Here is a 115,343-nt window from a genome sequence, read left to right on the forward strand (position 1 = left end):
GGGTTTTTGTTTTTTAGGCCTATCTATAATCAGCATTTGAATTAAGGAATTAGAACCAATAGACACGTAAGGCTTGTCTCGTCCTGATTTTAGTTGACAGTTATCAATTAATTGTGTCAACCTATTTCAGGACGTGACCCTCAAAAGTCCCATATTTCATAAAAAGGTATTTTTAAGGCCTGAATTACATTACAGTACGACCGTTCTTTGTAAGCAATCTACTTTTGCTTAATCATTAAACCTTTTTACCAATAACCTTTAAAAATGAAGGATTCAAAAACAAAGAAAGAATCAACTCTTGATAACAAGAATTTTCCTGATCCAAATCAAACATTTCCACTCAAAGGGTACGAGCAATTATGCTTCTTAAAAAACATAATTCAAAACCCAAACATCATAGTGGGCGACTTTACCTACTATCACGACTTTGAAGATGTAAAAAACTTTGAGCGAAACGTAAAGTATCATTTCGATTTCACTGGTGATAAATTGTTTATAGGAAAATTCTGCATGATTGCCTCAGGAGTGAAGTTTATAATGAACGGAGCAAACCACCTATCAGATGCCATCAGCTCCTTCCCTTTTGCTATTTTCGAAGGCTGGGAACAAGCTATGGACGGAAAGGCATATCCCTATAAAGGAGATACCCATATTGGAAATGATGTTTGGTTAGGTAATGATGTAACCGTTATGCCCGGGGTGACAATAGGAGATGGAGCCATTGTAGGGGCAAATTCTGTAGTAACCAAAGATGTTCCTGCTTATAGTATTGTTGGGGGCAATCCGGCAAAAATTATTAAAATGAGGTTTAGTGATGAACGCATTAAAGAATTGCTAAAAATGGCTTGGTGGAACTGGCCCATTGAAAAAATCAGTGTCCATGTATCTGAGCTAACGGGTAAGGATTTTATACAAAATCAGGCATTGAAGACATCAGCAAAAAAGGAATAATAGCGCTCTCTTAGAAAACCTCAAAAGGTGCGGATTTACGCTAAAAAAGTACGAAAAGGTAAATCAAGACGATAAGCCCCTTTATCCATTCCATTTTTGAGTTACAGTCAGCCCGAAGGCTATTTCAAACTCAAAAACAAAAACATTATGAAAACAACGTTCAAACTAAGTGTGGTGCTTATCATCTTCATCAGTGCATGCTCACCAAAAATTAATTACATCGGTAATCAATTCAACCCCACCTCAGAAGTGGAGTTATTTTTCGACTCGAAAGACATTAAGCGTGAATATACGGTTATGGGTTTTATGCAAAATGAAGGTCGAGAATTCGCTAATGACCCAGAAGACATTAAAGTTGCGCTAATCGAAGAAGCCAAAAAAAGAGGCGCAGATGCGATTCTTTTTGGCGATGGTTACCAAGAGTTAATAAACAGCACTGATGGTATAGGCTTTGGAGAAAAAATAGGAAACGGTGATGTTCTTGGGCTCAATTCAGGTTTCGTCAATCGTGTAAAAGTATTCAAGGTTAAACTGATCAAATATCAGTAGTGCTTTTATTCACAAAACAGGTAGTTAAGCTCATTTCTTGATTTTAACTACCTGTAAAAACACATAAACAAAAAGATTTTTCAGTACCATCAAATTGCTTTTCAAGCCACAAAACCTACTTATCGCCACTTTCTTCAAACGGGATAAAGAGAAAATAAAGAAGGTATTTAGAGTTTAAAAAAACACTTTCGTATTTTCGGTCAAGGATCAATTAATTTCCCCTTGATTAACCAAAAATCCATAGCTGTTCTTCCGTTCGACAACCTAAGCTCTGATCCTGAGAATGAATATTTTTCGGATGGCATGACGGAAGAAATAATCAATGCGCTAAGCAAAGTAGAAGGCTTGCAAGTAACTGCCCGTACTTCTTCATTTCTATTCAAAAACAAGAAGGAAGATGTTCGCCACATTGGAAATAAATTAGGCGTTTCCACGGTTTTAGAGGGCAGTATTCGCAAATCTGGCGACCGAGTAAGAATTACTTCTCAACTGATAAGAACAGATAACGGCTTCCATATTTGGTCGGAAAATTTTGACCGTAATCTCACAGATATTTTTGAGCTTCAGGATGAAATTAGTTTACTAATTGCTGAAAAAATCAGAGAGACTTTCGGTCACCTTGAAATTAATGAGCATTTAGTTTCTCCTTCAACCCAAAACATTAAGGCTTACGAACTTTTCTTAAAGGGAACTTACCATTTTAAAAGAAAGGATTTTGATGACATTCAGCTGGCCTTAAAGCTTTTTGAAGAAGCCGTTACGCTCGATCCAAATTATGCCGAAGCCTACGCTTACATGGGTGAAACATACATTCATATGAGCGGCTTTAATTTATTAACACCAGAAGAAGGTTTTAAAAATGCCCGAAAATCTGCCGAAAAGGCCATAGAAATTAATAAAGAAGAGGCACGCGCCTATAAAGTGATTGCCAATGTTGACCTTTTTTACGACTGGAAATGGGATGAGTCCATCGCGGCATATAATATGGCCATCAAATATGGAATGACCTCAGATAATGACTTCATTTCTTACTATTACATCTTCATTCAAAAAGATTATGAACTGGCCATTAGTATAGCAAAAGAAACGGTAAGCAAAGACCCCCTACATGCCATAACCCATTGGCAACTTGGTTTATGCTACTATTTTGCCCAGCAATTTGAACCTGCATTGGAGGCCTTTAAAACGAGCATTCAGCTAGACGAAAGTTTTGCCGAATCTATGCGATGGGCTGGCCTAGTTTACGCTTGTTTAGGCGACTTTGAAAACGCTTTTGATTATGTGGATATGGCCTTAAATAAAATGCAGGGTCAAGGCCTTGCTAATATAGACCGCCTTAGTATTCGTATTCTCAGTGGTGAAAAAGAAAATGTAATCGAGGATATTGAAAACCTAAACACGCCAGATCCTTGCGATAAGGCTCAGTTATATAGTCTTCTGAAAATGCCAGAAAAAGCGGTTCCACTTCTAAAGAAAGGCTTTGAAACTCGCTCTACCATGCTGGTTACCTTAAAACATTATTGGATTTGGGATAATATTCGTGAAGATCTAGGTTTTAAAGAAGTAGTGAAAGCCATGAATTTTGGCGACCAAAAAACGCACAAACCTCATCAACAAACCTCTCAGTTGGTTCCGGTAAATAACTATGGACTAACAGAGGGCGATATTGAACAGATTATGAAAGCCCTTAGTGAAGCCATGAATCATGAAGAGCTTGTTACAGACCATCAATTATCATTAAGAAAACTGGCAGAGTTAATCAACCTCCACCCTAACAAATTATCATGGGTTTTGAACGACCAAATGGGTAAGAACTTTAATGAGTTTATCAACGAACACAGATTAACACTTTTTCAACACAAAGCTAAAGACCCCGCCAATAGCCATTTTTCAATCCTTGGCTTAGCTTATGAAAGCGGATTTTCTTCAAAATCAGTTTTTAATGATTTCTTTAAAAAGAAGATGGGCACCACTCCAAAAGTTTGGATGAAGCAGTAATATAATGACTGATACAAGCATTAAGGCAACCCCACTTAACAGATATCAGGTACTAATAACGGTAATCATATCCCTACTCCTGTTTACCATTGTGGTAGACTACATGTTACTTTCTGCCCTAAGCGCCATTCTTTTACCTGCGCTTAACTTAGGTACTGAACAATTTGGAGCCTTGGCTAGCGCCTATGCTTTCAGTGCTGCCATCTCCAGTTTTATTTCAACGGGTTTTGCCGATCGGTATAATAGAAAATCTTACCTGCTTTTCTTTTATTTTGGTTTTATCCTAGGTATCGTTTGCTGTGCCTTGGCTCCCTCATATTGGGTTTTATTAGCAGCCAGAATAGTAACCGGCATTTTTGGTGGAATAGTAGGTTCTACCTGTTTTGCAATTATAGCCGACCTCTTTCTACTCAACCAAAGGGGGCGAGTTATGGGCTTTGTTCAAATGTCGTATGCTGCTGGCCAAATCGGTGGTTTACCATTGGCCATTTACGCAGCGAATACATTTACTTGGCAAACACCATATTGGATTATTGCTTTTTTAGGTTTAGCAATAGGTCTGGCATTGGTCTTTTTTATGCAGCCGCTAACAGAGCACTTAAAGCAAGTTCAAAATCAAATGCCTTGGCAAAAAGTGCTTCAAGTTATTCACAAAAAAAACCATTGGAATGTATTTTTGAATAACGCCTTTCTTGTAATAGGCGATGTGCTCATACTCACTTTTGACGCTGCTTACATGGCCAATAATTTAAAGTTAAGTTTAGAAAAAATACCCCTCGTTTATGTAGTTACTGGTGGTGTTACTCTACTATTTGGCCCTGTTTTCGGTAGGCTCTCTGACAAACTCGGTAAGTTGAAGGTTTTTACTTTTGGAACTGTACTCTCAATCGGGGCGATTGCCATGTACTCTAACCTGCAACAAGCTACTTTTGCAATGATAATAACCATTCACGCCTTGCTATTTATCGGTATCAATGCCCGAATGGTATCTTCTACAGCCCTAGGAATGGAAGTGCCAAAACTTAAAGACCGAGGTGCCTTTATGGCTTTTGACTCTTCAGTACAGCAATTGGCCAGTGCCCTAGCCGCAGCATTTGCTGGCCTTGTTCTCTACACAACTACAGACGGTTCTCTAAGCCGCTATTGGTTACTAGGCCTTATCGTAATTTCTTTTATGCTCGCTACCCTGTTTTTCATGCAACGCATACAAAGCACTATTCACAAGGCGTAGAATTCCTTTTATAAGAAGTCCTAAATTTCATTCCACAGCACTTGTATATACTAGTACGGACGATTGGAGTCTGCCTTTGCCAGACATTTGAAAGAAAAAACTTTATCGCAGTTTATCCGCAAGCCAAAAACAACAGCTAGAATGTAGGCTTTGAACAGGACTATGATTCAGAAAACGATGTGGGGTTTATGGACTCTCATCTCAGAAAAATAAAAAAGTCCGACTTCTCATAATCGAAGGCCTGAAATAAAACCTCGGACGATTACGGTTCATAGGCTCACCAATTTTGAACCATCAAATTTTTAAAGATCAAAAACTATGAAAACAACAATTAAACAATTATTCATTTTAGTCATCATCGCATTGGTTACGGCATGCAGCGATGACGATAAGCCAATACCAGATTATACAACCGCTGAAGCCTTATTAGAAGAGAATGGTTTTCAAGGGAGTATACTTATTAGAAAAGGAAACACCGACTTTCTAAGAAGAGGATTTGGAATGGCCGATGCGCAAGAAAACATCACCAATGATCCTGGCCTAATTTACCGAATTGGCTCTGTAACCAAAACTTTTACAGCCATGGGGCTTGCCGCTCTAAAACGCGATGGACTTATTGATAGCTACGATCAGACTATAAGCGATTTTGATGATGAGTTTCCCAATGGAGACAAAATTACTTTAAGGCACTTGCTCACTCATTATTCAGGTATTCCTGACTATACAAATGCTGTGGAAGAATCGAGCATATTTTTCACTCCAAATGACATATACGATTTACTAAAAGAGTCTGCCGAAACAGACGGTCTTCTGTTCGAGCCAGGTTCACAGTTTGCCTACTCAAATTCAAACTACCTCATTTTAGGTTTATTGATAGAAGCCCTTTCCGATATGAGCTATCATGAATACCTACAATCCAAAGTATTCGGTCCGCTTGGTTTGGAAAACACAGAAAAAGGCGAAAATGAAATTGAAGGTGAAAACTTTGCAAAAGGCTACCTAAACGGTGTTGAAGTAGCTCCTTATCAAATGCAAATTGCTTACAGCGCTGGCGACTTAATAAGCACCATTGGTGACCTTGAAAAATGGGGCGATGCAATGATGGGCGACAGCTTTATTTCCGCAGCAGAGAAAGCAGAAATATTTGCCGAACCACATTCAGAAGATAATTTCTTTACCCCAGGCTTAGGCTGGTACACCATAAAAGTAGACGGTACGCTCATTTATAACCATGGTGGAAATATTGACGGTTTCACTTCAATCATCGCCCTACTTCCAGAAACCAACAGCATGATCATTATGCTCAGTAATCAAGATAGCTGGGAGCCAATTAATGAAGTATTAGATGCCTTAATCATCAACGAATTTTAATTAGAAAACAGGTCATGGTTGTCGAAAATCGATTCAGACAACCATCAAATTCAATCTCAAACAATAAAGCTCAAAAAAAATGAAACGTTTATTATTAATTATGTTGGTGCTACTATGCACCAAAATAGCGGTCAACGCTCAAGATAGCTCCGCTACCCAAACCATTCGCGGCACCATTGTAGATGCTGACAGCAAATCAGGAATTTATGGGGTAAACATCAAAATCGTAGACAGTAACCCATTAAAAGGAACCATTACAGACCCAGACGGAAACTTTAGGATAGAAAATGTACCGGTTGGTCGTGTTTCGCTTCAGTTAAGCTTTGTAGGTTACGAAAGCAGAATCATATCAAACATCATTGTTAATGTAGGCAAGGAAGTCGTCTTGGAGCTTCAAATGCAAGAAGTAGCCATAGACCTTGATGACATAGTGGTTACTCCAGAAATTGAAGAAGGCGTGCCCGCTAATGAAATGGTTTTGATCAGTGGCCGGTCTATTTCTATGGAAGAACTAACACGGATGGCAACAGGTTTTAACGATCCTGCTATGATCACCTCTAACTTTGCTGGTGTTGCGAATGCTGGAGATGGCGGAAACGATATTATAGTAAGAGGAAACTCGCCAAAATATGTGCAATGGAGACTAGAAGGCATGCCAATGACTACTCCAAATCACTTTGGTGATCAAGGAATGATTAATGGTACCACCGGAATATTGAACAGTAACCTGTTAGCCAATTCCGACTTCTTTACGGGCGCTTTTTCACCAGAATTCGGAAACGTAATTGGAGGTATTTATGACATCAAATTGAGAAAAGGTAACAACGAAAAGCAAGAAGCTATTGCTGGTATTGGTTTATTGGGTACAGACCTTACTTTAGAAGGACCTCTAAAAAAAGGGTACAATGGTTCTTACCTAATCAACTATCGTTACTCAACTGCGGATGTATTAAATCAATTGGGGGCTTTAGATGTAGAGGGAAATCCTAAGTTTCAAGATGCCGCGGTTAAGTTTCACCTGCCTACAAAGAAAGCCGGGCTCTTTTCAGTATACGCTTTAGGGGGAATAAGCAGCCTTGGTTTTGACGATGTTCAGCCAGACGACTGGAATATTCCTGGATCAGACGAAATGATTCCGAACCTTCAAACTGAATTTGACAAAAAGTCTTTCCTACTCAATACAGGGGTTAGCCATACCTACTTTTTTACAGATGATAACTTTATTGAAACTGGGCTTTCGGCCACTTTTGATGGAGTAAAAGATGATGTGTTCCGCAATGAAAGCGATACAGAACGTATTCATAGTTTGAAAAGTGATTTACAAAAATCGGCATATAGAGCGCAGGCAAACTATCATCATAAACTAAATGCAAAAAATAAAATTCAGGCGGGAGTGATCTACACCCTTTTTGATTATAAGAATCAACAAATCCGTCAAGATTTTGGCGAAAACCAAGCTACTCCGGTGTTAGATTTTAACGAAAACATGGGCAATATGAGAAGCTATATTAGCTGGAAACATCGTTTCAATCAGGATGTTACCCTTGTAGCAGGAGTACATAATACCAACGTTTTCTTCAACAAAAAACACACACTTGAGCCCAGATTAGCCCTAAGCTGGCAAATGAGCCAGAAGAGCAAGCTTAATTTCGGTTATGGAAACCATAGCACCATGGAAGGAGTGAATCATTATTTCGCTCAAATAAGAGATGGGAATGGCAACCTTACACAGCCCAATTTAAATCTTGATCTTTTAAAAGCACATCATCTAGTATTGGGTTACAACTACAAAATCAATCAAAACTGGGATTTTACCCTAGAAATGTACTATCAAGATCTTTATGATCTACCCGTTGAAAACAATGTAAATAGTATTTTCTCTACCGTAAATGAAGACCTAGATGTTACTTATGTAGCTTTAGTAAATGAAGGCAAAGGAACAAATACCGGTATTGAACTTACCATAAACAGAAGCTTTGCCAATGGCTACTACTTTATGGCCAATACCTCTGTCTTCGAATCTCACTATACCGCTTTAGACGGTGTAGAGCGTAGTACTCGATTTGATAGTGATTACCGCATCAATATTTTAGGCGGTCGAGAGTTTTCAGGTTTAGGTAAAAAGAAAAACCAGACCATTGCCATTAACGCTAAACTCTTTTTACAAGGAGGACAAAAAATACTCCCCCTACTTAGAACGGAGTCAGGCAGCTTAAATGTAGACCCAGACAATAATGAGTTTTGGGATTATAGCAAAGCTTACCAAAACAGTTTAGAAGATCTCTATGCCCTTACACTTTCTGCAAGCTTTAAATGGGACAAAAAGAGAACTACCCACGAACTGTTAGTTAACCTAGAAAACATAACCGACAATAAAGGGAAACTGAGAGAGTATTACGATGCAAACGAACCAGGAGGAGTTGGCTACAGCACTCAGTTCGGCTTGCTGCCAAACTTGATGTACAAAATCTACTTTTAAGTAAAGAATCATGAAAATTAGAATACTCATTTTAGGCATTCTTGTAGCGGTTTTTCTTATCAGTAGCCACTTAAAAGGACAAGATCCGCAAACAAGAACTAAGCTAATCAAGGAAGTATTCCATACATATACTCAGGAAGAAGGCGTGCATAATGCCTTCTTCCAAATGGAGTCAGCCAAATTAGAAATAAATGAAAGCTTCGTTTTTGGAGCTTTCAAAAATGGAAATAAGGTTACTTCCAATACACCATTCTATACGGCCAGTATTGGTAAAACATTCACAGCTGTGGCCATTGCTCAACTTGTAGACGCAGGAAAACTCGGCTTTAACGATAGAGTTGTAGACTATTTAGGTGATATGATTAGTGGCCTTCATGTAATCAATGAGCAAGACTACACGAATGAGCTAAAAATACATCACTTGCTAAACCACACTTCTGGGCTGGCCGATTACTTTGAGGATAGTCCTAAGGGTGATCAACCAAATATGATTCAAGTACTCTTTGTAGAGCCAAATCGTTTTTGGACGCCACAAGAAGTACTAACCTTTTCGAAAGAGAATTTTTCAGCACTATTTAAACCCGGGTCGGGCTACCATTACACCGATACAGGATATGTCCTCCTTGGTTTGATTATTGAAAAAATCACTGGAAAAAAGCTGCACGAATACTTTGAAGAATCATTGTTCAAACCCCTTTCTCTAAAATTAACAAGTATGAATTTAAGGTCAGAACCCATTCAACAGCCTGATTTCCCTTTAGCTGAAATCTATGTTGGCCCAACGGAAATAAGTCATTTCAAAAGCCTAAGTGCCGATTGGGCTGGTGGAGCCATAAGAAGTACTGGAAAAGACTTAAACGCATTTCTAAAAGCGCTATTAAATGGCGATTTAATCAAAGGCATAACCCTAAACCAAATGCAAAAGTGGATTCCCGAAAGCAAGGGTACTTATTATGGTTACGGCTTACGAAAATGGGTGCTCAATGAGCTTTCTAGTGAACTACCAAAACTCACAATTATTGGCCATTCGGGCCTTACAGGGTCGTTTATGTACTACTGCCCAGAATTGGATACTTACCTCAGCGGCACATTTAATCAAACTGAATTATTACAAAATCACATCGTCTTTATTGCCGAACTACTGACAAAGCTAAAAGCGAATAATTAGAAAATTTAGCAAAATGAATACAAAAAGAATTATCGTAGCAGGATCGACCGGCTATCTGGGAACACATATTATTAAAGAGCTACAGTTTAGGAATGCTGACTTTGAAGCAATCACTCGAAACGAAATAAAACTACAGGTGCTTGGGTTGAAACCTCAGCAAATTATAACCGCTGAAGTAACTCAACCAGCAACTCTGAATGGTGTTCTTCAAGGAGCAGACGTACTCATTTCAACAGTAGGTATAACTCGCCAAAAAGATGGTGCTACCTATATGGATGTAGACTATCAAGCCAACATGAATCTGCTCATCGAGGCCAAAAAAGCTGGCATAAAAAAGTTCATCTATATTTCAGCCATTAATGGCGAACAAATGCAGCACCTCAAAATTATGGCTGCTAAAGAAAAGTTTGTAAATGCCCTAAAAAACTGGGGTGGCGATTACTGTATTATCCGGCCAAATGGCTTTTTTTCTGACATGAAAGACTTTTTAGAAATGGCTAGAAAAGGAAGAGTCTACCTATTCGGAAACGGTGAGTTTAAGCTTAACCCTATCCACGGAGCAGACCTTGCTAAAGTGGTAGTAGATGCAGCTTATTCTAATCAAAAGGAAATTGAAGTCGGTGGCCCAGACATTCTTACTCAAAACGAAATAGCAAAACTAGCCCTTAAAGCTTGGAAAAACCCTGTTAAAATTACCCATATACCCAACTACTTAAGAAAATTGCTCATTGGGTTATTAAAAACATTTACCTCACAAAAAACCTACGGGCCATATGAGTTTTTTCTCACCATGATGGCCCAAGATAATATAGCTCCGCGCTATGGAATTCACCGTATTGAAAGTTTCTTCGAAAAAGAGGTCGACCAATTAAGTAAAATGAATTAGCGCTGATAGGTGTAACAATCTTTTGCATGGCCACAATTAGGTAGATGACAGGCCCCGACCGTTAATTTTTAATTATTGAGAAAGCCGTTTATTCCCTCACTTGGCAACTCGGTTCGTGCCGAACAGGGAAATTACAAGAATTGGCAATGAAGCAAAGTTCATTGGCTTTATGATGCAACTGATTAGCTTCTTCAGTTCTACTTTTCTCTGTAATCGTAACGGTTGGCCTTAGTACTACTTCGGTAAACCGGCCACCGCCATTGGGCGTTTCTTCCATTATGCCCGAAACGTTATCAACATACTCCACTACCGTAATTCCAGCGTCCGCACATAAGTGTAAATAAAATAACATATGGCAAGCCGACAGCGAAGCCACTAGCATATCTTCAGGGTTGTGCTTGGTGTTGTCGCCTCTAAATGCGGGATCGGACGAACCTAAAATTTCTGGTTTTCCTTCTACCTGAATACTATGACTTCTTTCATAAGCTCGGTATGAACTAGTACCCGTTCCTTTATTTCCAGTCCATTCTATTTTTACATTGTAGCTGTGATGCTTTGACATTGCACAAGATTTATGGTGGTTAAATCAAAAGCCAATTTACATGGCCTTACATAAATTCGCTCTTCCTCTATTGAATATATTTCTTAAGAAATAGCTCAGCTTTTTACGAAACTGCCAATTGCAATGTGAGAGTTTTAGGTGATCAAAATAAAACGCAATAGGTAGAAATATCAACAAGCCTTACCCTCCGCTCAGCCTGGCGAAAAATGGCTGTTGATGGAAAGGGTTTTTGAGTTGTGGGTGACGATTTATGTATGAATCGTAGCTTTGCCTTGTGCGATTATGGTTTCGTACATAATGTAGGATGCTGGCTTTCTGTTTTCTATTTAGTTTCGTTATACTTAATACCCAAAAATCGATCGTCCTTTGTGAATGCGGCTCGTTTTAAGTCATCCACTTTAAATAATAGTTTTCCATTCCTTGAAGCCGATTCGATCAAATCACTATTAAGAGTAACTATGTATTGAAATTCGTTTGGTGTTTTGTTATTATACTCAAACAAAAAATTAAGACTTTTTTCAATTGAATCATCGTCTTCAAAAATGTTGTCGTGAATTAAGAATCCTGGGTGATTTGTTCGAGTATATTCATTCAGCAGTAATGCAATATCATAAATAAACACTTTCATTCTTTCAGTGGAATGACTACCGTCATCATCAGTTCTCATAATAAAATCAACCACACTTTGATTTTTTGTTGTTTTAATCTCAAAATGTGCCTCACGATTTCCCATAATTTTTTCGTGAATGTTTAGTATTGATTCTTTAAAACTCTTTAATGCTTTTTCATTCTTATATAATTCTTCTTCCAAGTCGGATATCAAAACGGCTTTATCCGCTTCAAGTTTTTTCTTGTCTCGCTCTGATTCATCATACTTCTGTATTAATGAACGTAAATTATTCAGTTCTCGATTTTTTTCATTGAAAACTCTAATGGACGTCTTTAAATCTTTTAAGACCTCTCCATTGTCTATTAATGATATCTTTTCTGAATATTCTTCATCAAGCTTTCTAACGATTGAGTTAAGTTCGGATAGTTCATTTTTTAAGCTTGTCAAGCGGTCATTTACAATTGAGCTTCTAAAGCCATCAATCTTATTCTTAAACTCTTTCAGATCTTCCAAAGACTTTTCAACTAAGTTTCCCAGACCACTCTTGAACTGATTAAAAATTATTTGAATTTCATTTTCATTTATACTTTCAGGCTTGGGAAATGAATCTATTTGTTTAATCTCGTATTTAATCGCTTGTTGTCTTGTTCTTAAATCTGCCAATTTCGCCTCTAGCTTCACTAAATCTTCCTGAATTAATTCAAAGGATTCATTGGTTTTCAAGTTTTCAATTGCCTTATTAACTTTTTCAACTTCACTTTCTAACTCATTGAGGTGAGCTTTAGCATCTTGAATTTTTATCTCGCTGTTATTTGTTACAAGTTTTTTAGTTTCAGAGTAAAAAGCCCTTTTCTTTTTTAGTGTCTCATTGACGTTTTTTATTTCTTTGTATTTTTCAAGACCTACATTCAAAAAGAAAAGATGAGGACTATAATCAGGTGGAACCGACTTATTTGTGTCAAAACATTTTATTAAATCCTTAAATTCAGATCGTTCGTCTCTTATAATCGGTTGTAACAGGTTTCTAAAACTTAGTCGCCTAGTCTTTGCTGGGTAATCTTGAAAATAGAGATTGCCGAGATAATCAGAAGCATCATCTAACTTTTCAAAATAAATATTCTCGTCATCAATTTGAATTGAAACTTTCTCGGGATTACTAATAGAGCGGGATACTACAACCTTTTTATTATTGAAATCGAAGTCTAATTTTATTTGACTTTCAATAATGTCAGCATTTTTTTTTGGTATCAAATTTAACCGACTATCTGATTTTCTTTTTAATAGACAAAAGTTAATAAATTCAATACATACTGATTTCCCAACACCAATTTTCTTATTTGTCTTTTCTGATTTTTCACCCATTATTATATTGACTCCAAAATCAAAAGATATTGGTGTGAAAATTTCAGGCTCGCTATACAGTCTATTGATTTTAATCATTCTTATTTTTGACGTAAATAAAAGGTTCTTGAAAATCAACTATGCCTGAAGAATACAAAAATGCAAGACCAAAAAACAAGTGTCGATAACGAGTTATATTATGTTTTCTTAGCTCTTTAGAGACTTCGAAAATAGAAATCTTATCAACCTTTTGTTTCTGAATTAGTTTTAAAATCAGAGATGCGACATAAACTGATGACGTCTTAATATTTTCGTCTTTAGAAACTAGCATATCTTATTTGTTTGGAAAAACATTGCACTTAATTAATTCATCTAACAAGTAAAACTTAATTGCTTGTTTGTTAAATATTAGTCCGTTTTCAGAAAGTTTTTCATAGAATAATTCAACAAGTGAATGCAATGCAAGTTTTGCATTATTATTTTCCTTAGTCAAGATAATATCACTTTCATCCCTTAAAAAATCTGCAATTATTTCTGCTTCCACACCATCAATTTTTGATGTTGCTTCAACTAAGGCACTATTATATTTACCGCATAAACCCGCGTATTGTTGTTTAAGATACTCTGAATGCTCACTAAATCTATTTTCAATTTTATTCGTTGGGTCAACATTTACAGTTCTGTCAATAATTATTCTGTTCTTATTCAAACTAAGATAATTAATAAGCTCCATTATGGTCTCAACTTCTGAACATTCTGTTTTTCGCCTTTCTGTTAATACATTCTTATTCAAAAAGTCTGCAATATCTTTAATCTTATCAATTTCTTTAATGTCATTGATGATTGCAAGAAGTCTTTTAATGTCCAAGACATCTTCTTTATGATTAAAATTATTCCCGAACTTCGTTCTATAATTTTTTGCATCTTTTGAAATGAGCAATAATTGTAATTTATAATATTGATTTTCTGGTTTTGCGAAAAAACCATCAATCGCTTCTTTAATTTTAATATTGTCATTTTGGGACGTAACCTGAATAGCTTGTTTATTAACTGAGTCAAGTAAGTCTATATGGGCAAAATTATTACTTTCAAAATTTGTATTGTTAAATTTAAAACCAATTAAGTTGAAGAAGTCTCGATAAAAATTTTCAGCAAAAACATTGATATCAGTTAAATTTAATGAATTAAAATTCTCTACTTCTTTCTGAAGATACGTTAATCTTTTAGTAATTATTGATATGTAAGTTTGTCTGTTGTCCATTTTCGTTGCAAAGATACTTCTTCTAAATTTTGTCTTTCAAAATATTAATTTATTTCTGGTGGAGACTTTAGAAGGCTTGCACCCAACATAATATAACGCTCAATAGGTATGCTATAAGCACCTTTTACAATTTCCAGAAAAGCATGATGGGTGAAAGCGGGAGGTATGTTTTTCTATGATAAAGAAAGACATTTAAGAGAATATTTACAAGAGGTAAGACAGAGGAAGTTTACCCATTGAAAAAGAGGGTATAGCGTGTAAGATTGGAGCACTTATGCAAAACCTAGCAGAACGTGCTGTCCCTCTCCAAGGAGAGGGATAAAAGGGTGAGGCCTATCAGAGGTTGCTATCAAGCACTTCTATCTTCTACGTAGCTCTATTCATTTATTCTAAGAAGTAAACTGTCGGGAAATCAGAGCACTCCACCATTGCATAAATATCCCAACTCATTTCCGTAAATTGTCCCTTTCAGCAAAGCCTGTCCATGGCAAAAAAGGCGAAAAGTGGAGGGCTAATTTTTTGAATTAAGAGAATAAAAAACCGATGCTCAAAAAGCGAATTTTCAGTTTAATCATACTTTGCCAAGTAGTGGGCATATCACTATTTGCCCAAAAATACCCTTACCAAAACGCCAAGCTTCCGGTAGAAGAAAGAGTGGCTGACCTTCTTTCAAGAATGACTTTGGAAGAAAAGGTACGGCAAATGGACATGTACAATGGGGCTAACCTTAAAGAAGGAGAAGCCTTTTCCCTAGCCCTCGCCAAAGAGTTAATAGGAGAAAAATTGGGTGCAGGCGCGGTACACGATTACTATCCGAAAGACGCCAAAGCAGCCAATCAACTTCAAGAATTTATCATCAACAATAACCGTTGGGGAATTCCCGCATTACTCATGTCCGAGTTTTTGCACGGCTATATGGGTGAGGGCAGTACTGCTTTCCCCATGAATATTGGCCTTGGCGCTACTTGGGACAAAGCCTTAATGGAAAAGGTAGGTGAGGTTATTGGCACTGAAGGCCGAGCGCATGGCGTACATTTTGGTTTAGGCCCCAACCTCGATTTGGGCAGAGAACCTCGCTGGGGAAGAATTGCCGAAACGCTGGGAGAAGACACTCACTTATCTGCTGAACTCGGTACCGCCTTGATCAAAGGCATCCAAGGAAAAGACTTGAGTTCTGACCGCTCGATGGTAGCAGAACCCAAACATTTTGCCGCCCACGGATCTCCACAAGCGGGAGGCAATGCGGGTCCCGTTTTGTTGGGAGAAAGGTCGGTAAGGCAAGATTACCTTCCAGTATTCAGAAAAGCATTTATGGAAGGGGGCGCTTTGGGCACCATGGCTGCTTACTCCGAAATAGATGGAATTCCCAATGCCTCGAATGAATGGCTGATGACCGAAGTGCTCCGAAATGAATGGGGTTTTAAAGGCATCGTGGTTTCTGACCTTGGCGCGATTCGTTTTTTGCAGAGCAGCCACAAATCCAGCGATTCTCCAAAAGAATCTATCCGACAAGCCATTTCTGCGGGCATCGACATGCAGTTTTACGACTTCCCAAATGATCAATTTCAGCAAACCATTATTGAACTGGTGAACGAAGGATCGCTTGATATCTCAAAAGTGAACAGAGCAGCATCAGGTGTTTTGAGATTGAAATTCTTGTTGGGGTTATTTGAAAACCCATATACAGAACAAAGACTTATTGACGAAAGAAATCACAATCAGGAAAACCAAAACTTGGCCTTGGAAGCAGCCTTAAAATCGATGGTTTTGCTTAAAAATGAAGGAGATTTATTGCCCCTCAGTAAAAGCTTGAAGAAAGTCGCAGTGCTAGGACCTTTGGCCAATGAGTCCGTTTTGGGTGGCTATTCTGTAAAAAACAAAAAAGCCATCACGGTTTATGAAGGGGTAAAGCAATTGCTCGGAGAAAATACGGAAGTAGTGTATTCCGAAGGTGTTCCCCTCATTTATAAAGGTCAGCCCATTCCGATGGCCAACTTTAAAACCAAAGACAAATCGCAAAACGGATTGAATGCCACATTCTTCAACAATAGAAATGTAGAGGGCGAACCTGTGCTCACTAGAATTGATAAGCAAGTCGCGTTTGAATGGCCGGGCTCTCCGGGCGAAGGAGTGGGTGAAGATCACTTCTCTGTCACATGGGAAGGTTACCTTCAGCCAGACCAGTCATTTAGCGGATGGTTGGCCGTAAGTTCCGATGATGGCGTAAGGCTTTGGGTAGACGACAAACTGGTGATTGACAATTGGGAAAAGGGAGCGACAAGCATCGAAACAGCGCCTATGGATTTTGTGAAAGGAAAGGAATACAAAATCAGGATGGACGTTTGGGAAGGTGGTTATGGCGCCAAAGCTTATCTCAACTGGAACATGCAAAAGCCAGATTTGACCGAGGCGATCGCGCAGGCAAAATCATCAGATGTGGCCATTGTGGTGGTCGGTGAATCGAACGAACTAGTTGAAGAGAATAAAGACGTAAGCAGCCTAGAACTCTACGGACTTCAGAAGGAATTTGTGGATGCCATTCTTGCTACTGGAACTCCCGTAGTATGTGTTGTGCTCAACGGCCGCCCCTTATCCATTAACAGTTTAGATCAGAAAGTGCCTGCCATTTTAGAGGCTTGGTTTCCTGGAGAAAAAGGAGGCTTGGCGGTGGCGCAAACCTTATTTGGAGACTATAATCCTGCGGGTCGTTTACCTGTTACCTTTGCCCGAAGTGTTGGCCAATTGCCCATGTATTACAGTGCCAAACCCACCAGAAACCACCGCTATGTCGATGAGAAAATTACACCGCTCTACCCTTTTGGCTACGGTTTAAGCTATACCTCTTTCGACTATAAAGACCTTCAGATTACCAACCAAGGGGAAGGAAAAATTCACATCGAAGTGACGGTCACCAACACTGGAACTCAGGCTGGTGAAGAAGTAGTACAGCTTTATCTAAGCGACTTGATCAGCTCTGTAACCACAGCGGTAAAAGAACTCAAAGGTTTTCAACGGATCCACTTCAATGCTGGAGAAAGCAAGCGCGTGAGTTTCGATTTAAAACCTGAAGATCTTTCCCTTTGGAACAGGAACATGGAACGGGTAGTTGAAGCGGGCAAGTTCAGAGTAATGGTTGGAAAGAATTCTCAGGAAGGGCAAAGCGATACTTTCACTATAGAATCAGCGATTAAACTGAAGAATTAAATGATTGATTAGAAGATCTACATTAAGCGATTAGTAATTTATTCCGCGCACTTCATAAACCAAAACCTCCTCGCATGGTTAATTAAAAAGCACATTTCATAACCCCTATGGAGAATTATGAAGTTATTTGTAGAGGATAAAATTTACATTGAAAAGATTAATTAAGAATCGTTTTTTAAGAATACTGACCCGAGTCATCATCGGTGTGCTTATTTTTTTCGGTTTGCTGGTTCTTTTTATTCGCAGCCCTTGGGGTCAGAATATAATTGTTAATAAGGCAGTAAGCTTTATCGCTGACAAAACTGGTACCGAAGTAAGCATCGATAGGCTGTACCTTACTTTCTCGGGTAACCTTTATGTAGAAGGGCTTTATTTGGAAGATGAGCAGCAAGACACGCTTGTTTATTCTAAAGATTTAGAGCTTTCTGTAGCGCTAATTCCTTTAATCAAAGGAAATCGCATCAATGTGAAATCTGTTGACTGGGATGGATTGAAAGCCAATATTCACCGACCTGCTTCAGGTGAAAATTTTAACTACAATTTCTTAATCGAGGCTTTTGCTTCTACAGATACTACTGCAACCAACACCGCTTCTTCGGCCAGCCCAGAGGTTGAGATTGGAAAAATAAGGCTCAGCAACTTCAACATTACCTATAACGATGCGCTAATGGGCATGAAAGCCACCGCGCTTTTAGGTGAGCTCCATTTGGACGTAGACGCCTTGGACCTAGAGCAAATGATCTATGAAATTGATGAACTCTCCATTGCCGATAGTCAAATCAAATACGAACTCAGTAAAGCAACTGCGGTAGACACAGCCCAAACCAATAGCGAACAAACTGAAGGTTCTGTCCTGCCCACCCTTTCTGTAAGTGCATTAGTACTGAAAAATGTAAGCCTAGATTATAATGCAATTCCAGACCAAACTACCGCAAAACTCGATATCGGAAATTTTCGGATTGAACTGCCAACAGCCAACTTAGCAGAACAAAGAATTGTATTGGATGAATTGAGCTTAGGTAACTCCAAAGTTTTTGTAAAGCAGCTGTCAAATAATACCCAAGCTGTTCCGCAAGACTCAACTTCAACATCTGAACCTTTTGTTTTTGAATGGCCGAATTGGAACGTGGAGGTCAATGAAATATCGTTCAGTAAGAATGACATTACCTTTCAAACCATAGACAGTTTACCCGAAAATGGAGTTTTCAACCCCAATTGGCTAGTAGTCGAAAACTTTAATTTTGATGCAGATGATATTGAATACCAACCGGGCAAAGCGAATATGTCTATCAATACGTTTTCCTTTACTGAAAGAAGTGGGCTTGCACTGAATAAACTGGCTTTTGATTTGAATGTGACTGACGAATCACTCTCAATTGAATCGCTAGATTTTGCTACAACGAGAAATATGCTTTCGGGTGATTTAAGCCTGAATTATACCTCCATAACGAACTTCATCAATAACCCTGACGCAACTCAAATTACTGCCGATTTAGATGAATTTGAAATCGACTTGCTCGAAGCAGCAGTCTTTAGTCCAGAATTGGCTCAGAATGAATCCCTTCAGTCGCTTTCTAAAAGGAAAATTACTGGGCAGCTGAATGTAAATGGCAGCCTAACCGACTTACAAATTTCTGAGGCTCTGGTGAATTGGGGTAAGCAAACCGCTATCAATATTGCTGGCCGAATAACCAACCCAACAGACCCCGATCAGTTAAGGCTCGACCTGCCAACTTTAAGCGCCAAAACCACCAGAACCGACATTTCTCAAATTATAGATACCACAGGTTTAGGCTTGGGTTTACCAGAAAACATGGCCTTGGCCGGAACTTTCAAGGGCGGCCTGAATGATGCGCAAACCAACCTCATACTCAAAACCACAAGTGGAAATGTTGAGGTAAAGGGCCAATTCAGCCAAAACAAAACCATCACTTTTGATGCAATGCTTTCTGCAAAAGAACTTCAACTCAATCGATTGCTTCAGAATGAACAACTCGATACGCTCAGTTTTACAGTAGAACTAAAAGGAAGCGGAGCCAGCTTGAATGAATTAACCGCAGAGCTAAAAACAGATTTCGAACGACTAAAATACAACGGGTACGATTTTTCTAATCTGGAATTGTCAGGTAAAATCACTAACGGAAATGGAAATATCGACTTGCGTTTTAAAGACGAAAACCTAGACATGGCCATGGAAACTAAGCTAGCGCTTGATTCTGTTGCGCCAAAAATCAATACCAATTTAACTGTGAAAGGAGCCGATTTGTACGCTTTAGGTTTGAGTTCACGAAATATAAAAACTGCCTTTGTTTTAGATGCTAGCTTTGAAGGCAATGCTTCAAGTTTCGATTTAAAAACTAAACTGAATGATGGTATAGCAATTTATAACCAAGAGGCTTACACATTCGGAAGCTTCAATCTAGTGGCTAAATCAGCTGCCGATACTCTGGATATAATGATCGACAGCCAAACCATTGATGCAAAAATTGTGGCCAATAAAGGCTTAATGGAAATTCTTCCGCTATTGCAACAAGAGTTTACCCGCTACCTCGAAAATGGTGGAAATTTTTCAGCCCAAGATTCTCTTAAAACTGATGCTACCTTAAAAATGACGATGGTGGCAAGGCCAACCGCCCTAGTTTCAGAAGTGCTTTTACAAGGCTTAGAACGCATGGATACGATTGGTTTCGAATTTGATTTTGATGCAATGACTAACAAGCTTTCAGCAGAACTAATGGCGCCATACATCAATTTTCAGGGCACAGAAATCGACAGTTTGGGCTTCAAAATAAATGGAAAAGACGATTATTTAGACTTCCTTTTGGGTTGGTCACAGGTAAGTTCTGGCCCAGTTACAATTGACAAAACCAAACTGCAGGGCAAAGTAGATGCAGGTACAGTTACTTCTCGTTTCAACATTATCAGTAATCAAAAATCACTTATCAACATTAACTCAGAAGTGAACCTTACAGGCGACACCATTCAGGTACACTTTATTCCTGACACCCTAATATTCAATAGTGAACAATGGAATATTTTAGAGAGCAATCAGGTTACGCTGGCCAGTAGATACATCAACATCAATGGTTTTGAGCTTTCCAATGGGGCACAGAAGGTAACATTAAGCACAACATTGCCTGGTCATGAACAGAAACACCTAGGCGCTGTTTTTAGTAATTACCAGTTAAGCACAATCACCAGCCTTTTTAATGCCGAAAAGCCACTGGCCACTGGAATACTCAATGGTGATATTATCATGGAAAACCCCTTCAGTGGTTTTGGAGTAATTGCAGGGCTAAATATTTCAGATTTGGCGGTTATGGAAGTACCTTTCGGGCAGTTGAAATTAGAAGCAGAAGGAGCAGGGGTTGAAAAATATCAGGTTGATCTTTCGTTGAAAGGAGATAATGCAGACCTAAATCTGACGGGAAATTACACTGCTTCGGCTACCGGTGGTGATTTAAATCTCAACCTCGACTTGAACGAATTAAAAATGTCGGCCATAGAGGCTTTTTCAAATAATAGCCTTTCCCAATCGAAGGGTAGTCTCTCTGCAAAAGTAGACGTTTCTGGAAATGTGAATGAGCCAAAATATACTGGAACACTCAATTTTAAACAGGTTGGTTTTTTGGTGAATGAATTGAACGCAGGCTTTAGTATTGACAATGAACAGTTAAAGGTTGATAACTCGGGGCTATTTCTCGATAGTTTCACCATAACCGATGGCGACAATAATGACTTTGAACTGGCGGGAAAAATTTTAACCGATGACCTAGTAAACCCAACCTTCGACATAAAAGTACAGGCCAATAATTTTAGGGTCATTAATTCAGAAAAAGAAGACAGCGACCTTTTTTATGGGCAGTTAAATGTAGGGGCAGACCTCACCATTACTGGCGATTTGAACATCCCAAAAATTAGAGGAAATCTAGAAGTAATAGATGGCTCAACGCTCACATTTACGGTGCCCGAATCGCAGTTAGAGCTAAAAGAACGTGAAGGAGTAGTGCTCTTTGTCAACAGAGAAAACCCCGATGACATTTTAACAAAAGCAGACCCGAGCGAGGTTTCCGCAAACTCTGCCGTAATTGCTGGCTATGACATTGAAACCATTATTTCCATAGGCGATAATTCTGAATTCAACATTATTATTGATGAATCTACAGGTGACAATTTACGTGTAGTGGGCAATGGAGATTTCAACCTAAATATAGAACCCAACGGCAGAATTGGTCTTTCTGGTAAATATGAATTAAGTGGCGGCCATTACGAAGCCAATGTTTTCAACTTGGTAAAACGCAGGTTCGAAATTGCACCGGGCAGTAGCATTTCGTGGTCGGGCGACCCTTACGATGCCGAACTTGACGTAAGCGCGATATACAACATTAAAACATCAGTTGAACCTTTGATGGCGATAAGAACATCTGCCGAAGCTACTGGTGCCGAAGCTTCTTATCAGCAGCGGCTTCCGTTCGATGTATACATTAATGTAGATGGCGAATTGCTCAGCCCTACCATTTCCTTCAATTTAGACATGCCAGAAGAAGAAAGAGGCTCATTAAGCGGAACCGTTTACAGCCAAGTTCAACAACTGAATAGTCAAGAAGAAGAACTGAACAAGCAGGTATTTTCATTGCTAGTTTTAAATCGGTTCTTCCCAAGCTCAGGAAGTGACGGCAGCAGCGGAGGGCCTACATCAATGGCTTTAGATAATGTAAACAATGTACTTTCTGGCCAGCTTAATAATTACTCCGAAAAAATCTTTGGCAATACAGGTATCGATGTGGGTTTTAACCTGAATAGTAACGCAAATAATGGTGGGCAAATACAAACTCAACTTGGCATTACCGCCAAAAAGGAGTTTTTCAATGACCGACTGATTGTAAAAGTAGGTAGCGAAGTAGATGTAGCCGGTAGCCAAAGTGCTTCGGAAGGAGCACCAATTATTGGCAATGTGAGCTTAGAATACCTGCTAACGGAAGATAAACGATTGCGCCTCCAAGGTTTTAGTAGAAACCAATACGAAGGCGTAATTGATGGTCAATTGACGGTTTCGGGTATTGCGCTGGTGTTTACCCGCGAGTTCAATAAATTCAAAGAGCTTTTTGCCAAACAGGTAAAAGAAGAAGTAGAGAAACAGGAAAAAGAGAATAACAATAAATGAGTTTTCGTCAGTCATCGGTTCGATTAATTTTTGCATTGCTCGTGAGCCTAGTATTGTTCAGTTCTTGCAGTGTAAGGCGGTTTATTCCTACAGACGAATACTTATTGAAATCGGCTAGTGTTTCCATTAGCGCCCCTGATTCGGTGAAAAATATTGGGGGGGTTGAAGAAGAACTGGAGGGACTTTTACGGCCAGAACCCAATTCTACATTTTTGGGCATGCGCGTGGGTTTAAATGCCCATTATAAATCTCAAAGAGAAAACCCCGGCTTTATAAATAAATATTTAAACAGAAAGTTTGGCGAAGAACCGGTTTACTTATCCGATGTAGACTCTAGCCGTACCATGGACTTAATTACCAACAGGCTAGAAAACAACGGTTTTTTCAATGCCAAGGTCTCCTCTTTAACCACCACAAAAAAGAAGCTGGCCAGTATAAAATACAGCGTAGAATTAGGCCAACCCTATACTTTGGAGCGGTTTGAACTGGACTCCGCAGCTGGTACAATTTACGAGGGCATTGCACAGTCATTAAAAGAAAGCACCATTACAAAAGGTAGCCGCTTTAGCTTAGACATGATGCAGCAAGAACGCGAAAGAATAGATACCTACTTAAAAGAAAGAGGCTATTATAACTTCAATGCAGACTTCCTGATTTTCGAAGCCGACACTAACCAATACAATAGCAGGCGATTCAACCTGTTTTTAAGGTTGAAAAAAGAAGTGCCACAAAAAGCTCTATTGCCTTATAAACTCAATAAGGTTTACGTTAACCCAGATTACTCCTTTAACAACAAGGCATCGAAGGCAGACGCCTATGCCGTAAACGGAATTAACTTTATTCAAGACCCAGAGTTCTTCAAACCCAACCGAATGACTCCCTACATATTGTTTAAAGAAGACCAAGTTTATAATCCAAAAATTTCACGACTCACCAGTAGCCGCTTGTCTTCCATTGGCGCATATAAATTTGTGAATATCCGCTACGAACCCGCCTTTGAAGAAGTAACCGACCAAGACACATTAGGCTTAGATGCCAATATTTTCCTGTCTCCATTAAAAAAACGATCCGTTCGGGCAGAGTTAAAAGCAGTCACCAAATCGAATGGTTTTGCCGGCCCTGCTTTGGCGGTGGTATACAGTAATCGTAACCTTTTTAGAGGCGGAGAAACACTTAACCTATCTGGAAATTTTGGTTATGAAGTTCAATTGGGTTCAGGAGAAGCAGAAGGTTTGAGCAGTACACAATTTGGTTTAGAAACCGGGCTTGTAATTCCACGCTTACTTCTACCTTTTAATGTAAAGGACACTGTGCTTTATGCGGTGCCGAAAACCAATATTAAGCTTGGTTACGATTTATTTAGCCGCAGCGACCTCTATAATCTCAATGCGTTAAATTCCAGTTTTGGTTATAACTGGCGAAATACCCAGGCCATTTACCATGAGCTCAACCCCATAAATATCAATTATGTAAACACCTCTAACATTACTCCAGCCTTTCAAGAAATTCTCGACCGAAACAGTTTCCTTCAAAGTAGTTTTGAACAACAGTTGATTACTGGAACCACTTATAGTTTTATTTATAATCAGCTTACAGAAGGCAAAAAGAGAAACCCTATTCTGCTAGTAACCAACTTTGAGTTTGCAGGAAATGCGCTGGATTTGGTAAGCAAAGATTCCAATGGCGATGGGCAAGAAACGCTGTTCGGCATTGCATATGCGCAGTTTTTTAAGGCAGATTTAAACTTTGTATACAACTACCGCCTCAGCAGCAAACAAACCATAGTAGGACGAATTTTTGGCGGTTATGGCTTGCCTTATGGTAATTCCGAAACGCTCCCGTTCTCAAGGCAGTTTTTCTCTGGTGGTCCTTCTAGCGTAAGAGCATTTAGGTCCCGATCACTTGGGCCGGGCTCTTATGATCCTACCGTAGAAGATCAAGGCGCATTCTTCGACAGAGCTGGCGATATTCGTTTAGAAGCCAACATTGAATACCGTTTCCCTATCTACTCTTTCTTAAAAGGAGCGCTCTTTGTCGATGCTGGTAATGTTTGGCTCAATAATGAAAACGCAGCCTTGCCGGGCGGAAAATTCAGCAAAGATTTTATTAAGGAACTGGGCATTGGCTACGGTGCAGGCTTAAGGGTCGACATCCAAAACTTTGTTATCCGACTCGATTTGGCCAGCCCTTTCAGCAAACCCTATTTACCTGTCGGCCAACGCACCGGTTTCGACCTCTCTGAAATCCTCTTCAATTTTGGGATTGGTTATCCTTTTTAACAGTTTAGTAAATAATGGCTATTGTATCCGTTTATGCCTCATGACCCCCATCTGACCTTCGGTACCGATGGGCTTACCGTCAGTACCGCAGGTCGGACGGGAAAAGGCGTAAGTAAAACGGCTCATTAGCTTTAGACACTATGAGATTAAGCTTCCACAAACCCCTAATCTTTTGTATGTTTAAAAGGTAAACAGTTACATTTTTTAAAACCAACCCTATGGCAACTCCTGAAGAAATGGTGCAAACCATGATCAATAACCTTCCCGAAAAAACAGGTAAATCTTTAACCGAATGGCAGACTTTGTTGGCTGCATCTGGTCTACAGAAACACGGTGAAATCATGAAGCTGCTGAAAGGCGAACATGGGGTAACTCACGGTTTTGCTAACCTGATTGCCCAAGTTTATTTAAAACCTGAACTGCTTGAAAACAAAGTGGCCGAGAATCCAGACGAAGATTTACTCGCAGGAAAAGAGGCCATTGCAGAAGTGTACAAAAAAGCCAAAGCACTTTTCGAAAACGTGAATGGCGAAGTAGAATTTGCCTACAAGAAAACCTATATCAGTCTTCGCACGCCAAAAAAGCAGTTTGCTTTGTTACAGCCCAGCACCAAAACGAGGGTAGATATTGGTCTCAATTTAAAAGGAGTTGAACCAGAAGGAATTGTAGAAGCCGCAGGCAGTTGGAACAGCATGGTCACCCACAGAATCAAGCTTTCTTCGGTGGAAGATGTGGATGCTTCCTTGGCCACTTGGGTGCAAAAAGCCTACGATGCCAACAGCTAATGAATAAGTTTTTGGTTCGTTGTATCCGTTTTAGCAGCAGAGAAACCCTCCAAAAGTTGTTATAATTAGATCTTCCGTGGTAAATTATTTCATCTAATGTTGAAACGAGAACTTTTGGAGGGTTCTGTCAATCGAGACTGTCCCAAAAAATAACCACGATTTTATTTCAAACCCGAAAACAGCAAACCATGTCGAACCAAGGTTTAATTATTGAAGAACGCAGCCGAGATATTGGCGATTTTATTGTAGGCCGACTGATTCCGTTTAGGAAAAAGCGTATGGTGGGTCCGTTCATCTTTATCGACCATATGGGGCCTGTCACAATTAAGCCCGGCCATTATATGGACGTTGGGCAACATCCACACATTGGCCTTTCTACCCTCACCTATTTACTGGAAGGCGAGATTACTCACCGCGATACCTTGGGCACTGAGCAATTGGTTACTCCCGGTTCTGTAGGTTGGATGACCGCTGGAAAAGGCATTGTACATACCGAACGCACACCCCAAAACAGACGAGACGGCAGCGAATTTACCGCCCACGGTTATCAAATCTGGGTCGCTCTTCCGAAAGAATTAGAGTTTATGGAACCACAGTTTTCTTATACTCCAAAAGAAGATTTACCTACCTGGGAAGAAAACGGTTTGCAATTTAAGCTAGTAGCTGGCCAAGGTTTTGGACATCAATCGCCTGTGCCCGTTCATTCCGAATTGTTTATGGTAGAAGTAAAATCTACTGCCGAAGCCCTACTTAATATTGATGGCCAACTTTCTGGTGAAATCGGAATTTGTATTGTGGAAGGGCATATTATGGCTTGCGATGAGCGCGTAAACCAAGGTAATATGTTGGTGTCGAAAGAAGAAGATCTTTGCAAAATTACGCTTGGAGAAAACACACATTTATTGATTTTTGGCGGGCAGCCTTTTCCGGAAGAAAGGCATATTTACTGGAATTTTGTAGCCTCAGAAAAGGCCACACTTGAAGCCGCCAAAGAACGCTGGAAAGCCAAAGCCTTTGATATGGTGCCCGGTGAAACTGGCTATATTCCGTTGCCGGGTTAAGAAAGATAATTTGCTTACTTAGCCTACCCCTTTATAAAGAGAAACCTTATGTTCGAAGCCAAAGTAAAAGGAAAATCTGACCAAGAACTGGAAGAGATTGTCAACCATCCGAAAGATTATCAACCCGAATTTCTAAGCGCAGCAATAGAAGAAATTAAAAGTAGAGGGGTTAAAATTGACACTTCGAAAACTGAATTCGTTATAGCTGAAGAACAGCAAGCCAAGGTTGATTCAGCCCAAAGATGGAAGACTCCTGAAAACCTTCATCCAAAGATACGGCTGGCTTCAAACCTTATATTCGCTTCTTTAATCCTTGGGATAATCCGTGTATTCTTCGCACAATCATCTGTCAATATAAATGGGCTTTCTGATGATGGACTATTTAGTGGTCTCGTTGTTATTGCTTTAGCATACGCCATTAGGCTAGGTATCTCATGGATAAGGGTAGTTTTACTCGTTTTTATGATCTTTGGCCTTCTTTTAGAAGTTTTCTTCTTGCCTTTCTACATTGACCATGCTCCAATTGCTGGTGTTTTAGAACTCTTACAAACACTAGTTCAAGTGTACGCTTTGGTTCTTCTTTTCCAAAAACCAGCAAGACAGTGGTACAAAGAGAATCAAGGTTCGTTTTCAAGTTAGACCGTTTATCTCGATATTGAAATATGCCCACCTACGACTCCCTTATTTCTCGCCTTCAGGACAAGCTCCAAGATGAAAAGCACTTGACTTGCCATAAAATCATTAGGCAGTTTATTCATCTTTTTGAGCAGTTGAAAACACGCGAAATTCCGATTGTAGCACTTGGTGAGCCGATAGATAGACTTGACCGTTTTCTGGAAATAGAACCCTTACGTTTTGGGCAACTAAGAACACTCAAGGGTAATATTCATGGTGTATTGAAGAAGAAATTCGAAATACTACCTCCGCATTTCTATAGAGGTCAATGGATGTCGTTAGGCATGTTGATTTTTGGAATACCATTGGGAACCGCATTAGACAATATTGCTTTTATGGGAATAGGCATTCCTATTGGGCTTGCTATTGGTGTTGCGAAAGACAAAAAAGCCCAAGAAGAAGGTAAAATGCTAACAGATATTTAGTCCTTCAAAGCTTCTTTAATTCCATTATAAATTGTTTCTATTTCGGCAATACGAATGCTGAGCTCATCAAAGGTTTCTTTATCGGCTTTGGCTTGTAATGTTTCTAAAGCTTTTACTAAATCAGTAGCGCTTAAGTGACGCGCTGGAGGAAGCATTTTATGGGCTTCGTTTTTAAGGCTTTCTCTAATTTTAAGCTGAATCGCTTTCTTTAAATTCTCTATACTTCTGGCAGAACTCGACTTAAAAATGGACACCATTTCTTTTACAAAATCGTCATCGCCCATTTCGCGCAAGCCAGAGAGATCAAACTTGGCTACTGCTTTTACCATTTTAGGGGCCGATGAACTCTTCATTTTGGTTTTCATCGTTTCTACACGAATCATTTCGAGCAAAGCATTTTCATCAAATGGTTTTCTCAATACTCGATTAAAACCAGAAGCCAAGCTCTCTTTCATTTCTTGCTCAGAAACAGTAGCGGTAAGGGCAATCATTGGGATTTGACTGTTCTTTCCTTTTCCGGCCCGAACTTTCCTTACTACCTCTAAGCCGCTAAGCCCTGGCATTTTAACGTCTAAAATGGCAATATCAAACACCTGGGTTTCAAGTGCTGCAAGAGCTTCGGTTCCATTATGTGTCTGTACCATTTTTATATCGTGAGTTTTAAAAATGGTTTCTAAAAGTTTTAGGTTGAAGGGCTCGTCATCGGCCACTAGAACTGTAATTCCTGATAAATGAATTAGGTTTTCATCTTTCGATTTTACCTCTTCTTTTAAACTTTGGCTAAGTGTAAAAGGCAAAATTAGAATCATTTCTGTGCCTTGGTCGGGCTCGCTTTCGATTAAAAATTCACCCTCATGTAGTTTTACCAACATGGCAGAAATGGCCAAGCCAAGTCCGGTTCCTTTGGCTTCATCGGCTACTGTGGCTTGTTCAAACTCTTCAAAAATTTTGGCTTGTTTGTTCTTTGGAATACCCACACCACTATCTTTCACCACAATTCGTAAACTCACTTTTTCTGCTGACTTAGACTCGACAGAAGCACTCAGTTCGACATAGCCTTTTGGGGTAAACTTAATAGCGTTATGCAAAAGGTTAAGTATTATTTGACGTAACCTGTGCTCATCTCCTATTACATAATTCGGAATGCCATCGAAAGACGTTTTCAATTTCAAACCCTTTTCATCGGCCATTTCCTCAAAAATACGCATGGTATCGTTGAGCAATAATTTAAGGTCGAAGGCTTCTTTATTCAGCTTTACCTTATTGGCGTGAAGTTTAGAAAAGTCAAGAATGTCGTTGAGTAAATGCAGCAGGTGATCGGAAGAACTTTTAATTATTTCTAATTGGTCTTTTTGTTCTCCTGGGGCTGTAGTTTTCAATAACTGATTAGTGAAACCCGAAATGGCATTCATGGGCGTGCGGATTTCATGACTCATATTGGCCAAAAATTTCTCTTTAGCATCAGCCAGTTCTTCTGCGTTCTTTTTGGCTTCGCGAAGCACTGCTTGGTATTTTCTATTTCTACCTACATAATTCAACTGGCTGATTAATGTAATAAGCAAAAGCGCGCTTGATAATGCTGAAAAAATAACCACTTCGCGGTTGGTGTCATTGGCTAAGCCTTGAATATCTTTTACATGATCTCTACCCTCTTCAAGTTCATGTGATTCAAGCGCATTAATTACATCTATAATTTTACTCTGAAATACCTGAGACTCCTTTTCGAGTGTAGAAAGCTGATAACGCAATTCAGACCCTTTTTCCTTACTCTCTTCTTTAGCTTTGGCCAGTTCTGACATAATTTCGGTTTGGAGAATCTCTGATTGAGTTGGTGCTACGGTGGTGTCTGCTTTTATTTTATTCTCTTTTTTTCTAAACAAATTTGCGACCTTTGTCCCAAAACCAATTTTTCTTGTGGCTTCCTTCACTGTATCCGCCTCAGATATTGCCTTTGGTAAGGCCTCAATTTTCTGCGTTAAATCTTCCAAAGTATTTTCAAGCAAATCCGAATTAATGGCCGTCAATTTGGTCTGTACTTTGGCCCGTTCTTTTATCAAAAAGGAAAGGGAATCGCAGAGGGCGATCATTTCATCTTTTGTATAATTTGCTTTAAGTGAGTCAATCAAGTACTGGCTGTTGTCTAAAGAGGCATTAAAATTTCGGATATAATCGGGTTTGGAATTATTTCGATAAGCATCAATTTGAGTTTCCATCTCGTTCACGTAGAAGGATACATCCTTCAAAATCAATAGATTATAGTTTTGCTCTGCATTTTGCTGCAGCTCACTCACCATGTTATTCAATCTTTGATAGGCCTTATAGCCTGCCACCGAAATAACTACGGTAAGCACGATCAAAGCCAGATTTACAATCCATGCTAATGTGAGTCTGTTATTGAGTTTGAAGCGGGTCATTTATGGCCTAACGTTGAAAAAATAAAATATTGAAAATTACTTTCTCAATATACGCTAGATAACCTTTCGGTAGACAATATGTTCAACTCAAAAAAGCGAAAGGCACCCAATTGGATGCCTTTCAAGAATCAATTATTGAAATAAGTTGATGAGTAGGTTGGTTACTACTTTTGCTTCTACTTCAACAACTGATGTGGTTTCACCATCTATTGAAACTTGAACTTGAGTGGCTGATTCAAAGTTTAATTCACCACCTAAAAGTTGATCTCTTTTATAAGAGGCTACAATTAGCTCATAATCTCCTTCTGGCATAAAGGCCAAGGTAAAGTTTCCGCTTGCATCTGCTACAGCACTATTTACTGAATTCTCAAATCTTGAATTTCCATCAGTCGGCTCGTCCATTTCAGAGTCTTCAAAAGTACCTTCCAAGTAAGCATAAACTACTACTTTATCAGCATCATCCATATTGTCTTCATCAACGGTTCCTTGAATCATACCGGTAGCCGATTTAGTAATCAATCTTGCAGTAGGTCTTAAATTAAACTCACCATTACCTCTCTTAACAAGGGCTTTTCTCAAATCTACATCAAGAACAAGTTCAGTCATACCGTTGGCCATAATTTCAAAATCACCCATAATTTTGTAGCCTGATGTTGATCCGCTTGGAACATTAATTTCATCGGTAGAACCATTAAGATACTTCACGTAAGCTTGGTTAGAAGAAGTCAAAATCAAACGAATTTCATCGTAAGCGCCCGCTTCCAATTCTGTTTCACCCAAAATATAGGTTTCACCATTTTGGTAATCCATCAGGTTAAACTCTTTTGGAGTTTCAAACATGATTGAATTCTGAATTTGACCATTGGCCATAAATTGAGCTTCATTTACCGACAAGAAAACGCCAGTGATATTCTCTGCATCCACTGCAGCATCGGTTGCTTCTAGCCTAGCGGTTCCTGTTCCGTCAAGCTCATTTGAATTGTCGTCATCGCAACTCGTAAACATTAATGTTGGAATGATTAGTAGTGTTGCAGCTAGTGATTTTAGATATTTCATAATTTTCAGTTTTAATTTAGAATTTAACTTTTGGCCAATAGGCGAACATGATGCCGATCGTGCCAACGCTCTCTAAATGGACTATTATGGGCTTTTTGAAAATTACAGCTCGCTTTACTTTTTCATTTTGAAAAGAAGTCTGTCATTTTGAAAATGAAATTCCGAAAACTATATTTTTCGTTTCTCTAGGGCTTGTCGAGTAATCCAATAAGCCCTCTATTTCCGGACTTTTATAAATAGGAAATTGAAAGCGCAGTGGATTTTTCTATTTTTGAAGAAGGACAAATAATCAGATTCAATTTATGGCGAAGGCAAAGGCAGAAGTGAAGGAAACCCCGTTGATGAAGCAGTACAATGCCATCAAAGCCAAACACCCTGGGGCGCTGTTGCTTTTTAGGGTAGGCGATTTCTACGAAACCTTTGGCGAAGATGCTATTAAAGCCAGCAAGGTGCTTGATATTGTGCTCACCAAACGCGCCAATGGCTCTGCCAGCCATATTGAATTGGCCGGTTTTCCGCATCATTCCTTAGATAACTACCTGCCTAAATTAGTACGGGCTGGAAACAGAGTTGCCATTTGCGATCAGCTGGAAGACCCTAAATCGGTAAAAGGAATTGTAAAACGCGGGGTGACTGAATTGGTGACTCCTGGCCTTTCCTTTAACGACAACGTGCTCGATAAAAAGCGAAACAACTACTTGGCTTCGCTCTTCTTCGATAAAGACCAAGTGGGCATTTCCTTTCTCGACCTTTCTACGGGTGAGTTTTTAACTGCCCAAGGTTCTAAAGAATATATAGACAAGCTCGTGCAGAGTTTAAATCCTTCGGAATTCATTTTTTGTAAATCGAACCGAGAGGTTTTCTACGATCGCTTTAAAGAATCGCACAATACCTATCATTTAGATGACTGGGTATATGCCTATGATTATGCTTACGAAAAGCTGACCAATCATTTTGAAACCGCCAACCTCAAAGGTTATGGTATAGAAAGCCTTGGCTTGGGCATTATTGCGTCAGGTGCTATTCTTCATTATTTGGAAGAAACGGAACATAAAGAAGTAAAGCACATTGCTTCTATCAGCAGAATTGAAGAAGATAAATACGTTTGGCTCGATAAATTCACCATTCGAAATCTAGAATTGGTTTACCCGCAACAAGAAGGCGGAGTACCCTTAATTAATATTCTAGACCATACCTATACTCCAATGGGTAGCCGTTTAATGAAACGCTGGATGGTGCTTCCGCTAAAGGAAAAAAGCAGAATTGAAGAGCGCCTTTCTATTGTAGATGCCTTTGCAGAAAACACCGAACTGCGCGATGAGATTTCTGCCCACCTTAAGCAAATTGGTGATTTGGAACGGTTGATTTCTAAAGTAGCCGTGGGCAGAATTAACCCACGCGAAATGAATCAGCTGCGCAAAGCTTTGGAGAATATTCGGCCAATTCAGGGCTATGCGGCCAATGCGCCACACAAGGCATTACAAGCTTTGGCAGATCAACTAAACCCTTGCGACAAACTCTTAGAACGCATTCAAGAGCAGTTAAAAGAAGAGGCTCCTATGCTAGTGCACCAAGGTAATTTTGTGCAAGATGGCGTAGATGAAGAGCTTGATGAGCTTCGGAAAATATCGCATTCTGGAAAAGATTATTTGCTGCAAATTCAGCAGCGAGAAACAGAACGCACAGGCATTACTTCGCTAAAAATTGCCTACAATAAAGTGTTTGGTTATTACTTAGAAGTGACCAATTCGCATAAAGACAAAGTGCCTGCGGAGTGGATCAGAAAGCAAACCTTGGTGAATGCTGAGCGCTATATTACCGAAGAGCTAAAAACCTACGAGGACAAAATCTTAACTGCCGAAGATAAGATTCAAGCCATTGAGCATCAGATTTTTCTCGACTTGGTTTCATTTGCGGCTGAATACACTGCTCAAGTACAGCAAAATGCCAAGGTGGTAGGTATGTTAGATTGCCTCATTTCTTTTGCCACCGTAGCCGAGATTAACCATTATTGCCGTCCGCAAATCAATGACAAAATGATCATTGATATTCAGGAAGGCCGCCATCCTGTGATTGAAAAGCAATTGCCTGTGGGCGAAAGTTATGTGCCCAATGATGTATTCTTAGACGATCATACACATCAAATTCTAATTATTACCGGGCCCAACATGGCGGGTAAGTCTGCGCTCTTGCGTCAAACCGCTCTGATTGTGTTGATGGCGCAAATGGGTTGCTATGTGCCAGCCAAAGCCGCTATTTTAGGCATTACCGATAAAGTATTTACGAGAGTAGGCGCTAGCGATAACCTTTCTAAAGGCGAGTCTACCTTTATGGTAGAAATGACCGAAACGGCAAGTATACTTAACAATTTGAGCGACCGAAGCTTGGTGCTGATGGACGAAATTGGCCGAGGTACAAGTACTTACGATGGAATTTCCATTGCTTGGTCCATTGTGGAATACTTGCACAACCACGACAAATTCAAACCAAAAACACTTTTTGCTACGCATTACCACGAACTAAATCAGTTGCAAGAAGACTTCCCAGCGATTAAGAATTTCAATGTTTCGGTGAAGGAAGTGGGCAACAAGGTAATTTTTATGCGCAAGCTTAAAGAAGGCGGTAGCGAACACAGTTTTGGTATTCACGTGGCGCAAATGGCGGGTATGCCAAATCCAGTTGTCATTCGCGCAGCGGAAATTATGCACCATTTGGAAAAGGATAAAATCCGCAACCAAACGGACGACAAGATCAAGGATATGCCGAAAAACAACTTTCAGCTGAACCTCTTCGAGGCCGATCCGACTTTTAATGAAATCAAGGAAATTCTTGAGACGCTAGACATCAACACCATTTCGCCAGTAGAAGCATTGCTAAAGCTAAATGAGATTAAAGGGAAGTTGAAGAAGTAGAAATCAATACTCCGTCATTCTGAGGGAGAGTATTTCGCGTTAGAGAAATACTCAACCGAAAACTCCGAAGCCTCGGAGTGTCTGACCTTTGCACTATCTCTCCGAACAGACAGACTCTCACGGTTTCGTTTTACAAACTCAACCTCAGCGTGACGGTTAATAAACCAAAAAAGCCCTCTTTCAAGGGCTTTTCTAATCATTAAGTTTGGTAAAGGCTAGTCCTTTCCATAAAGTGCTTTTCCTGTTTCGTAGTATTTATCACTTTCAATCCAGAACGGGGTTTCATCTGCATTTCCGATAAGGCGCGAAGCCAATACGTAACTGCTGAAGAACTTAAATAGATAGTCGTAATCTACGGTTTCAGGGTTGTCTCCTGGCTTGTGATAGTATTTGGTTACATCTCCATCAAAAGCACGGAAGCCCAAGCTATATGTAGGTGCTGGAATTCCTTTTCGGGCAAAGCTCACATTATCCGATCTATCGAATAGGCCTTGCTCACCCGCAGGATCATCAATAGCGGTTAAACCATAAGCCGTGTTGGCATCTTTTATCAATTGCGGTACTACGGTAAATCTTTCTAAGCCAATTACAGTAGAAACAGTAGTGTCGTTATAGCCAGCGTTATCGCTATTCCAGCAGAAAACAATTTCGTTAAGCGGAATAATTGGGTTATCGGCCATCCAGCGACTTCCGATCAGACCTTTCTCTTCGCCTGTGTACAACACAAAAAGCGCAGATCTTCTCATTGGGTATTTCCCGATGTTCTCTGCCGCAGAAAGCACCGTTACTGTTCCAATCGCGTTATCGCGAGTTCCGTTGTAAATTGAGTCTCCTGTTTCGTCTGGTCTTCCAATGCCTACGTGATCGTAGTGTGCAGAGAACATAATGAACTCATCTTTTAACTCAGGATCAGTGCCCTCAATCATGGCCAACACATTTTTGTCTTTGGTTAGCTCATTCACCATTCCCTTGATTTCAATATTCGCTCTTTTGATGCTGCGCGTCATCATAAACTTTTGGGTAGAATTGTCAGCATCCTTCAACCAAAGCTGAGGAATAATTCTTCCTTCATCACCATCAGGGTCGATACTCAAGCTAGTGCTTCTGAAACGGGCTCCTACTTGTTCGAACGAAGTAGGAAGGTTATAGAATTCTACGATTCCAGCGGCTCCATTTTCTAAAGCCAATTGGTATTTCTGACGGCTGAACTGAAGAATTTGACGTGTGTCGGTTGCTTCTCCATCACCAATTTTGGCAAATACTATTTTGCCCTCTACATCCTTTCCTTCATAATCGGCTGCCAATGCATAATTGAGAAAAACGATTTCACCTTCCACTTTTTCGCTTTGGCCTTCTAATACTAAAAGGTTGGTTCCTAGTTCAAAATTCTTTCCCGAGAAATCTAAAGTAGCAGACTCCGCTGGGCTTTTCTTTCTAATTGGTACAGCCTGAAAATAACCATCGGCACCGGGCACAGGTTTAGCGCCATAAGCTTTCAACTGATCAGCAATGTAATCTGCTGCTTTTAAAATTTCTGGTGAGCCGGTATCGCGGCCTTTCATTTCATCAGAAGCCAAGTAGTAAATGTGCTCCTTGATGGTTTCTTTGTTTACCGTGTTATCTGTTTTTTCTTTGTCAGTAAGAGGACTGCAGGCGCTACCAATAAACAGCAACAAGCCTGAAAAAAGGAGTGTCTTTTTCATATTACTTCAATTCAAAATATTTAAAAACAGGGTATTCAACAGCTTTTTGATCAATGCCATTCTTTTGGAAATACTCATCGAAGAAATTCCAAGTTACTAACCCATCATCTGATTCTGGTTCTAACATATAGAAAATAAGATTTGCCAAAGGCTGAGCTAAGTCTACCCAATAATCGCCTTTACCAAATTTCTTAGTGGTGCTTTCGAAGGCTCCTTCAATGGTGGCCATGTTGTGCTTTTCGAAAGGCCTTTGTGCTAGCGCTAATTTTGTCGCTTTATATGCCTGCCCTGTTGCTCTCACATTCTTTTCAAGCTTAGTAACCTTCACCCCGTTTTTCATTAAGTGCTCGGCAATGTTGGCAAACTCGGCTGGAATAATGTAGCCTTTTGGTAAAATAGCAGTAACTGTTGGAGTAAACGCACTGTAATTCACTACGTCAGGCAACTCAACAATTTCTGGCTTTCTTAAATAGCGTTTTCCAGGTCGGTTGCCTTCTGTTTCATCATACACCAAATAATTGTATGCTCGGTAAGCAGGAATTTTTTCTTCTAACGGTGTCATTTCAAACCTTACTCCTTTGCTTACTTTTCCACCTTGTTCTTTCACTAATTGAATGGCTGCGGCTTCTGCTTGCGCATTTACCTTCAACATTTCCTTTCCATTCTTATTGGTGAACTCCAAAATCTCTCTAATAAATACATAGGTAGAATTGATACGCTGATACAAACGCTCATGAGCGAAAGCTTCACTCAAAATTGCCATTCTATTTCTTAAACCAAACTGGTTTACCAAATAGCGTGGGTGATGATTATAGGTGCTAATAGACTTAATCGGCCAGCCTTCTCTCTGTGGGTAGAAGTAACCATAAGGGCCTAAATGTATTTCATCTTTTTTCTTTACCTGTGAGGTAACCTCAGGAAGAATTCTATCCCACGTAAAATCGTAAGGTGCTTTTTCGCCAGCGGTGTGGTAGCTAGGTGCCCAAGTAAGTGAATACCCATGCCAAACACCGTTAGTGGTGTGTAGGTCTACGAAAAGCGCAGGATCCCAAGGCACAATGATATTTTGAATAAGTCCGTTGGTTTCTAAGGCTTCTTGTTTGATGCCATCACGGTTCAAATCCCAGCCTTGGCTATTTTCTCTAATTCCTACTTCTTTTGGGCTGTCTTCTTGCGAAGGTCTACGGCCAGCTTCCATTTTATCGTTAGAATCGGTATTGTAGATAGGTGCAAAAAGGATGATTTGATTGTCCAAAAGATATCCCTTGTCTCCGTGAAGGATTTCGCGAAGCATTACCTGCACCGCTTCTTTTCCTTCTACTTCACCCGAGTGAATATTTCCTTGGATATAAATGATGGGCTTGCCACTTGCTTTTGCTTCAGCTGGCGTGCTCACTTTTGGGTTTGCCAACACCAATACAGGAATGTCTTTTCCTTCTAAACTCTTACCCATAGAAATACGGGTTACCTTATTGCTTCCTTTACTCACGGCATCTATAAATGCCATTACATCGGCATAGCTAGAGGTTTTCTCGTAGTTTGAAAGTTCTGGTGTGGTTAATAATGCTTTTGGTAGGTCTTGCGCAGTTACTGAAAAGGCAAAACAGCTTAAGATCAAAAGATAAAAAAGTCTCATAATTATCAATTTAGGGTCGGTGAAATTACCAAAAACAAGTAGATGTTTTGCTATGTTCAAATTGCTTTTATTTCGCTTTTATATAGGCGGTACTGCCTTTAATCGTATCCTTTTATAATTTCAATTGACCAATTCTAGCCTATATGAACAGACGTAATTTTGTAAAACAGACAAGTTTAATTACCGGCATTGGCGCCACAATGGGCTTCTCGTTTTTAAGCGCTTTGTTTGATCAAGGTGGTTATAAAATGAATCCATTAAGAAATAACGTTGGCTTTTTTACTGAAAAAGGCGGAACGATTGGCTGGATGGCCTCCAATAATGGAATTGTAGTGGTAGATACGCAGTATCAAGATTCTGCTGCTCATTTGATTGAAGAATTAAAGAAAAAAACGAGTCGACAAATCGACCTTTTGATCAATACGCATCATCATGGCGATCACACTTCGGGCAATATTGCTTTCAAAGGCTTGGTTAAAGAGTTTGTTGCTCATGAAAACTCAAAATCTAATTTAGCACGAACCTCCAGAAATCCGGAAAACACGCTTTTGCCCGATACTACTTATAAGTCTGGAAAATGGAGTAAAAAAGTGGGTGACGAGACCATGGCGCTACATTATTTTGGGGCGGGCCATACCGATGGAGATTCGGTGGTTCACTTCGAAAACGCGAATATCGTTCATATGGGCGATCTGCTTTTTAACAGAAGACCACCCTTTATTGATAAATCTGCTGGGGCAAATATGGCCAATTGGCAGGTGGTTCTTGAAAAAACTTATAATACCTTTGACAACGATACGATTTTCGTTTACGGACACGCTGGAGATGGTTATAATGTTCAAGGAAAGCGCGAAGATTTGAAGGCTTTTAGTAACTATTTGGCCAAATCATTAGAGTACGTTAAAAAAGGAGTTGACGCAGGAAAGACAAAAGAAGCTTTGTCGGACGTGAATGAAATACCAGGTGCTCCTGAATGGAAAGGAAACCAATCTAGAACAATTGATGCAGCCTATATAGAGCTGTTTGAAGGAAAATAATGATTTTAAAAAAACTTACCCTATCTGTTATATTAACACTTTTTGCCCTTCCTACTGAGCAAAATGGCGTTGGCCTAAGCTTACTGGAAAAAATGTATGCACGCTACCAAGGCAAATGGTACAAAAATCTCACTTTCGATCAACAAACCATTAGGTACGATGAAGATGGAAATGTAGTGAGTGAAAATATTTGGTACGAAGCCATCCAAATGCCCGACAAGCTGGCCATTAAGTTTGATGAGATGGACAAAGGCAATGGAATGATTTTCAGAAATGACTCTATCTATCAACTGAAAGAAGGAGTAGTTTCAGCTTCAAGAATAATGTACCACCCTTTGCTGATTTTAGGCTTTTCTGTTTACGACCAACCAGCGGTAAAAACAGCCAGGGCCCTTACAATTTTGGGATTCGACTTAGAAAAAGCCTATCAACGAGACTACAACGGTAAAAAAGTATATGTGGTAGGAGCGCTAGAAGGAGATGAAAGTTCGAACCAATTTTGGATAGACAAAGAAACGCTTCTATTTGTTAGAATGACGCAGAACTTTGGAAACGGACGAAATCAGGATGTTCATTTTGATAAATATGAGAAAGTTGGTGGGGGCTGGGTAGCTACTGAAATAAAGTTTTATACCGACAACAAGTTGAGGTTATTGGAAACCTATTCCAATATCAAGTCTCCTAAATCGCTTTCTCCTGAAATATTTGAGCCTAATAGTTTTGAAGGCGCCAAGTGGATGCCATAACTGCTTGTATAACATCAAAGCATAAAAAAATGCCTCTCAATTAATTTCGAGAGGCATTTTTAGTATTTGCCTATAAGGTTTATAAATCGAATAGGTGAGTATTTAGCTTTTTAAGCGCTTCTACTTTAGAGCCCTCATCTGTCAATAAAGAAATATTATGTCGGCTACCACCGTATGAAATCATTCGAATTGGAATGCTGGTCAAAGCTTCAAAAATATTATTGACTACCCCTTTTCTTTCGGCCACAAAATTACCCACTACGCAAATAATGGTTTGATTCTTATCCACCTCCACGGTACCAAATTTCTCTAGCTCTGTAAGAATTTTATTCAAATAAGTATCGTCATCTATGGTTACCGAAACAGCCACTTCTGAAGTGGTAATCATATCGATTGGTGTTTTGTACTTCTCGAAAATCTCGAACACCTTTCTTAAGAAACCATAAGCCAAGAGCATTCGGCTCGACTTAATCTTGATGGCGGTAATTCCATCTTTTGCGGCCAAGGCCTTCACATCATCAGAAGTGGTTGCCGTGCTAATCACGGTTCCTTTTGCCTCTGGCTGCATGGTATTCAACAAACGCACTGTAATTCCCATTTTCTGCGCTGGCCAAATAGAAGCAGGGTGTAAAATCTTTGCTCCGAAATAGGCAAGCTCGGCAGCTTCGTCAAAAGAAAGTTCGGCAATCGGAAAAGTTTTATCTACCACCCTAGGGTCATTGTTGTGCATTCCGTCAATGTCCGTCCAAATCTGGATTTCAGTTGCATTAATGGCTGCGCCTACCAAAGAGGCCGTGTAGTCACTTCCTCCGCGCTGCAAATTGTCAATTTCACCTTTATGATTCTTGCAGATGTATCCTTGGGTAATAAAAATTGTAGCGTCATTTTCCTTTGCTAAAATGGCTTTTAGCTTTTCAGAAATAAGATCTAAATCTGGCTCTTCCTCTTCGTTGGTACGCATAAACTCAAGGGCCGGAAGCAGCTTTGCGCTTACCCCAATCTCTTCTAAATAAAGCGTGAACAGTTTGGTAGACATCAGTTCGCCTTGTGCCAAAATATCTCTGTTCAGTGCCTCATTGAATGATATTTTGAGCGTAATGAGCAAAAACTCAAAGTGCTCATCAATCATTTTTTGTGCTTCTTGGGCCTTTTCTGAAGTAGAAAACAAAGCTTCTATAAAAGTAGCATAATGCTCCCTAAGAGCTTGAATCTTAGATTTTGCTTCTTCCTTATCACTTTTGGCCAATGACTCACCAATGGATACAAGGGCATTGGTAGTGCCTGAAAGGGCCGATAAAACAACAATTTTAGAGTGCTCGTCTTTGGTAATAAGCTGAGCCACTTGGTGCATTCGTTCCGGTTTTCCAACCGAAGTTCCTCCGAATTTTAAGACCTGCATAAATTGATCTGGAAAAATAAATAGTAAAATTATTAATTAGAAGCCGAGCATTTTCACCGCAGTAATTGCGGCTTCATCTCCTTTATTACCGTGCTTTCCTCCAGCCCTATCTAAAGCTTGTTGTTGGGTGTTTGGGGTAAGTACACCAAAAATTACAGGCTTATTGTACTTTAACGACACATTGGTAATGCCATGCGCCACGGCATCACAAATAAAATCGAAATGACGGGTTTCGCCCTGAATAACACAGCCCAAACAAATGACAGCATCAATTTCTTCTTTTTGGGCCATCCATTGTGCGCCCATTGAAAGCTCGAAGCTACCTGGTACCATTTTCTTGATAATGTTTTCCTTGGTTGCTCCATTGGCAATTAGGGTTTCATATGCGCCTTGGTAAAGCGATTCGGTTACTTCTTCATTCCATTCTGAAACCACAATAGCAAACTTCTTCTTACCCATATCGGTAAGGTTTTTATCGCTGTAATCGCTAAGGTTTTTAAGGTTAGATGCCATAATTTTTATCGTGTATTGCTGTAGGTTTTATTGATAATATAAAAAGTGAGTTTAGCCCTATGCTAAATAAAAAAGGTAAGACCTTACGACCTTACCTTCATTGTTAATTTTTTTTCGAATCAAGAATTAACTCCCGGCAAGACCTTCTAGGCGAGCCTTATGCTTTCGTGCGCTAGCGTACTCAGCAGTTCCAAAATGATTCTTAATAATATCGTCTAAAGGCTTAATAGCCGCTTTGAGGTCTCCTTGTTTTTCATAAGCCAAAGAAGCTTTCAATAAATAAACTGGAGAAAAAGCATCGTCATCAGCAGTACTTGCTGCTTTTTCGTATTGGCTTGCTGCATCACTGAAATTACCCAATTCCATGTAAGCATCGCCTGTTAACTTATAAGCTCTTGCTTGAATCAATTCTTCAGAAGAAGAAAAATCTTTCAAATGATCTAAAGCCAATTGAAATTTTTGCTCTTTTAAATAAATCGCTCCAACATAATAGTTAGACAAGTTTGCTGCTTCTGTTCCACCGTAAATATCGATGATACTTAAGAAACCAAGGTTTCTACCGTCACCATTTAAGGCCAAATCAAGGCTGTCTTGCTCGAAGTAATACTGCGCCTGAAACATGTCTGCCTGCGCGCTATCGTTTTTATTCGACTTACTATAATTAAGTAGGAAAATAGCGCTGGTTACTACAATAATTACCAAGCCCGCTATCATACCAACAAAACCTGCTGGTCCTAGCTCTTTCTTCATTTTTCCAACTGCTGAGTTGGTATCGTTATGCTCGTTGTGTGCTTCTTCTGAAGTCTTTTGTGCCATCTCTTGAAAATTAGGTCGCAAATATAAGGAAAATGTTGAACAACAAGGGATTAAATCCTATTCGGTGATGAACGGGTAATCCTCTTGTACATAAACGTCTTTGTAAGCCTCAGATGGGTCTGGATAATCAGATTCTTCTGCAAACTTAACTGACTCTTCCACAGTAGCTTTGATCTTTTTGTCGATCTCTTTCAATTCTGCTTCAGTAGCCCATTTGTTCTCCAAAATCTTAGCTCTTACTTGCTCAATTGGGTCTCTATCTTTGTATTCGTTTAATTCCTCTTTAGTTCTGTATTTCGCAGGGTCAGACATTGAATGCCCTTTGTAACGGTAAGTTCTGAACTCCAATAAAGTTGGACCATCTCCTCTTCTTGCTCTATCAGCAGCTTCTTCAACCGCAATGTGAACGTTTTCGGGGTTCATGGCATCAACAGCAGCAGAAGGCATATCATACGATTCACCTAAAGTATGAAGGTCGGTTACGTTAGAAGTTCGTTGAACCGAAGTTCCCATGGCGTAACCATTGTTTTCGATTACGAAAATCACCGGTAATTTCCAGTTCATGGCCATATTCAATGCTTCGTGGAATGCACCCTGACGCACAGCGCCATCGCCCATCATACAGATACAAAGCTTACCTGTTTTATTATATTTTTCGGCAAAGGCAATACCCGCGCCCAAAGGTACTTGGCCACCTACAATACCATGACCGCCCATAAACCCAACTTCTTTATCGAAGATATGCATAGAGCCACCTTTTCCTTTAGAAACTCCCGTTTCTTTGGCCATTAGTTCGGCCATAATTGCATTAGGGCTAGTGCCTAAAGCCAATGGCTGACCGTGATCCCTGTAAGCAGTAATCCACTTATCGCCTTTTTCTAAGGCCGTAACCGAACCGCTTGAACAGGCTTCTTGGCCAATGTATAAATGGCAAAAACCTTTAATTTTTTGTTGTCCGTAAAGCTGTCCTGCTTTTTCTTCGAACCTTCTTTGTAACAACATGTTCTCGAACCAGAACATATAAGTCTCCTTAGAGAACTTTGTCGCCTTTGTTGCTTTTGCTTTAGATGTTGCTTTAGTTGCGGCCATTCGTCAATATATTTGAAGGAAATCTCCGTTTCCTTTGCTTGTACAAGTTTAAATCGGAGTGCGAAAATAAGACAAAAACGTTCAACTTCGAAATTAATGCATCTCGAATCTATCGGCCTTAATAATTTCAAGAACTACGAAAGTTTAAAGATCAACTTTTCGAAGGAAATTAACTGCCTTGTAGGTAAGAACGGAAGCGGTAAAACTAATCTGTTAGATGCCATTTATTACCTCTGTATCACCAAAAGCGCCTTTAACCCCCAAGACAACCAGTGTGCCCTCCATGGCCAAGACTATTTTTCATTACGAGGAAAAATTTCTCTGGGCGAGCGAACTCACACCCTTGTTTGTGGCTTGCAGCTGGGAAAAAAGAAATTAATTAAGCTGGATGAGAAGCCTTATAAGAAAGCGAGCGAGCATATTGGTAAGTTTCCGGTGGTACTTATTGCGCCTAACGACACCGATGTAATCCGCAATGGCAGTGAAGATCGAAGAAGGTTTTTTGATGGAATTATTTCACAAACCAGCCAAAGTTACCTCAACGACCTTATTCAATATAACCACGTACTCAAGCAGCGCAACAGTTTGCTAAAACAGTTTGCCGACCGTGATTTTTTCGATGCGGCCTTGCTTCAACAATATACCGATCAGCTGATTGAAATTGGCCAGCGCATTTACCAAGTAAGGAAAAACTTTACCCAAGCTTTCCGTCCGTTGGTGCAAAAGCATTATGCCCTGCTTTCAGAAGAAAGTGAACAAGTAGACTTACAATATGAATCGGACTTTGCGCAGGACATTGCTGCCTTGTTTAAGCAAAATCAGAAAAAGGATTTAATTCTGAAGCGCACCAATGTGGGCATTCACAAAGATGAGTTTCTATTTGAAATGGAAGGCGAACTGATTAAAAAATTCGGCTCGCAAGGGCAGCAGAAGTCTTATTTGATTGCGCTTAAGCTGGCGCACTTCGATTATATTTTTACTGAAACGGAAATTAAGCCGATGCTCCTTCTCGATGATATTTTCGATAAGCTAGACGACTTCCGCATAACCAAACTGATGGAAATGGTGGCCTCCGATGCTTTCGGTCAGATTTTCGTTACCGATGCCCGCCCAGAGCGCAGCCAAAAAATATTCGAAGCCATTGGCCATGAAGTAAAGTTTTTTGAGGTGAAGGGGGGAAAGTTGGGTTAATCGACAACCAAATACGTAACCACTTACGTATAACCTCTATTTACATTTAAAACTGCTTATGAAAACCAAACTAAAACAATTTGCCTTATCGGCCTTTGCGCTCTGTGTGTTGGCCATTGGGCTCACCAGCGCCAACTTAAAACCAGCAGATGGCGATTATGATTACCTCAAACAAAGGCTAGAAATTACCAAAGCCTTCACTATTGAAGTGTTTAATGCCATGCCAGAAGCAGACTACAGCTTCAAACCCAATGATGAACAACGCACTTTTGGGGCACAGGCCTACCACATTGCCTATAGTATCGATTATTATCGTAGGGCTTTCCAAAACCGAGGGCAAGCCGAATGGAGTCCTGGCGATGAAAATATTAAAAGCAAAGCAGAGCTAATCAAATGGGCTGGGGAACAATTTGATGCCATGCACAAATTGATTCTTGCGAGTGAACAAAATGACGCAGTTACGGCTCTAGTAATTTCATACTTAGACCATAATGCCCACCACCGAGGCCAAATGGTAAGTTACTTAAGAATGAAAGGAATTAAGCCTCCTTCTTATCGCTAAACGCATTGTATTGTGTATTGGAATGGGCTGTGCCGAAAGGTGCGGCCTTTTTTTATGCCTCAGGCCCAAGAATTACCCAGCCTTGTTAATTCCATGGTTATTGCGTTTATTTAATCTTTGTATAGAGAAATTATAATGCGATATAATCCTATTAAAACACTTTTGGCAGTATTGTTACTTAGTTCTTGTGGAGGAACTGAAAAGAGTGAGAAAACCGATAACATAATAGCCGAAAGAAAGCCATTAGAGCTTATTGATAAAGGAATCAAAAGCTTTCCACTGGATTTTGAAACTGACTTTCAGGGAATTAAAGATCCATCCATTTTTCAAGAGAATGGTAAAGAATACCTGACCTTTTATAACCAGCCAAACCACTCTATTTATCTGTATGGTTATGATTCTGCGAAACTCTACCAAAAAATAACCCTCTCTGAGCAGGGGCCAAATGGAGTACCTCGGCATATCTCTAAATACTTTATACACCGGATGGATTCTATTTTTATTGACTTGATAACGGTCAACATGTACCTCGTAAACGGTAATGCCGAAATTATAGACAAGTTAACTCTTAGAGAAAACAAAAGCGTCACATTTGACGGAGCCACTACCTTCAAAAACAATACGTTGAACGTGAGCGTCATAAACAACTACCTGCTAAATAAGACTAATAAGCCATTTCTTAGAGCCTATATCAACTGGGAAGTAGACTCTATTACTTCTGAGTTCATTCAGCCAGAATCATTTATCAATCACTATGAAGAAATTCAAACGCTGAGAAACACTAAGGGTAAGACAATAAGACCCCTCGAAAAACATTTCATGGCAGACGATCAGTATATCTACACTACTACACCCATTTCAGACAGTATCTATGTTTTTCAAGATAACGATATTGTAAAGTCTATTTATGCTGGAATTCCATCTATAACCATAGCAGACTATAAAAGCTACATGCCACTTATGGAAAGAATAGTTAATTCAAATAGTGGAAGTGGAAGCATCACAAACGTAATAGAATTAAATCAACCTCCGTATTTCACAAACTTGTTCCTGTCTCCAAATCACAAATACTTATACAGACTATTAAGCCACGGTACAAAACCAAAACTGAACCCTTATAACAATAAGGAATATCCAGTGATTACTGCTGCCTCTTTACTTGTCCTCGATCTTAGCACAGAAGAAATTACTAGCATTGAATTACCTGTAAACGAGTTGAAAATTGGTGTCCCTATAAGCGCAGGAATTTTCGCAAGCAATACGGGTCTACATATTCAAGTGAAAGGCCAAGAAAACGAAAATGAAATCCAGTTCAGAGTTTTTGGAGTGAAGTAAATAATATACACCTCCTCGACAATTTGCTGATTTAAGCCTTATAACAGATTCAAAATGCGATATAATCCTATTAAAACACTTTTGGCTGTATTGTTACTTAGTTCTTGTGGAGGAACTGAAAAGAATGAGAAAGTAGATAACATAATAGCCGAAAGAAAGCCATTAGAGCTTATTGATAAAGGAATCAAGGCTTTCCCACTAGATGACGAAACCAATTTTGAGCGGCTCATTGATCTAAAATTCAATACAATTGACGGAGTAGATTACTTATCATTCTTTGACAGACAAGCATACTCCATATACATGTATGATTATAACCAATCTACGCTCTTTCGTAGAATTCAATTGGAAAAAGTTGGACCAAATGGAATAATAGAATTCTTTACGTTTCAATTTTTCTTCCACTCAATGGACTCCATCTTTATTAGAGTTCCATTGATAGGTCAGTATCTAATCAATGATAAAGCAGAAGTCATCGATAAACATGCAGCCGCAGGTTTAAAGCTTTCTCAAAATGAAATTCGAAATGCTTCTTACGATGGCGCTAGTTATTATGAAAATGGTAAAATCAATGCCCTCTGGACAGGTACGAATCAGGGCAAAAATCAAGAGACAACATATCTAAGAGCGATAATAGATTGGAAAAATGACTCTATTGCTTCAAGGTATATTTCTGCCAATCAGGTCTTTGCAGATTATCCAAAAATCCAGGAGATGCTGAACCGTAAGGATAAAACATTCATCCCCATTAAAGTCCATTTTTTAAGAAGTCCCGAATTTCTTTTTGCCAGTACACCAATCTCTGATAGTATTTTCCTTTTTAAGGATAACCAACGGGTAAAGTCTATTTATGCAGGTAACCCCAACTATAATATCGCTGATTACGAAACTTTCTTGAACCTAAGAGAAATCAAAAATATTCGTTCTGGGTCAAGTGGAAGCGTTTCAAAAGTTCAGGAACCGATTCATCCTCCATATTACGGAGATTTTAGCATTTCACCAGATGGAAAATACATCTATCGAGTACTTTCACATGGAACCAAGCCCCTCTATAATGAAGTGCTCGAACGAGATATACCCGATGTAATTGGCGCAACATTAATTGTGGTAAACACAGAAACAAATGAGATAAGCTATTTCGAACTACCCATCGATGAAATTGACTTACAAGTGTCAGAAAGTCCTAATGTATTTACTAGCCATGAGGGCATTCATTTTCGTGTAAAAGATCAACAAAACGAAGACGAGATCCAGTTCAGAGTTTTTGGGGTGAAGTAAACCCGATACAAAGCAGCATTACATCTTCGCGACAGTTCAGTGCAGACAAATTACAGTTCATTGCATCGCGGTTTTTTCTTGCGCAGCATCTTCCCATCATTGTAAGGTCGATTAGCCATTTGGCGCATCGGCAAGAGGTCAAGCCCGATAGGTCATCGGGAACTCAAAACAACAAAGACAGTTGAAAGGCAGGTTTGGTCACCTGCCGGCAACTGCCTAAAACGAAACAAACTATGAAAAACCGAAGCACAAAAACTCGAAGTATTATTATGGGAATGGTCGTTGCCCTATGGGCAATGCTTTCCATGGCCAATGATCTTTCTGCCTACCAGATCACTATTTCAACCTCTAGGTCAAATTCCAACTCCACAAGCATTTCTCAAAAAAATGGCACCTATCGCTATAGCAGCAAGCAAGGCAGCAATGGCATTGAAATAGAATATGAAGGCGACATCGCATTTACCGATGATGACAAAGCCATCAAATCAATTTCAAGAGGTGGTTACATCAAAATAAGAAAAACCTCTTTTGGAGAAAGAAGAGAGCTATTGGCCGAAGGAAATGCTGATGGAACCATTGACTATCAGTTTTACGAAGGTAGAAGAAGAGCCGATTTTGATGCCGCTGCCCAAAAATGGTTAGCCGATGTATTGCTAGAAGCCATTCGCGCTACGGGCATTGGAGCCGAAAGCAGAACCCAAAGAATTTACGCCAAAGGTGGTCTTGATGCGGTTTTAAAAGAAACCAACGAAATCAAAAGCGACCATGTAAGTCAAATGTACCTTAAAGCGGTGCTCGGCAAACAAAACCTGAGTAATAAAGAGCTAGTGAAAATAGCAGCTTATGTGCCTGCTAACCTAAGTTCTGACCATTACATTACTGAAGTTTTTAAGGATTACAGCACGCTCTTTTTAAAGAACAACGAAACCACAGAGGCTTTTTTAAACGCCATTGGTCGAATGGATTCCGACCATTATGTAAGCCTTATACTTATGCGTGCTTTGAAAGAAGATTTAAGTGATGCCATGATTTCAAAAGTGCTAGATGCTGCTGAAAGAATGGACTCCGACCATTACAAAACGGAGGTGATCAAGAGAGTAATGGATAGAAAAGAGCTTTCGAGCAGCGCGGTAAATAGAATCGTGAAAGCTACTTCCGACATTGATTCGGATCATTATTCTACTTTGATTTTACGCGAAGCCCTTGACAGACCAAACCTAACAGATGAAGCTTTTGAAAGCCTGATGGAAGCCATTTCAAATATTGATTCCGATCATTATGTAACCGAAACCATGCGTGGTCTTTTAAGACAAAGTAATCCTTCTGACAGAGTTGTAGAAGCCGTAATAAAAAGAGTGGGGCGAATGGATTCTGACCACTACAGAACATTGGTGATCAATGATTTGATGAAGAATCAGCAGATTTCCAAAAAATATTTCAATGACTTATTGGTAACCGTTAATGATGTTGACTCCGACAATTACGCTGCCCAAATATTGAAAAGTGTATTGCGTGAGCAAGAACTTTCAGACGAAAACTATGATAAGGTGTTGAGCAGAGTAGCCAGCATTGATTCGGATTTCTATAAAGTTAACATATTACAAGATGTACTTAAAGCCAGAAATTTGAACAAAACGCACATGATCAGCATCTTGAAAACGGTGTCCAGCATTGGGTCAGACTACTACAAATCCGAAGTATTAAAAGGCGCTTGCAATTCGGTAAGTGGTGCTGACGCTGAAGTAAAAGACTTATTCAGGTCGGTAGCTAAAACCATTAAGTCAGACACGTATTACGGCAAAGTAGCCCGTTGTATCGACTAAGATTTTCTGTCCAAAAGAGAGGGAAGTGAAAATGGGGTTTTGAATATATTTCAATAGACCCTCATTTTGACCCTCTCTTTTTCTTAAATTTCTATCCAACCAACTCTAAAATATGCCCAAGCTTATCCGGCTTGTACTTTTTACCGTCATAGGAATTCTATTCCTAGAATACCTCTATTATAGCGAATACGATCAGCTGCCCAATATTTACAAGGAGGCTCCACTGTATATTTTCACCATGATCACCAGCATTCTATCAGGATTAGCCATCAGCAGCATTAACCTAAAGCTCAACGAAAAACTACCTTGGCGCAAAAGCATAATGCAGCGATTTATCGCTGGACTGGCCTTTGATTTTCTAGCCCTCGCCATTATTCTTTTAACCTTAAACTGGTTGGCTGGTGTTTCAGGAATAATTGATTTTCACTTGTTTGAAGCAGCACTCACCGAAAGCCAGCTTGAAGTAAAAGTGATTATACTAAGCTTTATTCTGCTGTTTATTGTAACATTGGTAGAGTTCAATACTTATTCCTACAGCGAATTTTCTGTGGGGCAAATCCGGAAGTTAAAATCGGAACGAAAACAACTTGAATTTCAGTTTGAAGCCCTTAAAAGCCAGCTTAGTCCGCATTATTTGTTCAATAGCATGAACACCATTTCATCGCTGATTTATCGCGACCCTCAAATTGCAGAGAACTTTATTCGCAACCTGGCCGAAACCTTCAACTATGTTTTGAATACCAAAAATGTAAAGCTGGTCAGCTTAAAAGAAGAAATTGAAGCCCTGAGAGATTTTAACTATTTGTTGGGTATCCGCTACGGTAATGCGCTCGATTTGAAAATTGAAATTGATGATGCTACGCTCTCTTACCCTATTCCCCCTTTGAGCCTTCAGCTTTTGGTAGAGAATGCAGTAAAGCACAATGTAATTTCTGATGATGAACCGCTGAGGATCAACATTAGAAATGATGAACATCACCTTATTGTTTTGAACAACAAAACCGAAGCGCCTACCAAAACCAGCTCACATAAAGTGGGCCTCGACAATATAAAGAAGCGATATGCCTTTTTTACCGTGCGAGAAGTGGAGGTGAAAGATGAAGATTATTTTGAAGTAAAACTGCCGATTCTGAAAGATTCATGAAAAAGAACCTACTAGATCAGCCGCTTTTCCGCATTACCGTGCCGCCCATTTATGGGCTCATGATGTATTTTCTGATTCTGTTGCTCAACAACAGCCTTGCTCAAATCACGGACACCGTCCTCACCCAAGAATTACTACTTTGTGTAGTGCTGGCTTTTCTTACTTCTGAATCGCTACGGCTTACCATTGTGCTCTTCGAGAAAAAAGTCGGGCATGAATTAAGGAGAACAGGCAATATTACCTTGCTCTTTTTTACTTCATTACTGATTTCAGCAGCGATCATCTTCGCTGCCGTGTATTATTACTTTTCTGAAATTGAAGGCAATTCCTATTTCGTTCTTTTTAAATCGAACTTGATAAAACTTGTTTCCATTTACTCTATTAGCGGCCTGCTTTACACACTTTTCTACTTGAGCATATATTTCCTTTCCGTTAAAAACGAAACTGAAATAAAGCGCGAAGACCTCAAGCGCCAAAACCTCGAACATCAGCTCGAAATCTTCAATAATGAAATTAACCCAAGTCTGCTTTTCCAAAGTTTGGAAACGCTTATTTCGCTGGTGCATCACAATATAGACGCTGCAGAAGATTTTGTGGACAGGCTGTCGTTGGTCTATCGTTACATTTTAGATAACCGAAAAAAGGAATTGGTAAAAGTGGAAGATGAGCTTCAGGCCACTAAAAACCTATTCCTCCTTTTCAAAGAAAAGTATCCTGAGCAAATCAGCTTAACTATTGCGCCTTGGACTGGAGAAAAAGGAAAGTTATTGGTGCCGAATTCATTACCAATGTTGCTAGACTGTGTGGTCAACAGCACCATTATTTCTAGCTACCAACCTTTAAATATTCGAATTAGTTTTGATGAAGAAGGTTACCTGGTACTTCAATACCAAGAAAATGATAAATTGAGTTTGGATGCAATGATTAAGAAAAGGCATAAAAACCTGCATCAGGCCTTTGCTTATTTTTCGGACAAACCCGTAATCCAAATCAAGGCCTATGGTGACGCCTTTATAAAACTGCCATTGCTCGAATTGAAAGAAGAACTATGAAGGTATTTATTATAGAAGATGAAATTCCGGCAGCCGAAAAGATTCAACGCTATTTAAAGCGCTATGACGAAAACATAGAAATCTTGGGTCAGGCCATGAGCGTAAAACAAGCCGTAACTTGGCTTGATGAAAACCATGATGTAGACCTGCTGTTAATGGACATTCAGTTGACAGACGGCCTCAGCTTTGATATTTTCAAGTCGGTTAAAATTGACATTCCCGTGATTTTCACCACGGCTTATAATGAATACGCCATCGAAGCCTTTAAGGCCAACGGCATAGACTACCTCCTCAAGCCCGTTACTTTCGATGCCCTTTCTGAAAGTTTAGACAAATTCAAAAACCTTAAAAACCGACTTTCGGAACAAGGAAAAGTAGAAACCGAATCGGTCATTGATTTACAAGCGGCCCTGCAAATGCTGAGCAAGCGCGAATACAAAACGCGTTTTATGGTGAAGATTGGGGAGCACATTCGCTCTGTCACTACCGATACCATTCACCTGTTTTATGCCGAAGGGCGAAATGCTTATATCGTTACTGAAGAGGGCAAACGCCTGATCATTGATTACAAGCTGGAAACGCTGGAAGAAATGCTCGACCCCAAAAAGTTCTTCCGAGTAAACCGTAGTTATATTATCGAAATCAATGCAATTAAAGATGTGTTGGTTTATTCTAACAGCCGCCTGAAAATCATCCTCCACCTAAATTTCGACCGAGAAATTATCGTTAGTCGTGAAAAGGTAAATGCCTTTAAGACTTGGTTTGATGGGGAGTGATTGGTCATTGGTTGATTAGTCATTGGTCATTAGAGAGACTCATTTGCCCTAACTTTGCAACAAGAAATACGAAAATTTGCCCTAACTTTACGACAAGAAATACAAATATTTGCCCTAACTTTACGACAACAAAGATCATAACTCTTTGTTAATAAGGAATAAAGGTGAATAAAATGTTATTTCGATCAATCCAGAATGAATTATTGAGGTGGTGCGAAAAAACCAACCGTAAGCCACTAGTATTGCGAGGCGCCAGACAGGTAGGTAAAACGACTGTGATTAATCAGTTGGCTTCGCACTTCAAAAACTACATTTACCTCAACTTGGAAAAAGAGTCTGATAGCGGTTTTTTTGAAAACCATTCGAATGTTAATGAGTTAGTATCGGCTATCTATTTTGCTCATGGCAAATCTCAAGACAATAAAACCCTCTTATTCATAGACGAGATTCAAGAATACCCAAAGGCCATCAACATGCTTAGGTATTTCTACGAAGAACGGCCAGAAATCTATGTGATTGCGGCAGGCTCAATGCTAGAAACCTTATTCGAATCAGACCTCAGTTTTCCTGTAGGTAGGGTTGAGTATATGGTATTAAGGCCTATTTCGTTTTACGAATTCGTGAAGGCAAAAGCCCCAGCCAACAGAGAAGATATTTTCAAAACTATTCCTATACCAAAATATGCCATAGAAACGCTCTTTAAAGAATTTCATGAATATGCACTGGTGGGAGGAATGCCCGAAATTGTGTCTCAGTATATCAAAGAGCAAGATTTAGTTAAGATTCAGCCTATTTATGACTCGTTGATTAATGGCTATTTAGATGATGTGGAGAAATATGCCAAGGACAAAAAATCAGCGACCCTTTACCGGCTTCTCATTCGTCAAGCATTTTTAGAAGCAGGTAACCGCATTACCTTCCAAAACTTTGGTAACACTAAATTAGATTACCGACAAGTATCAGAAACTCTACGCGGTTTAGAAAAGGCGCTTTTAATTAATCTCATTTATCCAGTAACCAACACTGAGATTCCATTTCAACCCAATCATAAAAGATCGCCTAAGCTTCAAGTAATTGACACTGGGCTTATGGCTCACCAGTTGGGGATTCAGCAAAACATACTCGGCATAAATGACCTCAACTCTATTTACAAAGGTATTTTCATCGAACACCTAGTAGGGCAAGAGTTGTTATCTGGACAGTTCAACGCCTTAAGCGCACTAAACTTCTGGGTAAGAGAGAAGAAAACCTCAATGGCCGAAGTGGACTATGTTCTCAATTTCAAGGGCAAAATAATTCCAATAGAAGTAAAATCTGGCGCAGCAGGAAAGTTACGGTCTCTTCATCAGTTTATGGAAGAAGCCCCGCATGAAATGGCTATTCGCTTTTATGCTGGTGAAATAAGGATAGACAATGTCAAAACTTCTTCAGACAAAGAATATAAACTACTAAGTCTGCCTTACTTTTTAGCGTTTCAGGTTAGGGAGTATTTGGAGTGGTTTGAAACCACTCTGAACCAAGAGACTCAAAATATATAAGTGGTTACCTTTTTTTCCTGAATCGAAGTAATTTTGCTTAAGCAATCATTTTTTATGTTGAAAACTCTTTTTTACTCGGTCATTGCGTTCGTTGTTCTATTTAAATTTCAGGCAAACGCTCAAATTAAGTCGGTCTATGTAGAAACACCCCCAAAAATAGATGGGGTTTTAGATGAAGACATTTGGAAAAATAGCCCCAATGTAACTGGCTATAAAACCTTTGTACCAGATTTTGGAAAGGACATGCCCTTTCAAACCATCGCTTATATGGCACATGACGATGAAAACTTATACTTCGCCTTTAAGTGTTTTGACGACCCCAAACTGATAAAAACATCGATTGCAGCACGCGATAAAATTTCGGCTGATGATTGGATTTGCATCAACCTCGACTCCTTTAACAGTGCCCAATCACTTTATGGATTGTACGTAAACCCGAATGGTATTCAAATGGATACGCGATTTGCCGCAGGTAATGAGGACGTTGGTCTAGATTTGATTTGGTACAGCGCGGCTAAAATAGTGGATGATGGCTACGTGGTAGAAGCCAAAATTCCTTTTAAAAGTATTCGGTACACTGTTAAAGACGGCCAAGTAGAAATGGGTGTAATTTTCGAACGAAGGATTAGCCGTTTTTCTATTCAGGGCACTTTTCCGGCACTCGACCCAAAACAAGGCTTTGCTTTTCTTACCCAAATGATGCCGATACAATATGATAGGGTAAAGAAACCCAAATTAGTGGAGATATTGCCTGCTGTTACTTACGCCATCAATAAAGAACATATAAACGGAGCATACAAAAAGGAGTATAATTTTGAACCCAGCCTAACGGCCAAAATCGGTATTACGCCCGAATTGGTTTTTGACGCTACCATCAACCCAGATTTTAGCCAAGTAGAATCTGATGCGCAACAGGTAGAAGTAAACCAGCGCTTTCCTGTTAATTACCCTGAAAGAAGGCCTTTCTTTTTAGAAGGAAACGAGAACTTCAATTTTGCTGGAACAGGTGGTTTCTCTCCTGTAAGTTCAGTGGTCAATTCTAGATCAATTGTATCTCCGAAAAGAGCCGCCAAACTGACGGGTAAGATTGGCGATAAAAACATCATTTCTAGCATATACGCAGTAGACAGAGCGGATGAACATTCGCCAGATTTTGCCCAAGATGAAACTGCCGATGTTGGCGTAATGCGCTATATGCGCTCGCTTTCTCAAGACAGCTATGTAGGCTTAATTGGCACAACCCGTAGAAGAAATGGGGCTTCGAATGATGTATTAGGTTTTGATGGCCAATACCGTTTCAATCAGTCGAACCAAGTGACAGGTCATTTTTTGAATTCTAGGAGCAAACTTACGGAAGACGGCCCTTTGGCTAACAGTATTTCTAGCTCCATTAGTGTTTCTAGAAACACCCGAAATTTTAATGGCTCTTTTAGTCTGTTAGATATTGGTGAAGACTTTAGGTCAGAGGTAGGCTATATTACCCGAACAGGAATTAGCCGAGTTACGCTAAGTTTAAACCCAAAAATATTTCCAAAAGGTGATGGTTTAATCAAACGCATAGATCCGCAGCTTTACACCTCGCTCACAAAAGATAAACCCAGCGGACTTAACGAACACGTGCTTTACCTTTCATTGGCAGCTACCCTACCCCGAAACACACGTTTGTCTGTTTCTGCAGACCATTCTTCGGAAATTTACTTAGGTCGAGAATTTAAAGACGGAACCATTAGCCTACAGGCGAGTTCGCAGATTACAAAGCGCATTTTCTTTAAAACTAGCTACGACTGGGACAACGGAACTTACTACAGAGAATTGGCCCAAGGGTATGGCAAGCGCATCAGCAACAACCTGACCCTTCAGTTGTCAGACAAGTTTAGCGCGCAGTTTACCCACACTTTTAACTCGCTTTACAATTCAGACACGGATGTAAAATACTATGATATTCACATTGCTCGTGGACGCGTAGTTTACCAAATGAATAAGTATCTGTTCTTTAGGGGCATTGCCCAATACAATAGCCTTTCTAAAGTACTTAGCCCTAATTTCTTGGTGTCCTTTACCTACATTCCTGGTACTGTAGTTCACCTGGGCTGGGGTTCTGTTTATGAAAAAACCCGTTGGGATGGCGCCCAGTACGTAAACGATGACCAATACCTACAAAAAGCCAGCGGCTTCTTCTTTAAAGCCAGCTATTTGTGGAGATGGTAGGTGGATGCGTAGTTAAGAGGGGTTGGTTAGGGGTTATGGGGTGAGTTTTGTTAGGGAAGATACCCCTTTTATTAAAAAAAGAGGGGTCTTAGCTTGTTGAACAACAAGGACAGAAAGGGCTGTAGCACTAGATGTCTCGCTGAACTTTGACTAGTTCATTTACAACCATTCTAAAATTGTCCTCTCGCATTTCTTATATAGTTGAGTTCAAAAACCTTATCTATTAAATTAGAAAAGGATTTGCCACCATTAATCCCTGATGCAAAGAAATTTTTAAATAAAAATGGTAACCCCAATACGGGAAGCAATAAAATTATCGTCAAAAAAGGTTCTAGAACCATCCCAATATCAATACCCGTAAACAGCAATTCAACATTATTGAAAAGGGTATATAAGACTACTATAATTAAAAAAATGATCCATAAAATGCTAATTCCCAGTAAGATGAGTGAGGCTATTCCCGACATGAATAATTTTGGAAATACCATTTCAGATTCATTTGCTATTGGAATAAGATCCTTCCTCTTAAAAACTCTATTAATTGAGACTCCTTTATGTTTAGGTATTCTTCTCAGGCCATTCTCGTTTTTAGCAATTTGAAGAAGTCTGATCGCAATCAAATTCTTGATTAGCTGAACCAGTAAGTATTTTTTGTCAGCATAAAGCTCAAGTAGGAAAGTCTCAAACTCGTGACGCGAAGTGTCTCGGTCGAAACCATAAACCCCCAGGTATCTGTCTCCGTCAAACTCCATTTTAAAGACTGATACTTTCATCTTTCCTGATCTACTGATAACTGATTTCTATGCACTAACTAATCCTCCCCCAGTTTACCACTGCCTTCCTAAGCGACTTGATATGGCGAAGGATATTGCGGTTTTCTTCTTTTTCTAGGTTGGGGTCGGTTTCCAAAATGTCGCTAGCAGCATTTCTGGCGGCTTGCAGAATTTGGCCGTCTTTGGCAATGTCAGCAATTAGTAAATCGAGCACACCACTTTGTTGGGTTCCGGTAATATCGCCTGGGCCACGGAGCTGGAGGTCTACATCGGCAATCTCAAAACCGTTGTTGGTGCGCACCATGGTTTCCAGTCGCGTGCGTGCTTCTTTGCTCAGCTTGTACTCTGTCATCAGAATACAATAAGATTGCTCTGCACCACGCCCCACACGGCCCCTCAACTGATGCAGTTGCGCCAAGCCAAAACGTTCGGCATTTTCAATCACCATTACCGAAGCGTTCGGCACATTTACCCCTACTTCAATCACCGTAGTGGCCACCATAATTTGGGTTTCGTGCTTAATAAAACGCTGCATTTCAAAGTCCTTGTCCTGCGGTTTCATTTTGCCATGCACAATGCTAATGTGCTGGTCGGGGAAAGCCCTGCGTATGGATTCATAACCATCGTCTAAATCTTTCAGGTCCAGCTTGGCAGATTCTTCAATCAAAGGATAAACCACATAAATCTGTCGGCCCTTTTTGATTTCTTCCTTCATAAAACCAAATACTTGAAGCCGCTTAGCATCGTATTCATGTAAGGTTTTAATGGGCTTTCTCCCGGCAGGCAGTTCATCAATAATGGAAACCTCTAGGTCTCCATAAAGCGTCATGGCCAAAGTGCGTGGAATTGGAGTGGCCGTCATTACCAACACATGCGGATGGAAACGTTCGTTTTTCCCCCAAAGCTTGGCCCTTTGCGCTACCCCAAAACGGTGCTGTTCGTCAATAATGGCCAAACCCAAATTCTTGAATTGAACCACATCTTCGAGCAAAGCATGTGTGCCCACCAAAATACTGATGCTGCCATCGAGTAAGCCAGCGTGAATCACTTTGCGCTCACTCTTTTTGCTAGAACCCGTGAGTTTTGCAATGCCAATGCCCAAAGCATCGGCAAAGGGTTTCAAACCCTGAAAATGTTGGTCGGCCAAAATTTCGGTAGGAGCCATAATACTGGCTTGCGCACCAGAACCCACCACTAAAAGCATGCATATAAAGGCTACAATGGTTTTTCCACTACCCACATCGCCTTGCAGCAAACGGTTCATCTGCTTGCCCGACTTCATATCGAAGTAAATTTCTTTGATTACTCGCTTTTGGGCATTGGTTAAGTCGAAGGGCAAATGGTTATTGTAGAAATCGGTGAGCAAACTGGAGTCGCTAAACACCGCTCCACGGTACTTTTCTGTTCGGGTTAGTTTTAGCTTGAGCAGACGCAACTGAATAAAAAACAGCTCTTCAAACTTTAGCCTGAATTGGGCCTTTTTCAACAACTCTTCGTTGCCCGGAAAATGAATGTGCCAAAGCGCCAGCTTCTTTTCAATCATTCCATAACGCGCCACTAATTCCTGAGGGAGTGTTTCGTGGATATGCGGTTCAGATAATATCATTACTTGGCGCACCATTTTAGAAATGGCTTTACTGTCCAAGTACTTGGCCTTCATTTTTTCAGAAGTATGATACACCGGTTGAAGGAATGAAGCCTTTTCATTTTGGGTGGTCAGCACTTCAAGCTCAGGGTGCGCAATGCTAACTTTTCTACCAAAAGTAGCGGGTTTGCCAAACACCACGTATTCCACCCCCAGCTGTATTTTCTTGGCTATAAACTGAATTCCCTTAAACCAAACCAGTTCTAGCGTACCCGTTCCGTCCTCAAAATGGGCAACGAGACGCTTTTTTCGCATTTCGCCCACCGTTTCAATTCTTCTGATTTTACCCTTAATTTGAACGAAGGGCATATCGCCATGCACCTCTTCAATAGGGTAAAACTTGGTGCGGTCTTCGTAGCGGAAAGGGTAATACTGAATGAGGTCGCCATAAGTAAACAGACCTATCTCAGCACCTATCAGCGCTGCTTTTTGCGGGCCAACACCCTTAATAAATTCTATGCGTGTTTCGAAAAATGACGGCACGGAAACAATTTAATATTTCCATTCTAAAGTGTTCAACATTTCAATTGCATCCTTCTTAATAAATTCAATTATTGGTCGAAGTGAATCGTTTTTGTTGGCGGTGTTGAAATATAATGCTCCTCTAAAAAAATGTGTTGTACTATCGGTAGTAAAAAACTGAAACTGGCTAGGCACTTCTCCTGCCAACTCGGCTATGCTTGCTACTTGGTTGTTGCGCATTGCAATTATACTTTCCCTAATTGAATAAGCTTTAGGATTATGTTTCATGGTAAGGTCAAAGGCTTCGGTAAGCAGTTCCTCCACGTTATTATCAGGGTTTTTCAAATCCTTATATGTGATTTGAATGACGGCATCGTAATCGGGGTAAAACAAATTGATGTAGTACCTACCCGATTTTGGAAAAGTATCGCGCGATAGCTCTGCATATTGAGAATAAAAAAACTGATACGGGAAAGTATCGGGCAAAACCTGATAAGCTGATTCTGGTAAATCGATTCGATTGTAAGCTTTTGGTTTGGGTAAATAAGTTTGCTCACAAGCCGAAAAGCCAAGCATAAGCACAAATGAAAGCAGTAGTAATTTCTGAATGGACTTTTTCAAACTGAAACTTTACGGTTGATCAAAACTCTAACCCTCTTAATCCTACGAACGTCCACCGCAACTATTGTGAAAAGGAACTTATCAAACTTAATTTTTTCTCCGGCCCTAGGCAGCTTACTGTGCAATTCGAGTAAGAGTCCACCTAGCGATTCGCTTTCTCCCTTTACCTGATCAAAGTAATATGGGTCGATTTCCATGATTTTACAGAAATCATTTAAGGAGGTTTTGCCTTCAAAAACGTAGGTATTATTGTCTAATTTGTTGAAGGCGATATCGTCATCATCAAACTCATCATTGATTTCACCCACAATTTCTTCAATAATGTCCTCCATGGTAATCAGTCCAGAAGTTCCTCCGTATTCATCCACCACGATGGCCATGTGGACACGTTTGTCTTGGAAGTTTTTCAAGAGGCTGTCTACCTTTTTATTTTCAGGAACAAAGAAGCCCGGACGCATCAACTCTTGCCATTTAAAATCTTCTTCCTTGTCTACATGAGAAAGCAAATCTTTGATGTACAAAACCCCTTCAATTTTATCAATTGTCTCGTTATAAACAGGAATTCTAGAAAATCCGCTCTTGTTAATTTTGTCCATCAACTCGTGAAAATCAACTTCAATGTCTACTGCGGTAATGTCCATTCTTGATTTCATTACCTGCCTAACAGTAAGCGTACTAAAGTTTACAATTCCCTTTAATATTCCCTTTTCTTCATCTGTTGTATCATCACCCGTAGTCATTTCAAGGGCCTGATTCAGTTCATCTACCGTAATATTGTGCCCTTTTTTCTTTACGCGCTTTTCAATAAGTTGAGTGAATTTGATCAACACATAAGCCACTGGTTTTACAATGCCTTCAAAGAAAAAAAGCATTCGAGCCGTTGCTCTCGAAAACTTAAGGTTGTTCTGTGTAGCAAAGTTTTTAGGCAGTACTTCGCCAAAAAAGAGAATTACAAAAGTAACCACTGCCGTTAAGGCAACTACGATGGTTCCTTCACTGGTTTTTTCACCTATAATTTCCCAGGTTACAAAAGTGGTAAGAGTAACAATGGCAATGTTCACCAAATTATTCATGATGAGAATAGTGGCCAATAAATGGCGCGGTCTTTCCATCAATTGAATAATTAATCGGCTAGCGGGAGAGTCGTCATTTTTACATTCATCAATTTGGTCATCATTCAAGGAAAAAAATGCCACTTCGGAACCTGAAATAAGGGCCGAGAGTATAACCAAAAAAATAAAAACCACTCCATTAACCACAAGGTATGGAGTGGAAACATCTTGAGCTAAGGCCAAAAGGGCCAAACTAGGATAGGGATCGTCAGTTGCTGATTCCAATATTCTATTTTTAACTAATTAAAATGGCAAATCATCTGAGTCGTCCTCAGGAATGCTCGAAACTTCACTAGATTTCTCTGAACTAGGTGAATAAGAAGAACTACCTCCCCCACCTTCGTTATCAGACTTAGTACCTAGCATTGTTAAATTATTTCCAACAACTTCGGTAGTATATCTCTTATTTCCATCCTGATCATCCCAAGATCGGGTGGTCAGTTTACCTTCAATATACACCTGATTGCCTTTCTTTAAAAATTTCTCGGCAATTTCTGCAAGTGGGCTCCAAAGTACAATATTATGCCACTCGGTTGTGGTTACTCTTTCGCCTTGTTTGTTCTTATAAGATTCGCTCGTAGCCAAAGAAAAATTTGCTACAGCTCTTCCACTTTCTAGGTGGCGCACTTCTGGATCTTTACCCAAGTTGCCTACTAGTATTACTTTGTTTACTCCTGCCATAATATTTATTTTTTGTTTCTATAGAACAAATTAATTAAAAACATTGATCTTCCAAGTATTTGATAATCAAAACTGGCTTTGGAAGGCTGTATATTTGTTCTAAAGAGTATTTTTTCAATTCAGGGTGAAGGCTGACTAGCCTCGTTTCATCGTCTCCTATCAGTTCAATTTTCACGAAGTTGGCGAAAATACGTTGATGCGTCAAAACATGTTCGTATAATTTTGATTCTTCACCTATAATTGAGCTGTTCAAACCTAACTTATGAAGTGTTGAAATCACCCCCTCCACATCAATCGGTTTGCTGTCTTCCAACAAATAAAAGTCAAACAAGCCCTGCCAAACATCGCCCTTTTCTCTTTGCTTCATCAAAAACGCTTGTTCCGAATGAAAGGCCAAATAAGTAAAGTACCTTTTTCTAACTTTGGTCTTCTTGGTTTTAACTGGAAGATTATCAACTTTATTATTGTTGAAAGCAAAACAGTAATCTTTAAAGGGGCAAATACCACATGCTGGAGATTTTGGTGAGCATTGAATAGCACCAAATTCCATAATGGCCTGATTATATTGATTTGGCCTTTCTTTATCTAAAAGCTCATTCGCCCTAGCTTCAAAAACTTTCGGGCCCTGCGTACTCGAAATATCTTCTTCAATACCAAACACCCTGCTGAGTACTCTATATACATTGCCATCTACTACGGCATTGGGTTTGTTAAAAGCCGATGACGAAATTGCTGCTGCGGTATATCGCCCAATTCCTTTTAATTTGAGTAATTCGTTAAAGCCAGACGGAAACTCTCCGGCAAAATCATTAACCACCATTTTAGCGCAGGCATGAAGATTTCTGGCCCTAGAATAATAGCCTAAGCCCTGCCATAAACGGAGTACCTCGGTTTCGGAAGCACTTGCCAAATCGTGAATAGTAGGAAACTGCTCTATAAATCGCTCGTAGTAGGGCAAACCTTGGGCAACTCTCGTCTGCTGAAGGATAATCTCAGAGAGCCAAATCCTATAAGGGTTCTTGGTTTTCCTCCACGGCAAGTCTCTTTTATTTTCTTCATACCAGTTAATTAACTGATTTGCAAACACTTTACTATCTAACATAGTGCTATCTTGTACCAAATTTATACCCCTGCAAGGTATTGGTTAAAATTTGAGGGTTTGTTTTTTAAATTAGAAATGAACTCGTAATTTTGCAGGCCAAAATAACTGGGAATTAGTTTTTTACACAATATTTATAAATCTAAAATTTAACAGCGGTGACGAAAGCAGATGTTATTAACCAAATAGCAGAGAAGACAGGAATAGATCGATCTGATGTTACTACTACGGTGGAAACTCTTTTTACAGTAGTAAAAGATTCAATGGCGGAAGGTGAAAATATCTACGTGAGAGGATTTGGCAGCTTTGTGAATAAGAAAAGAGCAAAAAAAATTGCTAGAAATATCTCTAAAAACACTGCCATCGTAATTGATGAGCACTTTGTTCCAAGCTTTAAACCTTCAAAGGTTTTCGTAGAACAAGTAAAAGTGAGTGACAAAGTAAAAATTGCGAACAAATAAGCCTTAGCCTCATTGGCTCTTATGAAAAAGAATCAAATCATACTTCTGAGCGTTGGAATTATAGCTGTTGTATTACTGTACATGCTACCCACCTCTGTAGTTGACAATAAAGAAAATGAGGCTTTACAGTTTGTTGATGAAAGTAAACCAGGAGGAGAGGTAATTGACCACAGCTCTGAAATCCCTCAAGAAATTCAACCTAAAATTGATTTTTGGAAGGAAAAGCTAGTTTCAAACGCAAAAATTAAGAAAGATGAAGTAGCATTGGATTCACTGATGGTTGTTTTTCAAACCATTAACCAATACGATAGCGCTGCTTATTATGCTGAATCTTTCGCAAAAGAATTTAATACACTTACACTTTGGCAGAAGGCCGGAGACGCCTATTTCGAGGCCTTTACTTTCGCTTTAGAACCTCAAAAAGTAGAAAGACTTGGCACTAAAACCCGTGAAACGTATAGCAAGGTTTTAGAACAAACACCAGATAATCTGGATGTTAAAAACAATTTAGCGATGACCTATATTGCAAGTTCTAACCCTATGCAGGGAATTATGATGTTAAGAGAAATACTTGAAACAGACGAAAAAAACGAAAAGGCCCTATTGAACATGGGTCGCCTTTCAATGCAATCAAACCAGTTTGATAAAGCTGTAGAAAGGTTCGAAGCATTAGTGGGTTACCATCCTAACAGCTTAGATGGCAACTACCTTTTAGCGGTATGCTATTATGAAACAGGCCAGAACGATAAAGCGAAAGCCCAATTTCAGAAAGTAAAAAACATGGATACCGATCCGGCAGTACAAACAGCTGCTAACGAGTATCTGCAAAGAATTAAGTAAAATATTATTTCATTAAAACATTAGAATTATGCCTTGCGGTAAAAAAAGAAAAAGACATAAGATTTCAACTCACAAGAGAAAGAAAAGACTTAGAAAAAACAGACACAAAACTAAGAAGTAGTACTTCTTAGTTTTGTGCTTATACGCATCACTAGTTTAATTATTAACATTTAACTTTTTTCAAATTGAGCAACGAATTAGTAATTAATTCGACTCAAGATGGATGTCGTATAGCCCTTCTGAAAGATAAAAACCTGGTTGAGTTCCATCATGACCATGATGACAACCAGTTTAAGGTAGGTGATATGTACTTGGGAACGGTTAAAAAAATCGTCCAAGGACTGAATGCGGCTTTTATAGATATTGGGTACGAGAAAGATGCATTTCTGCACTATCTTGACCTTGGTCCGCAGATCAAATCACTGAATAAATACACCCGAATGGCCCAATCGGCCAATGATGTTAATGGCAACTTGAGCAAATTCAAGAGCGAGCCAGACATCAACAAGCTTGGCAAAATGGGCCAGGTGCTGACGCGTGGTCAGCAAATACTTGTTCAGGTTGTAAAAGAACCTATTTCAACAAAAGGGCCACGACTCTCTTGCGAGTTGTCTATAGCTGGGCGCTATATGGTTTTAGTGCCTTTCTCCGATTCTATCAATATTTCTAAGAAAATCACTGATGGAGACGAGAGAAAAAGATTGATGAGACTGATTTCATCGATCAAACCCGAAAAATTTGGTGTCATTGTTCGCACAGTTGCGAAAGGAAAAGATGTGGCCGAATTAGATAAAGACCTCCGAAACCTTGAAGAAACATGGATTCAAGGCATTAAAAAGCTACATAAAGCTAAGCCAAAAGATAAGGTAATCGGAGAAATGAGTAGGGCTTCATCCTTACTTCGAGATATCCTCAACGAATCTTTTGACAGTGTAACTACGGACGATAAGGAAATCTATAATGAGATTAAATCCTACATCCATAAAATTGCTCCAGACAAGGAAAAGATAGTAAAGCTATACTCTGGTAAAGCGAAAATCTTTGAAAGTTTCGGAATCGAAAAGCAGTTTAAATCGCTTTTTGGTAAAACCGTAAGCTTGCCAAAGGGCGGCTATTTAATTATTGAGCATACCGAAGCCCTTCACGTTATAGATGTGAACAGTGGTAATAAATCGAATGCAGGAGAAGATCAGGAAAGTACCGCGCTTGCTGTAAATATTGAAGCCGCAAGAGAAGTAGCTCGCCAATTAAGGCTGCGCGATATGGGCGGAATTATCGTGATCGACTTTATCGATATGCGTAAAGCTGAAAATAAAAAAGAGCTTTACAGAGTAATGCGTGAGATTATGGATGAAGACCGTGCCAAAAACACCGTTCTTCCCATTACCAAATTTGGCTTAATGCAAATTACACGTCAGCGTGTGAGGCCAGAAATGAACATTACTACCCGTGAAAACTGCCCAGCATGCGGAGGAACGGGAAAAGTAGCTGCTACAATACTTGTATCAGATACGATTGAAAAGAACATCGATTACATTCTTGGTACCCAAAATGAAAAAGGCATTACATTAACTGTACACCCCTTTTTACATGCTTATTTCACTAGAGGAATTTTCTCTAAAAGGTGGGAATGGTACAAGAAATACCGCACTTGGGTGAAGATCGAAAAAGACAGTTCTTTAAGTCTTTCAGCTTATACCATTAACAATAAGCTTGGCGAAGAAATAGCCATTACAGCTTAAGTTTAAAACATCAAATCAAACAAAAAGGGAACTTCAAATGAGGTTCCCTTTTACTTTATCAGTCTATTTGGTTGTTCTTACGCGAAATAGTAAGGGAATTTCCCCTTAGCAATCATTGTATCGGCTACTTGTCTACGAAGTTCTTTGGTGTTCACCAAATCCATTTTCGTAAAGCGTTTTAAGCCCATCAACATCACTTTTTGTTCATCGCCTTTGGTGAATGATGCTATTGCCTCTTTGGCAGCTGCGTTCACTCTATCAACAGCTTCAGCCATATAAATTTGAGTCATGGCGATATAATCTTTACATGCCTCCTCGCCTCTTTGACTCACTAATTTCTCTGTTCTTAACATAGAAGATTCAACAGCGTAAATCTCAATCAGGATGTCCGCAAGGTTCATCATTACCTCTTGCTCGTCCTCGATTTTATCTTGAAGTGCCATAGCGGCTTTTCCGCCTACCATTAGGAAGACTTTCTTCAAGTTTTTCACTACTTCTTTTTCAGCATTGAATAACACTGACTTGTCGATGGTAGTGAAAGAAGGAACAGAAACGAGTTCTTTAGAAACTGCCATTGCTGGTTCGAACATGTTTAGTTCGCCTTTCATTGCGCGTTTCAAAAGCATTCCGATCATCAACATACGGTTGATCTCGTTCGTGCCTTCGTAAATTCGAGCGATACGTGCATCTCTGTAAGCTCTTTCCATTGGGGCGTCAGCTGAATAGCCCATACCTCCATAAACTTGAACGCCTTGATCTACCACATAATCTAAAACTTCAGAACTGTGTATTTTTGCAATAGCGCATTCAATCGCGAATTGCTCAACACCTTTTAGCTTAGCTTCGGTATCATCCATTCCACCCGCTATCAGGTCGTTAATTTTATCTTCGATGTTCTGACCTGCTCTGTAATCTAAAGATTCCGTCACGTAGGTTTTAGTGGCCATTTCGGCCAATTTACTTTTAATGGCACCAAAGCTTGAAATTGACACGCCAAATTGCTTGCGTTCGTTGGCATATTGAGTAGCGTGAGAAATTACAGTTCTGCAACCACCCAAAACTCCTGCTCCTAATTTTACACGACCAATATTCAAGATATTCACCGCGATTTTGAAACCATTTCCTCTTTCAGAAAGCATGTTTTCAACTGGTACTGGGCAATCGTTAAAGAATACCTGACGAGTTGATGAACCTTTGATTCCAAGTTTCTTCTCTTCTTCATTCATTGTGATTCCACCGAAGGTTTTCTCAACAATAAATGCAGTCAAGTTTTTATCATCTTCGATTTTAGCAAACACAATAAACAAGTCAGCGAAACCTGCATTAGAGATCCACATTTTCTGACCTGTAATATTATAGTGCTTTCCATCTGCAGAAAGCACTGCTTTCGTTTTTCCTGAATTCGCATCAGAACCCGCATCAGGCTCTGTCAAGCAATAACATGCGGCCCATTCGCCAGTGGCGAGTTTCGGTAAGTATTTTTCTTTCTGCGCCTCAGTTCCATAATAAAGGATTGGCAAGGTTCCGATACCAGTATGTGCACCATAAGTGGTAGAGAAAGACCCAGCAGCACCAATCACATCGGCAATTAGCATGCTTGTATTGAAGCTCATGCCAAGCCCACCATATTGTTCGGGCACAGTAATACCTAAAAGACCTAGCTCACCGGCCTTCTTAAAAATATTTGGAACCAAATCTGGCTCCTTCATGCTATCGATTCGATCGGCATTAGGCGTAATTTCTGTTTCTATGAAGTCGCTACAGGCTTGGGCCATCATTTTTTGCTCTTCACTAAATTCTTCAGGAATAAAAACCTCCTGAGCTGGGGTTTCTCTTACGAGGAATTCTCCTCCCTTGATTGATGCTTTTATTGTTTCGCTTGACATGTTATTGTATTTAGTATTTTGATTTGGGTATTGAGTGGGTTAGCAATTGATTGATTTCTTAAGATTATAGATCATCTTCTGTATTTTATCAATTTCTAACTCTAGCTGCCCGAATGATTCATTGTTTAAAAACTGCAATCTATTTGCAATGATTAGTTGTGTTTCCAATTCACAAGAAGAGCCGTAGGCGATTCCTAAAAACTGGTTAAATTCTCCAGAAGTATTTCTTCCAGCACCTTCCGCAATATTTGAGCTGATAGAAACTACACTTCTTCGGATCTGACTAGTCAAACCAAACCTTTCATCGGCAGGTAGGTTCTCTGTTGACTTATAAATATCCACCGCAAAGTCTACGGAGCTTTGCCAAACCCTTAACTCTTTGTAATTATTCATATATCCATCATTTATGATTTGCAATTGATCTAATTCACATTACACACCACACAATACCCAGGACTAAACCTCTATTTCAAAAACTCATAGATACCTGCTACGCCTTGGCCACCGCCTACACAAGCCGTTACCATTCCGTATTTAGCATTGCCCCTTCTTCTCATCTCGTTGAAGAGTTGAACCGAAAGTTTTGCTCCTGAACATCCAAGCGGATGACCTAAAGCAATTGCCCCACCGTTAACATTCAAAATTGAGCGATCTAAATCCAGCTCTTTGATTACTGCCAAAGACTGCGCACCAAAGGCTTCGTTCAATTCAATCAAATCAAGATCAGACTGTTTCAAACCTGCTTGCTTCAATGCTTTTGGCACAGCGTCTACTGGACCAATTCCCATAATTCTTGGGTGAACTCCCACCGCAGTGTACGTAACCATTCGGGCGATAGGCTCTAAACCGAGTTCTTTTACCATTTTTTCAGACATTACCATCACGAAAGATGCACCATCTGAAACCGGAGAAGAGTTACCAGCCGTAACCTGACCACCTTGCGCAAATACAGGTCTTAATCCTGCCAATACTTCCATTGAAGTGTCTGCTCTTGGCCCTTCATCTTTATCTACGGTGTAAGATTTTTCAGCCATCTTACCGTTAGCGTCAACGAATTTTTCCGTCACTTTAATTGGAACAATTTCATCATCGAACTTGCCATCTGCTTGTGCTTTCACAGCCTTTTGGTGTGACTCAAAAGCAAATTGGTCAGATTCTTCTCTGGTAATCTTGAATTCTTTTCCAACCTGCTCGGCAGTTAAGCCCATGCTCAAGTAGTAATCTTTATGCTCTGTAGCCAGCTTGTAATTCAAAGCCGTTTTATAACCCATTACTGGCACTTGACTCATTGATTCTGTTCCGCCTGCAATAATACAATCTGCCGTTCCTGCATGAATTCTAGCTGAAGCCAATGCAATAGCTTCTAGACCAGATCCACAATAACGGTTAACCGTTACTCCTGGCACAGGAATAGGTAATGACAATAATGAAATCATTCTTCCCATTTGCATTCCTTGCTCTGCCTCAGGCACAGCGTTACCTACGATCAGGTCATCAACTCTGGTTGGGTCGAAGTTAGCCACCTGGCCCACCAAGTGTTTAATTACTTCAGCAGCCATGTCGTCAGAACGTACACTTTTGAGTACACTGCGCTTGCCACGTCCTACGGCTGTTCTATATCCTGCAACTATATATGCGTCCATATTTTATTTAGATTATAGAGGTTAGATGTTAGAAGATAGACTTACTAACCATTGCCTCTTAGTTTGTTTAATAATCCTGTAATCATTTTTTGGAATCGTAATTCCCTATTCGTCTAAATACTATTATCTAGCGTCTAATCTCTAGTTTCTAAGCGGTTTTCCTTTGAAAAGAATGCTGTGAATTCGCTCTAAGGTTTTTGGCTCGGCAGTAAGTGCCAAGAAAGCTTCGCGCTCTAAATCAAGAAGATATTGTTCTGATACTTCTTGCGGAGCAGTTAAGTCTCCACCACACATTACATAACCTACTTTTCGAGCAATTTTTGCATCGTGTTCAGAGATGTAGTTGCCGAAAAGCATTCCGTTAATTCCTGCTTCGAAAAGCGCTAAACCAGTTACACCTTGTACCTTAATGTCTGTTCTTTCCACTGGCTGGGTATAACCTGCTTCATAAAGTTCGAGCACTTTTTTCTTAGCATCAGAAATCAATCGTTTTCTGTTCATTGTAATGCCATCTGTAGGTCGAAGAATATTCATTCCTCTGGCTTCTTCTGCTGAAGTTGCTACTTTGGCCGTAGCAATATTCATAAAGGCTTCTTGAAGTCGGTTCAATTCAGGGTCGCCAGCTACATAAGAATCTGCAGCCCTTAAGGCGAGCTCCTTAGTTCCACCACCACCAGGGATAAGGCCAACGCCTACTTCAACCAAACCAATGTAGGTTTCGGCATGGGCTTGAATGGCATCGCAGTGCAATGACAATTCACAACCTCCACCAAGAGCAAGACCAGCTGGCGCTGCCACTACAGGTATTGATGAGAATTTTGCACGTTTCATGGTGTTCTGGAATTGCGCAATCATCAAATTGATCTCGTCAAAATCTTGATCACCTGCATACATAAACAGCATGGCTAAGTTTGCCCCTGCCGAGAAATTTGGCCCTTCATTTCCAATCACCAAACCTTTATAATCCTTCTCTGCCATAGAAATGGCCGTTTGAATTCCTTCAATGACTTCGGCACCCATTGAATTCATTTTGGTATGGAATTCTAAACAAAGTACTCCATCTCCGATATCGAAAACAGATGCACCTGCATTGCCCCAAACCTTATTGGTTTCACGGATATTTTCTAAGATGATTAACTCATCTAAGCCCGGAATTACTTTATATGATTTTGAAGGAATATCGTAATAGTGCTTAATTCCTTTTTCGATTTTGTAGAAGGAATCGTTTCCGGCTTCAAGCATTTCATACACCCAAGCCGCTGGCTTTAAGTCCATGGCTTCCATTTTATCAACAGTAGCTTTAACACCTAGTAAATCCCAAGTTTCATATGGTCCTAATTCCCAACCAAAACCAGCACAAACCGCTTGGTCTATTCTGTAGAGTTCGTCTGAAATTTCTGGAATTCTGAACGAAACATATTTGAAGGTATCGTAAAAGGTTGTTCTGTAGAATTCACCCGCTTTGTCATCAAAATTGACAAGTGTTTTAATTCTCGCTTTTAGGTTTTCTTCGTCCTTAACAGCATCGAGGGCTTTGAAATTAGCCCTTGTTCTTTCTCCGTATTCGTAAGTTTTTAAGTCAAGCTCAAGAATTTCTGTCTTACCGTTGGTGTCTTTCGTTTTCTTGAAATAGCCTTGTTTAGACTTATCGCCAAACCAACCTCTTTTATGAACTTCTTCGACAATACCAGGGAGAACAAACTTTTCTCTGGCCTCATCATTTTCTAAGCCTTTGTACAAGTTGTTGGCTACGTTAACCGTGGTATCAAGACCAACAACATCCATAGTACGGAAAGTTGCAGATTTTGCACGACCAATAATTGGTCCAGTCATTCTATCTACTTCGCCCACTGTCAACCCCATTTCTTCAATGGTGTGCATGGCCGACATGATAGCATAAATACCAATTCTGTTGGCAATAAAGGCTGGGGTATCCTTACAAAGCACCGTTTCTTTTCCTAAGAAAAGGTCTCCGTAATGCATTAAGAAATCAATGATTGCTGGATCTGTTTTTGGTCCAGGAATGATTTCCAACAAACGTAAATACCTTGGGGGATTGAAGAAGTGAGAGCCACAGAAGTGTTTCTGGAAATCTTCGCTTCTGCCTTCGCACATCAAATGCATAGGAATACCAGATGTATTCGATGTAATGAGCGTGCCTGGTTTTCTATGCTTTTCAACTTGATCGAAGATAATCTTCTTAATATCGAGTCTTTCTACAACCACTTCAATGATCCAATCCACTTCAGAAATTTTTGACATATCGTCTTCAAAATTTCCGGTAGAAATTCTATTTGAAAAACTCAAGTCATAAATGGGAGATGGCTTTGATTTTAATGCCGTTGCTAACGCATCGTTTACCAGTTTATTTCTGGCCGCCTTATTGGATTTCTGATCTTCGGGCAAATCCCTTGGTACCATATCCAATAACAATACTTCTACTCCGATATTAGCGAAATGGCAAGCTATTCGAGAGCCCATCACTCCAGAACCTAATACCGCGACTTTTCTAATCGATCTGTTCATGTGTTCTAAAAGATTGATTTTTTATCTATAAGATTATTTATCTGTTCTATTACCTCGAAAAAGGTATCTAATTTTTCTTTCTCTATCAGCTTGTATGTAGCCTCATTAAACTGTAGTACCGTTGATCGAGAAATTTCTCGTTTTTGCTTTCCTAGGTCTGTTAAGAATATTCTAACGGATCTACCATCATTAGGATCTTTCTCTCTGTAGATAAAACCTTTCTCTTCCATACTCTTCAACATTCGAGTAAGGCTACGAGATTCAAGACCCATAAGAGGTGCTATTTTGGTAGCGGGTGTACCTTCTTTACTATTTATAATAAGAAGTACAAAACCAATTGAAGTGGTGATGTCGTGCTTAACTGCTTGCTGGTTATACATACGGTAAATCGCATGCCAGAGCATTTTTACGTTGTGGTCTATGGTTTCTTCTCTCTTCATAATCCTGTAAGGGTTACGAAGTTAAAGAAAATTTGTTATGCATGCATACTATTTATTAGAAAAAAGTATGTTACTAAATTATGAATACGTTTGCCTATTTTATACTCTGAACCAGGACAATAGTGGTTAAGGTAGAGCTTACAATTGCTGCAATTGTCCCAAAGTTTTCCAAAAACTTACCGTTATCACGGGGTTCTTTAGGTGGTTTAGCTGAAACTGTAATAACTGATCCGTCCAAAACTTTTGGGTTAGAAAGAAAACCAATCTTACGTGTAAAGCCATTGGGGTTGGTAAGATATACTTTATCTCCCTGTTTGGTTTTTCCTCCAGCGTTCTTAACATAAGAGCGAACTGTTTTGTTTTCTAAATACTTTTGAAGCGATGGGTTCGCAACTTCTCCTTCCACCTTAACAGTATAAATAGACTCAGGAAAGTAAATACTATCTGCGTTTTGGAGAATGATATCGAATTTTTCGTTTTGTTCTCCCAAGGCTTTTTGAAAATCAAAAGCTAGTTGAACTCCATTTCTGTATAGCCTTGCACCAGCTAAATAAACATTTGGCGAAAGGCCACCCGCTCTTTCGGTTACCTCTGATAATTTTTCACTTTTCGATTCTAAATAATATGTTCCAGGAAACTTGATCTCACCGGTGAGCTGCACCGCTCTTTGATCTGATGAACCAGGAATATAGCTTACTGAAATTTGATCATTGTCTTGAAGAATATAGTTTGATGATGACTTCTTACTTGCTCCCAAAAGGTAATTCAGGTCTAAGTCAACATCAGTGTTGAACGCAATTTTATTTCCAGTAAAATCAAAGTTTTCACGTGACACAGTAACACTCTCACGATATGACTTTTTAAGAAATCCACCAGACTGAATTATTAGGTCTTCAACAGTCATGCTATCGGTAAGCAAGTATTTTCCTTCATTCTTAACTGCTCCTTTGACGAATACATATTTATCCAAAGTCTCTGTAATGTCTTTACTATATAAAATCACCCTATCCTTCGGCTTGAGTACAGCATTGAACTTCTTATCCAACACTTCATCTAGATTAAAAGGAATAACTTGATATTCAAGTTTACCTTGCTGATATCGTAATAAATCAGCTCTACTGGTCAGAATTCGGTTTCTATATTCTAAATCCTCTACATTGGCCGACATGAAAATGAGGTCATAAAGACTCAAGTCTTTTCTCCATAAAATAGTTTTAGGCTCAGATAAAAATCCTTCTATTGAAACTGTTTCTAAAGACTTAAGCTCTTCATTATTATATACTTTTAGTGAGTCGTCTGCCTGAAGAACAATGTTTTGTGATGAGTTAACATCTGCCATAATTTCGGATAAGGAGAAAGACAAAAACTTAAGCTCTCCATTTCGGTCTTTTCGAAACACATCTATTTTATCGAGATAAGTATTTGGCCTTATACCCCCAGCAGAATTAATGAGTTCTCGGATTTTTAAGTCATTATTTAGTTGATAATCACCTGGCCTGAACACTGAACCCGCTATTGTGACCAAATTATCATATTTATCAAGCACCTCACCAAATGTTACTTCATCTCCGTCCTGAAGCTTAAAGTTTATTCCGTTTCTTAAAAGACTATCATAGTTTACAGAAACAATTTCTCGATCAAAAGAACTTCCATTCGAACGATTATTAGTAGCACGAATTCTCTTTACTGTTACTGTTTTTGTGAAAGCAGTTGGCTTAAGGCCTCCAGCAAAACCAATTATATCGAGTAGCCCTTCATTATCTTTTAATTCATAAATCGCAGGCTTATTTACTTCACCTTTAAGCCTAATTGCGTTCATTCTTGTAGGAATGAAAATCACATCATTATTCATTAACCTTAAGTCTTCACGAAGCGCTCCTTTTACTAAATAATCGTATAAATCGACATTGGAAATAAAGCGGTTGTTTCTGAATACCTTTATATCACGAAGTGAACCTGAGGTTTGGATTCCTCCTGAAACATAAAGTGAATTTAAGGTGGTAGCAAAAGAGTTGATAAGGTGTGAGCCCGGATTTTTTGATTCTCCCATTACCACAATTCTTATGGGTCTTAGCTTGGTTAACGAAACATCTAAAAATATTTTTGGGGGATCTTTCTTTAAGCCTGAATAAAACTTAGAAAGAAATTCTTTCATTCTTACATTCAGCCCTTCATATGAGGTGCCAGCTACAAATACTTGTCCTACGTTTGGAATAAATAGATTTCCATTAATATCAACTTTTCCTTCGAACTGAAATTCCGCTTCTCCCCAAAGGTAAACTCTTAATTCGTCACCAGGCCCGATCAAATAACCTGGGTCAATATTGCCCACTAATGCTTGTTCGTTTGCGAAAGGGTTATTGTTGAAAATATTGTAACCGAAATAAACTAAGCTATCTTTTGAGATTTCAGTTTTTGATCGTTTTAGGGTAGTTATAATAGTATCCTTTCTATCACTATTATAATTTAAGGTATCCTTTCCTATTTTCTGTATTGACTCTAAAGAAGCTGGTTCTTCATTTTTTGAGATATACTTTCTTATGTACTCATCATAATCCAAACCATAGAGGCGGGCTTGCCTACGTGCGTCATCTTCTGACATTCCTCGCTTTCTCAGTTCGGAAAGTATTTCTTCTTGGGTATTGATACCTCGTTTTTCAAGTTCTTGTTTTACTTGCTGTTCAGACTGCGAATATCCATTGAAGCAAATGGTCAGCAGGAGCAATATAATGCAGGTAAACGAAGATTTGGTTCTCGTTCTTTTCAAGGTTCGGTATCTGTTTGGTATCTGAGGTAAGCATCTCACAAATGTGAGATACAATATTATGCATCAAATTAGCAAAAAAAGATCTGTAACTAAAGTAATTTTATTGGCACGGGCATTTGATAACAGATATTTAATCATTTATTCAATTCTTCAATATCGAAATCATCTCCTTTTCCATATTGAATTAGGCTAAAAAGATTATAGTATTCTAATGTATTTATATCCTTTAAACGACAATCTCCATTTTCGAATATTTCTATTACTTCAAATTCAAAAGACTCGGAAAAATTAAGAAGTGTGAATTTTTTTCCTACGCGTAAGTTGTTAAATGATTTAGCCATTGGGCGAAGGTATTAGACTGCGTAAATCTTCTCTATAAGATCGGCATATTTTTCTTTTATAATCCGCCTTTTAAGTTTTAACGTTGGTGTAAGCTCTCCTGAAGCTATGCCCCATTGTTCGTTTATAATCTCAAATTTCTTTACTTGTTCCCAATGACCAAAACTCTGATTGGTAGCATCTACTTCTGCTTTAAACTTATTTATGACTTCAGTATTTTTCAATAATCCGGGGTCGGTTTTATTCAAACCATGACGCTCTGCCCAAGCTCCAACTGCTTCTAAATTTGGAACAATTAAGGCCGCTGGAAATTTTCTGTTTTCACCTATCACCATTACCTGTTCTATAAGAACGGACTCTTTCAGTTTATTTTCCATTACCTGAGGGGCTATGTATTTACCTCCTGAGGTTTTAAACATTTCCTTTTTTCGGTCGGTGATTTTTAAAAAACTATCATTTGTTAATTCGCCAATATCGCCCGTATGAAACCAGCCATCCACAATTACCTCATCAGTTTTTTCTGAATCTTTGTAATAGCCCATCATTACGTTAGGTCCTTTTACTAAAACTTCTCCGTCATCGGCTATTTTAACTTGCACACCTGTAAGTAGTGGGCCAACGTAATCCAGTTTAGCCTGAATAGGGTCTGGCATACCAATACTAATGCCCGGAGATGTTTCGGTCAGTCCGTAACCTTCTAAAATTTTAATGTCTGCCGCCCAAAACACCCTTTTCAATCGGGGTTGAATTGCCGATGCTCCAACTATTATGTGTCGAACATTTCCTCCTAAAGCTGCTTGCCATTTACTGAAAATAAGTTTTCGTGCTATCTTCAGTTTAAAATCATATGCAAATCCCATTTGCTGATCTGGATTATATTTAAGACCCAAGTTTACAGCCCAAAAGAATAACTGCTTCTTGATTCCAGAAAGTGCGAAACCCTTGGCGATAATTTTATCGTAAATTTTTTCGATGAGCCTAGGAACTGTATTGAATCCATGCGGCTTAATTTCTTGCAGATTATCACTAATCGTTTCTAAGCTTTCGGCATAATGAACAGATAAGCCAAGCTGAAAATAGAAGTAAATTGCGGTTCGTTCAAAAATATGGCATAGAGGCAAAAAACTTAGTACTTTATCATGGCCTTTTTTGTATTCTGCTCTTTCTGAAACGGCAGTGGCGTTAGAAATAATGTTTTTATGATTAAGCATTACGCCTTTAGGGCGACCAGTGGTGCCAGAAGTATAAATGATAGTAACAAGATCGAGTTCGGTAATTTGGCCTTGTAGGTCAGCCATTTCCTTTTTTTGTTCGGCAGAACCATCGGCTAAAAGTGAAGACCAATGCTCTGTAAGTTTGGACTCATCAAAAATATAAATCGGTAAATCAAGATTTGCTTTTAGTGCACCGTTTTTCGCTTTAAGATAAATTTCCTCTGTAGAAACGAAGACCAATTTGGTTTCGGAGTGTTCAAAAATAAAAGCGTAATCGTCATCAGATATAGTAGGATACATAGGTACACTGATGGCACCAATTTGCTGGATGGCTACATCTGCAAAATTCCACTCTGTTCTATTTTCACTTATAATGGCTACTTTTTCTCCTGGTCGTATACCTTTATTCATCAGCCCAAACGAAAGTTGGGTTGATTTATCTATTACTTCCTGAGTAGAAAATTTTCGCCATTTGCCATTTTTTTTATCAGCTAGGCAAACATCAAGATTATACTGTTCTAACTGTTTAGGGAGCAGTTCAAAAAGGCGTGTAGCAGTGTTCATAATTATTGGCTAATGTTTATCAAGATAATAAAATCTGTGAGCAGTAAAAATTAACCAAAGTCTCCTCGCAGTTCTCTCAATCTTTTACGGGCTTCGGAAACGAAAATGCTTCCTTTATATTTTTCCAGCAATTGAAGGTAAACATCCATTGCTTTTTCTTTGTCTTTTAAGTCATCCTCTAAAATAACTCCTGTTAGAAACAGAGCGTCATCTCCTAAAATTTCAAAATAATGTGTCTGATTTATAACTCCTAAAGCGGCTAAAGCTTTATCAAAATGGCCAAGCTCTCTTTCTGTTTTTGCCATTAAAAAATATACCTCGTCAATAATTGAGTGCTTAGGATATTTTTCAATCATTTGGTTTAGAGCCACAATAGCTTCATTTTTTTGATTCTGAAAGAGTTGTAATTCAATATTGGCGTATTCTTGCATCACCACATCTGTAGAATCAAAAACGGTATTATTTTTAATTAGAATACTGAGGTTTAAGGCATCATTTGCAATTTCTCGTGATGTAGCAAGTTTTAGAATATCTAAATGACTTTGGGCAAGCTCAAACTCTCCTTTGAAGTAAGAAAGTTTCGCGCTTTTCAGTTTTGCCTCATAACCAAGGGGCTCGTCTTTAAACATTCTTTCTACTTGAGCATAGAGTAAAATTGATTCCCAAGGTTCTTCATTAAGTAGATAGATATCTGCCAAATCCATTTTTGATTCTGCAATTACCCGATGTTTACCTACTGGTTGGTTCACATTCTCTGTTAGGATTTCGATGGCTTTTGGTATTTCATTTAAATAAAAAGCATACAAATGCGCAACCCTTCTATTGGCATCAATGATATTAAAAACGTCTCTTAAGTTTTCTTTATAGGCATCATATTTCACAATTAAGCTTCTAATTGCAGTAGTATCCACAGGATAGGTTTGCTTGACCACTTCTTCATCGGCCAACAAAACATAACGTTGTGCTAAATTTTTACTCGGACTATCGGGAAACTCCGTAAGTACATAATCAAATGCCTTTTGTGCTGTTTTGTATTCTTGATTTCTGAATGCAATCAAACCCACGTTAATAATATTTTCTGCATTATTCTGAAGCCTTCTATCTAAGGCCCTAGCCTGCCGTAAGGCAGCCGCGAAATTTTTCTGCTGTAGGTGGGTCCAAACTAATAGATCGTTGTAAATAGGGTTACCTGCGTCTTTCTGAATGAAATCGTAGAGCGTTGTTTCAAGTGTATCTAAATCTTCAGGTTCTGTAAGTACTCGTTGAAATGAGTTTTTAACATAGCTCAAGTTTTGTGGCTGCGATTTTGAAAAAATGAGATATTCTAAAACCATCTCCTGCTTTTGATTCATTAACTGGTAAGCATTTGCCAATTCTAATGAAAACATTTCAGGCCGGTTCATTGCTTTTCTTCCTTGCTGATAAGTTTCTAGCGCCTTTTCTCTTAAGTTTTTTTCAAAGAATACCTGAGCTAAGAATCTTATACCATTTGTTTTCTGATTTTCTCCGGCATCCTTCGCTTGCTCAGCAATTATGTCATCAAATACTTGCTCTGACTTTCCCTCTTCTTTTTGACTTTTGTAGAGCATTCCCAAATCTACCTTATAGAAGAAGTTTTCTGGATTATCTTTAATTACACCCTTTAGGTACTTTTCCGCTTCTTTAAATTCTTCTTCGCTTAAAAGTAATTTTAAATAGTTGTCGTGTATTCTAGGAATGTTTGAGTTGTTCTTGGCTAATTTTTTATACTCAGTTAATGCCTTCTCAAACTCTCCTTGCTCGTAATATTCATTTGCAAGTGCAATGGCATCAACTTGCGAAAATGCAGCACTAGTGATAAGTATCATAAATAGAAAAAGAGCTGTCTTCCTCATAGTTGTTAACATTTTCAACACGGTAGTAATTAAATATAGTTAATTGATTAAAGATAATTATTCTCTATTAAGACTGTGGATATGTGTACAACTTGATTCCCCACATTTGTTCTTCAAATCTGTTGGTAAGTTGTATAGAGTATTTCATTTATGCACATCTTATTAACTTACAAATTACTGATTATTAGTTAGTTATTTTTTTTATGTGAATAGCGATCAATTTTGTGGATAATAATTACTGACTTTTAAAATGTGGATGGGGTTCTTAAAATTACTTGAAAGGTTACGAATTTATCCACTTGGCTTTAAGTGGGTACTGATGAATGTGGAGTAGTGTGGATTGTAGTTGGTCTATCCTCGTTCTTATTCACAGTTAATCCTTGTTATTCACAGTGTGAGAAATGTTTATATCGCCTATTTCCCAGTTCTTTTTAACGCTAATGGTTTTGCTTTTCGAAATGGGATCTGTGTAGAATATTATGGATTCTGAAGGTGTTCTTGTAAGTATATTTCCAACATCATGTATTTTATTATTGTTGGTATCGATAATCATTCTCACTTTATAATTACCTGCATCAAGGTTGTTGAAGGTGTAATTCTTAATGTTATACAGCTCACGAATTACGTTTCCTTGATTATTTAATAATTGTATGATGAAGTGAGGAGCATCTGTTGTTATGGTGCCCTGTATTAGCCCTGAGTCTTCTGATTTGGCTACTTGAAATGCTTTTTGAATGAGTGATGATGTATCTGCTTCAACACTTACAAATGCTCCTTTTTCGAAAATGGCTTGTAATTGCTCACCAGGTTCTATATAGTTGCTTGCATTTAAGGTCCAGGAAATTTCTGTTTTTGAAGTGTTCCATGTCATCAATGAATCAGGTATGGAAAATTGATTGAGACTATCTTTTTGAAGAATTACTTTCTCAGAATTATAAGCTACTATGGGTTTGTTAAAGGCTACTTTAAGATTGAAGATATTAGAAATATAAGGGCTTGATGGATATATGTCGTGCGTTAGCTTATCTCCTTCCAAGTTGGATTCGTTGAAATAGAGTTTAACAATTTGTTTCAATCTGCTGTCAATAGAATCATTTGCGTTTATGACCAAGTTGGTGGAATCACCATAAGTTTCCATGGTATTGTAAATTCTAATTTTGTCGGCACTATACAAATGATGGCTTAGAGGTATATCGCTTTCTAATTCATAAGATGTAATGGGTTTGTTGAAAGTGATATCGTAGTATTTTCCGAAATGGCGATTCGTTTTGATAGCCAAAGGAAGAACATTGAGTCTTTGTAATGAGAATGATTGTTGAGCGATATTCTCTGTTAGATTTACCGTGTCCATCAGAAAACCATAAAGCTCTTTTTCAGTATCGGCTTTAGAATTATTGTTTTTATCTACTGCTGCATACACTAAGAAATTTCCGGAAGGAAGGTTTTGGAATTTATAGTTTCCTGCCGTGTCGGTTTTTGTTAAATATAGAGCGGCTCCAGAAGTGATATTCAACGTGTCGGAAGCCGGATATAATGAAACGAGTGCCTGTTTTACTGGTTCAGATGTATATAAATTGGTTATTTTTCCTGAAATGGATAATGAGTCAATTGTTTCACCAGTTGAAAAACTGAGATAAAGGTTTTCAGGAATATTGCCTTCATTTAGGTCTACTATTGTATTTCCGAAGTTAAAGGAATAGGTAGTGTTTGCTCTCCAGGCGCTATCGAATAACAATTGGACAGTATTACGTTTGATTTTTGTCTTAAAGTTACCACCTATTGAAGGTGTAATGATCAGGTTGTTCTCAATAGATTTTGTAGTAACTGCTTCGTTGAAAACTAGTGTTACTGTTTTTTGATTGTATTGAGTTTGACCATCACTTGGGTTGGAAGTAATTAGAATGGGTGGATCTTTATCTTCAGGTCCGCCAGTTGGTGATGATATACGGGCACAACCTAGTATTGATAATAGTATGGCAGTGGAAAGAATCTGTATTCTTGTCATTTTCTGAGGATAAAGATTAAACTACTGTATTCGCCATTGCTGTTTGCTTTGCTATTGGATTTAAATCCATTTAATATTCCGCGAACTAGAGTCATAGAATTGCCCAAATATTTTTCTGAAAGCATACTTACGTAAAAAGCATCAAACACCATTGGTTCAATTTTATCAATTTTTAGGCCATGTTGTTTAGCTAATTGATTTACACTTGTTCTATCGAAATGATAAAGATGTCTGGGTACATCATAACCAGCCCAATGCTGTTTGTAGTGCTTCGCATCATATGATTTATGATTAGGAAGTGCTAATAATAATATTCCATTTGGTTTGAGTTGATTGATCAATAACCCTAACACGGAGTTAAGGTTATGTACATGTTCTAAAACATGAAATAAGGTGATTACATCGTAAGAATTATCTTTAATTGATTCTAAATTATGTAGAATCAACTTCTGAATTGATTTATTATTATGAGATAAGGCATTTTGATCTGGTTCATAGCCTTTAGATATCCAGCCCTTATTTGAAGTATAATCTATAAAATGACCAGTTCCTGAACCGTAATCTAAATGATGAATTTGTGAGGTCTGGTGGAGCTGCGATTTAATGAGTCTATATTTTTTTCCAAGCGTATATGATCTTACTAGTTTGTATAGAAGGCTAGAAAGACTTTTGGTTTTATTGGAATGCGAAATATAATCTACGGATTTATAATACGGGGCTATTTCAGCTTGTGTAGGTCTTGGGTTGATAAAGACTAAATCGCATGAAGAGCACTTCTGAAGTTGAAACTCTTCATGGCTCAAGAAATGATCATTGATTTTCAAATAGCTTTCAAACTGGGCATTTCCACAGAGTGGACATTCCTCTAATCTTTCCATTTTTTATTTACCCATATAAACCATAAGTACTGAAATATCTGCTGGTGAAACTCCACTTATTCTTGAAGCTTGCCCAATTGTAGATGGCTTTATTTTCTTGAATTTCTCTCGAGCTTCTGCAGATAAAGCACTAATGGAATCAAAGTCAAAATCGTTGTGAATAGTATGGTTTTCTAAGCTACTGATTTTATCAGCCAACTTTTCTTCTTTATCTATATAGTCTTCGTATTTGATAAGAATATCAACTTGCTCTATAACTTCATGATCATACTTTGCCAAGTAGTTTGCAAGCTCTTCATCGAATGATGGTAGATCATAGATATTGATTTGTGGCCGCTTTAACAGCTTGGCATAATTGGTTCTGTGTTCTATGATTGCTGTACCAAGTGAAGCGAGAGCTGGGTTGGCTTTATCTGGATCGATCTTCTTTTGTCGAATATCATTTAGCAGTTTCGAAACAGACTTCTTTTTCTCTTCTACATTTTTAAGTCTTTCGTCTGAGGCTAATCCAAGTTTATGACCTTTGGCCGTAAGGCGAATATCTGCATTATCTTGTCGTAAGAGTATTCTGTATTCCGCTCTAGAAGTAAACATTCTATAAGGTTCATCGGTACCTTTATTAATCAGGTCATCAATTAATACTCCGATATAGGCTTCAGACCTTCCTAAAACAAAAGGTTCTTTATCGTGTGTTTTATTATGCGCATTAATTCCAGCCATCAATCCTTGGCAAGCTGCTTCTTCGTAACCGGTGGTTCCGTTAATTTGACCAGCAAAGTACAGGTTTTGAATAAGGTTGGTTTCGAGAGTCGTACTTAACTGTGTTGGGGGAAAGTAGTCATACTCGATAGCGTAACCTGGTCTGAACATTTTGGCATTTTCAAAACCGGCTATTTTACGTATTGCCTTAAACTGTACGTCTTCTGGTAATGATGTTGAAAATCCATTGACATAGATTTCAACAGTGTCCCAACCTTCTGGTTCAACAAAGATTTGATGTCTTGTTCTTTCGGCAAAACGATTGATTTTATCTTCTATAGATGGGCAATAGCGTGGTCCTAAACCTTGAATTCTACCATTGAACATTGGCGATCTGTCGAAACCAGTCTCCAAAATTGCGTGTACTTCTGGGTTGGTATAGGTGATATAGCAACTTTTCTGTTGAAGCAATGGTGTAGTTGAAGGAGAAAAAGAGAATTTTCCAGGCACATCGTCACCCTTTTGTTCTTCCATTTTGGAATAGTCTAAAGATCGACCATCTACTCTTGGAGGTGTTCCAGTCTTCATTCTGCCTGATTCAAAGCCAAGCTGAACGAGTTGTTCAGTGATTCCTTTAGATGCTCCTTCTCCTGTTCTGCCACCACCAAATTGTTTTTCACCAATATGAATGAGGCCATTAAGAAAAGTGCCATTCGTAAGCACAACAGATTTTGATCTAATCTCAATACCCATTCCGGTGGTAATACCTACTGCAGTATTGTTTTCTACGATAATGCCAGTGACCATTTCTTGCCAAAAATCGATATTAGGATTACGCTCTAGTGCCAATCGCCATTCTTCCGCAAACCTCATTCGGTCACTTTGAGTACGTGGGCTCCACATTGCCGGACCTTTGGACTTGTTGAGCATCCTGAATTGGATCATAGATTTATCGGTAATAATTCCCGACATACCTCCAAGTGCATCTATTTCTCTTACAATTTGTCCTTTTGCTACCCCGCCCATTGCGGGATTACATGACATTTGAGCTATGGTATTCATGTTCATGGTTACTAAAAGAACCTTTGAACCCATAGTTGCAGCAGCATTTGCAGCTTCGCAACCAGCGTGGCCAGCACCAACAACTATGACATCGTATTGATTGAACATATAATTTTCTTCTTGATGTTTCACGTGGAACAGTTCTACAATGCTAGTTGATTGCGTTATAGTGTTTCACGTGGAACAGTTGATTTTTTAATTGATTTGTAAAGATAGATAAGCTTCTTCTTTTTCTCTCATGAGCTGTTGCTCTTCTTCTGTCTTGTCGTTATAACCGATGAGGTGAAGTAAGCCATGTGCGAGAACTCTTTTGAGTTCAAGTTCGAAGGATACATTTTGATCAGAGGCATTTTCTGTTACCCTGTCAATCGAGATGAAAATGTCAGATTCTATTGGGTCTTCTGGGTTATCGCGATTATCAAAAGTGATAATGTCTGTATAATAATCGTGATCTAAATACTCTTGATTGATTTTCAATAGATAATCATCTGAGCAGAAAACATAGCTAATCTCTTCTATCGAACTATTTTCGGCCTCTGCAATGCGCTGTAGCCAAGTAATTATTTGATCTTCTGATTTTAATGTGAAGTCAATGTCTTCAGAAAAGAAGTTAATATTGTCCATTAATTAAGGTAGAACGTAAGTTTAACTTCTTGTCCGTTATCATTGAAAGCAACTTCGTCAGCTAAATGCTTCATTAAGAAGATACCTCTTCCACCTGGTTTAGCTAAGTTTTCAGGTGCCGTTGGATCGGGTAAGTTGTTGATAACAAACCCTTTACCTTCATCTTTTATCATAAATGTAACCGAGGTTTCTTCCAAAATCATAGAAAGATGCACGAACTTACTTTTCTCTAATTGGTTACCATGAATAATGGCATTGTTTACCGATTCGATAACGGCAATCATGATGTTTCCGTAAAGGTCATCATCTAACTGATACTTTTCTTTGGCGTTGTCTATAAAACTTTCGACAATACGAATGTTCTCAACTAGAGAAGGAATTTCAATGCTAATAGTGTTCATGTAGAGAATTAATTCTTCTGCTTTATTTTTTTGAAATACTTATTGGTTTCTTGCTTGTAATATGGATTAAGAACAGCAGGAATAGTTTTTAATAATTCAATTTCTTTTTCCTTTGCCTTAAGGTATTCGTTTAAAGATTCTGGTACTGATATGTCATAATCAGTGGCCGTTTCTCCTTTTCTTTCTTCATCTTCACCCCTTTCGTTCATTGCGTTTTCAGCTTCTAACAAACGGGTAAGTATTTCTTGTTGTCTTTCTACAGTTTCTTCCGTCAGATTTTTATTGATAAGGTCTTCCTCATTCTTTTCCATCTGGTCAATGAGCTTATCAATTTTCTCGCCTAAATTATCTCCATCAACTCCGGTTTCAAAATTTTCAAGTGCATTTCTCAAACGTTGCTGCTCTGCTGCTAGTTTTGCTAATTCTTCAGAAAGTTGCCTTCCGGATTTTCCACTTTTCTTTAATTCACTTATTTGTTCACTAAGCTGTTTCTGGAGTTCACTTAATCCACCAGGCATTGGCTTATTCTTTTTATTGCCTTTGTTAGACGAGCTGGCCATTTGGTTTTGCATTTGCTGAACGATATCATCTAATAATAAGGCCAAATTATTAATAGAAGTCATTGTAAACTGCTGTTTTCCAGTAGCTTGATTGATTCTTTTTTCTTTCAATTCGTCCAAAGCGCCATCCATCTGTCGGTTCATTTCACTCACCTCTCTCATTACAAATGACGAGATTTGGAATACCCGCTGAGAAAGGGAAATTAGGCTATCCTGAACGATTTTAGAGTCGTCTTTAAGCTTGAGTTGCTTCTGAGTAAGATCTACAAATCTAGGGTCACTCTCGCGTATTTCACGGAAAGAATTCATCAGGTCTTCTTGATTGAAAGAAAGCGTAACAAGGTTATCTACAAGCTCTTTTAAGAACTCAAGGTTTTCTTGCTGCTGTTCCATTTCCATACCACCTTGCATTGATTCAAGGTTCTTTTTCATTTCCTTCATTTTCTCAGCTGCTTTTTGCTGAGCTTTGGTTGCGTTTTGTCTTTGCTGCGAAGGTTTACCCTTTTGTTGCTCTTCTTGTCCTTTTTCCTGTTCTTCTTTAGATTTCTCTTGGCTATTTTCTTGCTCAGATTCCTGTTGAAGTTCTTCTTGCGCTTTTTCTTGCTCTTCCTTTATTTCTTCAAATTGTTCTTTTAAGTCGCTAGGTAGGTCATCTGGGGTTTTTCTTTCTTCATTTAACTCATTTAGCTTCTCCATTTGCTCTTGAAGTTTTTCGAGGTCTTTCTTTTCTTGAGCTTGTTTTTGGCTGAGAGAATCTGAACTTGATTTTTCGTTTTGAGTTTCTTCAATCAGCTGTTCTTGGTCTTTAATGGCTTGCTCTAATTCCTTTATGTTCTGCTCCAATTTCATGTCGAATTGAAGTTTTTTGAATAATTCTAAAGTTCTTTCTATCTCCTTTTCAAGGTCGCCACCCTTGTTTTTCATCTCTTCTATTTTATCTCTGAACTCAGATATATCACCTTGTTCTTCAAGCAGTTCTCTCAATTCATCATAGAGCTTTTTGGTTTCATCATCAAGAATATCATTCATCAACTCTTGTAGTTGGTTCATTTTTTCTTGAATCTTATCGTTTTGAGGAGAGAATTGCTCTTTCTTCATGTTGTTAAGCTGATTTTCTTTCTTTAACTCCTCCAACTTCTCTGCTAGTTGATCTTTCTGCTTAAGAATATCTTGCATCAGCTTTTCATCTTGCCAATCCAATTCTTTTTTAGTTTTCAGGCGTTCATCTACCTCACTTAGTTTTTCATTAAGCTCTTTGGCCTCTTTTAAGGTTTTATCTATGTCTTTCTGAACCTTTTCTGCGGTGCGATCAATTTCTTCTTCAATTTCTTCTTTTGAAGGTATTTTGAATGAATATGTGCTTGTTTTTACAGATTTTGACCCATTAACTCCGTCATTATCAGAAACCTGTACGTAATATTTGATTTCTGCGCCAGCAGTAATTTTAGCTGAATCTAAATTGAAAACCTTATAATAACTCTGGCTATTCAAAGCTTTATTTAGTTCTAAAGGAAGTTCTTCAAAGTTTTGGTCGTCCTGATATTGGTAGAAAATAGAAAGGCGAGAAAAGCCATGGTCATCAGTAATATTTCCACCTAAAACTAAAGATTTGAATAAGACGGTATCTTGATATTGATCTAAGGTGATTTCGGGATAACGATCTTTTACTGCTTCAACTGCGAAAACAAGTGAGTCGCGGTTGAGGCTGTATTCATTCTTGAGTTGGATGGAATAACGACTAGACTTACTGATTTTTTGTTCGTAGCTGAAAGTACCGTTTGAGCTCTTTTTTGCCTTTTCATATATGTCAAGCTCTGGAAAATTGAGCTTTACTTCATCTGTATTATCGGTATCGAATTTCCATTTAATAATGGTGCCTTCGGGAACAGAAACGTTTCCAGAGTTTTCTAACTGCTCTTTTTCTCGTTTTAAATACTTCGGAAACTCAAGTTCAAGGTTGAATAACGAGAGTGAAGGTCTAGAAACAACTTCAATTTTATATTCTGACGAAGTAATACTTTCCGCTTCTAACGAAAACTTAGTATCTGCTTGAATTCTGGTGAATGTATACTGAAAGCTTTCTGGGCCTGTTTTATTGGCTTTTACCTTACGGTTATTTGTCCATACATAAAGATTTTGAGGAATAGAGCGCCCTTCAGTATTTACTTCTAATGTAAAGTTTTCGCCCTTAAAGGCTTTAAAATCGGTGTTTTTAATAGAAAAGGAAAAAGGAGCTTCAGGAAGAAACTCAGTATTATAGTTTATTATTCTTGTAGAACTTTCTGTAAGAAACTGGGGAATGAAAAGCAGTAGAATAACGATAATGGCACCTGGTCCTATCACATATCGGAGGTATTTTCGGTTGCCTTTGTAGTCTATGGCATTCACAAATGAAATTTTACCTACTTCCTTACTTTTCTGCTCTATACTGGCCAAAAGCAACTCGTTTTGTGCCATATTGAGCTTTTCTAACTGAATTATGTTTAAAAGCTTGTCTGAAATTTCTGGAAAATGGGCTCCAATTTGCTTAGAGGCCTCTTCGTTCGATAAGTGTTTTTGTGCGTTTCTTAAGTGGTATAAATTTTTACCAACAAACCAGAAGAAAGCTAATAAGCTTCCAAAAACGAAAGAAAAGAAAAGGATAGCCCTACCTCCGCCACTTAGACGTGCCGAAAACTCAAAAGCATTGGCTATAATAAAAAGGCTAAGAAAAAAGGCTAAGAACAGAATAGAGCCTTTGATCAACCGGTTAGTGTAGAACTTTTTCTTATATGCCTGAAGTTGCTGTTTTAGTAGTTGGTTAGAACTCATCTCCTGAATTTAAACTTGTAAATACTCATACGTGATTGAAACGTATTTGATTGTATAACAATTGACTAAAGGAGAAATATACGATTTAAATTATCGAATTTCTAGGAGTATCGGGCAGTGGTCAGAATGAACAGCATCGTTTAAGATAGATGCGCTCACTAATCGGTCTTGCATTTCTGCTGTGGTCATGTGATAATCTATTCTCCAGCCCTTGTTATTTGCTCTTGAGTTTGCTCTGTAGCTCCACCAAGAGTATTCGTGCGGGTTTTGATTAAAAACTCTGAAGGAATCAATAAAGCCAGCTTCTGTATATTTTGTCAGCCATTCTCTTTCTTCAGGCAAGAAGCCAGATGAGTTTTTGTTAGAAACGGGGTTGTGAATATCAATCTCTTTGTGAGCAATATTGTAATCTCCGCTTATAATTAAGTTAGGAATGGTTTTTCTTAATTCATTGGCGTACTCAAAAAAGAAGTCGAGCCATTCATATTTAAAGTCTTGGCGAATGTCTCCGCTTGTTCCACTTGGCATATAAACGCTCATAACCGAGAAATCTTCATAATCGGCTCTGATTACCCTTCCTTCAGCATCATACAAAGGGTTTCCGCAACCATGTTCCACGTGAAGCGGCTCAATTTTACTGAAAATCGCTACTCCACTGTATCCTTTTTTTTGTGCAGGCTCCCAATATAAATGGTAGCCTAAAGCCTTAAATTCAGAAGTATCTACTTGATCGGGCAATGCCTTTAGCTCTTGTAAACAAAGAATATCAGGGTTTTCGGTTTTTAGCCAACCCACAAAGTCTTTTTTCATGGCGGCCCTAATTCCGTTTACGTTATAGCTGATAATCTTCATAATTCAATTTTTAATTCAGTCTCAAAATATTCAATTACATGCATTTTGAGAAGCTTTTCTTGATCCATTAAATCGAAGTGAGGTAATGAAACATCTGTTTTTTTCCAGTGAGGCCAACCATCAGCATCAATTCCCTCTAGTTCATAAAATCCTGAAAGACTTAATACTTTGCAAATAGCAATGTGCATTAAATCTTGCTTTTCTTCCTTAGTAAAATTTTGTTTGCCGTTGCCAAGCTCTTGAACCCCAATAAGAAATAGAACCCCATTAAGATCTTTGGGCCTTTTGCCCAAAAGTTGCTCTAAATGGGTAAGCAACCTTGCCCAATTCCTCTGAAGTTCTAAATCCTTTTTATACATTATTTATTGAGCTCATCCCAAAATTCAACTGCCCTTCTAAGGTGAGGAATTACAATGGTTCCGCCAATCAAGTTTGCAATTGAAAAGACTTCGAAAACTTCTTTAGTGGTCACTCCCAATTCGTGGCATTTTCCTAAATGGTATTTGATGCAGTCGTCACACCTTAATACCATAGAGCTAGAAAGCCCGATTAGCTCTTTTACTTTTCCATCCAATGCACCAGGAGCAAAGGCATTAGTGTCTAGATTAAATAATCTTTTCAACACTGTGTTGTTCTCTTCCAAGATTTTTTCGTTCATCTTGGCGCGATAATCATTGAATTCTTCTACAATAGTCATTACCTTAATATTTCGTCAAATATAGTTTCGTTTTCTGAATGCCTAGCAAGATAAATTTAATCTTGAACGACTTTGTCGCTCTCTTTTTTCCAAACATATGTATTGGATGTAAAGGGTCGTTACCCAACGGCATGAATCATATTTGTCCTGCTTGTCAATACGATTTGCCGAAAACAAATAATTATAAGCAAGAGGTTCCGCATATTGATCAAAAGTTGGCAGGCTCTATCCAGTTCAGTCATATACTCGCTTACCTCCATTTTCAGAAAAAGGGGATTGTTCAACATATTTTACATGAACTAAAGTATAATCATAAAGAAGATATTGGCCTTATGATAGGGCGATGGTATGGTCACGATTTATTGCTGGGTGGCTTTACCAACGAGTTCGATATGATTATTCCAGTTCCGTTACACTCGTCTAAGCAAAGAAAGAGAGGTTATAACCAAAGTGAAGCTTTTGCCAAAGGGCTTTCAGAAGTATTAAAAGCAGAAGTTTGTCTTGGGCTTAGCAGGGTGGCTGCCAGTGAAACGCAAACGAGAAAGAGTAGGGTTGAGAGGCTAGAGAATGTGAAATCAATTTTTGAGATAGTAAATGCCTCGGAAATTCAGGGTAAACGGGTTCTTTTGGTGGACGATGTAATTACCACGGGTGCTACTTTGTTGGCTTGCGGAAATGTATTAATTGAAGCAGGCATAAAAGAACTCAGCTTTGCTGTAATTGCTGCTACTCGTTAATGGGCATAAAACAAAAAAGGCCGATTCCTATATAGAAACGGCCTTTTAATGCTTTTTCTTCTATTTATTCTTTACCTCCAAAAATTCCACCACCACTAGATTTCGGTTCGAAACCAATAGAAATCATGGCACATCTAAAACCAATGGTATTGGTGGCTTTATCTTGATCTAAAAATCTTCTTGTTCCTGGTGACATCCAGTAAGCTACATCTTTCCAAGAACCGCCTTTGTATACTTTGGCTCTGTCGTTAATTAATGATCTGAAGTCGGTTCTATCTCCATCCCAACCGTAAAGTTGTTCTCCGTCAGCAGTACCATCTTTTCTAACTGGGTTTAGATCGTCAACTGCTTGGAATGAAAGTGGTCGGTAGGTATCGTTTACCCACTCGCTTACGTTACCTGCCATGTTGAATAAACCGAAGTCGTTTGGCTCATATCCTCCCACTGGGCGTGGAATTACATCTCCGTCATTATTAATATTTCCGGCAATACCAGCATAATCGCCTCGGCCTCTTTTAAAGTTGGCCAAAAGCTCACCTCGTTTTTTACCGTATGGATTTCTTACTCCCCTTCCATCCCAAGGGTAAATTCTACCATACTCTTCGTTTTCATCTAGGTATTGAGTTCCAATAGTCGCTTTAGCAGCATATTCCCATTCGGCTTCATTTGGTAGCCTAAATTCAGGTAGGTAAATACCTCTTTCGATAAATAATTTTTTGTTGGCGTTGATAAAAGCGATTTGATCTTGCTGAAGATCATCTAATTCTTGTGGTGTAATTTGACCACCGCCCGTTGAGCTATTTCCTCCAGCACTTCCAAGAATTTGAAGTGTACCATCTGGATCGTAAAATTCTAATTTATAAGCATCTGGAAGGTCTTCGAACGGTAATTGACTGATAGTAATGTAATTAACAAAATCAGTTCTCCATTTACAGTAGTCTACAGCCTGTCTCCAAGTAACTCCAACAACTGGGTGATTATTGTAGCCTGGGTTGCTGTAATAGTTTTCGCTATATACATCGTTGAAAGAAAAATCACTAGACCAAACACTGTCGTTTGGAATTAGATCTTTCATGGTCTGTCCGTTATGCGAAGTAGTTGGCGGAAGAAATGGGTTAGCAGGATCATCCACTATTTCAATATCCTTGCCTAAGCTTAGTGGTATAGGGTTGAATTGGTAAAAAACATATTCTTTCCAATCCTTGTTTGTCACTTCAGTTTCGTCCATATAGAAAGAATTCACTGTTACGGTTCTTTCTATGTTGTCTCTGGTGCCTAACAAATCTTCTTCAAAAGAACCTAAAACGGTTCTACCTCCTTGAATATAAACCATTCCTGGAGGGTTAGGTAAGTTTTTTGTATCGAATGGGGTAAAACTGAGGGTGTCTTTTGAGTTACCATAAGCCATACCAGTTGTAGAACTCACTCCTCCTTTGTTTTTATTAAAAAGGAAGCAAGAAGATAATAATGAGGTTGACAGTAATATAAATACTGAAACCTTCAAAAACCCAGCTGTATTTTTCATGTTAGTGTTTTTATTCAGACCTTTTAGGTGAATTAAGGGGGCTAATATACACTTATCCCTTATGTTTAACAAAGGTGTAATTCACTCATTGTTATGCCTAAACGATGGTTCTAATTACATATTTTACAATTCAGCATCAAAATGCGAGATTGAAAATAATACAAAGGCTGAAAAGACAGTGTATAATTAACCATTATTTAATCCGAACAGGTAGAAGGTTGAGTCTTTCTATTTCTGATCAGGCTTATTTTATGGTTAATCCGAATATTAAACCTTTTAGTAAAATGATCGGAGAGGTGTTGAATAAATATATTTGCTTTAGGTTATGAAAAAGAATCAGCTGTATTGGATGCTCCAAATTGGAGGTTGGGGCGGGCTCCATATAACCAGCTTTTTGGCCATTGCTTTTATTCTGCCTTTTTGGGCCTCTATCATTTCTACCATAGTCAGTGTTCTTTGTGCTGTTCTTATTAGCCATTTGTACAGGCTTTACGCAAAAAAGAGAAAGTGGAAAGACTTAAAAATTGTAAAGCTTATTCCTCGCGTATTTTTTAGTAGCATTATTCAGGGGGCACTTTTGGCCATTCTTACCTTTTTGGTTGCTATTGGTTCTGTTGTGTTATTGATCAAGGTAGATCCCAATTTAATGGATCATTTTACAGGACTTTCTAAAATGGAAGGCGTAGATGAAGCAACGCTCGAAAAATTAAGAGAGGTAAATCGTGGAATATTTACCCCCAGCACCCTAATTATAATGGCGGTGAGCTTTATTGGCAGCTATTCAGTATATTTTATTAGTTGGTCGTCTATCTATTTTGCTTACCAGTTTCTTCAGAAGAATAGAGAGGTTGAAATTGAAAAATGGAAACTTCAGGCTACGGTGAAAGATGCCGAATTGAGTGCCTTGAAATCTCAGATCAATCCGCACTTTATATTTAATAGTCTCAATAATATTCGATCATTGGTGGTAGAAGATGCCGAAAAAGCCAGAGATTCAATTACGCACCTTTCTGATCTTTTAAGATTTTCCATTCAATTCGATCATTATGAAAAAGTGAGCCTTGAGAAAGAAATGGAAGTTGTGGCTCATTATTTAAACCTAGAGTCTATTCAGCTGGAAGACCGGCTGAGGTATCAGTTTTTGATTGATAGTGAAAGTAAAGATGTGGTTGTTCCGCCAATGATTATTCAAACCTTGGTTGAAAACGCTATTAAACATTGTATCAATAATTTACCTGAAGGAGGAGAAATCATAGTGGAGTCAAAAATGACAAATAACTTCCTAAGTATTTTTGTGAAAAACACAGGCCAACTGAAAGGGCCAAATGGTACTAAGCGAAAAGGAATTGGAATTGGAAACGCGAGAGAAAGACTACGCTTGCTTTATGGAGATAAAGCTTCTTTAAATATTGAAAATATGAATGAGCACATGGTCTGTGCAACGGTCAAAATCCCTTTAAATTAAAACCTCAAAATTAAGCGATATGAAAACTTTAGTAATAGACGATTCAAGACTTGCCAGAAACGAATTAAAAAGGCTACTCAAAGAGTTTGACAATGTTCAGGTTGTTGGAGAAGCGGCAAGTGTTGATGAAGCAATTGAAAAAATCACCGAACTAAAGCCCGACTTAATTTTCTTGGATATTCAAATGCCAGGCAAAACAGGTTTTGATTTACTTGAGGAGCTCGAAATTGTGCCAGAGGTAATTTTTTCTACGGCTTATGATGAATATGCGCTCAAAGCTTTTGAATACAACGCACTTGATTATTTGGTAAAGCCTGTACAGAAAGATCGGTTGGCCGGAGCCATTTCTAAGGTGATTGAAAAAGTAGAGAAAAAGGAAAGAGATAAAGAAAGCGGTAGCGATAAGCTTACCATTCACGATCAGGTTTTTGTAAAAGATGGCGAGAAATGCTGGTTCGTTCAGTTGGCCGATATCCGCCTTTTTGAGGTAAGCGGAAACTACACCACCGTGTATTTCGACAAATCGAAACCGATGATTACGCGAACACTCAACTATTTAGAATCAAGGCTAGACGAGAAAACCTTCTTTAGGGCCAATCGTCAACAAATCATCAATTTAAAATGGATCGAAAGAATTGAACCTTGGTTTAGTGGTAGCTTAAGAATATATATGAAAGGGGGCGAAGAAATAGATGTTTCGCGTAGGCAAACCCTTAAGTTTAAAGATATTATGAGCTTCTAGTTTTTGCTACTAATCATATTCAAACGCTCCAAATATAAACTTTGGAGCGTTTTTCTTTTTAACCTAAGCGCTCATATTTTGTAAAACCTCTATTGCTTTTCCGATAGAAAGCACCTCGTCAATTCGTAGAATCAAACGGGTTTTGTGTTCTTTCATATGGCAACTTTTTGGGTGCGATTGAACATAGGCAATTACTTTTCCGAAGGCAGCCGATTGGAAATAGCGCTCATTGTCAGAAGGTAAAAAGTAGCATTTCATCGATTCGTTTTTGATAACCACTTTTTCAAAACCCAGATTTTCAGCCAACCAACGTAGCCTCACCGTTTCGATTAAATCTAAAACAGGTACTGGAATAGGCCCAAAACGATCCTTAATACTGGCCGTAAACTTGGCCAGTCCTTCTTCATTCTTAATGTTATCAATTTTAGAGTAGAGGCCAAGTCGTTCCGAAATATTAGAAACGTAGGTTTCCGGAATTAGAATTTCCAAATCGGTTTCAATCGAAGTATCTACCTTAACTGCTTCAGCCGCTTCTTTTACCAAATCTTTGTAGAAGAGGTCTTTGAATTCCGTTTCCTTCAATTCTTGAACGGCTTCGTCCAGAATTTTGTGGTACATCTCAAAACCCAAATCGGTAATGAAACCGGTTTGTTCGGCTCCTAATAAATTACCTGCTCCGCGAATATCTAAATCGCGCATGGCCACTTTAAAGCCATCGCCTAAATCAGAGAATTCTTCCAAAGCGCTCAAACGTTTTCTGGAATCGGAACTAAGCCCGATAGACGGAGGGGTTAATAAGTAACAGAAGGCCTTTCGGTTAGAGCGGCCCACACGTCCGCGCATTTGGTGTAAGTCGGAAAGCCCAAACATGTGTGCATGATTAATGATAATCGTATTGGCGTTTGGAATATCTAGGCCAGATTCAATGATATTGGTAGAAATCAGCACATCGTATTCGCCCTCAATGAATTTTACCATGCGCTTTTCAAGCACACTTCCTTCCATTTGGCCATGCGCCACACCAATTCGGGCATCGGGCACAAGCTTCAGAATAATATTTCCTACCTGAACAATGTCTTTAATTCGGTTATGCACAAAGAAAACCTGACCTCCACGCCTTAACTCAAAACTGATGGCATCGCGAATAATGGTTTCGTCAAAAGTGTGAATTTCCGTAGTAACAGGCTGACGGTTTGGAGGAGGCGTAGCAATTACGCTCAAATCTCTGGCGCCCATTAAAGAGAAATGCAAAGTTCTAGGAATTGGCGTAGCTGTGAGGGTAAGCACATCCACATCTACTTTAAACTCTTTTAGTTTATCTTTTACCCGTACCCCAAATTTCTGCTCTTCATCAATAATTAGAAGGCCTAAGTCTTTGAACTGAACATCCTTATTTACGATTCTGTGCGTACCGACCAATATTTCGGTTTTTCCTTCTTTTACACGCTGAAGGGTTTCTTTAATTTCTTTGGCGGTTTTAAATCGGTTGATGTACTCTACATTCACTGGAAAATTTTCTAGCCTTTCAGCGAAAGTACGGTAGTGCTGCATGGCCAAAATGGTGGTAGGCACCAAAACCGCTACTTGTTTTCCGTTGGCGCAAGCTTTAAAAGCTGCACGAATAGCGACTTCGGTTTTACCAAAACCCACATCGCCACAAACCAATCGGTCCATGGGATGAGGCAATTCCATGTCGGCTTTAACATCTTCGGTGGCCTTGGCTTGATCAGGAGTGTCTTCATAAATAAAAGAGGATTCTAATTCGGCTTGCATAAAACCGTCTGGCTGAAAAGCAAAACCGCTGGCTCCCTTCCTTTTCGCGTAAAGCGCAATCAGGTCTTTGGCAATGTCTTTAACCTTCTTCTTAACCTTCGATTTCTTGGTTTCCCATTCAGGAGAGCCCAATTTACTCATGGTAGGCGGTGTGCCTTCTTTGCCTGAATATTTTGAAATTTTATGAAGGGCATGGAGACTGACATAAAGCAAATCGTCATCGCGATAGACCAAACGAATGGATTCTTGCTGATTTCCATTCACTTCCACTTTTTCCATTCCCGCAAAACGCCCTACGCCATAATCAATGTGGGTAACGTAATCTCCTGGGTGCAAAGAGCGCAGTTCTTTGAGCGTTAAAGCCTTTGATTTACTATGCTTTGTACGGCTTTTGTATTTGTGAAATCTATCGAAAAGCTGATGGTCTGTATAGCAGAGCATCTGGAGCGTTTTGTCTATAAACCCTTGTCTGAGGCCTATATTGAGGGGTTGAATTTTGATGATAGGGTTCAACTCCGTGAAGATTTTTTCTAATCGGCCAATTTGAGTTTCAGATTCCGCAGAAATTAAAAGTGTATGATTCTTCATTTGCCAACCGGCAAGGTTATCGGCAATTAGATCGAAATTTTTGTTGAAGGATTGCTGTACTTCTGCTTCGAAGCGATATTCGAAACCAGATTTTTTGGTAAAGCGATTTCCAAATTCGATTTGAGCAAGACTAGCGATTCCCTTTTTAAATGATTTTTGAGTCTCGAAAAGGGCATCTGGGCTAAGAACCACTTGGGCATCGGTAACAGAAAGCACTTCGTCAAAATTAGCCGAAGCCTTTTCGAAGTATTTTTCGATCGTGTCTAAGGTTTGTTGGTAATCCTTAAACCAGATTTTGGTGTTGTTCGGAATAAAATCTAAAAACGATTGTCTTACTTCTTGCAACAGTCGGGTTTGAATATTCGGAATGATGTTGATGTGTTTTACGCTCTCCTGACTGAGTTGAGAAACGGGATCGAAAGTTCTAATGCTTTCTACTTCGTTGCCAAAAAGCTCGATTCTGTAGGGCAAATCGTGAGCGTAAGAATAAACATCTACAATACCGCCTCGCACCGAAAACTGGCCTGCTTCGTACACAAAATCGGTTTTCTCGAAATCGTAGGTCATCAGCAGTTCTGCTAAAAACTCCACATCAATTTCTTCCCCCACTTTGGTAGAAAAGGTATTGGTGGCTAGGGCCTTTTTGTTAATCACCTTTTCTGTAAGCGCTTCGGGATAAGTAACAATGATTTCACCTGTGGAAGCCTTATGGTTAATCCTGTTTAGGATTTCGGCACGCATGAGAATGTTGGCATTTTCAGTTTCATCAAACTGATAAGGCCTTTTGTAGGAAGTAGGGAAAAGCAAAACCTCTTTTTCACCTACCAAATTCTGCATATCGTTATGAAAATAAGCAGCTTCTTCTTTATCGTGCATTACAAAAAGGCAAGTTTGCTTATTGTGCTGATATACGGCAGCCGCCACAACGGCATCTAAACTACCCACCAATCCCTTAAGCTGAATACTATTTCCCTCATTGGGCTTGATTCGCTCGGCAATGGTTTGAATGATAGGGTCTTCCCTATAAATCTTTATGAAGTCTTTTACTTTCAAGGTTCTTGCTAAAAAGAGGGGGCAAATGTAAATAATTCTGAAGCCATTCGTGGCAAAAGAGTGTAAGCAATCAATAAATTAACCGACATTTAACCCAACTCTTTAATTGCTTTTATTGTTAGAGCATTTGTAGTGAAAAAAGAAAAAGTTAGAATCGGCTTAAGGCGCGAAGCCTTTAATAAAATGGAGCAGATGCATCCGCATCAACTAATGCTCTATGTAGCTTTGATTGGTAGCTCTGTGCTTTTCCTCTTTTTAGTGGTTGCTTTTACAGCTAGCAGACCGATTCATAGTGATTTTCTTAAAGTTGAATTTCCTAAATTCTTTGTGGTAAGTACGGTACTGATGCTTCTTTCGAGTTTTTCGGTGTCCAAAATTATTCCTGCTTATGAAAAAGACGAGCTGGAAGAACTGAAAAAATGGCTGGGCATTACCTTTTTACTAGGTTTGGCTTTTGCCACTTCTCAGTTTTTAGGCTGGCGCGAACTACAAGAAAATCAGATTCTTTTTAGCGGAGTACGCTCTGGCGCTTATCTCTATGTAATTACTGGCTTACACGTAATACATGTGTTGGCTATTTTACTTTACGCGGTTCGATTGCTGGTAAAGTGTAATAAAGTTTCGTTGGATGCTGTGCAAAGTTTGATTTACTGCACGAATCCCTACCAAAAAATTAGGTTCAAAATGCTCACAGACTTTTGGCATTTTGTGGATGTACTTTGGATTTTGCTCTTCTTTTATTTGCTGTTTAGCTTTTAAAAAAATAAGGCCACAACGTAGTTGCAGCCTTCAAATTGACCTGAATATGTTTTTGACTTTTGGGCTTACTTAAAATTAATCTGCTTAATGTTCGCGTATTTCACATAAGTGGGCTTTCCGCTTGAATTGAAAACCAAAACGCCTTCATTTTCATCACTTACATCTCTACCCGAACCAAGGGTTAATTCTTTACCGCTTTTCAACACAATTCTTGCGTTATCGTAATTTCTTGGGCTGAAGGATTTGATATTTTCAATTGGAATAAAGTATTCAATGTCATCATCTTCCCCTTGAATAATCTCAAAGTTGTATTCTTCATCTAGATCAAAAATGATCTCACCAGAAAGCGTTTCTCCTTTGGTAGTTTCTACGGTTCCAGAGATTTTCTTCACTTCGTAATCAGAATATGCTTTTCCGGAATTTGGTGCATTTGTGAATTCAACACGCTTAAATTCTTTCCATGGAATATCTACTCTACCGAAATCGGTGCTCACGATAATCCCACCATTCGAATTGTCTACATCATTCGAACCTCTCAAATAAAGCTCTCTTCCTGATTTGGTCACCACATTACTACCAGAACGATCTCTTTCAATGGATTTAATATTACCGAATTCAATTTTCATGTCACCATCACGGGTATCGCCATCGAGTACATTTGTGGTATATCTTTCATCATGATCCCACTGAACAAACCCAGTAATTGAACCCCCGTAATATTCAACCGTTCCGTAGATAGGGTCACCTATTTTGTTTGCGAGCTTACTTGGTGTATCCATAAATTCAATGGTTTCAATTCTACTCCAGTTGAATTTCATGCTTCCCAACTCTTGATCAAGAATGGTGATTGTTCCACCCATATCGTCTGATCCGTCTTTAACAAAAACTCTATCCCCATTGCGAAGTGTTAACTCTACTTCGGAACGTCTGTTAATATCTATTCTAGAAATGTTGCCAAATTCAGTTCTGAATTCATGCGTAGTTTCCCAGCTGTTATTGCCCCAACTAATGCTAAAGCTGCCCCAGCTGCTGTTTCTCCTTCTTTGTTCGTCCCTTAAATCGTTTCTTTCTTCTCTTGTCAGGTGACGGTAATTGTCGTTTTCTTCCTTATTTCCATTAAAATGGTCTGTCCAATAGCCTTCTCCGCGATCGCCCCAGCGCATTTGACCTGTGTAGCTGTTGCCATCAATGGTGGTGAGTTTTCCGTAGATGAATCCTTCATCTTGTGCATTGGCCGAAAGAAATGGAGCCGTAATGAGCCCGAGAAAAAGGGCAGATTTTGAAATAATTGATTTAATCATGGTTGTGTTGTTTGAGTTTTATTCTTTTTGACGAATCAAAGATGCAGAATGACATCTTGCCAAAAAATACGGATTGGCTCTACCAAGTTATTCTTTATCCGAAACGGGAGGAGACCTTACTGAACTGGAAATGATGGTTGAACTCTCCAAAAGCTTTGATTCTAGATCCTGAGAAAATGATAGCCATTAGGGAATTATGACACCAACTTTTGGAGAGGTGTTTTTAGTTATCTAACCACTGTTTGAAAAGCGGTGTCTTTTCCGAACTCACCACAATGTCTTCATCAATTTCTGGGCTAAGGCTCAGTTTTACTCGGCCTTTGAAGTAAGGGTGAATGTCGCTAACGGCATCGAAATGCACCAAAAATTTACGGTTCACCCTAAAGAACTGCTTTGGATTTAGCATTTGATCTACTTCTTCTAGGGTATTATCGATAATGTACTTTTGCTTTTCAAAAGTGACGATATAGGTAAGCTTATCGTGGGTATAGAAATAGGCGATTTTTTCTGTAGGAATGGCGCGAATCCGCTGACCAATTTTGGTGAGGAATCGTGATTTATATTCTTTGTTCTGTTCGTTAATTAGCGCTTTGATTTGGCTAAGGTCAAATGCTAGAGAAGTGGAAATCGCGGATTGCTCTTCAATTTTTTCTAGCGCATTGGCCAGCTTTTCGCGCTGAATGGGTTTGAGCAAGTAATCCACACTATTTACCTCAAATGCTTTAATCGCATATTGATTGTATGCTGTTGTAAAGATTACTTTACATTTTGGTTTGTGCTGTTCAAAAATTTCAAAGCTCGTTCCGTCAAGCAACTGAATGTCGCTGACAATGAAGTTGGGGTCTTCATTATTTTCGAACCAAAGCAAACCAGCCTCTACGGACCTGATGGTGGCTACGATTTCCAGTTCCGGTTTGAGTTCTTTTAGCAGTTCAATTAACCTTTCCGATGCCAGCCTTTCGTCTTCAATAATCAGTACTTTCATTCGCTTAGCTTTTACGGTTAAATTTCAGAAATATTGATGAGAGGAACACGAACGATGAACGAGTTTGGGTTCTTAATTACCTCAACGGGCTTTGTAGTAAAGTAGGAATACCTACGCTTAATATTTTCTAAACCAGTTTGCCCACTGTTCGGCAATTCAACTTTCTTTTCCTGCAGGTTATTTTTTACTGAGATAAAGCCGTTCTGACTTTCAACGTGAATTTTTAGTGGACGTATTTCAGAAACGGTATTGTGCTTAATGGCATTCTCAATGAGCATTTGCAGGGTGAGTGGAGGCAAGTATAAAGCTTCGTCTTTTTTATCTATGGCCATGCTCAGTTGAATGGTGTCTTCAAACCGAATTTCTAACAAATACATATAAGCGCTAATGAAACTGAGTTCCTGTTTCAACTCCACCAATTCTTCGGAACTACTTTGAAGAATAATGCGATAGACTTCGGCAAATTTTTCCAGATAAGCCTGTGATTGCTTTTGGTCTTTGGAAATGAGCGAAGAAAGAATGTTGAGGTTATTGAAAAGGAAATGCGGATCTAAGTGATTTTTTAAAGCGTTAAGCTCTGCTTTGATCGATTCTTTCTGAAATTCTTCCGAAGCCAATTGAGCATTTTTCCAGCGTTTCAAAAACTGAATTCCAAAATTGATTGAAATGATGGGCAACAGAATCAAAATGGATAAGGCATTTATGGTCGCAATTTGACTTCTAACAGGTGGGTCTTCTGTGAGGGTAATCTTGAACAGAAAATAACTTATGTTGATGATGATTAAAGAAACCAATACGCCAATACCCAATTGGGAGTAAAAGCGCTTATTACCGTGGGTAAGCCAAGGAAGCTTTCTATCTAATGAAATTGTTAAGGCGCGGTTGGCTAGGAGAATCAAGAGTAAAACCGCAACAATTAGCCCTGCTGTCAGGTAAAGTTCGCGGGGTGCTGAAGTGGCGTATAGAAAAATAAAAACACCCACCACCAAACTGATGGCAATACTGTTTTGGATGATTTGACTACGACTAAATTTCAAGGTGCTATACTCAATCAAAGATGATTTCGTCAATTTGCGACCAACGTATGTACGTTGGTTTGGCGTCTTTTGAAGTAAATATAAGCACTCCATCATTGTCTTCTGACACATCGCGACTTTCACCCAATAGAAGTTCCTTGCCATTTCTAAGAATGACCATTGAATAACTGTAGTTCTTAGGAATGACATTTTTGATATTTCGGAAGGGAATTTTGTAAACTACTCGGTCATCTTGTCCATCTAAAGTTTCATATTCCCAAGCCTCATCTAAGTCATAGGCAATGAGACCGCTTATTTTTTCACCATCTCTGTTAATTACAGTTCCTCTCAAACCTGTTGAGGATGGGAATTCACTATAAGACGGCCCTTGGTTGTTCGATTCAATAATTTCCAACTCTTCGAAATCACGCCAAGGAACCACGATTTGACCAATTTCCTTATCGTTGATTAAAACGCCAGAGTTTTCGCTATTCACATCGTTCGAGCCCGTCAAAAAGAATTCTCTTCCCGATTTTAGGGTAACATCTACCCCATTTCGGTTTTTTACAATTTTCGTAATCGACCTGAATGGAATGTTTTTATCACCATCACGGTCTTTACCATTCAGAATATCTTCTAAAAAACGCTCATTGTGAGTGTTTTTGCTCGTGCCTTGGTCCCACTGAATGGTTCCTTCAAAAGTACCTCTTCTGCCTGCTTTTACTTTTCCGTAAATGGCTTCACCAAAGAGCGATTTCGGTATTATACCACTTTCTAAAAACTCAACTTTTTCTATCCTTGCCCAATCTAGCTTTACAATACCTAATTCTTCATCGTAAACGCTAACGCTTGCGCCTACGTCTTCAAAACCATTGCCACTGACTTCTACAATTACCCCATTTTTTAACGCTACTTGCGCCCGGCTTCTGCCCGTAGGTTTAATGCTTTTGATGTCGCCAAAACGGGTATCGAATTGGTGATTGGTACGGCTGTATTTATCGTCCCAAATGCTCAACACACCAAGGTCAATACCGAGCCATGAACTTCCTCCTTCTTGATCTGAAATCTGTTGTATTTCTTTTTTTGAAAGGAATTTTAAAAAATCGCTTGAGGTTTTTTGTGCATTAAAAAGGTCGACCCAGTACACTTCATCACCTCCCCAGCGCAAAGCACCTTGGTATTTATCGCCATTAATGGTGGTTACTTTTCCGTACAGGTAAATGTTCTTTTCCTGCGATTTCGCTTCTGAAACAATAATCAACAAGCCTACCGCAATGCCAATGCACAGCATCAGCTTTCTCACCTTTTTCTCAATGTTATGTTGCAGACTACCCATGCAACAAACGTAATTTTAATTGTTGGTAGAAAAAACGTTTCTAGACTGTACTAGCATATTCAAACCCTGAATCGGGAAAAGCACCACTTCAAATAATTTCTATTTCGGAAAAGCAGAAGCGTCAATACCTGGCACCAAACGAATCGCATTCTTGTAATAGATCTTTTTTAGCACTTCATCTGAGAGCCCCAAACCGTACATTTTCCAATAGGCGTGGTACTTTTTGTAATAAGGAAAGTATTCATCGTTTGTTTCAAGCACCCTGAAATAGGTGGCGTATTCCTCAGGGTTGTAAGCATCTTTTCCAAACAGCACGCGGTCTTGGTATTTGGTGAGGAAGCTATTTGCCATGCGTGGCTGGCGACCTAACTCAGCAATTACCGCCCCAATTTCCACATTCATATTTGGCATTTCGTCCAAGAGTTTTCCCAAATGGGCTAAGTCGTTGCCATACCAGCCTAAGTGCGCGGCAATAAATTGGGTATTCTTATGCTTTTTGAAAACGTTGTGTTGTTCTTGAATTAGGGTTTCCCAAGGCACGGGATTATCATCTTCTCTTTTTCTATTCGGATGTGTTTTCAACTCCAACCATCTTTCATTTTCAGCATCAAAAGGTGCCCAAAACTGTTTTGGATCTGCTGTGTGGATCAGTACTGGAATACCTAATTCACCACATTTTGCCCAAATCGGGTCAAGCCTTGGGTCGTCCACCGCTACGCGATTACCGTCTATATCTTTTACGGAGAAACCTAAGCTTTTGAAAATTTTAAGCCCTCGTGCACCTTGGTTATAATCCCTTTCTAGTTGGGCTGCGGCCCTTTCTCCCCAGCCTTCTTCGCCTACATTAATAAAGTTTACATTGGCAAAAACAATAAAACGTTTGGGTTGATTGGCTTTTATATTTGCGGAGGCGTCTGCAATTGATTTGCCGCTACCACCACTTAGATTTACCATAAGCCCCATGTTGATTCCATCCATTTCCGCTGCAAGCGCATTTAAATCTTGTTGACCCATTCGTCTCTGATGACTATGGATATCGATAAAAGGAAATTTCGATCGGGTGATCGGGTGTTCAGGAACAACGAGTGTTGATGGCGGATTATATCCTTCAAAATCCATCGTTTGGGCGCTAATTGTGGTTCCAAAAAATAGACCGATGGAACAGGCAATCAATTTGATTTTCATGGCTTAAGATAGTTTTTAGCTTAATCGAAGTAGAATATTAAAGGTTTTGCGCTTCTGATCAAAATGAAAACAAGTGCTTAAGATAGATTGATTCAGCCTTTTCCAAACCACTAAATGATTTTGACGGTAAGAAAGAAGCCTAGTTTTTGAATTAATTTGAAAGGAATAAATAGATTGAATCATGGAGATTTCATTAAAAGGGAAAGTGATATTGGTCACGGGCGGTTCGAGGGGCATTGGCCGCGCTCTTTCCAAACAGCTTTCAGACGCTGGCGCTGCTGTGGCTGTTCACTATAATTCAAATGAAGAACAAGCACAATCCATTCTAAATGAGCTGAATCCAAGTTGTAGGCTTTTTCAAGCCGATCTTTCTAACACATCTGAAACAATAAACTTGTTTAAACAAGTAATAAAGGAAATGAATGGTTTGGATGTGTTGATTAACAATGCGGGAGTAGCCATTTCTTCTGATTTAGTGAAAGCAGATGATGACTGGTTAAACGACTGGCAGTTTACCATGAACGTGAACCTTCAGGCTACTGGACTTTTGTGTAAAAAAAGCATCGAACACTTCTTAGAGAATGGCGGAGGAAGAATTATCAATATTTCATCACGTGCGGCTTTTCGTGGAGATACTGCTGATTACTTGGCCTATGCGGCTTCGAAAGGAGGAGTGGTAGCGCTTACGCGTTCCATTGCTCGGTCTTACGGTAAAAATGAAATCAAAGCATTTACCATTGCGCCTGGTTTTGTAAGAACCGACATGGCGCAAGATTTTATGGATCAATATGGCGAAGGGTTTGCCCTGAACGATATTGCATTGAATCAATTGACTGAGCCGAAGGATTTAGCACCTCTAGTAACGCTTATGGCCAGCGGGTTAATGGATCATGCTACAGGCTGCACCATTGATGTGAATGCCGCCAGTTATGTGCATTAACTATGGAATATTATTTCAATAGTAAAATTTGTTTTACTTTTTAAAAGTAAAAACTGGTAGTTGTGCTTTTCTATGACCTGCTTTGCAATTTGTAAACCAAGCCCCATTCCTTTCTGTAGCGAATCGATATTTTCGGCAATTCCGTTTTGAATCTGAAGAGAAATCGTTCCGCTTTGTTCCGAGATTTCAACCGAAACAGCTTGCTTACTTTCTCCATATTTTCGGATGTTATCGAAGAGGTTGACGAGCACACCTTCTAGCTTTTCCCTGTCCGCATTGATAGAGAGTTTTTCAGGATTTGCATTGATGGAAAGCTTGATGTCGAATTTTTTTGTGCCTAAAGCTGGTCGCATTCTTTCCAGCATATCATAAATCAAATCGTCTAATCTGAAATTGGATTTGCGCAACACTAGCGTTTCAGATTTGAGCTGACTCATCAGCAGGAAATCCTGCACAATGTTTTTTAGTCTAATCACTTCTTCGCGTAAGCTATTGAGCGTATCCTGACTTAGTTCTTTTTCAGACGAGCCCATTCTGTACTCCAATTCCGACTGCATATTGGCCAAAGGGGTTCGCAGTTCATGGGCGGCCATGGCGAAAAACTGATTCTGGCTACGAATGGAAGTTTCAATCCTTGAAATCATTTCGTTCATCGTGGCCGAAAGCTGAGTGATTTCATCATTCGCAGAAGAAACGGGTAAACGATCCATTTGAGGCGAGGCCTTTACACTTTGGGCCGTGGCAATTAATTTTTGCAGCGGCTTTAAAGTAAAATGAGCAATTAATATGGCAGCGATAAATGCAATCAGCGCAGCACCCAAGTTGGCAAAAATCAACCTGGACTTTAAGGCAGAAATTTCATCATAGACAACTTGATTGTTCTTGGCCAGCACCAAACTGATTTGCGCACCGGTGCTTTCATCCAAAGGCCTTCGGGCAATGCAATAAGTAAACGAATCGATCTTGATGAATTCCATCAAGGAAGTTTGCCCCTCCAAAGTTGGTTGTTCAATTTCAACAAAAACAGAAGAGAATATTTCGGGGAAATCGGGCCGCTCATACACCATTTGGCTTTCGAACATGTTGCGAAACCACAGTTGAATGGGCTGGTCTTCTTGTGTAACGGGAATTTGCGTCAGCTCATCATCTACTCCGTTTAAAATGCTCAAGGCTTCAACTTTTCCACTATTCTGAAAAGCATTGATGAGGCTGTTTCGGATGGATTGAAAAAGGGAATAGTTAAAGGCGAGCGAAATGCCAAAAAAGACAACGAAGAAGGCCGCAGCAATCTTAAATCGAATACTTTTAAAAAACTGAATCTGCGGCAAGCTTAACTTTTTATGAGTTCACCTTGAATTTTATAGCCGTAACCTACTTGGGTTTCTATCAGCTTGGGTTCAAAATCAAAGTCTATTTTTTTTCTGAGCTGATGCATGTGCACCTCCACCACATTGCTTCCACGGTCGAAATTGATGTTCCAGATTTTCTGGGTAATTTCTGATTTGGAAAGCACGCGATTGGTGTTGCTCAACAGCAGTTCTAAGATAGAGAACTCTCGCTTACTTAACTCGATTAATTGATCGGCTCGGGTTACTTCGCGCTTAATCAAATCTACTTTAAGGTCTTTTACCTGAAGAATTGAAGCCCGTGTTGAGCCGAATTTTCTTTGCACATTTCTTACTCTGGCCTTCAATTCTTCAAAATCGAAGGGTTTTTTAACGTAATCAATCGCACCTAAATCCAACCCTTTGATTACGTGTTCACTTTCATTTAAAGCACTCATAAAAATGATGGGCGTATGTATGGAAAACTCACGCATGTTTTTCAACACCTCAAAACCATTTTGACCAGGCAGCATAATGTCTAAAAGTATCAAGTCGAAATCGTTGGTGGCTGCCGTTTCTAAGGCTTCGCTGCCATTAATTTCATGCGCAACAGAATAGCCTTCTTCCTCTAAGCCTTTTACTAAAAAATTACCCAGCTTGACTTCGTCTTCTATTAAGAGAATTTTCATAGGGAGCGAGTAAGGTTTACTTGGTCTTTAAAAGTTGTTCCGTCTACAGTGATTTTTGAAGGGATAAAAATACTGTAGCCCAATTTATTAATTTCTCCCTCAAACCCTTTTCTTTTCCAACCTTCGATTTTAATCGTTTTGCCCTCTTTAATTAGGTTTGAAATAGAAGAAGCGATTCGGGTACTAATCTTAATGTAAGACTTGTCATCTAAAACCACGCCTCTTAATACATCATCTTTATTTACTCGTTCTAAGTCAATGCCGGTTACCACTCCGCTTACTTCTTCAGACTCCGTTTCGTAATTTTCTTTTGCTTGGGCAAAACCGTATAAACGGAGGGTGTCCTTATTTGTGCATAAGGCATATAGAAAATTATAGTGTTCACTACGGAAATAGCCATTGTTTGTGCGGTTACGATAGAAAAGTGTAAGCTCTTCGTTTTTGTGCTTCTGAATGAAAGAATCAATTGCTTTTGCATCGTTTTCACTAAACCTATAAGTAACCTTCTCGCTGTCCGATTGCGTCTTCAAATAAGAAATTAGTCCAAACTCATTTGGAATAAGCTCATTTGCAATGCCTGTTTTATGATCTAAGAACATAGAAATTTGTCCGAAAGAAGGCATTATAGAACTTCCATACTTTGTGCCAATGATCATTCCATGAGCCATTTCTAGGGTGTTCTTAGTTTTTACTACAGAACCAGCAATATAGTTTTTAACAGGGCGAACATAGCTTACAAAGTTTGATTCAATATGATCGTCATTGTTTGATATAGACTTTTTGGCTAGCAAGCTATCTCCGTTTTCCAAAAACAGTAAATATTCACGTCCTTTGATTTTTGTGCTACTTAATACTTTAGCCGCTATCACTGTTTCAAAAGTTTGACTATTTCTTAAACCTCTTTTATTTGCTTCAATACTCTTTCGTTCGATTAAAAAAACTTCTTTTTTCGTTCTGACTTCTAGTAAAGAACCTATTCCTGAAATCTTTTTACTCAGTTCTTTTTCTGCTTTTCTTGTAGAAGTGGTTTTATAGGGAGCTTTTTCTAAAAACTCTTGGTCTCCACTTACTTTAATTTCAACAGTTTCCTTTAAAGCAATAAGAGGTTTCATCATTGCCCCATTTTCAGCCGGGAAGGTTAGACTTAATAAGTCTCCATTTTCTTTTTGGAAAACGGCACCAATTAAATAGCTTTCTATAGTCCTATCACCATAAATGGACTTGATAAACTTTCCACGGTAGGTTACCTCTATATGCTTAGACTTATCATTAAAGCGTTTTGCATAATCAAGCATTTTAGAAGGAATTTCTTGACCCACTACTGGAATAGAAAGTAGTAAAGCGAATAACAAAAAAGTAAAACGATTTTTCATAACCTTAAATTTCTTCGAACCTAAAATACTCGTATTAAAACTAGCTTAAATTCAGATTAATATTCCTTAATTTCATAGTATGAAAAAACGCTGCGCTTGGTGCGAAAACACCTTTGAAGAATACGAAGGATACCACGATGAGGAATGGGGCGTGCCTGTGCATGACGATAAAACGCATTTCGAATTTTTGATTTTAGAAGGCGCACAAGCAGGTTTAAGTTGGTCGACCGTTTTGAAGAAAAGAGAAGGCTATCGTCAGCTATTTGCCGATTTTAATGTGGAGGCCGTTGCGGAATTTACTCCAGCCGAAGTAGAAATTATACTTCAAAACCCCGCCATTATTCGAAACCGACTAAAGGTGGCTGGAACGGTGATTAATGCCCAGAAATTTATAGCAGTGCAAAAAGAGTTCGGTTCTTTCGACAAATACGTATGGTCTTTTGTAGGCGGAAAGCCCATTGTGAATGCTTGGGAAAGCATGAAGCAAGTGCCTGCCACTACCCCTGAATCAGATGCACTGAGCAAAGATTTGAAAAAGCGAGGGTTTAAATTTGTTGGCAGTACAATAATGTATGCTTATATGCAAGCCTGCGGCTTAGTAATGGACCATACCACAGACTGTTTTAGATACCAGACACTAAGCGGAAAATAGCCTTTATTGGGAAACGCTCAAAACAATCGTTTTACGCGGAATTTTTATGTACCACATTCCCACTTCTTTGCCTTCTGCTACCATAGCAGATGAATACAATACAAATTGGGTGTCTTCCATGAATTGAACGTTTGCAGGCGATTTAGTGTCGTTTTTACTATTGTATTGGTAAGCTTCATAAATGGCTTTCCCTTTTCCCTCTAAGCTATTTTCTTCGTTGAAAGCAAAACCATTTACTTCAATATCTGCTGATTCGACTGCTGTCCAGACTACTTTTTCTTCTTCAAGATTTACCTTGAGTTTAGCGGAAATACTATCGCCTATTTCCTTGGCTTTTTCAATGATTTGCACATCCGACACCACCTGAATTTCCTGGCTTTTCATGTCTTGAAGCGCCTTTTTTGTATCTACCTTTTGGTTAGAACAATTGAAAGCCAAAAGAGCGAGAATTACGATGCTTAGCTTTTTCATGAAATAAAATATTTACTCAGTTGGGTGTAAAATTAACAGCCTTGTCAATTGTTTGTTAATTTTGTGGATTAATTCGCATAAATATGATTGACAAGCTAGAGACACTTAAAGCACGATTCGAAGAAGTAGGTCAGCTCCTTGTACAGCCTGATGCCATGACAGACATGAAGCATTACTCTAAACTGAACAAGGAATACAAAGACTTAGAGAAGATTGTGACGGTCTATGATGAATATATCAATGTGAATGAAAATATTGAGTCATCCAAAGAACTTCTGAAAACTGAAAAAGATGAAGAGTTTCGTGAGATGGCCAAAATGGAAATCAGTGAACTGTCTGAGCGAAAAGAGGAAATAGAAGAAGAGCTAAAGGTAATGCTTATTCCTAAAGACCCTGATGATTCTAAGGATGTAATCATGGAAATTAGAGCAGGTGCTGGTGGTGATGAAGCTGCAATTTTTGCTGGTGATTTATACAGAATGTATGACAGGTACATTGAAAGCAAAGGCTGGAAGAAGGAACTCATCAATGTAAACGAGGCGGCTTCTGGTGGTTTTAAAGAAATCACTTTTGGCGTTTCAGGCGAAGATGTTTACGGAGCTTTAAAATTTGAATCGGGCGTTCACCGTGTGCAACGTGTTCCTGTAACCGAGTCTCAAGGGCGAGTACATACTTCAGCTGCTTCAGTAGCAGTTTTACCCGAAGTGGAAGATGTGGATGTTCACCTCGATATGAAAGATGTTCGGAAAGACACCTATCGTTCGTCAGGCGCGGGTGGTCAGCACGTAAACAAAACAGAATCCGCTGTTCGACTGACGCACATACCTACGGGTATTGTGGTAGAATGCCAAGATGGGCGTTCCCAACATAAAAACTTCGATAAGGCATTGAGTGTTCTTCGCTCGCGTATGTACGAAATTGAGTTGAAAAAGCAGGAAGACGAACAGGCAGGAAAACGAAAATCTTTAGTAGGCAGTGCCGATAGGTCCGATAAAATTAGAACTTATAATTATCCTCAGGGCCGCGTTACAGATCACAGAATTGGTTATTCTCAACACAATTTACCTACCGTGATGGATGGCGAAATTAGCGAGTTTGTAGAGCGTTTAAGAATGGCCGAAGCCTCTGAAAAAATGGCACAAGACAGTATGGTTTAATTACTTAGCTTGGTAATCCATCGGTTCTAGCTCAAACAATCGGTTTACTGTAGTATTGAAAATCTCAGAAATTTTAAGGGCCAGAGTGGTAGATGGCGTGTATTTACCGCGCTCAATTGCATTGATGCTTTGTCGCGATACTCCTGCAAGGCTGGCCAGTTGTTCCTGAGTTATCTTTTTTCGCTTGCGCTCTTCGCGGAGTGTGTTTTTCATTTTGATTCCAATTCTTACGTAAAACTAGAACGATCAGCCCTTTGAACGGCCTTTTAATTAGTTAAGTTTATATTACATTTTTGTTCCTTAAACGAACAGAATGTTACAAGGCTGTTAAAAATTCGTGAACAGTTTCTTAACATTGGCATTTTGATTTATCTTTGCCCCCCATAATAAAAGAAGAAACCATGTTATTCGACCCACCAATTGCTTCTGGAGCTAATACCTTTATTTGGATTGTTGTAATTCTTGTTGGCTTTGTAGCTGCTTTAAGTCAGCACGATGCCCTTTTTAAAGGAAAGAAGAAAAAAGAAGGAGAGCACTAAGTCTATTTCTCCCCCTTTCTTTATTTCATAGGTCAACTAAAAATTGGCCTTTAATCATTCCTTCTGGTTAGTATTCACTGGCCAAAACCCCTTTTGCTTTTTCTTGAATTAAAGCCCAAGCGTTTTCTACATGTTTGGCTTCTAGGTTTGTATTTCCAAAGGCCAGCCGTAACGAAAACTTATTGTTCAATTTGGTTTGGGCAAAAAAGAGCTTTCCAGTAGCATTTACCCTGTTCATTATTTCTTCATTCAAACTATCCAGTTTGTCCTCGCTAATATTTGGAGCAAACCTAAAACAAATTGTGTTTAGTGGAACTGGTGCTAAAAGCTCAAAATCAGGGTGCTTTTCAATTTCGGTTTTCAGCCACTGACCAAGTGCAATATGCTTTCTGATTTTGGCTTGAATACCCTCAACACCCATTTCACGAATTACGAACCAGAGCTTAAGTGCTCGGAACCTTCTACCCAAAGGCACGCCCCAATCTCGGTAATTCTTCACCTCATCATCTACCGAAGTTTTTAAGTAATCGGGCGAAATGGCAAAAGTATTGATTAAAGCACGAGGGTCTTTTACATAATAAGCCGTGCAGTCAAAATTGGTGAACATCCATTTATGTGGGTTGAAAACAAAGGAATCTGCAAGCTCAACGCCTTCTGCCATCCATCGCATTTCTGGCAATACCAAAGCAGTGCCCGCATAAGCTGCGTCTACATGGTGCCAAATATCATATTTCTGGCAAATCTTGCTAATGGCCATAATTGGGTCGATGGCCGTTGTGCTGGTAGTCCCTATGGCTGAAACTACACAAAGTGGCTTTCTTCCTTCAGCTATGTCTTCCTTGATCAATGCTTCTAAATGGGCTGGGTCTAGGGCAAAAGCGTGATCTACATTTACCTTACGAAGGTTATTGGAACCTATGCCTGCAATTTTGACCGCCTTATCAATGGAAGAATGGATTTGGTTTGAAGCGTACACTATGTATTTTTCTGCTCCAGAGAAACCTTCTTCATTCACTTTATAACCCGAAGCTTTTTCTCGCGCAGTAAGAATGGCACAAAGCGTAGCGGTAGAAGCGGTATCTTGAATTACACCCGTAAAATGCTTTGGCAAGGCCAGCATTTCTTTCATCCATTCCATCATTTGCTCCTCCAACTCGGCTGCGGCAGGCGAGGTAAGCCAAATCATGCATTGTGCACCTAAAGTAGCAGTGAGCATTTCACCCAAAATGGAAGGCATACTTTTATTGCCAGGGAAGTAAGCCATAAAATTGGGGCTTTCCCAGTGGGTCATTCCTGGCACAATTTGTTGCTTGAAATCGGCAAAAATGGCCTCAAATTGCTCCGACTGCTCAGGCGGTAGTTTCGGGAACTGCTTTTTTATATCACCCGGCTTTACATCGGGTAAAACAGGATATTCTTCTACGTTTTGTAGGTAATCGGCCATCCAGTCCACAAGGCTGTGGGCGTGTTTTCTAAAAGAATCGTTATCCATTATTTTGTTGCTTTCTACTCAATATTGAATGTGACCAAAGATAACTGAAGATACTTAATGGAATTGGCTTCAAACTTTCGATTTACTATTTTCCATAGAATTCGTTACTTTCATGTATGGATATTCAGGCGGAAAAATTAAGGTTGATTGAATGGCTGGCTAGTTTGAGGGATTCGAATACTATTTCTGAGTTAGTGGCTTTTAAAAAATCTAAAGAAATAGATTGGTGGGATGAAATTAGTGAGGATGAAAAGTCTGAAATAAACGAAGGTTTGGCGCAGGCTGACAAAGGAGAGCTAATACCACATGATAAGGTAATGTCTAAATACGACAAATGGCGTTAGAGATAGTTTGGACAAAGCGCGCAATTGCTGGCTTCGATAATACCATTAAATATTTAGAGAAGAACTTTACTGATAAGGAAGTAAAACGCTTTGTTAAACAATCCACAGAATTTTTTGAGTTGCTTAAACTCTATCCAGAAATGCTTGAAAAAACGGAAAAGCAAGAAAACGTTTATCGAGGCCCAATTAATAAATACACCATACTCACTTACAGGCTAGTTAAGAAAACGAATCAAATACAACTTATCAATATTCGTTCGGCAAGAAGAAAACCATTGAAAGGATAATCTTTAACTATTACAGCGATCACAACTCTGTTTTCAATACGTTTATCCGCCATATTGTCCGAAAACAAAGTTAGCATATATCTTGCAGGCCTAAGAACGTACTTTAATCTAAAGCACTAAAAATTATGAAAACGAAATGGATTGTTTTAATCGTGGTTGCCCTTGTGGTCATTATCGGTTACTCTACTTTTAAAGGATCTTATAACGGAATGGTTCAACGCGAGGAAAGCATCAGTGGTGCTTGGGCGCAAGTTGAAAACCAATACCAAAGAAGATCTGACCTTATCCCCAACTTGGTAAACACAGTAAAAGGCTATGCCGATTTTGAGCAAGAGACTTTAACAGGTGTTATTGAAGCGAGGGCCAAAGCTACTTCGGTGAGCATCAACCCAGAAAACTTAAGCCCGGATGCCATTGCCCAATTTGAGCAAGCACAACAAGGCGTGAGTTCAGCTTTGAGCAGACTTTTGGTAACAGTAGAGCGCTACCCTGATTTAAAAGCGAGCACTCAGTTTAGTCAGCTTCAAGTTCAATTAGAAGGAACAGAAAATAGAATTGCTGTAGAAAGAAGAAATTTCAACACAGCGGTTCAAGGATACAATACTTTCATCAAAACCTTCCCTAAAAACATCATTGCGGGTATGTTTGGTTTTGAGAAGAAGGGATACTTTGAGTCAAAGCCAGGGTCTGATGTAGCACCAGAAGTAACTTTTGACTAATGGCCGAGGATTTATTCAGTAGCGACCAGAAAAAGAGAATCAAAGCGGCAATTCAGGAAGCTGAATTGAACACCAGCGGAGAGGTTCGAGTACATTTAGAAAACCATTGCAAAACGGAAAATGTACTCGATAGGGCCTCCCAAATGTTTTCTAAGTTGCAAATGCATAAAACGGATGCTAGAAATGGCGTATTGATTTACATGGCGGTGAAAGATCACCGCTTTGCCATTATTGGCGATGCCGGCATTAATCAAAAAGTGGGGGATGATTTTTGGGATACCACCAAGGATAAAATGTTGGCCCATTTCAAAAACGGGAATCTTACTACAGGTTTGGTGGAAGGAATCCTATGTGCGGGAGAAAAGCTAAAAGAGCATTTCCCCTATCAAAAGGACGACAAAAACGAACTGTCAGACGACATCTCATTCGGAAAAAACTAATATGCGATACTTACTTACCATAGCCTTAATCTTCAGTCAAGCACTTGCTTTTGCGCAGGGAATTCCAGAAAAGCCTAGCCAAAAGCGATTAGTGAATGACTTTACGGGCACAACCTTATCAACTGCTGAAGCGAATGCGCTTGAGCAAAAACTCTTGAATTACGAGGATACTACTTCAACCCAAGTGTCAATTCTTATTGTAGAGTCACTGGGTGGATACGAGGTGGTGGATTTTGCTCAGCAAACAGCGCAAAAATGGGGTGTTGGCCAAGCGAATAAAGATAATGGGATCTTTATAGTTGTATCCATTAATGATAGAAAGGCGGCTATTGTTTCTGGCTATGGTATGGAAGGTTCTATTACCGATGCCGCAACTTACACCATTCGTGAAGATTATATGACTCCACGTTTTAGAGAAGGTAACTTCTATAAAGGCTTAGACGATGCCACAACGGTGATCTTTAAACTGGCCTCTGGCGAATATACTTCTGATGATGTAGCGAGCGGAAGAACTGGAGATGGCGGTGGTGGTTTTCCATTCTTCACGCTGTTTATTCTTTTCTTCTTTATCATTCCGGCTTTGGTGGGAAAAAGAAGAGGTAATAGTCATGGTTCGCGAGGTATTCCATGGTGGGCTTGGCTTATGATGGGCAGCGGAGGTGGAAATCATAACGACAAATGGGACAATTTTCGTGGAGGCGGAGGCTCATTTGGTGGAGGCTCTGGCTTCGGTGGTGGAGGCGGCTTTGGCGGTTTCGGTGGCGGAAGCTTCGGAGGTGGCGGTTCTGGCGGAAGCTGGTAAACCTAATTCAATTAAAAAGATATTTGAACCCCTTTCAAGAAATTGGAAGGGGTTTTTTGTTTGGAGAGGAGGATAATTTTGATCACATTCCAACCCTCCTCTGCTCCTTCGCTGAAGCTTCGGGCGCAAGAGAAAGGAGGGA

General features: G+C 39.1%; 93 protein-coding genes. 44 read left to right on the forward strand and 49 right to left on the reverse strand.

The features are described 5' to 3' along the window. The first annotated feature begins 264 nt into the window (after positions 1-264). From OB69_RS00005 to OB69_RS00040, 8 genes are all read left to right on the forward strand, one after another. The gene (locus OB69_RS00005; RefSeq protein WP_053221632.1) at positions 265-951 is read left to right on the forward strand and encodes a CatB-related O-acetyltransferase; all 687 of its coding nucleotides are present in this window, start codon (positions 265-267) and stop codon (positions 949-951) included. A gap of 147 nt (positions 952-1,098) precedes the next feature. Then, complete coding sequence (locus tag OB69_RS00010) at positions 1,099-1,500, forward strand: hypothetical protein (RefSeq protein WP_157608443.1); 402 nt, start codon at positions 1,099-1,101, stop codon at positions 1,498-1,500. Between the two features lie 222 nt (positions 1,501-1,722). Further along, the gene (locus tag OB69_RS00015; RefSeq protein WP_053221634.1) at positions 1,723-3,498 is read left to right on the forward strand and encodes a helix-turn-helix domain-containing protein; all 1,776 of its coding nucleotides are present in this window, start codon (positions 1,723-1,725) and stop codon (positions 3,496-3,498) included. A 4-nt stretch (positions 3,499-3,502) separates the two neighbouring features. Further along, the gene (locus OB69_RS00020) at positions 3,503-4,729 is read left to right on the forward strand and encodes an MFS transporter (RefSeq protein ID WP_053221635.1); all 1,227 of its coding nucleotides are present in this window, start codon (positions 3,503-3,505) and stop codon (positions 4,727-4,729) included. Between the two features lie 318 nt (positions 4,730-5,047). Continuing rightward, positions 5,048-6,100 (forward strand): serine hydrolase domain-containing protein, encoded by a 1,053-nt coding sequence (locus tag OB69_RS00025; protein ID WP_053221636.1) that lies wholly within the window; start codon positions 5,048-5,050, stop codon positions 6,098-6,100. 79 nt (positions 6,101-6,179) lie between these two features. Further along, positions 6,180-8,579: a TonB-dependent receptor gene (locus tag OB69_RS00030; protein ID WP_053221637.1), complete on the forward strand. Its 2,400-nt coding sequence runs from the start codon at positions 6,180-6,182 to the stop codon at positions 8,577-8,579. 10 nt (positions 8,580-8,589) lie between these two features. Next, positions 8,590-9,747: a serine hydrolase domain-containing protein gene (locus tag OB69_RS00035; protein WP_071426666.1), complete on the forward strand. Its 1,158-nt coding sequence runs from the start codon at positions 8,590-8,592 to the stop codon at positions 9,745-9,747. Positions 9,748-9,760: 13 nt separating this feature from the next. Beyond that, the gene (locus OB69_RS00040) at positions 9,761-10,633 is read left to right on the forward strand and encodes an SDR family oxidoreductase (protein WP_053221638.1); all 873 of its coding nucleotides are present in this window, start codon (positions 9,761-9,763) and stop codon (positions 10,631-10,633) included. Between the two features lie 88 nt (positions 10,634-10,721). Here OB69_RS00040 and OB69_RS00045 read toward each other — a convergent pair whose 3' ends face one another. The 4 genes from OB69_RS00045 to OB69_RS00060 all read right to left on the reverse strand — a co-directional run bounded on the left by OB69_RS00045 (position 10,722) and on the right by OB69_RS00060 (position 14,407). After that, on the reverse strand, positions 10,722-11,195 hold the full coding sequence (locus OB69_RS00045; protein ID WP_053221639.1) for an OsmC family protein: 474 nt from the start codon (positions 11,193-11,195) through the stop codon (positions 10,722-10,724). A gap of 322 nt (positions 11,196-11,517) precedes the next feature. Further along, on the reverse strand, positions 11,518-13,245 hold the full coding sequence (locus OB69_RS00050; RefSeq protein WP_053221640.1) for a DUF2326 domain-containing protein: 1,728 nt from the start codon (positions 13,243-13,245) through the stop codon (positions 11,518-11,520). Then, positions 13,238-13,477 carry an ABC-three component system middle component 6 gene (locus OB69_RS18960; protein WP_053221641.1) on the reverse strand — a complete coding sequence of 80 codons (240 nt, stop codon included), beginning with the start codon at positions 13,475-13,477 and terminating at the stop codon, positions 13,238-13,240. The genes OB69_RS00050 and OB69_RS18960 overlap by 8 nt, the downstream gene beginning before the upstream one ends. A gap of 3 nt (positions 13,478-13,480) precedes the next feature. Next, the gene (locus OB69_RS00060; RefSeq protein ID WP_053221642.1) at positions 13,481-14,407 is read right to left on the reverse strand and encodes an SMEK domain-containing protein; all 927 of its coding nucleotides are present in this window, start codon (positions 14,405-14,407) and stop codon (positions 13,481-13,483) included. Positions 14,408-14,950: 543 nt separating this feature from the next. Here OB69_RS00060 and OB69_RS00065 point away from each other — a divergent pair. The 7 genes from OB69_RS00065 to OB69_RS00095 all read left to right on the forward strand — a co-directional run bounded on the left by OB69_RS00065 (position 14,951) and on the right by OB69_RS00095 (position 28,000). Continuing rightward, positions 14,951-17,611 carry a glycoside hydrolase family 3 protein gene (locus tag OB69_RS00065; protein WP_053221643.1) on the forward strand — a complete coding sequence of 887 codons (2,661 nt, stop codon included), beginning with the start codon at positions 14,951-14,953 and terminating at the stop codon, positions 17,609-17,611. A gap of 148 nt (positions 17,612-17,759) precedes the next feature. Next, positions 17,760-22,775, forward strand: coding sequence for a translocation/assembly module TamB domain-containing protein (locus OB69_RS00070; protein ID WP_071426667.1), 5,016 nt, complete (start codon positions 17,760-17,762; stop codon positions 22,773-22,775). Then, positions 22,772-25,054, forward strand: coding sequence for a translocation and assembly module lipoprotein TamL (tamL, locus tag OB69_RS00075; RefSeq protein ID WP_053221645.1), 2,283 nt, complete (start codon positions 22,772-22,774; stop codon positions 25,052-25,054). The genes OB69_RS00070 and tamL overlap by 4 nt, the downstream gene beginning before the upstream one ends. A gap of 218 nt (positions 25,055-25,272) precedes the next feature. After that, positions 25,273-25,839, forward strand: a complete 567-nt coding sequence (locus OB69_RS00080) for a DUF4287 domain-containing protein (protein WP_053221646.1) — start codon at positions 25,273-25,275, stop codon at positions 25,837-25,839. 188 nt (positions 25,840-26,027) lie between these two features. Next, positions 26,028-26,900, forward strand: coding sequence for a pirin family protein (locus OB69_RS00085; RefSeq protein WP_053221647.1), 873 nt, complete (start codon positions 26,028-26,030; stop codon positions 26,898-26,900). 48 nt (positions 26,901-26,948) lie between these two features. Then, the gene (locus OB69_RS00090; protein ID WP_053221648.1) at positions 26,949-27,539 is read left to right on the forward strand and encodes a hypothetical protein; all 591 of its coding nucleotides are present in this window, start codon (positions 26,949-26,951) and stop codon (positions 27,537-27,539) included. A gap of 23 nt (positions 27,540-27,562) precedes the next feature. After that, the gene (locus OB69_RS00095; RefSeq protein WP_053221649.1) at positions 27,563-28,000 is read left to right on the forward strand and encodes a hypothetical protein; all 438 of its coding nucleotides are present in this window, start codon (positions 27,563-27,565) and stop codon (positions 27,998-28,000) included. Here the strand turns inward: OB69_RS00095 and OB69_RS00100 are convergent. Together OB69_RS00100 and OB69_RS00105 are read right to left on the reverse strand one after the other, a co-directional pair. Further along, entirely contained in the window at positions 27,997-30,414 is a 2,418-nt protein-coding gene (locus OB69_RS00100; protein WP_053221650.1) for an ATP-binding protein, read from the reverse strand. The genes OB69_RS00095 and OB69_RS00100 overlap by 4 nt on opposite strands. 132 nt (positions 30,415-30,546) lie before the next feature. Then, positions 30,547-31,470: a DUF4382 domain-containing protein gene (locus tag OB69_RS00105; RefSeq protein ID WP_053221651.1), complete on the reverse strand. Its 924-nt coding sequence runs from the start codon at positions 31,468-31,470 to the stop codon at positions 30,547-30,549. A 302-nt stretch (positions 31,471-31,772) separates the two neighbouring features. On the opposite strand from OB69_RS00105, the gene mutS reads away from it, so the two are divergent. Beyond that, positions 31,773-34,382, forward strand: a complete 2,610-nt coding sequence (mutS, locus tag OB69_RS00110) for a DNA mismatch repair protein MutS (RefSeq protein ID WP_053221652.1) — start codon at positions 31,773-31,775, stop codon at positions 34,380-34,382. 215 nt (positions 34,383-34,597) lie between these two features. Here the strand turns inward: mutS and OB69_RS00115 are convergent, their stop codons facing one another. After that, entirely contained in the window at positions 34,598-36,085 is a 1,488-nt protein-coding gene (locus OB69_RS00115) for a M28 family peptidase (RefSeq protein WP_053221653.1), read from the reverse strand. A 1-nt stretch (position 36,086) separates the two neighbouring features. Next, positions 36,087-37,721 carry a M14 family metallopeptidase gene (locus tag OB69_RS00120; RefSeq protein ID WP_053221654.1) on the reverse strand — a complete coding sequence of 545 codons (1,635 nt, stop codon included), beginning with the start codon at positions 37,719-37,721 and terminating at the stop codon, positions 36,087-36,089. A 143-nt stretch (positions 37,722-37,864) separates the two neighbouring features. Between OB69_RS00120 and OB69_RS00125 the strand changes: the two genes are divergently transcribed. Beyond that, entirely contained in the window at positions 37,865-38,758 is an 894-nt protein-coding gene (locus OB69_RS00125) for an MBL fold metallo-hydrolase (protein WP_053221655.1), read from the forward strand. Next, complete coding sequence (locus OB69_RS00130; RefSeq protein ID WP_053221656.1) at positions 38,758-39,504, forward strand: hypothetical protein; 747 nt, start codon at positions 38,758-38,760, stop codon at positions 39,502-39,504. The genes OB69_RS00125 and OB69_RS00130 overlap by 1 nt, the downstream gene beginning before the upstream one ends. Positions 39,505-39,583: 79 nt before the next feature. Here the strand turns inward: OB69_RS00130 and OB69_RS00135 are convergent, their stop codons facing one another. From OB69_RS00135 to pdhA, 4 genes are all read right to left on the reverse strand, one after another. After that, the gene (locus tag OB69_RS00135; protein ID WP_053221657.1) at positions 39,584-40,903 is read right to left on the reverse strand and encodes an aspartate kinase; all 1,320 of its coding nucleotides are present in this window, start codon (positions 40,901-40,903) and stop codon (positions 39,584-39,586) included. Between the two features lie 36 nt (positions 40,904-40,939). After that, positions 40,940-41,416: a 6,7-dimethyl-8-ribityllumazine synthase gene (gene ribH, locus OB69_RS00140; protein ID WP_053221658.1), complete on the reverse strand. Its 477-nt coding sequence runs from the start codon at positions 41,414-41,416 to the stop codon at positions 40,940-40,942. A 126-nt stretch (positions 41,417-41,542) separates the two neighbouring features. Beyond that, positions 41,543-42,232: a tetratricopeptide repeat protein gene (locus OB69_RS00145; RefSeq protein WP_053221659.1), complete on the reverse strand. Its 690-nt coding sequence runs from the start codon at positions 42,230-42,232 to the stop codon at positions 41,543-41,545. 57 nt (positions 42,233-42,289) lie between these two features. Then, the gene (pdhA, locus tag OB69_RS00150; protein ID WP_053221660.1) at positions 42,290-43,321 is read right to left on the reverse strand and encodes a pyruvate dehydrogenase (acetyl-transferring) E1 component subunit alpha; all 1,032 of its coding nucleotides are present in this window, start codon (positions 43,319-43,321) and stop codon (positions 42,290-42,292) included. A gap of 96 nt (positions 43,322-43,417) precedes the next feature. Here pdhA and recF point away from each other — a divergent pair, with 96 nt between their 5' ends. The 10 genes from recF (at position 43,418) to OB69_RS00200 (ending at position 56,228) form a co-directional block, all read left to right on the forward strand. Further along, positions 43,418-44,512, forward strand: a complete 1,095-nt coding sequence (recF, locus tag OB69_RS00155) for a DNA replication/repair protein RecF (protein ID WP_053221661.1) — start codon at positions 43,418-43,420, stop codon at positions 44,510-44,512. A gap of 58 nt (positions 44,513-44,570) precedes the next feature. Then, positions 44,571-45,074: a DinB family protein gene (locus tag OB69_RS00160; protein ID WP_053221662.1), complete on the forward strand. Its 504-nt coding sequence runs from the start codon at positions 44,571-44,573 to the stop codon at positions 45,072-45,074. 135 nt (positions 45,075-45,209) lie between these two features. Beyond that, positions 45,210-46,409, forward strand: a complete 1,200-nt coding sequence (locus OB69_RS00165) for a DUF4221 family protein (RefSeq protein ID WP_053221663.1) — start codon at positions 45,210-45,212, stop codon at positions 46,407-46,409. A gap of 54 nt (positions 46,410-46,463) precedes the next feature. Continuing rightward, entirely contained in the window at positions 46,464-47,687 is a 1,224-nt protein-coding gene (locus OB69_RS00170) for a DUF4221 family protein (protein WP_053221664.1), read from the forward strand. A 233-nt stretch (positions 47,688-47,920) separates the two neighbouring features. After that, positions 47,921-49,510, forward strand: coding sequence for a hypothetical protein (locus tag OB69_RS00175; RefSeq protein WP_053221665.1), 1,590 nt, complete (start codon positions 47,921-47,923; stop codon positions 49,508-49,510). Between the two features lie 112 nt (positions 49,511-49,622). Then, positions 49,623-50,654, forward strand: a complete 1,032-nt coding sequence (locus OB69_RS00180; protein ID WP_053221666.1) for a sensor histidine kinase — start codon at positions 49,623-49,625, stop codon at positions 50,652-50,654. Beyond that, the gene (locus OB69_RS00185) at positions 50,651-51,706 is read left to right on the forward strand and encodes a histidine kinase (protein ID WP_053221667.1); all 1,056 of its coding nucleotides are present in this window, start codon (positions 50,651-50,653) and stop codon (positions 51,704-51,706) included. The genes OB69_RS00180 and OB69_RS00185 overlap by 4 nt, the downstream gene beginning before the upstream one ends. Beyond that, positions 51,703-52,482 (forward strand): LytR/AlgR family response regulator transcription factor, encoded by a 780-nt coding sequence (locus OB69_RS00190; protein ID WP_053221668.1) that lies wholly within the window; start codon positions 51,703-51,705, stop codon positions 52,480-52,482. The genes OB69_RS00185 and OB69_RS00190 overlap by 4 nt, the downstream gene beginning before the upstream one ends. Positions 52,483-52,655: 173 nt before the next feature. Beyond that, positions 52,656-54,020, forward strand: a complete 1,365-nt coding sequence (locus OB69_RS00195) for an ATP-binding protein (protein ID WP_053221669.1) — start codon at positions 52,656-52,658, stop codon at positions 54,018-54,020. 54 nt (positions 54,021-54,074) lie between these two features. Beyond that, positions 54,075-56,228, forward strand: coding sequence for a carbohydrate binding family 9 domain-containing protein (locus tag OB69_RS00200; protein ID WP_053221670.1), 2,154 nt, complete (start codon positions 54,075-54,077; stop codon positions 56,226-56,228). A gap of 170 nt (positions 56,229-56,398) precedes the next feature. Here the strand turns inward: OB69_RS00200 and OB69_RS00205 are convergent, their stop codons facing one another. From OB69_RS00205 to mutY, 6 genes are read right to left on the reverse strand one after another with little or no spacing between them, the layout of a single operon-like run. Next, positions 56,399-57,001 carry a hypothetical protein gene (locus tag OB69_RS00205; protein ID WP_157608444.1) on the reverse strand — a complete coding sequence of 201 codons (603 nt, stop codon included), beginning with the start codon at positions 56,999-57,001 and terminating at the stop codon, positions 56,399-56,401. Between the two features lie 34 nt (positions 57,002-57,035). Beyond that, positions 57,036-59,129, reverse strand: coding sequence for an ATP-dependent DNA helicase RecG (recG, locus tag OB69_RS00210; RefSeq protein ID WP_053221672.1), 2,094 nt, complete (start codon positions 59,127-59,129; stop codon positions 57,036-57,038). Positions 59,130-59,138: 9 nt separating this feature from the next. Then, complete coding sequence (gene gldD / locus OB69_RS00215; protein WP_245620755.1) at positions 59,139-59,729, reverse strand: gliding motility lipoprotein GldD; 591 nt, start codon at positions 59,727-59,729, stop codon at positions 59,139-59,141. After that, positions 59,726-61,066, reverse strand: a complete 1,341-nt coding sequence (gldE, locus tag OB69_RS00220; RefSeq protein ID WP_053221673.1) for a gliding motility-associated protein GldE — start codon at positions 61,064-61,066, stop codon at positions 59,726-59,728. Before gldE ends, gldD begins: the two co-directional genes overlap by 4 nt. 18 nt (positions 61,067-61,084) lie before the next feature. Beyond that, positions 61,085-61,522, reverse strand: a complete 438-nt coding sequence (locus tag OB69_RS00225; RefSeq protein WP_053221674.1) for a single-stranded DNA-binding protein — start codon at positions 61,520-61,522, stop codon at positions 61,085-61,087. A gap of 34 nt (positions 61,523-61,556) precedes the next feature. Then, positions 61,557-62,624, reverse strand: coding sequence for an A/G-specific adenine glycosylase (gene mutY / locus OB69_RS00230; protein ID WP_053221675.1), 1,068 nt, complete (start codon positions 62,622-62,624; stop codon positions 61,557-61,559). Between the two features lie 155 nt (positions 62,625-62,779). Here mutY and OB69_RS00235 point away from each other — a divergent pair, with 155 nt between their 5' ends. The 3 genes from OB69_RS00235 (at position 62,780) to OB69_RS00245 (ending at position 65,664) form a co-directional block, all read left to right on the forward strand. Continuing rightward, positions 62,780-63,082 carry an HU family DNA-binding protein gene (locus OB69_RS00235; RefSeq protein WP_053221676.1) on the forward strand — a complete coding sequence of 101 codons (303 nt, stop codon included), beginning with the start codon at positions 62,780-62,782 and terminating at the stop codon, positions 63,080-63,082. A 21-nt stretch (positions 63,083-63,103) separates the two neighbouring features. After that, complete coding sequence (locus OB69_RS00240; RefSeq protein WP_053221677.1) at positions 63,104-63,922, forward strand: tetratricopeptide repeat protein; 819 nt, start codon at positions 63,104-63,106, stop codon at positions 63,920-63,922. Positions 63,923-64,107: 185 nt separating this feature from the next. Then, positions 64,108-65,664, forward strand: coding sequence for an Rne/Rng family ribonuclease (locus tag OB69_RS00245; RefSeq protein WP_053221678.1), 1,557 nt, complete (start codon positions 64,108-64,110; stop codon positions 65,662-65,664). Between the two features lie 77 nt (positions 65,665-65,741). Here the strand turns inward: OB69_RS00245 and OB69_RS00250 are convergent, their stop codons facing one another. From OB69_RS00250 to OB69_RS00335, 18 genes are all read right to left on the reverse strand, one after another. Beyond that, on the reverse strand, positions 65,742-67,550 hold the full coding sequence (locus OB69_RS00250; protein ID WP_053221679.1) for an acyl-CoA dehydrogenase family protein: 1,809 nt from the start codon (positions 67,548-67,550) through the stop codon (positions 65,742-65,744). 39 nt (positions 67,551-67,589) lie between these two features. Next, complete coding sequence (locus OB69_RS00255; RefSeq protein WP_053221680.1) at positions 67,590-67,943, reverse strand: four helix bundle protein; 354 nt, start codon at positions 67,941-67,943, stop codon at positions 67,590-67,592. 71 nt (positions 67,944-68,014) lie between these two features. Then, positions 68,015-69,193, reverse strand: coding sequence for a thiolase family protein (locus tag OB69_RS00260; protein ID WP_053221681.1), 1,179 nt, complete (start codon positions 69,191-69,193; stop codon positions 68,015-68,017). A gap of 141 nt (positions 69,194-69,334) precedes the next feature. Further along, positions 69,335-71,719 (reverse strand): 3-hydroxyacyl-CoA dehydrogenase/enoyl-CoA hydratase family protein, encoded by a 2,385-nt coding sequence (locus tag OB69_RS00265; protein WP_053221682.1) that lies wholly within the window; start codon positions 71,717-71,719, stop codon positions 69,335-69,337. A 5-nt stretch (positions 71,720-71,724) separates the two neighbouring features. Further along, positions 71,725-72,159, reverse strand: coding sequence for a MarR family winged helix-turn-helix transcriptional regulator (locus OB69_RS00270; protein ID WP_053221683.1), 435 nt, complete (start codon positions 72,157-72,159; stop codon positions 71,725-71,727). Positions 72,160-72,253: 94 nt separating this feature from the next. Next, positions 72,254-74,926, reverse strand: a complete 2,673-nt coding sequence (locus tag OB69_RS00275) for an SLBB domain-containing protein (protein ID WP_157608445.1) — start codon at positions 74,924-74,926, stop codon at positions 72,254-72,256. Between the two features lie 134 nt (positions 74,927-75,060). After that, positions 75,061-75,267, reverse strand: coding sequence for a hypothetical protein (locus tag OB69_RS00280; protein WP_053221685.1), 207 nt, complete (start codon positions 75,265-75,267; stop codon positions 75,061-75,063). Between the two features lie 12 nt (positions 75,268-75,279). Continuing rightward, the gene (locus tag OB69_RS00285) at positions 75,280-77,043 is read right to left on the reverse strand and encodes an AMP-dependent synthetase/ligase (protein WP_053221686.1); all 1,764 of its coding nucleotides are present in this window, start codon (positions 77,041-77,043) and stop codon (positions 75,280-75,282) included. A gap of 50 nt (positions 77,044-77,093) precedes the next feature. Continuing rightward, positions 77,094-78,917 (reverse strand): tetratricopeptide repeat protein, encoded by a 1,824-nt coding sequence (locus OB69_RS00290; RefSeq protein WP_185096834.1) that lies wholly within the window; start codon positions 78,915-78,917, stop codon positions 77,094-77,096. Between the two features lie 373 nt (positions 78,918-79,290). Further along, the gene (locus OB69_RS00295; RefSeq protein ID WP_053221688.1) at positions 79,291-80,922 is read right to left on the reverse strand and encodes an Ig-like domain-containing protein; all 1,632 of its coding nucleotides are present in this window, start codon (positions 80,920-80,922) and stop codon (positions 79,291-79,293) included. Next, the gene (locus tag OB69_RS00300; protein ID WP_053221689.1) at positions 80,919-81,800 is read right to left on the reverse strand and encodes a class I SAM-dependent methyltransferase; all 882 of its coding nucleotides are present in this window, start codon (positions 81,798-81,800) and stop codon (positions 80,919-80,921) included. The genes OB69_RS00295 and OB69_RS00300 overlap by 4 nt, the downstream gene beginning before the upstream one ends. A gap of 3 nt (positions 81,801-81,803) precedes the next feature. Continuing rightward, complete coding sequence (mnmG, locus tag OB69_RS00305; protein WP_053221802.1) at positions 81,804-83,669, reverse strand: tRNA uridine-5-carboxymethylaminomethyl(34) synthesis enzyme MnmG; 1,866 nt, start codon at positions 83,667-83,669, stop codon at positions 81,804-81,806. Between the two features lie 87 nt (positions 83,670-83,756). Next, the gene (gene ybeY / locus OB69_RS00310; RefSeq protein ID WP_053221690.1) at positions 83,757-84,185 is read right to left on the reverse strand and encodes an rRNA maturation RNase YbeY; all 429 of its coding nucleotides are present in this window, start codon (positions 84,183-84,185) and stop codon (positions 83,757-83,759) included. Beyond that, the gene (locus tag OB69_RS00315) at positions 84,185-84,586 is read right to left on the reverse strand and encodes an ATP-binding protein (protein WP_053221691.1); all 402 of its coding nucleotides are present in this window, start codon (positions 84,584-84,586) and stop codon (positions 84,185-84,187) included. Before OB69_RS00315 ends, ybeY begins: the two co-directional genes overlap by 1 nt. Positions 84,587-84,594: 8 nt before the next feature. After that, positions 84,595-87,957, reverse strand: coding sequence for a DUF4175 family protein (locus OB69_RS00320; protein WP_053221692.1), 3,363 nt, complete (start codon positions 87,955-87,957; stop codon positions 84,595-84,597). Between the two features lie 90 nt (positions 87,958-88,047). Continuing rightward, positions 88,048-88,809 carry an exodeoxyribonuclease III gene (locus tag OB69_RS00325; RefSeq protein WP_053221693.1) on the reverse strand — a complete coding sequence of 254 codons (762 nt, stop codon included), beginning with the start codon at positions 88,807-88,809 and terminating at the stop codon, positions 88,048-88,050. Continuing rightward, the gene (locus OB69_RS00330) at positions 88,806-89,168 is read right to left on the reverse strand and encodes a hypothetical protein (RefSeq protein WP_053221694.1); all 363 of its coding nucleotides are present in this window, start codon (positions 89,166-89,168) and stop codon (positions 88,806-88,808) included. Before OB69_RS00330 ends, OB69_RS00325 begins: the two co-directional genes overlap by 4 nt. Further along, positions 89,168-89,506, reverse strand: a complete 339-nt coding sequence (locus OB69_RS00335) for a carboxymuconolactone decarboxylase family protein (RefSeq protein ID WP_053221695.1) — start codon at positions 89,504-89,506, stop codon at positions 89,168-89,170. Before OB69_RS00335 ends, OB69_RS00330 begins: the two co-directional genes overlap by 1 nt. A 131-nt stretch (positions 89,507-89,637) precedes the next feature. Here OB69_RS00335 and OB69_RS00340 point away from each other — a divergent pair, with 131 nt between their 5' ends. Beyond that, positions 89,638-90,243, forward strand: coding sequence for a ComF family protein (locus OB69_RS00340; RefSeq protein WP_245620756.1), 606 nt, complete (start codon positions 89,638-89,640; stop codon positions 90,241-90,243). 64 nt (positions 90,244-90,307) lie between these two features. On the opposite strand, the gene OB69_RS00345 is transcribed toward OB69_RS00340, so the two are convergent. Then, positions 90,308-91,768 carry an SUMF1/EgtB/PvdO family nonheme iron enzyme gene (locus tag OB69_RS00345; protein WP_053221696.1) on the reverse strand — a complete coding sequence of 487 codons (1,461 nt, stop codon included), beginning with the start codon at positions 91,766-91,768 and terminating at the stop codon, positions 90,308-90,310. 325 nt (positions 91,769-92,093) lie between these two features. Here OB69_RS00345 and OB69_RS00355 point away from each other — a divergent pair, with 325 nt between their 5' ends. Both OB69_RS00355 and OB69_RS00360 read left to right on the forward strand, forming a co-directional pair. Next, a complete protein-coding gene (locus tag OB69_RS00355; RefSeq protein ID WP_053221698.1) occupies positions 92,094-93,233 on the forward strand; it encodes a sensor histidine kinase in 1,140 nt (379 codons plus the stop codon). Between the two features lie 19 nt (positions 93,234-93,252). Beyond that, complete coding sequence (locus tag OB69_RS00360; RefSeq protein WP_053221699.1) at positions 93,253-93,975, forward strand: LytR/AlgR family response regulator transcription factor; 723 nt, start codon at positions 93,253-93,255, stop codon at positions 93,973-93,975. Between the two features lie 63 nt (positions 93,976-94,038). Here OB69_RS00360 and mfd read toward each other — a convergent pair whose 3' ends face one another. Next, complete coding sequence (mfd, locus tag OB69_RS00365; RefSeq protein ID WP_053221700.1) at positions 94,039-97,389, reverse strand: transcription-repair coupling factor; 3,351 nt, start codon at positions 97,387-97,389, stop codon at positions 94,039-94,041. A gap of 132 nt (positions 97,390-97,521) precedes the next feature. Between mfd and OB69_RS00370 the strand changes: the two genes are divergently transcribed. Then, a complete protein-coding gene (locus tag OB69_RS00370) occupies positions 97,522-98,148 on the forward strand; it encodes a cytochrome c oxidase subunit 3 (RefSeq protein WP_053221701.1) in 627 nt (208 codons plus the stop codon). A gap of 65 nt (positions 98,149-98,213) precedes the next feature. On the opposite strand, the gene OB69_RS00375 is transcribed toward OB69_RS00370, so the two are convergent. From OB69_RS00375 to OB69_RS00395, 5 genes are all read right to left on the reverse strand, one after another. Next, on the reverse strand, positions 98,214-99,449 hold the full coding sequence (locus OB69_RS00375) for a hypothetical protein (RefSeq protein WP_053221702.1): 1,236 nt from the start codon (positions 99,447-99,449) through the stop codon (positions 98,214-98,216). A 223-nt stretch (positions 99,450-99,672) separates the two neighbouring features. Next, a complete protein-coding gene (locus tag OB69_RS00380) occupies positions 99,673-100,434 on the reverse strand; it encodes a LytR/AlgR family response regulator transcription factor (protein WP_053221703.1) in 762 nt (253 codons plus the stop codon). A 17-nt stretch (positions 100,435-100,451) separates the two neighbouring features. Next, positions 100,452-101,471: a sensor histidine kinase gene (locus OB69_RS00385; protein ID WP_185096835.1), complete on the reverse strand. Its 1,020-nt coding sequence runs from the start codon at positions 101,469-101,471 to the stop codon at positions 100,452-100,454. A 10-nt stretch (positions 101,472-101,481) separates the two neighbouring features. Continuing rightward, positions 101,482-102,786: a hypothetical protein gene (locus OB69_RS18680; protein WP_053221705.1), complete on the reverse strand. Its 1,305-nt coding sequence runs from the start codon at positions 102,784-102,786 to the stop codon at positions 101,482-101,484. A gap of 99 nt (positions 102,787-102,885) precedes the next feature. Beyond that, a complete protein-coding gene (locus OB69_RS00395; protein WP_053221706.1) occupies positions 102,886-103,971 on the reverse strand; it encodes an amidohydrolase family protein in 1,086 nt (361 codons plus the stop codon). Between the two features lie 181 nt (positions 103,972-104,152). On the opposite strand from OB69_RS00395, the gene OB69_RS00400 reads away from it, so the two are divergent. Beyond that, on the forward strand, positions 104,153-104,911 hold the full coding sequence (locus tag OB69_RS00400) for an SDR family NAD(P)-dependent oxidoreductase (RefSeq protein ID WP_053221707.1): 759 nt from the start codon (positions 104,153-104,155) through the stop codon (positions 104,909-104,911). On the opposite strand, the gene OB69_RS00405 is transcribed toward OB69_RS00400, so the two are convergent. Genes OB69_RS00405 through OB69_RS00415 form a run of 3 tightly spaced genes read right to left on the reverse strand, consistent with a single transcriptional unit; the run spans position 104,908 to position 108,298 of the window. Next, entirely contained in the window at positions 104,908-106,239 is a 1,332-nt protein-coding gene (locus OB69_RS00405) for a sensor histidine kinase (protein WP_053221708.1), read from the reverse strand. The genes OB69_RS00400 and OB69_RS00405 overlap by 4 nt on opposite strands. A gap of 2 nt (positions 106,240-106,241) precedes the next feature. Next, complete coding sequence (locus OB69_RS00410; protein ID WP_053221709.1) at positions 106,242-106,925, reverse strand: response regulator transcription factor; 684 nt, start codon at positions 106,923-106,925, stop codon at positions 106,242-106,244. After that, positions 106,922-108,298: a hypothetical protein gene (locus tag OB69_RS00415; protein ID WP_053221710.1), complete on the reverse strand. Its 1,377-nt coding sequence runs from the start codon at positions 108,296-108,298 to the stop codon at positions 106,922-106,924. Before OB69_RS00415 ends, OB69_RS00410 begins: the two co-directional genes overlap by 4 nt. Positions 108,299-108,377: 79 nt before the next feature. On the opposite strand from OB69_RS00415, the gene OB69_RS00420 reads away from it, so the two are divergent. Beyond that, positions 108,378-108,950 carry a DNA-3-methyladenine glycosylase I gene (locus OB69_RS00420; RefSeq protein ID WP_053221711.1) on the forward strand — a complete coding sequence of 191 codons (573 nt, stop codon included), beginning with the start codon at positions 108,378-108,380 and terminating at the stop codon, positions 108,948-108,950. Between the two features lie 3 nt (positions 108,951-108,953). On the opposite strand, the gene OB69_RS00425 is transcribed toward OB69_RS00420, so the two are convergent. Continuing rightward, entirely contained in the window at positions 108,954-109,421 is a 468-nt protein-coding gene (locus OB69_RS00425; protein ID WP_053221712.1) for a hypothetical protein, read from the reverse strand. Positions 109,422-109,504: 83 nt separating this feature from the next. On the opposite strand from OB69_RS00425, the gene prfA reads away from it, so the two are divergent. After that, positions 109,505-110,578 carry a peptide chain release factor 1 gene (gene prfA, locus OB69_RS00430; protein WP_053221713.1) on the forward strand — a complete coding sequence of 358 codons (1,074 nt, stop codon included), beginning with the start codon at positions 109,505-109,507 and terminating at the stop codon, positions 110,576-110,578. Here prfA and OB69_RS00435 read toward each other — a convergent pair whose 3' ends face one another. Further along, positions 110,579-110,791: a helix-turn-helix transcriptional regulator gene (locus tag OB69_RS00435; RefSeq protein ID WP_053221714.1), complete on the reverse strand. Its 213-nt coding sequence runs from the start codon at positions 110,789-110,791 to the stop codon at positions 110,579-110,581. Between the two features lie 188 nt (positions 110,792-110,979). Here OB69_RS00435 and OB69_RS18520 point away from each other — a divergent pair, with 188 nt between their 5' ends. After that, on the forward strand, positions 110,980-111,117 hold the full coding sequence (locus OB69_RS18520; protein WP_157608446.1) for a hypothetical protein: 138 nt from the start codon (positions 110,980-110,982) through the stop codon (positions 111,115-111,117). 67 nt (positions 111,118-111,184) lie between these two features. Here OB69_RS18520 and OB69_RS00440 read toward each other — a convergent pair whose 3' ends face one another. Further along, a complete protein-coding gene (locus OB69_RS00440) occupies positions 111,185-112,609 on the reverse strand; it encodes a pyridoxal phosphate-dependent decarboxylase family protein (RefSeq protein ID WP_053221715.1) in 1,425 nt (474 codons plus the stop codon). A 116-nt stretch (positions 112,610-112,725) separates the two neighbouring features. On the opposite strand from OB69_RS00440, the gene OB69_RS00445 reads away from it, so the two are divergent. From OB69_RS00445 to OB69_RS00465, 5 genes are all read left to right on the forward strand, one after another. Next, positions 112,726-112,953 carry a hypothetical protein gene (locus OB69_RS00445; protein ID WP_053221716.1) on the forward strand — a complete coding sequence of 76 codons (228 nt, stop codon included), beginning with the start codon at positions 112,726-112,728 and terminating at the stop codon, positions 112,951-112,953. Then, positions 112,944-113,240, forward strand: coding sequence for a type II toxin-antitoxin system RelE/ParE family toxin (locus OB69_RS00450; RefSeq protein ID WP_053221717.1), 297 nt, complete (start codon positions 112,944-112,946; stop codon positions 113,238-113,240). The genes OB69_RS00445 and OB69_RS00450 overlap by 10 nt, the downstream gene beginning before the upstream one ends. A 125-nt stretch (positions 113,241-113,365) precedes the next feature. After that, positions 113,366-113,959, forward strand: coding sequence for a LemA family protein (locus OB69_RS00455; RefSeq protein ID WP_053221718.1), 594 nt, complete (start codon positions 113,366-113,368; stop codon positions 113,957-113,959). Continuing rightward, positions 113,959-114,399: a TPM domain-containing protein gene (locus OB69_RS00460; RefSeq protein ID WP_053221719.1), complete on the forward strand. Its 441-nt coding sequence runs from the start codon at positions 113,959-113,961 to the stop codon at positions 114,397-114,399. The genes OB69_RS00455 and OB69_RS00460 overlap by 1 nt, the downstream gene beginning before the upstream one ends. 1 nt (position 114,400) lies before the next feature. Further along, positions 114,401-115,201: a TPM domain-containing protein gene (locus OB69_RS00465; RefSeq protein WP_053221720.1), complete on the forward strand. Its 801-nt coding sequence runs from the start codon at positions 114,401-114,403 to the stop codon at positions 115,199-115,201. The last annotated feature ends 142 nt before the right edge of the window (positions 115,202-115,343 follow it).

The sequence above is a fragment of the Roseivirga seohaensis subsp. aquiponti genome, from assembly GCF_001267955.1.
Lineage (GTDB): Bacteria > Bacteroidota > Bacteroidia > Cytophagales > Cyclobacteriaceae > Roseivirga > Roseivirga seohaensis.

Bases quoted from the DNA above. Each gene is read 5' to 3' on its own strand.
- OB69_RS00005 (WP_053221632.1), top strand. From the start codon at position 265: ATGAAGGATTCAAAAACAAAGAAAGAATCAACTCTTGATAACAAGAAT.
- OB69_RS00010 (WP_157608443.1), top strand. From the start codon at position 1,099: ATGAAAACAACGTTCAAACTAAGTGTGGTGCTTATCATCTTCATCAGT.
- OB69_RS00020 (WP_053221635.1), top strand. From the start codon at position 3,503: ATGACTGATACAAGCATTAAGGCAACCCCACTTAACAGATATCAGGTA.
- OB69_RS00025 (WP_053221636.1), top strand. From the start codon at position 5,048: ATGAAAACAACAATTAAACAATTATTCATTTTAGTCATCATCGCATTG.
- OB69_RS00030 (WP_053221637.1), top strand. From the start codon at position 6,180: ATGAAACGTTTATTATTAATTATGTTGGTGCTACTATGCACCAAAATA.
- OB69_RS00035 (WP_071426666.1), top strand. From the start codon at position 8,590: ATGAAAATTAGAATACTCATTTTAGGCATTCTTGTAGCGGTTTTTCTT.
- OB69_RS00040 (WP_053221638.1), top strand. From the start codon at position 9,761: ATGAATACAAAAAGAATTATCGTAGCAGGATCGACCGGCTATCTGGGA.
- OB69_RS00045 (WP_053221639.1), bottom strand. From the start codon at position 11,195: ATGTCAAAGCATCACAGCTACAATGTAAAAATAGAATGGACTGGAAAT.
- OB69_RS00050 (WP_053221640.1), bottom strand. From the start codon at position 13,245: ATGATTAAAATCAATAGACTGTATAGCGAGCCTGAAATTTTCACACCA.
- OB69_RS18960 (WP_053221641.1), bottom strand. From the start codon at position 13,477: ATGCTAGTTTCTAAAGACGAAAATATTAAGACGTCATCAGTTTATGTC.
- OB69_RS00060 (WP_053221642.1), bottom strand. From the start codon at position 14,407: ATGGACAACAGACAAACTTACATATCAATAATTACTAAAAGATTAACG.
- OB69_RS00065 (WP_053221643.1), top strand. From the start codon at position 14,951: ATGCTCAAAAAGCGAATTTTCAGTTTAATCATACTTTGCCAAGTAGTG.
- tamL (WP_053221645.1), top strand. From the start codon at position 22,772: ATGAGTTTTCGTCAGTCATCGGTTCGATTAATTTTTGCATTGCTCGTG.
- OB69_RS00080 (WP_053221646.1), top strand. From the start codon at position 25,273: ATGGCAACTCCTGAAGAAATGGTGCAAACCATGATCAATAACCTTCCC.
- OB69_RS00085 (WP_053221647.1), top strand. From the start codon at position 26,028: ATGTCGAACCAAGGTTTAATTATTGAAGAACGCAGCCGAGATATTGGC.
- OB69_RS00090 (WP_053221648.1), top strand. From the start codon at position 26,949: ATGTTCGAAGCCAAAGTAAAAGGAAAATCTGACCAAGAACTGGAAGAG.
- OB69_RS00095 (WP_053221649.1), top strand. From the start codon at position 27,563: ATGCCCACCTACGACTCCCTTATTTCTCGCCTTCAGGACAAGCTCCAA.
- OB69_RS00100 (WP_053221650.1), bottom strand. From the start codon at position 30,414: ATGACCCGCTTCAAACTCAATAACAGACTCACATTAGCATGGATTGTA.
- OB69_RS00105 (WP_053221651.1), bottom strand. From the start codon at position 31,470: ATGAAATATCTAAAATCACTAGCTGCAACACTACTAATCATTCCAACA.
- mutS (WP_053221652.1), top strand. From the start codon at position 31,773: ATGGCGAAGGCAAAGGCAGAAGTGAAGGAAACCCCGTTGATGAAGCAG.
- OB69_RS00115 (WP_053221653.1), bottom strand. From the start codon at position 36,085: ATGAAAAAGACACTCCTTTTTTCAGGCTTGTTGCTGTTTATTGGTAGC.
- OB69_RS00120 (WP_053221654.1), bottom strand. From the start codon at position 37,721: ATGAGACTTTTTTATCTTTTGATCTTAAGCTGTTTTGCCTTTTCAGTA.
- OB69_RS00125 (WP_053221655.1), top strand. From the start codon at position 37,865: ATGAACAGACGTAATTTTGTAAAACAGACAAGTTTAATTACCGGCATT.
- OB69_RS00130 (WP_053221656.1), top strand. From the start codon at position 38,758: ATGATTTTAAAAAAACTTACCCTATCTGTTATATTAACACTTTTTGCC.
- OB69_RS00135 (WP_053221657.1), bottom strand. From the start codon at position 40,903: ATGCAGGTCTTAAAATTCGGAGGAACTTCGGTTGGAAAACCGGAACGA.
- ribH (WP_053221658.1), bottom strand. From the start codon at position 41,416: ATGGCATCTAACCTTAAAAACCTTAGCGATTACAGCGATAAAAACCTT.
- OB69_RS00145 (WP_053221659.1), bottom strand. From the start codon at position 42,232: ATGGCACAAAAGACTTCAGAAGAAGCACACAACGAGCATAACGATACC.
- pdhA (WP_053221660.1), bottom strand. From the start codon at position 43,321: ATGGCCGCAACTAAAGCAACATCTAAAGCAAAAGCAACAAAGGCGACA.
- recF (WP_053221661.1), top strand. From the start codon at position 43,418: ATGCATCTCGAATCTATCGGCCTTAATAATTTCAAGAACTACGAAAGT.
- OB69_RS00160 (WP_053221662.1), top strand. From the start codon at position 44,571: ATGAAAACCAAACTAAAACAATTTGCCTTATCGGCCTTTGCGCTCTGT.
- OB69_RS00165 (WP_053221663.1), top strand. From the start codon at position 45,210: ATGCGATATAATCCTATTAAAACACTTTTGGCAGTATTGTTACTTAGT.
- OB69_RS00170 (WP_053221664.1), top strand. From the start codon at position 46,464: ATGCGATATAATCCTATTAAAACACTTTTGGCTGTATTGTTACTTAGT.
- OB69_RS00175 (WP_053221665.1), top strand. From the start codon at position 47,921: ATGAAAAACCGAAGCACAAAAACTCGAAGTATTATTATGGGAATGGTC.
- OB69_RS00180 (WP_053221666.1), top strand. From the start codon at position 49,623: ATGCCCAAGCTTATCCGGCTTGTACTTTTTACCGTCATAGGAATTCTA.
- OB69_RS00185 (WP_053221667.1), top strand. From the start codon at position 50,651: ATGAAAAAGAACCTACTAGATCAGCCGCTTTTCCGCATTACCGTGCCG.
- OB69_RS00190 (WP_053221668.1), top strand. From the start codon at position 51,703: ATGAAGGTATTTATTATAGAAGATGAAATTCCGGCAGCCGAAAAGATT.
- OB69_RS00195 (WP_053221669.1), top strand. From the start codon at position 52,656: ATGTTATTTCGATCAATCCAGAATGAATTATTGAGGTGGTGCGAAAAA.
- OB69_RS00200 (WP_053221670.1), top strand. From the start codon at position 54,075: ATGTTGAAAACTCTTTTTTACTCGGTCATTGCGTTCGTTGTTCTATTT.
- OB69_RS00205 (WP_157608444.1), bottom strand. From the start codon at position 57,001: ATGAAAGTATCAGTCTTTAAAATGGAGTTTGACGGAGACAGATACCTG.
- OB69_RS00225 (WP_053221674.1), bottom strand. From the start codon at position 61,522: ATGGCAGGAGTAAACAAAGTAATACTAGTAGGCAACTTGGGTAAAGAT.
- mutY (WP_053221675.1), bottom strand. From the start codon at position 62,624: ATGTTAGATAGTAAAGTGTTTGCAAATCAGTTAATTAACTGGTATGAA.
- OB69_RS00240 (WP_053221677.1), top strand. From the start codon at position 63,104: ATGAAAAAGAATCAAATCATACTTCTGAGCGTTGGAATTATAGCTGTT.
- OB69_RS00250 (WP_053221679.1), bottom strand. From the start codon at position 67,550: ATGTCAAGCGAAACAATAAAAGCATCAATCAAGGGAGGAGAATTCCTC.
- OB69_RS00255 (WP_053221680.1), bottom strand. From the start codon at position 67,943: ATGAATAATTACAAAGAGTTAAGGGTTTGGCAAAGCTCCGTAGACTTT.
- OB69_RS00260 (WP_053221681.1), bottom strand. From the start codon at position 69,193: ATGGACGCATATATAGTTGCAGGATATAGAACAGCCGTAGGACGTGGC.
- OB69_RS00265 (WP_053221682.1), bottom strand. From the start codon at position 71,719: ATGAACAGATCGATTAGAAAAGTCGCGGTATTAGGTTCTGGAGTGATG.
- OB69_RS00270 (WP_053221683.1), bottom strand. From the start codon at position 72,159: ATGAAGAGAGAAGAAACCATAGACCACAACGTAAAAATGCTCTGGCAT.
- OB69_RS00280 (WP_053221685.1), bottom strand. From the start codon at position 75,267: ATGGCTAAATCATTTAACAACTTACGCGTAGGAAAAAAATTCACACTT.
- OB69_RS00285 (WP_053221686.1), bottom strand. From the start codon at position 77,043: ATGAACACTGCTACACGCCTTTTTGAACTGCTCCCTAAACAGTTAGAA.
- OB69_RS00290 (WP_185096834.1), bottom strand. From the start codon at position 78,917: ATGAGGAAGACAGCTCTTTTTCTATTTATGATACTTATCACTAGTGCT.
- OB69_RS00295 (WP_053221688.1), bottom strand. From the start codon at position 80,922: ATGACAAGAATACAGATTCTTTCCACTGCCATACTATTATCAATACTA.
- OB69_RS00300 (WP_053221689.1), bottom strand. From the start codon at position 81,800: ATGGAAAGATTAGAGGAATGTCCACTCTGTGGAAATGCCCAGTTTGAA.
- mnmG (WP_053221802.1), bottom strand. From the start codon at position 83,669: ATGTTCAATCAATACGATGTCATAGTTGTTGGTGCTGGCCACGCTGGT.
- ybeY (WP_053221690.1), bottom strand. From the start codon at position 84,185: ATGGACAATATTAACTTCTTTTCTGAAGACATTGACTTCACATTAAAA.
- OB69_RS00315 (WP_053221691.1), bottom strand. From the start codon at position 84,586: ATGAACACTATTAGCATTGAAATTCCTTCTCTAGTTGAGAACATTCGT.
- OB69_RS00320 (WP_053221692.1), bottom strand. From the start codon at position 87,957: ATGAGTTCTAACCAACTACTAAAACAGCAACTTCAGGCATATAAGAAA.
- OB69_RS00325 (WP_053221693.1), bottom strand. From the start codon at position 88,809: ATGAAGATTATCAGCTATAACGTAAACGGAATTAGGGCCGCCATGAAA.
- OB69_RS00330 (WP_053221694.1), bottom strand. From the start codon at position 89,168: ATGTATAAAAAGGATTTAGAACTTCAGAGGAATTGGGCAAGGTTGCTT.
- OB69_RS00335 (WP_053221695.1), bottom strand. From the start codon at position 89,506: ATGACTATTGTAGAAGAATTCAATGATTATCGCGCCAAGATGAACGAA.
- OB69_RS00340 (WP_245620756.1), top strand. From the start codon at position 89,638: ATGAATCATATTTGTCCTGCTTGTCAATACGATTTGCCGAAAACAAAT.
- OB69_RS00345 (WP_053221696.1), bottom strand. From the start codon at position 91,768: ATGAAAAATACAGCTGGGTTTTTGAAGGTTTCAGTATTTATATTACTG.
- OB69_RS00355 (WP_053221698.1), top strand. From the start codon at position 92,094: ATGAAAAAGAATCAGCTGTATTGGATGCTCCAAATTGGAGGTTGGGGC.
- OB69_RS00360 (WP_053221699.1), top strand. From the start codon at position 93,253: ATGAAAACTTTAGTAATAGACGATTCAAGACTTGCCAGAAACGAATTA.
- OB69_RS00375 (WP_053221702.1), bottom strand. From the start codon at position 99,449: ATGATTAAATCAATTATTTCAAAATCTGCCCTTTTTCTCGGGCTCATT.
- OB69_RS00380 (WP_053221703.1), bottom strand. From the start codon at position 100,434: ATGAAAGTACTGATTATTGAAGACGAAAGGCTGGCATCGGAAAGGTTA.
- OB69_RS18680 (WP_053221705.1), bottom strand. From the start codon at position 102,786: ATGGGTAGTCTGCAACATAACATTGAGAAAAAGGTGAGAAAGCTGATG.
- OB69_RS00395 (WP_053221706.1), bottom strand. From the start codon at position 103,971: ATGAAAATCAAATTGATTGCCTGTTCCATCGGTCTATTTTTTGGAACC.
- OB69_RS00400 (WP_053221707.1), top strand. From the start codon at position 104,153: ATGGAGATTTCATTAAAAGGGAAAGTGATATTGGTCACGGGCGGTTCG.
- OB69_RS00410 (WP_053221709.1), bottom strand. From the start codon at position 106,925: ATGAAAATTCTCTTAATAGAAGACGAAGTCAAGCTGGGTAATTTTTTA.
- OB69_RS00415 (WP_053221710.1), bottom strand. From the start codon at position 108,298: ATGAAAAATCGTTTTACTTTTTTGTTATTCGCTTTACTACTTTCTATT.
- OB69_RS00420 (WP_053221711.1), top strand. From the start codon at position 108,378: ATGAAAAAACGCTGCGCTTGGTGCGAAAACACCTTTGAAGAATACGAA.
- OB69_RS00425 (WP_053221712.1), bottom strand. From the start codon at position 109,421: ATGAAAAAGCTAAGCATCGTAATTCTCGCTCTTTTGGCTTTCAATTGT.
- prfA (WP_053221713.1), top strand. From the start codon at position 109,505: ATGATTGACAAGCTAGAGACACTTAAAGCACGATTCGAAGAAGTAGGT.
- OB69_RS00435 (WP_053221714.1), bottom strand. From the start codon at position 110,791: ATGAAAAACACACTCCGCGAAGAGCGCAAGCGAAAAAAGATAACTCAG.
- OB69_RS18520 (WP_157608446.1), top strand. From the start codon at position 110,980: ATGTTATTCGACCCACCAATTGCTTCTGGAGCTAATACCTTTATTTGG.
- OB69_RS00440 (WP_053221715.1), bottom strand. From the start codon at position 112,609: ATGGATAACGATTCTTTTAGAAAACACGCCCACAGCCTTGTGGACTGG.
- OB69_RS00445 (WP_053221716.1), top strand. From the start codon at position 112,726: ATGGATATTCAGGCGGAAAAATTAAGGTTGATTGAATGGCTGGCTAGT.
- OB69_RS00450 (WP_053221717.1), top strand. From the start codon at position 112,944: ATGGCGTTAGAGATAGTTTGGACAAAGCGCGCAATTGCTGGCTTCGAT.
- OB69_RS00455 (WP_053221718.1), top strand. From the start codon at position 113,366: ATGAAAACGAAATGGATTGTTTTAATCGTGGTTGCCCTTGTGGTCATT.
- OB69_RS00460 (WP_053221719.1), top strand. From the start codon at position 113,959: ATGGCCGAGGATTTATTCAGTAGCGACCAGAAAAAGAGAATCAAAGCG.
- OB69_RS00465 (WP_053221720.1), top strand. From the start codon at position 114,401: ATGCGATACTTACTTACCATAGCCTTAATCTTCAGTCAAGCACTTGCT.